The organism is Heliomicrobium undosum, assembly GCF_009877425.1.
Taxonomy (GTDB): Bacteria; Bacillota; Desulfitobacteriia; order Heliobacteriales; family Heliobacteriaceae; genus Heliomicrobium; species Heliomicrobium undosum.
In genome coordinates, this window is record NZ_WXEY01000005.1 from 115,344 (window position 1) to 230,686 (window position 115,343).

The 115,343-nt window shown below is 55.5% G+C and carries 90 protein-coding genes and 1 pseudogene (1 of these 91 only partly in view); 5 read left to right on the forward strand and 86 right to left on the reverse strand.

Annotation, left to right across the window (positions count from 1 at the left end; genetic code table 11):
* From GTO91_RS07015 to fabZ, 36 genes are all read right to left on the reverse strand, one after another.
* On the reverse strand, positions 1-594 hold the 5' portion of the coding sequence (locus GTO91_RS07015) for a TylF/MycF/NovP-related O-methyltransferase (RefSeq protein WP_161256928.1). Its footprint begins 423 nt before the window's first position; 594 of the gene's 1,017 nt are visible here — the first part of the coding sequence; it begins with the start codon at positions 592-594; the stop codon falls past the left edge of the window.
* 14 nt (positions 595-608) lie between these two features.
* Positions 609-1,724, reverse strand: coding sequence for a glycosyltransferase family protein (locus GTO91_RS07020; protein WP_161256933.1), 1,116 nt, complete (start codon positions 1,722-1,724; stop codon positions 609-611).
* A gap of 33 nt (positions 1,725-1,757) precedes the next feature.
* Complete coding sequence (locus tag GTO91_RS18040) at positions 1,758-2,582, reverse strand: class I SAM-dependent methyltransferase (RefSeq protein WP_207708985.1); 825 nt, start codon at positions 2,580-2,582, stop codon at positions 1,758-1,760.
* A gap of 45 nt (positions 2,583-2,627) precedes the next feature.
* Entirely contained in the window at positions 2,628-4,688 is a 2,061-nt protein-coding gene (locus tag GTO91_RS07030) for a methyltransferase domain-containing protein (RefSeq protein WP_161256934.1), read from the reverse strand.
* Positions 4,689-4,720: 32 nt separating this feature from the next.
* Positions 4,721-5,521, reverse strand: a complete 801-nt coding sequence (locus GTO91_RS07035) for a class I SAM-dependent methyltransferase (protein WP_161256937.1) — start codon at positions 5,519-5,521, stop codon at positions 4,721-4,723.
* Positions 5,522-5,537: 16 nt separating this feature from the next.
* Positions 5,538-6,449 (reverse strand): radical SAM/SPASM domain-containing protein, encoded by a 912-nt coding sequence (locus GTO91_RS07040; RefSeq protein WP_161256940.1) that lies wholly within the window; start codon positions 6,447-6,449, stop codon positions 5,538-5,540.
* A 55-nt stretch (positions 6,450-6,504) separates the two neighbouring features.
* Positions 6,505-7,611 carry a class I SAM-dependent methyltransferase gene (locus GTO91_RS07045; RefSeq protein ID WP_161256943.1) on the reverse strand — a complete coding sequence of 369 codons (1,107 nt, stop codon included), beginning with the start codon at positions 7,609-7,611 and terminating at the stop codon, positions 6,505-6,507.
* A gap of 141 nt (positions 7,612-7,752) precedes the next feature.
* The gene (locus tag GTO91_RS07050) at positions 7,753-8,754 is read right to left on the reverse strand and encodes a UDP-N-acetylglucosamine 4,6-dehydratase family protein (RefSeq protein WP_161256947.1); all 1,002 of its coding nucleotides are present in this window, start codon (positions 8,752-8,754) and stop codon (positions 7,753-7,755) included.
* A 27-nt stretch (positions 8,755-8,781) separates the two neighbouring features.
* A complete protein-coding gene (locus GTO91_RS07055; protein WP_161256950.1) occupies positions 8,782-10,740 on the reverse strand; it encodes a motility associated factor glycosyltransferase family protein in 1,959 nt (652 codons plus the stop codon).
* A gap of 60 nt (positions 10,741-10,800) precedes the next feature.
* The gene (locus GTO91_RS07060) at positions 10,801-12,111 is read right to left on the reverse strand and encodes a motility associated factor glycosyltransferase family protein (RefSeq protein ID WP_161256953.1); all 1,311 of its coding nucleotides are present in this window, start codon (positions 12,109-12,111) and stop codon (positions 10,801-10,803) included.
* Positions 12,098-12,481, reverse strand: a complete 384-nt coding sequence (locus GTO91_RS07065) for a hypothetical protein (protein ID WP_161256956.1) — start codon at positions 12,479-12,481, stop codon at positions 12,098-12,100. Before GTO91_RS07065 ends, GTO91_RS07060 begins: the two co-directional genes overlap by 14 nt.
* A 15-nt stretch (positions 12,482-12,496) precedes the next feature.
* Positions 12,497-12,970 carry a hypothetical protein gene (locus GTO91_RS07070; protein ID WP_161256959.1) on the reverse strand — a complete coding sequence of 158 codons (474 nt, stop codon included), beginning with the start codon at positions 12,968-12,970 and terminating at the stop codon, positions 12,497-12,499.
* Complete coding sequence (fliS, locus tag GTO91_RS07075; protein ID WP_161256962.1) at positions 12,963-13,385, reverse strand: flagellar export chaperone FliS; 423 nt, start codon at positions 13,383-13,385, stop codon at positions 12,963-12,965. Before fliS ends, GTO91_RS07070 begins: the two co-directional genes overlap by 8 nt.
* 28 nt (positions 13,386-13,413) lie before the next feature.
* Positions 13,414-15,492, reverse strand: coding sequence for a flagellar filament capping protein FliD (fliD, locus tag GTO91_RS07080; protein WP_161256965.1), 2,079 nt, complete (start codon positions 15,490-15,492; stop codon positions 13,414-13,416).
* 30 nt (positions 15,493-15,522) lie between these two features.
* Positions 15,523-15,936, reverse strand: a complete 414-nt coding sequence (locus tag GTO91_RS07085; protein ID WP_161256968.1) for a flagellar protein FlaG — start codon at positions 15,934-15,936, stop codon at positions 15,523-15,525.
* 194 nt (positions 15,937-16,130) lie between these two features.
* Positions 16,131-16,949 (reverse strand): flagellin N-terminal helical domain-containing protein, encoded by an 819-nt coding sequence (locus tag GTO91_RS07090; protein WP_161256972.1) that lies wholly within the window; start codon positions 16,947-16,949, stop codon positions 16,131-16,133.
* Between the two features lie 266 nt (positions 16,950-17,215).
* Positions 17,216-18,031 carry a flagellin N-terminal helical domain-containing protein gene (locus GTO91_RS07095; RefSeq protein WP_161256976.1) on the reverse strand — a complete coding sequence of 272 codons (816 nt, stop codon included), beginning with the start codon at positions 18,029-18,031 and terminating at the stop codon, positions 17,216-17,218.
* 304 nt (positions 18,032-18,335) lie between these two features.
* A complete protein-coding gene (locus GTO91_RS07100; protein WP_161257213.1) occupies positions 18,336-19,148 on the reverse strand; it encodes a flagellin N-terminal helical domain-containing protein in 813 nt (270 codons plus the stop codon).
* A gap of 280 nt (positions 19,149-19,428) precedes the next feature.
* Positions 19,429-19,680, reverse strand: a complete 252-nt coding sequence (csrA, locus tag GTO91_RS07105) for a carbon storage regulator CsrA (protein ID WP_161256979.1) — start codon at positions 19,678-19,680, stop codon at positions 19,429-19,431.
* Positions 19,681-19,730: 50 nt separating this feature from the next.
* Positions 19,731-20,156 (reverse strand): flagellar assembly protein FliW, encoded by a 426-nt coding sequence (fliW, locus tag GTO91_RS07110; RefSeq protein ID WP_161256982.1) that lies wholly within the window; start codon positions 20,154-20,156, stop codon positions 19,731-19,733.
* A gap of 58 nt (positions 20,157-20,214) precedes the next feature.
* The gene (locus GTO91_RS07115; protein ID WP_161256985.1) at positions 20,215-20,787 is read right to left on the reverse strand and encodes a DUF6470 family protein; all 573 of its coding nucleotides are present in this window, start codon (positions 20,785-20,787) and stop codon (positions 20,215-20,217) included.
* Positions 20,788-20,806: 19 nt separating this feature from the next.
* The gene (gene flgL / locus GTO91_RS07120; RefSeq protein WP_161256987.1) at positions 20,807-21,700 is read right to left on the reverse strand and encodes a flagellar hook-associated protein FlgL; all 894 of its coding nucleotides are present in this window, start codon (positions 21,698-21,700) and stop codon (positions 20,807-20,809) included.
* A gap of 64 nt (positions 21,701-21,764) precedes the next feature.
* Complete coding sequence (flgK, locus tag GTO91_RS17740) at positions 21,765-23,969, reverse strand: flagellar hook-associated protein FlgK (protein ID WP_170294139.1); 2,205 nt, start codon at positions 23,967-23,969, stop codon at positions 21,765-21,767.
* 69 nt (positions 23,970-24,038) lie between these two features.
* On the reverse strand, positions 24,039-24,581 hold the full coding sequence (locus GTO91_RS07130; RefSeq protein ID WP_161256990.1) for a flagellar protein FlgN: 543 nt from the start codon (positions 24,579-24,581) through the stop codon (positions 24,039-24,041).
* A 17-nt stretch (positions 24,582-24,598) separates the two neighbouring features.
* The gene (flgM, locus tag GTO91_RS07135) at positions 24,599-24,907 is read right to left on the reverse strand and encodes a flagellar biosynthesis anti-sigma factor FlgM (RefSeq protein ID WP_161256993.1); all 309 of its coding nucleotides are present in this window, start codon (positions 24,905-24,907) and stop codon (positions 24,599-24,601) included.
* Positions 24,908-25,065: 158 nt separating this feature from the next.
* Positions 25,066-25,491 carry a TIGR03826 family flagellar region protein gene (locus GTO91_RS07140; protein WP_161256996.1) on the reverse strand — a complete coding sequence of 142 codons (426 nt, stop codon included), beginning with the start codon at positions 25,489-25,491 and terminating at the stop codon, positions 25,066-25,068.
* A gap of 80 nt (positions 25,492-25,571) precedes the next feature.
* A complete protein-coding gene (locus GTO91_RS07145) occupies positions 25,572-26,435 on the reverse strand; it encodes a ComF family protein (protein ID WP_161256999.1) in 864 nt (287 codons plus the stop codon).
* Positions 26,436-28,670, reverse strand: a complete 2,235-nt coding sequence (locus GTO91_RS07150; protein WP_161257002.1) for a DEAD/DEAH box helicase — start codon at positions 28,668-28,670, stop codon at positions 26,436-26,438.
* A 185-nt stretch (positions 28,671-28,855) separates the two neighbouring features.
* Positions 28,856-29,503, reverse strand: coding sequence for a response regulator (locus GTO91_RS07155; protein ID WP_161257005.1), 648 nt, complete (start codon positions 29,501-29,503; stop codon positions 28,856-28,858).
* 9 nt (positions 29,504-29,512) lie between these two features.
* Positions 29,513-30,661, reverse strand: a complete 1,149-nt coding sequence (locus GTO91_RS07160; protein ID WP_328793744.1) for a sensor histidine kinase — start codon at positions 30,659-30,661, stop codon at positions 29,513-29,515.
* 288 nt (positions 30,662-30,949) lie between these two features.
* Entirely contained in the window at positions 30,950-32,377 is a 1,428-nt protein-coding gene (locus GTO91_RS07165; RefSeq protein WP_161257009.1) for a phosphoglucomutase/phosphomannomutase family protein, read from the reverse strand.
* A 51-nt stretch (positions 32,378-32,428) separates the two neighbouring features.
* Positions 32,429-32,614 carry a hypothetical protein gene (locus GTO91_RS07170; RefSeq protein ID WP_161257012.1) on the reverse strand — a complete coding sequence of 62 codons (186 nt, stop codon included), beginning with the start codon at positions 32,612-32,614 and terminating at the stop codon, positions 32,429-32,431.
* A gap of 284 nt (positions 32,615-32,898) precedes the next feature.
* Positions 32,899-33,813 (reverse strand): NAD-dependent epimerase/dehydratase family protein, encoded by a 915-nt coding sequence (locus GTO91_RS07175; RefSeq protein ID WP_328793750.1) that lies wholly within the window; start codon positions 33,811-33,813, stop codon positions 32,899-32,901.
* A gap of 64 nt (positions 33,814-33,877) precedes the next feature.
* Complete coding sequence (locus GTO91_RS18605) at positions 33,878-34,597, reverse strand: SH3 domain-containing protein (protein WP_161257018.1); 720 nt, start codon at positions 34,595-34,597, stop codon at positions 33,878-33,880.
* Positions 34,598-34,684: 87 nt separating this feature from the next.
* Complete coding sequence (locus GTO91_RS07185; RefSeq protein WP_161257219.1) at positions 34,685-35,767, reverse strand: MraY family glycosyltransferase; 1,083 nt, start codon at positions 35,765-35,767, stop codon at positions 34,685-34,687.
* Between the two features lie 151 nt (positions 35,768-35,918).
* Positions 35,919-36,347, reverse strand: coding sequence for a 3-hydroxyacyl-ACP dehydratase FabZ (gene fabZ / locus GTO91_RS07190; protein WP_328793745.1), 429 nt, complete (start codon positions 36,345-36,347; stop codon positions 35,919-35,921).
* 179 nt (positions 36,348-36,526) lie between these two features.
* Between fabZ and GTO91_RS07195 the strand changes: the two genes are divergently transcribed.
* Positions 36,527-37,021 carry a DUF4330 domain-containing protein gene (locus tag GTO91_RS07195; RefSeq protein ID WP_161257024.1) on the forward strand — a complete coding sequence of 165 codons (495 nt, stop codon included), beginning with the start codon at positions 36,527-36,529 and terminating at the stop codon, positions 37,019-37,021.
* A 20-nt stretch (positions 37,022-37,041) separates the two neighbouring features.
* Here GTO91_RS07195 and GTO91_RS18610 read toward each other — a convergent pair whose 3' ends face one another.
* Positions 37,042-38,196, reverse strand: coding sequence for a glycosyltransferase (locus GTO91_RS18610; RefSeq protein ID WP_161257027.1), 1,155 nt, complete (start codon positions 38,194-38,196; stop codon positions 37,042-37,044).
* Positions 38,197-38,231: 35 nt separating this feature from the next.
* On the opposite strand from GTO91_RS18610, the gene GTO91_RS07205 reads away from it, so the two are divergent.
* Positions 38,232-40,202: an O-antigen ligase family protein gene (locus tag GTO91_RS07205; protein ID WP_161257030.1), complete on the forward strand. Its 1,971-nt coding sequence runs from the start codon at positions 38,232-38,234 to the stop codon at positions 40,200-40,202.
* Between the two features lie 75 nt (positions 40,203-40,277).
* The gene (locus GTO91_RS07210) at positions 40,278-40,655 is read left to right on the forward strand and encodes an EamA family transporter (RefSeq protein WP_161257032.1); all 378 of its coding nucleotides are present in this window, start codon (positions 40,278-40,280) and stop codon (positions 40,653-40,655) included.
* A gap of 90 nt (positions 40,656-40,745) precedes the next feature.
* Here GTO91_RS07210 and GTO91_RS07215 read toward each other — a convergent pair whose 3' ends face one another.
* From GTO91_RS07215 to GTO91_RS07380, 35 genes and pseudogenes are all read right to left on the reverse strand, one after another.
* Positions 40,746-41,891 carry a glycosyltransferase gene (locus tag GTO91_RS07215; RefSeq protein WP_161257035.1) on the reverse strand — a complete coding sequence of 382 codons (1,146 nt, stop codon included), beginning with the start codon at positions 41,889-41,891 and terminating at the stop codon, positions 40,746-40,748.
* Positions 41,892-42,041: 150 nt separating this feature from the next.
* Positions 42,042-42,428, reverse strand: coding sequence for a DUF2304 domain-containing protein (locus tag GTO91_RS07220; protein ID WP_161257038.1), 387 nt, complete (start codon positions 42,426-42,428; stop codon positions 42,042-42,044).
* Complete coding sequence (locus GTO91_RS07225) at positions 42,425-43,186, reverse strand: glycosyltransferase family 2 protein (RefSeq protein WP_235919268.1); 762 nt, start codon at positions 43,184-43,186, stop codon at positions 42,425-42,427. The genes GTO91_RS07220 and GTO91_RS07225 overlap by 4 nt, the downstream gene beginning before the upstream one ends.
* A gap of 104 nt (positions 43,187-43,290) precedes the next feature.
* On the reverse strand, positions 43,291-44,547 hold the full coding sequence (locus tag GTO91_RS07230) for a glycosyltransferase family 4 protein (protein ID WP_161257041.1): 1,257 nt from the start codon (positions 44,545-44,547) through the stop codon (positions 43,291-43,293).
* On the reverse strand, positions 44,540-45,775 hold the full coding sequence (locus tag GTO91_RS07235) for a glycosyltransferase family 4 protein (protein WP_161257044.1): 1,236 nt from the start codon (positions 45,773-45,775) through the stop codon (positions 44,540-44,542). Before GTO91_RS07235 ends, GTO91_RS07230 begins: the two co-directional genes overlap by 8 nt.
* The gene (asnB, locus tag GTO91_RS07240; protein ID WP_161257049.1) at positions 45,772-47,712 is read right to left on the reverse strand and encodes an asparagine synthase (glutamine-hydrolyzing); all 1,941 of its coding nucleotides are present in this window, start codon (positions 47,710-47,712) and stop codon (positions 45,772-45,774) included. The genes GTO91_RS07235 and asnB (GTO91_RS07240) overlap by 4 nt, the downstream gene beginning before the upstream one ends.
* An 18-nt stretch (positions 47,713-47,730) precedes the next feature.
* The gene (gene lhgO / locus GTO91_RS07245) at positions 47,731-48,930 is read right to left on the reverse strand and encodes an L-2-hydroxyglutarate oxidase (protein ID WP_161257052.1); all 1,200 of its coding nucleotides are present in this window, start codon (positions 48,928-48,930) and stop codon (positions 47,731-47,733) included.
* A gap of 23 nt (positions 48,931-48,953) precedes the next feature.
* Positions 48,954-50,072: a glycosyltransferase gene (locus GTO91_RS07250; protein ID WP_161257054.1), complete on the reverse strand. Its 1,119-nt coding sequence runs from the start codon at positions 50,070-50,072 to the stop codon at positions 48,954-48,956.
* A gap of 3 nt (positions 50,073-50,075) precedes the next feature.
* Positions 50,076-50,963 (reverse strand): NAD-dependent epimerase/dehydratase family protein, encoded by an 888-nt coding sequence (locus GTO91_RS07255; protein ID WP_161257057.1) that lies wholly within the window; start codon positions 50,961-50,963, stop codon positions 50,076-50,078.
* 15 nt (positions 50,964-50,978) lie between these two features.
* A complete protein-coding gene (locus GTO91_RS07260) occupies positions 50,979-52,268 on the reverse strand; it encodes a glycosyltransferase family protein (RefSeq protein WP_161257060.1) in 1,290 nt (429 codons plus the stop codon).
* Between the two features lie 22 nt (positions 52,269-52,290).
* On the reverse strand, positions 52,291-53,406 hold the full coding sequence (locus GTO91_RS18370) for a class I SAM-dependent methyltransferase (RefSeq protein WP_161257062.1): 1,116 nt from the start codon (positions 53,404-53,406) through the stop codon (positions 52,291-52,293).
* Positions 53,403-54,116, reverse strand: coding sequence for a polysaccharide deacetylase WbmS family protein (locus GTO91_RS07270; RefSeq protein ID WP_161257066.1), 714 nt, complete (start codon positions 54,114-54,116; stop codon positions 53,403-53,405). Before GTO91_RS07270 ends, GTO91_RS18370 begins: the two co-directional genes overlap by 4 nt.
* Entirely contained in the window at positions 54,113-55,054 is a 942-nt protein-coding gene (locus tag GTO91_RS07275) for a methionyl-tRNA formyltransferase (protein ID WP_161257069.1), read from the reverse strand. The genes GTO91_RS07270 and GTO91_RS07275 overlap by 4 nt, the downstream gene beginning before the upstream one ends.
* Positions 55,047-56,708, reverse strand: a complete 1,662-nt coding sequence (locus GTO91_RS07280; protein ID WP_161257072.1) for a glycosyltransferase family protein — start codon at positions 56,706-56,708, stop codon at positions 55,047-55,049. Before GTO91_RS07280 ends, GTO91_RS07275 begins: the two co-directional genes overlap by 8 nt.
* A 36-nt stretch (positions 56,709-56,744) precedes the next feature.
* A complete protein-coding gene (locus GTO91_RS07285) occupies positions 56,745-57,674 on the reverse strand; it encodes a class I SAM-dependent methyltransferase (RefSeq protein ID WP_161257075.1) in 930 nt (309 codons plus the stop codon).
* A gap of 42 nt (positions 57,675-57,716) precedes the next feature.
* On the reverse strand, positions 57,717-58,970 hold the full coding sequence (locus tag GTO91_RS07290; RefSeq protein ID WP_161257078.1) for an ABC transporter ATP-binding protein: 1,254 nt from the start codon (positions 58,968-58,970) through the stop codon (positions 57,717-57,719).
* Positions 58,967-59,800 (reverse strand): ABC transporter permease, encoded by an 834-nt coding sequence (locus GTO91_RS07295; RefSeq protein ID WP_161257080.1) that lies wholly within the window; start codon positions 59,798-59,800, stop codon positions 58,967-58,969. Before GTO91_RS07295 ends, GTO91_RS07290 begins: the two co-directional genes overlap by 4 nt.
* A gap of 10 nt (positions 59,801-59,810) precedes the next feature.
* Positions 59,811-61,817 (reverse strand): asparagine synthase (glutamine-hydrolyzing), encoded by a 2,007-nt coding sequence (asnB, locus tag GTO91_RS07300; RefSeq protein ID WP_161257083.1) that lies wholly within the window; start codon positions 61,815-61,817, stop codon positions 59,811-59,813.
* A gap of 34 nt (positions 61,818-61,851) precedes the next feature.
* Entirely contained in the window at positions 61,852-62,838 is a 987-nt protein-coding gene (locus GTO91_RS07305) for an SDR family NAD(P)-dependent oxidoreductase (protein WP_161257086.1), read from the reverse strand.
* On the reverse strand, positions 62,822-63,949 hold the full coding sequence (gene wecB / locus GTO91_RS07310; protein ID WP_161257089.1) for a non-hydrolyzing UDP-N-acetylglucosamine 2-epimerase: 1,128 nt from the start codon (positions 63,947-63,949) through the stop codon (positions 62,822-62,824). Before wecB ends, GTO91_RS07305 begins: the two co-directional genes overlap by 17 nt.
* A gap of 40 nt (positions 63,950-63,989) precedes the next feature.
* On the reverse strand, positions 63,990-64,550 hold the full coding sequence (locus tag GTO91_RS18060; RefSeq protein WP_328793751.1) for an acyltransferase: 561 nt from the start codon (positions 64,548-64,550) through the stop codon (positions 63,990-63,992).
* Positions 64,551-64,589: 39 nt separating this feature from the next.
* A pseudogene (locus tag GTO91_RS18065) lies at positions 64,590-65,546 on the reverse strand (Gfo/Idh/MocA family protein); the annotation flags it as partial.
* 12 nt (positions 65,547-65,558) lie between these two features.
* Positions 65,559-66,722: a DegT/DnrJ/EryC1/StrS family aminotransferase gene (locus GTO91_RS07320; RefSeq protein ID WP_328793752.1), complete on the reverse strand. Its 1,164-nt coding sequence runs from the start codon at positions 66,720-66,722 to the stop codon at positions 65,559-65,561.
* A gap of 34 nt (positions 66,723-66,756) precedes the next feature.
* Positions 66,757-68,133: a nucleotide sugar dehydrogenase gene (locus GTO91_RS07325; RefSeq protein ID WP_328793747.1), complete on the reverse strand. Its 1,377-nt coding sequence runs from the start codon at positions 68,131-68,133 to the stop codon at positions 66,757-66,759.
* Between the two features lie 76 nt (positions 68,134-68,209).
* Positions 68,210-68,758, reverse strand: coding sequence for a winged helix-turn-helix domain-containing protein (locus GTO91_RS07330; protein WP_161257107.1), 549 nt, complete (start codon positions 68,756-68,758; stop codon positions 68,210-68,212).
* A gap of 96 nt (positions 68,759-68,854) precedes the next feature.
* A complete protein-coding gene (locus GTO91_RS07335; protein WP_161257110.1) occupies positions 68,855-70,180 on the reverse strand; it encodes a sugar transferase in 1,326 nt (441 codons plus the stop codon).
* Between the two features lie 41 nt (positions 70,181-70,221).
* Positions 70,222-72,837 (reverse strand): O-antigen ligase family protein, encoded by a 2,616-nt coding sequence (locus tag GTO91_RS07340; RefSeq protein ID WP_161257113.1) that lies wholly within the window; start codon positions 72,835-72,837, stop codon positions 70,222-70,224.
* Between the two features lie 191 nt (positions 72,838-73,028).
* Positions 73,029-73,511 (reverse strand): hypothetical protein, encoded by a 483-nt coding sequence (locus GTO91_RS07345; RefSeq protein ID WP_161257116.1) that lies wholly within the window; start codon positions 73,509-73,511, stop codon positions 73,029-73,031.
* A gap of 235 nt (positions 73,512-73,746) precedes the next feature.
* Complete coding sequence (locus tag GTO91_RS07350; protein ID WP_161257119.1) at positions 73,747-76,023, reverse strand: tetratricopeptide repeat protein; 2,277 nt, start codon at positions 76,021-76,023, stop codon at positions 73,747-73,749.
* Between the two features lie 34 nt (positions 76,024-76,057).
* A complete protein-coding gene (locus tag GTO91_RS07355) occupies positions 76,058-76,978 on the reverse strand; it encodes a stalk domain-containing protein (protein WP_235919301.1) in 921 nt (306 codons plus the stop codon).
* Positions 76,979-77,143: 165 nt separating this feature from the next.
* A complete protein-coding gene (locus GTO91_RS07360; RefSeq protein ID WP_161257125.1) occupies positions 77,144-79,456 on the reverse strand; it encodes a copper amine oxidase N-terminal domain-containing protein in 2,313 nt (770 codons plus the stop codon).
* A gap of 292 nt (positions 79,457-79,748) precedes the next feature.
* Positions 79,749-82,070, reverse strand: a complete 2,322-nt coding sequence (locus GTO91_RS18615; RefSeq protein WP_161257128.1) for a copper amine oxidase N-terminal domain-containing protein — start codon at positions 82,068-82,070, stop codon at positions 79,749-79,751.
* A gap of 264 nt (positions 82,071-82,334) precedes the next feature.
* Positions 82,335-84,653 carry a copper amine oxidase N-terminal domain-containing protein gene (locus tag GTO91_RS07370; RefSeq protein WP_161257131.1) on the reverse strand — a complete coding sequence of 773 codons (2,319 nt, stop codon included), beginning with the start codon at positions 84,651-84,653 and terminating at the stop codon, positions 82,335-82,337.
* A gap of 301 nt (positions 84,654-84,954) precedes the next feature.
* Complete coding sequence (locus GTO91_RS07375) at positions 84,955-86,058, reverse strand: TolC family protein (protein WP_161257134.1); 1,104 nt, start codon at positions 86,056-86,058, stop codon at positions 84,955-84,957.
* 178 nt (positions 86,059-86,236) lie between these two features.
* Positions 86,237-88,507, reverse strand: coding sequence for a copper amine oxidase N-terminal domain-containing protein (locus tag GTO91_RS07380; RefSeq protein ID WP_161257137.1), 2,271 nt, complete (start codon positions 88,505-88,507; stop codon positions 86,237-86,239).
* A gap of 368 nt (positions 88,508-88,875) precedes the next feature.
* Here GTO91_RS07380 and GTO91_RS07385 point away from each other — a divergent pair, with 368 nt between their 5' ends.
* Both GTO91_RS07385 and GTO91_RS07390 read left to right on the forward strand, forming a co-directional pair.
* Entirely contained in the window at positions 88,876-89,529 is a 654-nt protein-coding gene (locus tag GTO91_RS07385) for a sigma-70 family RNA polymerase sigma factor (RefSeq protein WP_161257140.1), read from the forward strand.
* A complete protein-coding gene (locus GTO91_RS07390; protein ID WP_161257143.1) occupies positions 89,495-90,583 on the forward strand; it encodes a hypothetical protein in 1,089 nt (362 codons plus the stop codon). The genes GTO91_RS07385 and GTO91_RS07390 overlap by 35 nt, the downstream gene beginning before the upstream one ends.
* A gap of 35 nt (positions 90,584-90,618) precedes the next feature.
* Here GTO91_RS07390 and GTO91_RS07395 read toward each other — a convergent pair whose 3' ends face one another.
* The 14 genes from GTO91_RS07395 to spoIIID form a co-directional block, all read right to left on the reverse strand.
* A complete protein-coding gene (locus tag GTO91_RS07395; protein ID WP_161257146.1) occupies positions 90,619-93,711 on the reverse strand; it encodes a S8 family serine peptidase in 3,093 nt (1,030 codons plus the stop codon).
* Positions 93,712-93,818: 107 nt separating this feature from the next.
* Positions 93,819-94,586 (reverse strand): WecB/TagA/CpsF family glycosyltransferase, encoded by a 768-nt coding sequence (locus GTO91_RS07400; RefSeq protein ID WP_161257149.1) that lies wholly within the window; start codon positions 94,584-94,586, stop codon positions 93,819-93,821.
* Between the two features lie 83 nt (positions 94,587-94,669).
* Positions 94,670-95,743, reverse strand: coding sequence for a polysaccharide pyruvyl transferase CsaB (gene csaB, locus GTO91_RS07405; protein WP_161257152.1), 1,074 nt, complete (start codon positions 95,741-95,743; stop codon positions 94,670-94,672).
* 100 nt (positions 95,744-95,843) lie between these two features.
* Positions 95,844-97,967 (reverse strand): S-layer homology domain-containing protein, encoded by a 2,124-nt coding sequence (locus tag GTO91_RS07410; protein WP_161257154.1) that lies wholly within the window; start codon positions 97,965-97,967, stop codon positions 95,844-95,846.
* 16 nt (positions 97,968-97,983) lie between these two features.
* Complete coding sequence (locus GTO91_RS18620) at positions 97,984-99,627, reverse strand: S-layer homology domain-containing protein (protein WP_161257157.1); 1,644 nt, start codon at positions 99,625-99,627, stop codon at positions 97,984-97,986.
* A 12-nt stretch (positions 99,628-99,639) separates the two neighbouring features.
* Entirely contained in the window at positions 99,640-102,219 is a 2,580-nt protein-coding gene (locus GTO91_RS07420) for a hypothetical protein (protein WP_161257161.1), read from the reverse strand.
* Positions 102,220-102,271: 52 nt separating this feature from the next.
* Positions 102,272-108,250, reverse strand: a complete 5,979-nt coding sequence (locus GTO91_RS07425) for an IPT/TIG domain-containing protein (protein WP_161257164.1) — start codon at positions 108,248-108,250, stop codon at positions 102,272-102,274.
* A gap of 212 nt (positions 108,251-108,462) precedes the next feature.
* Positions 108,463-109,050, reverse strand: coding sequence for a TetR/AcrR family transcriptional regulator (locus tag GTO91_RS07430; RefSeq protein WP_161257166.1), 588 nt, complete (start codon positions 109,048-109,050; stop codon positions 108,463-108,465).
* A 218-nt stretch (positions 109,051-109,268) separates the two neighbouring features.
* Positions 109,269-110,624: a copper amine oxidase N-terminal domain-containing protein gene (locus GTO91_RS07435; protein WP_161257169.1), complete on the reverse strand. Its 1,356-nt coding sequence runs from the start codon at positions 110,622-110,624 to the stop codon at positions 109,269-109,271.
* A gap of 175 nt (positions 110,625-110,799) precedes the next feature.
* On the reverse strand, positions 110,800-111,576 hold the full coding sequence (gene flgG, locus GTO91_RS07440; RefSeq protein ID WP_161257172.1) for a flagellar basal-body rod protein FlgG: 777 nt from the start codon (positions 111,574-111,576) through the stop codon (positions 110,800-110,802).
* A 114-nt stretch (positions 111,577-111,690) separates the two neighbouring features.
* Entirely contained in the window at positions 111,691-112,494 is an 804-nt protein-coding gene (locus GTO91_RS07445) for a flagellar hook-basal body protein (RefSeq protein WP_161257175.1), read from the reverse strand.
* Positions 112,495-112,762: 268 nt separating this feature from the next.
* The gene (gene galU / locus GTO91_RS07450) at positions 112,763-113,653 is read right to left on the reverse strand and encodes a UTP--glucose-1-phosphate uridylyltransferase GalU (protein ID WP_161257178.1); all 891 of its coding nucleotides are present in this window, start codon (positions 113,651-113,653) and stop codon (positions 112,763-112,765) included.
* 81 nt (positions 113,654-113,734) lie between these two features.
* Positions 113,735-114,763: a rod shape-determining protein gene (gene mreB / locus GTO91_RS07455; protein ID WP_161257181.1), complete on the reverse strand. Its 1,029-nt coding sequence runs from the start codon at positions 114,761-114,763 to the stop codon at positions 113,735-113,737.
* Between the two features lie 104 nt (positions 114,764-114,867).
* Complete coding sequence (gene spoIIID, locus GTO91_RS07460) at positions 114,868-115,119, reverse strand: sporulation transcriptional regulator SpoIIID (RefSeq protein ID WP_161257184.1); 252 nt, start codon at positions 115,117-115,119, stop codon at positions 114,868-114,870.
* Positions 115,120-115,343: the final 224 nt, after the last annotated feature.

Sequence of the window (115,343 nt, forward strand, 5' to 3'; positions counted from 1 at the left end):
ATCGGTCGGTTCAGGGAGACCCTCGAACGAATCAAAGAGATGGATGACACGACCGTTGCCGGCCTCTTTGGCAACGGTCGCCATGACGGCGGCGCATCCTCCCCGCCAGACGCCGCATTCCACAAAGGCGCCCGGAAGGCGGGACCGCTCGGCCTCCTTGGTGAGGCGGTAGACGTTATCCAACCGCTCTTCACTGACCATCGTATAGTCTCTTACAGCGCAGTAAAGCTCGACAGGCATCTGGAAACCCCGTTGTTCCTGCAAGAGCAGATAGCGGGCCTTGAGGAACGCGGCCACGTACTGCTCGTCATAGACTGATTCAACAACCATTTCCGGCCGCTTGGCCAGGAGCCTGTCTTTGATCTCATCGGCGACGGTCCGGTTGCCTACTGCAACGAGTATCCCTTGCGCTTCCTGCATCACTGAAGGCGGCGCATCGTCATCGCTCTGATAAATGGGAAACCTGCCCGCGATGCCCGGCGCCGCGCTCGTTCCGGCCTGATCGATAAACCCGATCACCTGTTGATCATCGCTGAGCATCTGCAAGGCGATCCATCCCGACACATTGGCCCCGTAAACCAGATATTTCCTCATTTCTCCACCCCCATTCAGGAGAGATATTTCTTGATGATCCCATCCAACTCCACAATTCGTCGATCCATGGAGTGGTCTCGCATACAACGTTCCTGTCCTGCATGGGCGATGCGCTCTAAGGCCGCTGGATGCTTCTGATAGAAGCGGACCTTCTCCAGCAATTCGGCCTCATCGCGGAACGTTTCGATCTCCTCGCCGACGCGGAAATACCGCTCCAGATGGGGGTGGTGTTCGGCCAGGAGCATGACGCCGCATCCCGTCGCCTCGAAAAGGCGCATGTTGACCGAATCCCCTTTGGAGAGGTCTTGACCGCCTTGACCGGCGTAGACGTCGCCGCCTCCGTTGAAGACCATCCGGCCGGACCGTAAAGCGCGGTACATATCCATGCCGAAACGACCGCCCCTGTTCAAAGGGGCGATTTCCTCTGGCAACTCCTCGTTTGGGCGGTCGATAAACAAGTTGACAGAGAAGCTATCCTTCTGCCGGGTTTCCCTGGCGATGGCTTGCAGATAACCGTTCCGGCGCTGGTGGACGTCGAGCCAGCTCCCTGAGAAGGTCACGTCAGCCGACGGCGCGACCCCTTGGACCTGTTCATAGATCCACCGGGGAAAGGCCGGCGCAAACCATTCTGTGCTTTTCACACCCATCTCCAGGGCGCGCCGGAGCACCAGTTCATGAAAGGAAAGGATCAAGTCAAAATCAGACCAGTCCGTTCCCTCGGGGATCGTGGCCGAACGCCAACCCATGACGAGCTTCGGGCGATAGGAGAGGGCGCGGACGAACTTGCTGTCAAAGGTGGTGGGATGACTGAGGTGCAGGATGTCCGGTCGAAAGGCCTCCACCTGCTGCAAGGCGATCTCATAGACCCAATCATCAGGGATATCGGTTCCTTTCGTTTCCCTCCACCACTTCGTCTGGGCCGACAGACAGTTCCCGATGACCAGTTTCGATGCGTAGCCCAGCCGTTCCATATAGGGGGCAAAAATGTGGGCGGCGCTGAAGCCGTCTCGGAAGATCAGGTCCATCTGCTCCGCAAAGGGTCTTTCTTTTAATCGCGGGTCGGGAACGTACAGTTTGGATAAGGCCCGGTCGTAAAAGGAATGGATTTGCATGAATTTCAAATGAGCCAAGGTTCGCCCCTCCCCCACCGTTTTCCTCACCGGTTATTCGCGGCGATCGCTGAGCCGGCGCACCTCGAAGGCAAAGCTGTCCTCCCAGAGGAGCATCGCGTTCACCTGGGTGGCTTTCAGGTAGATCAAAGCGGCGAAGGCCTTTTCCCTTTTTGTCTGGGGCGCGCAGTGCATCTGCAACAGGATGTCGCAGTCAAACCCGGATAGATCATCGGCGCTGTATTCAGAAAAAATCAAGCTGTCATTAAAGGATTCCACCGCCCAGCGGTGATTGCTGATCCTCGCGGAATGGAGCCACAGGTCCTTGCCCCGGTTCGGCGATTCGATATAGCCCCGCTTGCCGACACGCATCAACTCCCGGCAGGCCTTCGCCGGGTCGTCGGCATGTTCGAGCACATGGGAGCAGTAGACAAAGTCAAAGCTCTTGTCGGCGAAGGGCATGGCCTCGACAGAGCATTCAAAGACCGGTTTCCCGTCAACCCGTTGGAAGGCTTGCCCGGCCCGTCCATACTGATCGTCATCGATGGCAAACTCAGCGAGATGGGTGGCCAACGGGAAGGGCAGGTGGCCGCTGCCGATGTCGAGCACCCTATCGCCGTCACGGATGCCGAAGTCAAAATGACGGCGCTGGTAGAGGTGATAGCGGTCCCTCTGCGGCAACTCCTGATACCTGTCATAGACCTCGGAGAGCAGGTCAAAGGTCCTGCGCTGATTCTCCGCGATCAGTTGTTCATAGAGATCAAAGGCGGTGAGAAACTCTCCACGCTCGAAAAGTTCCCGCGCCAGTTTTACTCCCTCCGTCAGTTCGAGGTTGGGATGCTTCTGCTTTTGCCGTTTCCCGAAAGGCGGCCGCTCCACAGGCGAATCATCTCCCCATTGCGAGCTAGGGACAACTGGAGTGTCTTATCCGAGGTAACAGGCGTGATCCTTTCCCACGATCCGCTGAAGCAGCGAGTCGGCGAAAAACTTGACCCCCCAGTTGGGAATCCCGTAGGCGACGTATGGGCCGCCGACAGGGACGCTCCCCGGCAAGCCGCCGAAGATGTTCCGGTCCTCCACGCCATCGAGGAACTGAATCCCTTTCAAATCGTCGAGCAGTCGATCGGCGGCCTCTCCATACCCTTCGTCTTCCGTAAAAGCCGACAAGCGCCGCAGGAAATACTCCAATTGCGCATTCCCGGTCACACAACTCCAACGGTCATCGCTTTGCCACTGATGATTGAAGGCGCCAGGCAGTCCGGGGAACTGCTCCTGATCGCCAGGGGACTTTTGGGCCATGTAGGATGTCATCGCCGATGCCGCGCTGCGCAGCAACGCCATGATCAGGTTATAGTCCACATCGGCGTTTCTGAGCCGGTAGATTTCAAGCAAAGCGCCCAGCGTGTAGCCGATCAGGTGGGTCCAGGGTTTGCCGGGATCGCTCAAGCTGCTGTTGCCGAACCATCCGTTCGGCTGGGCCTGGTCAAGGATCCATCGCAACGCCTTTTCGGCGGAGCGGCGGTATCGCTCTTCCCCGGTGAGGGCATACATCTCCAACAGCGGCCAGGCCACCCGGCTCTTGTACGCCTTCATGTCGCCGCTGTAGGTGTTGCGCACCCAACGGCCATCCTCTTCCTGGCTGGCGACAATCCAGTCAGCCGCTTTCCGAGCGCTCCTCAGGTATTTATCGTCCTCTGTTTCCCGCCACAAGGCCATCCAACCCAAGAGGACCTGGGCCGTGTTGAAAACGCGGGGCCGGAGCCCGAAGACGCCGACAGGCTCTCCGGCGCCGCCCTCTGGCGACTGAATGGCGATCTCCCAGTCGCCCATCTCAATGGCGTTCTGACGGAAAGTGGCATCGCCGGTCAACCGGGAATAGGTCAGAAAGGTCGGGATGATGTAACCCGTCGTTTCCGGATAGGACACATCCCAGACGGGACGCACCATGTGGTAAATGGCGGAGACACCGCCGTTGTTCGTCACCATCTGGGCCCGCCGCAACCAGGTTATACAACCGGAAAGGTGTTCTTCATCGGAAGCGATCCTGTTCTTCCGTTCATCGAGCTTGTCCAGTTCTGCCTTGCGTTCCGCCACATAGGTTTTACTCAACCGCGAGGCGGCCGCCTGGCGCGAAAACTGCGCCAACTCCGTCGCCATCTCCCGGTCGTCAGGCCGGCCTTTTGTATAGGCTTGCAGCAGCTTTACGGCGTCATCATAACGCTTCATTTCCTGCAAGACGAGCAGGACGCTGAACACCGTCTCTTTGTCAAAAGGGTGCTTGTCGAGCGCCTCCAGGAGGAGTTGCCATGCCTCTTCCCGCCGTCCGGTCTTCCAGAGCGCCGTTGCCGCCTCCCGGTCATCCTGGTTATAGAGGCTGCGCAACCGTTCGAGGCCATCCGGTTTGACCGCTTCCAGGAAGAACATCTGCTCTGGCCGGTTGTCCAGCAGATCCACCTCAGGGATGCGGCTTTCCCGGTACTGCTTCTGCTCAATCTCGACGAAACCGGCCTTATCAAAGAGCACGCGCAGGGACGCAAAGTCGTAGACATACTTGCATGCTTTGCCGAAGGTTGGGAACCCGTAAAAAAAGTTGTTCAGCTTATCGGCCAGCGTCGCCCCCGGGAAACGGTCCCGTCCATCGCTCAGCTTCTGGAAGAAAAAGTCCCGGTCCTCATGGATATACATCTCTGCAAGGCGCCTCAGGTCCTGGGTGCCGAAACGAGCTATCCCACCCGGTTTTAGAACGCGAAACACTTCCCGGATGATCTCCTGCGCCCGGTCCCTTGTAAAGTAATTGATCGCCGAGATACAGGCGACCACGTCGACACTCTCGTCGGCCAAGGGGATGTTCTGATAGTCCAGGTCGAGGACTAGGTCGGAAGCCGGGTTGATATCAATATTTAAATACCCTTTGATTTTCACGGGGCCGCTGCAAAGGTTGACTTTTTTCTGTTCTGTACGCAGTTCCTTCAGGCCAACGCTCATCGTCATCCTCCTACCCAGTTGGCTCAAGGCAATCACTTTCCACACTGCCAATACAGGGTCGTCAGACTCTGCGATTTCAGGCTTTTTGTCTCCACGATATGGAACACCTGTGACAGTTCGCTGCGCATCTCCGCTTCATCGCGCCATTCGTTGATATGAAAATGGAGATGTTTTTCTCCAGATTGGTTCGCTGCCGGCGTATCGCCGCAGAACCATCCGCCCGGTTTCAGAGCGCCGTAGGCCTTATTGAACAACAATTGCTGGTCCTCTCTCGAGAAATGCTCTATAGCGCCTCGAATCAAGACCACATCATAGGCGTCCCGCTCCGGTTCGAAGGTCAGCACATCGCCGTGGCGGTACTCGATGTTGTCCGCCCCATGGAGCCGCAAGGCCGTCTTATACCCCGCCTCATTCAGTTCCACACAAGTCACCCGGCTCGCACGCTTGCGGTAGAAGTGATAGTCGGCCCAACCGTCGCCGGAACACAAGTCAAGGATCGTCCCGTTTAAAGGTAGTTTCTCGAGCACGTTGGACAGCGACAGGATCGTATAGTCAGTCATGAATTTTTCCGGATAGAGAAAGTGATGCCGGTGATCGAACCATTCAGCCGGCTCATGACTCCACTGCGAACGGAATAGAAAACTGGAGGCCACCTTGCCGGCATAGGCGGCCACACGGGCAAAGTATTCGCCGACGATCATCTCCCGGATCTGCTGCTCATTTTTCCCGCTGATTTCCTCATCATCAATGTTAAACAGCCGGTGGTCCATCTTTTCGATGTCCCTGAGCGCTTGCTCACTCACCTCAAGAGACAACTTTGACCAGTCGCTCACTGCATTCACCTCGTCGTTATCTTTCTTCCTTCATTACGGGCGATGGGTTGTCGAGATAATAACTCTGACAATAGTTAAGGCAAAAGTCAGGCGGGTTGCCGTCGCCGATGGCCTGACGGGTTTGATTGTACGATTCACTGCGCCAGATCTCCAAAACATCCTGTTCGAAGATGTTTCCGAAGCGGATGAATCCGTTATAGTCGTGACAGCAAAGGGTGACCGTCCCGTCCAGCAGGATGTTGAAGACCTCCCGCGGGTTGCTGCACCCCGCCATCGCCTTTTTCAACGCTTCCAGGTCCGGGTAACGGGGCCGGCAGAACTGAGGGAGCGTGGAAGGGCGCACCCTCAACCCGGAGCGGATATAGGGCGCTTTAAAGCTGGGCCTCAGTCCAAGCCGATCGCAAACATCCCGGAAGGCTTCCATCTCATGTTGATTATGTTCAAAGACTATAAACTGAGGGATGATGTTTGCCTTTCTTCCCAGACGCCGGTTGGCCTCCTGAAGCAACTCCAGGGCGGCCAGGGCTCGCTCCGCCTTGCCGCCAACCCGGTAATGGCCGTAAACCTCCTGGGTTGTACCGTCTATGGATAGGATGATGTCGTCCACGCCGGAGGCGATCAACGCCTCGGCCATCTGGCCGGTCATCACGTTTCCATTTGTGCTGATGTTCGTCTTGGCGAATTGGGCCGCATAGGCGACCATCGAAAAAATCTCCCGATTCAACATGGGCTCGCCCCAAAGGTGAAGATAGACATAGCGAGCGTAAGGACGAATTTTATCGGCGATGACGCGAAAGTCCTGTAGCGACATCATCCCCCGGGGCCGTTCGATCCGCTCCCCCCCCAAAGCGCACTCAGGACAGCGCAAGTCACAGCCCAGCACAGTTTCAATAGCAAATACGCTCGGAGCGGGAACAGAATCAGTCATTGAAATAACTCCTCACAATTCGTTCTATGTTGAACGGAACAAACGATTTATCTCTTTATGGCTTGTTGATATAAGGAATGGTATCGAAATCATAGATACTCCTCAGGCCCATCTCGATCAATCGATTGCCAATTTCCTCTTGATAAGCGATGGAACCGATGAGGACAAAAATATCCTTAACACCGCCAATCGCCTCATCGGGAGCGGCTACCGTCAAATTCATCATCTCCTGGCCCGCCTTGCGGGTATCACTGTCGATAAAGCCGGATGCCTTTATACCCAGTTCCTGCAACAAGTAGTACACCGCTATCCCGACTTTTCCAGTTCCCCATATATAAACAGGCCGTCCCTTGGCCGCTAAGGTGACTCTGCCGATCCATTCGCCCATGCCGGCTTGGTACACCACTTGCTGGTTCTCAACGCCTTTGTAATGCTCCGCGATTTTACTGACCCTGCGCGACTCATCCCCAAAAAACAGGTTTTTCCATCTCTCGTTCGGCTGATCATACTTGCTTCCTTGAGGGGTAAAAACCGATATGCAATCGTTTAAAAGCAACCCGTTCCAATTGATCAGTTCTTGACGGATACACCGCAGGCCTACAGAGGCGCAGATCTCCTCAAAGCGTTCGGCGGTGACTGTGCCGGCTCTCCAGGCGACGTTTTCGACCAGGACCTGACCGTTCTGATCACAGTAGCGCCCCAGATTGGAATGGTGGATAAATCCCACACCGTCCCGCTTTAACTTCTTTGCTAATTCCTTCAGATAGGCTTCAATCACATCAATCTCGACATGCACCAACGAATCCCAACTGAAGACAAAGTCCAAAGAATTATCTTCGATCATATCCAACGATTTTCCATCATTGGTGTAGTAGCGAATATTCTTTGCGCTGGCAAAACGCGCTTTGCATGCTTCAATGCACCGCTCCGTTAAGTCGACCAGTATCAATTCCTGTGCGACATCTTTTAAAAACTGCGTCCATCGCCCAAAGCCAGGCGCCAGTTCCAGTGTTCGACCCAAAGGGAGGTAGGGCAGGATTCGCGGCAAAATGGTGCACGTCCATAGATACTCCGTTCCACCCCAACCGGCAGACCACTCATCGCCCGATTGACTCCAATCGTAATTCGACCAGGTTTGTAAGTTATCGTTGATCGTTGCCAATGTAACCCCTCCCGTAATATGAAAACTGATCTAGCGTCAGCGTTCTAGCCGTGCTTTGCCAGGACTCCCCGCACAGTCTACATGCCATTGATTTTCCCCATCAGATGCCAGAGCGGTTTATCCGCTTCCAGGTGCGCAGCTTTAAACCAGAATATCTCCTTCTTTTTGAAGCAAATGTCGCACCTCTTCTTTGGAAATCGAAGGCATGTCCGCAGAACTGGCTAATTTTTCTTGCGCATACTCGCTTTGCTGACTCGGCATGGGCAACACAAACATATCGGGAAGCTCCCGAGCCAAGCGGCTCTCATCAGGTGTCATCAATTCCTCGAAGCGCTTTTCCCCAGGGCGCAAACCGATATACCGGACGGGGATCGCCCCAGGATCCCTCCCCACCAGCGGCGCGTACTCCTGGATCATCACCTCAGCCAAGTCCCCTAACCGGATGACGGGCATCTTGAGGACAAAAACCTCTCCCCCCTCGGCGAGTTCCCCCGCGCGGATCGTCAGGTCTGCCGCCTGGGAAAGGGTCATCATAAAACGGGTCATTTCTGGATCGGTCACCGTGACCGGTCCGCCTTTACGGATCTGTTGCTTAAAAACCTCGATGACACTGCCTCGACTGTTAAGCACATTGCCAAAGCGCACTGCAGAAAAAATGGTTTTCCGGTTGCCTCTTGACTCTTGTGCCGAAGAGATCAATCTTTCGGCCAGAAGTTTCGTCGCCCCCATCGTGTTGGTAGGGCTTACAGCCTTGTCAGAACTGGTATAGACAACGCGTTCGACATTATTCGCTAACGCGGCGTCAATGACGTTTTGTGTTCCAATCACATTGGTCTTAACCGCTTCATAGGGGTTGTACTCACAGAGGGGGACATGCTTCAGACTGGCGAGGTGAAAGATCACATGGGCGCCCTCTGATGCGCGCCGCACACGCTCGCTATCTCGCACATCGCCGATAAAATAGCGCAGATCCCGCCGGTGACCGTACTCCTGCTGCAGTTGGTACTGCTTCGCCTCATCGCGGCTGAACAGCCGGACGGCGCGCGGACGCCGGGCCAGGATCGCCGGCAACAGGACCTGACCGAGCGATCCGGTGACTCCGATGATCAGGACCACCTTATCTTGCAAGTAATCGTTACCCATAGCTCATCCCTTTGCCAATGCGAATTTCTAATCCTTTTTCAAACTGTCCAAGGATTCCTTGACCAACTTGTTCGTCTCTCCGGTCATCCGGTAAATCGAATCGTAAAGCAGTTGTCCCGCTTCCGCGATTTTCTTTCCCTTTACCTGCTCATCGGCGTCGTCGGGCACGTCGAGGCGCCGGAAGTATTCATAGTACAAGCTTTGAAAGGGCAGTGTGAGCAGGATATTCACTTCTTGGCTTTCCCTGATTTTGGCGTCGATCCGTTCGAGTTCTTTGAGGATGTTGCCGGCCGTCCTGTTCATCCGGTCTGTTTGACCGCCTTGCGAGCGCGCATACAAGGAATGCATCCTTTTGGAGAGGTCCCTCCCCCGACGGCTGAGCCGCTCCACCTGGGTCAACTCATGGGATACGCGTTCCATATCAGCGGTCAGCGCATCGCGGTCGATGAAGGGGGGCGACGTCTTCAAAAATTCCCGAAGAGCCTGCCGCAAGGTCGTGAGATCCCTGCCGGCGTCAAACAATCGGGGAATCTCTTCGAGGCGGGCGTTTTCCGCGCCTTCAATGGCCAACCCACCTACGCTTGCATTGTAGACATGGAGATGAGGGGACTTGGGGATCTCCGTTTCGAACCAGGTGCGGAAGATTTGAAAAGCCCAGGTGGTTTCCACCGGTTCCCCGTACATGTTGATCGTCGGGATCCGCTTCCGGTCATCCTGTTCCTTCTTCTTGCGCCATACCGTGCCGTCCGCGTGGGTATAACCGTCTGCGTAACAGAGATCAAGGCCGGTAAAAACGATTGGATCACAGCCCATGCGCCGGGCGATGTCGAAGGCGACGTTCGAGACAGAGGGGCCGCTTTGCACCTGCTGCTCTTGATACGGCCCGAATCGGTACAGCCATTGGCCGAGAAAATCGCTTGTCACCGCAAAGATTTTGGGGCCGCGGTGAACAAAAGGAATCCCCCAGTACACCTTGGGATCGAAGATCAGCGGGACCTCGCATTCAGTGCCTTCAAAGTGATACCAACCGGCCGTGCCTCCGTCGATGGCGACGACAAAGTCCGGTTCAATCCCTGCCTTGAGCAACACCTTCCAGGCTGTGCCGACAGAGATGATCAAGGCGTGCCGCTGCGCCTCTTTCAGCACAGGCAAGACCTTGTTCAGGGAAGGTCCAGCGGCGACGACAATGGCCGGGACTCCCGAAAAGTAATCCTTAAACTGGTTGATTCCCTTGGCGCCACAGACATAGGGCAGGTTTTTGAAGAGGTTTTCCATCCACAGGCCGGAAAAGTGCATCATCGTGGCCAACTCGGCAGCCACTTGATTTAACACATAGAGCACTTCTTCGATGATCTGTTTATAGTAGTCGCCATTCCACTTGGCCACAGGGGAGTAGTCGACAATGCGCACCGAATCACACTGATAAAAGCCAACCGTCTCCGCCAGGGCCTCGGCAAAGTCCTTGCTCTCCCATCCAAAAAACAGCAACAGCCGCTTGTCAGCGAATGCCGTCTGCCAGTCGACCACAGTCAGTGAGGCCAGGAAGAGATCCAACCGCGAGTCGACGGCAAAGATTTTTCCCTCGGTCTCCTTATGCTTCAAGAGTTCAATCAGGTGATAGCCCAGGCCGACGCCGAGCACAACAAGATGATCGATGTTCCCTTGCACTTCCCGGTTGTGGCCTTGCAGTATTCCGGCGGCCCAGTCCTCTGCCTCCCGCACCGAATCATAGCGGCTATGCAGGAAAACGGGACGCCCCCCTACAGCTTCCGCATAGGTGTGCCCCTTGCGCTGGCAGGGGCGGAGCGGTCCGTCGCCGTCGCCGATATAGACTGCCAGTTCCTCAAGGGAAACCTGACGGCGCAACGCCTCCTCTTCCATCTGACGGTAGAGTTCAGCCCGGTAGAGCTTCAGGGCCTTCAGGTTGCGCTCCCAGGTCAGCTTCTGTTCTTCGGCCGTTACCCCGCTTTGATTGACTTTGTTCATCTTCGTCATCCTAACATCGGTTTTATGTCAAAAGGGGCCTCTGTGGCGCCCCCCATTCTTTCAAGCCGATAGCTCATTTTCTACCTGGTCGAAGGGCAGCCATTTGGCCCCCTCGATTTTCGCTCCTGTGCCTGTATTAAAAAAGGTCACCTCGGGGTTCCGCCGGATGGCGCCTTCAACAAAAAGACGAAATGTGTCAAGGGCCTGGGTGGTGACGGCAAAGCCGCCGTCGTTTGCCTCTACAGTGCGGCTTTCACCGATCGGGATCGTGGCATCCCAATCATAGTTGTGGGAATGGGCGGCATGCCTGCGCCCATGGGTATAAGCGAAATCAGCGCCGGCAAAGAGGACTTTTCTCGCCTTCGTCCGCAAAGCGACGCCTAATGCCAAGGTGAGGACAGATCCGCCTGTCAGCACAGGGACTTCTCCCCGGCTTTTCGCCCAGTCAGCCACATAGTCCATCCCGTCCTGGGCGACGACGAACCGCTCCCCGCCATAGGCCTGGAGAACAGCCGGGTGAACCGTCGGCAGGTATAACAAGGGAGGGAGCGATGGTTGATCGCCCACATCAACCTGCTGAAGCACATAATGCTGAGGGTCGCTGATGACGACGGCGTCACTGCGCTTTCCGTGACGGATCAGTGGCTTCAGGGCGGAACCGGCAGCGAGCACGAGCGCCTTTTCCCGCCAGCGATTGATGTAAGGGATGGCGGGATCAAGCGAGGGGCCCGTTCCGAGGACAACCACGGCCGTTGGATTCCCAACGCGGGTGAGATAATCTGACAGCGCCAGGTCGCCATTGCGATAGGGCTCATTTTGCAGCCAGTTTTCCCACATCTGGGCGCCGAAGCGCTGATAGGACTGGCGGAGCGACAGTAGCCCCTCGAGAATCTGTCTGACTCGAACATGCCGGTCTTGCAAAAGGTCCAATGAAGGCCGGTGAACCCAAAAGGCGTCCGCCTCGGTGTATTTGTCAAGCCATTGAAGCAAGGCTGCTTCGGCCCTTTCGCCCGTATATACAGAGACGCTCGACGGCAACAGCAAATTCAACTGCATCGATAGATCAAAGGGTCGATAATCCAAATCAAAAACGGAAATGGCGACGCCGGGACAAAAGCGTGCCGCCGCCGCCACGTGGTAACCCAATCCGAAACCGTAGATAGCGATACGGCGAGGTTTTTTTCCGTCACCTTCCCCCTGCGCCGCAACCCATTGTTCCGCCTCCGCCTCCGGATTGACCCGGCTATGGAGGTACCGGCCGGTGCGGCAGTTCAATAGCGTCCAAAATCCCAACCGCCCCTGAATCGGCTGCAACTCATCAAGAACCATCTTGGTGCTCTTGGCGCTCACGATGTTTTTACGGTTTTGCATGGGCAACTTCCCCAACAGCGCCTTGACAGAACCATGCGTGAAGGCTTTCCAGGCTCTCCACCAGTTCATACTCTGTCAAATCAGCAATGGAGACAAAATCTTGAAAAGCCCATGCCTCTTCCAATTGGGACAAGGTCTGGGAAATGCGCTGAAAGGTCTCCTCCCCCTCCGGGGAGACCGGTTGAAGCTTGGGCAACCCCTCGATGACTGCAGCTACCCATTCCAAGCCATCAAAAGCTTTGGAGAACGCCTCAATGCCGCGTGTGTCATTCCCCTGGCGAAAGTAGGCGGCTGCCTGTCGAAGGCCTTCGATCAGCCGGGGGATGTATTCTATCCCAGATTCGGTAATCTCCCGGTATAGCTCATTCAATGTCTATGGCGCCCCCTAACCTTGATGATCATATAGTTTGGGACCTTCATCGGATACCTGACTGTACTGATTCGTGTTTTGCGGATTCATCATTCTGCGGTATTCGCTGGACCAGCGCCCTTTCAGCTGGAAAAGATGCTGCATGATGACCCCATCCAATTGAGACACCCGCCGTATGCGCTGGGCGAAGAGCGCCTCCAGATCCTCGGCTGGCGAAACATCGTCAGCGGCTTGGGGAGGCGCCGGTCGCTCCCGTTGCGACAGAACCACCGGCGAAGCGCAATCAGCGTTCACTTTGACCCTCAACCGCTTCAGGTCTTTGAGTTGGGCTAACAATTGTTCCCGTTGTTCCAAGCGTTCCTGAAGCCACTCCATATCCTCAAAGCTCGGATCGACGACTCGCGCTGCCATCTCCTCGCTCACCTTCTCCAACACCTCGGCGAGGTCGCACATCTCCCGAGCCGCATGGGACAGCAATGCCTTAGACACCGGCAGCCCCCCCGGAATGGGACTGGGACTTGGCGATACGCGCCGCCTCCTCCCAGGTTTTCCGCAGGTCGGAGAGCAGTTCCACTATGTCCTCAATCATCTTCGCATCCTTTTTAATGTTCGCCTGGACGAGGTGCTGAAAGAAGAAATCGTAGAGGCTCTTGAGGTTGTGGGAGATGGGGTAGTCCATGTTCAATGTGACCGTCAATTCCACGATGATGTTCTGCGCTTTTACGATATTCTGGTGGGCCTCATTCGGTTTTTTGCTCTCGATGGCCTTGATGGCCTGCTGCAGAAAACGAATGGCCCCGTCGTACAGCATGAGCAAGAGCTTTTCAGGGGCCGCCGTCTGGACTGCTGTGTTCCTGTACTGGTTCAGGGCAGCATTTTGCTGGTGCGGAGTGCCAGTCAACATGTCGCTATCCACTCCTATGGACTGATTTTTACCCGAGCAAGGCGCTAAAAGCGGAGGATTGGGACTTCAGCTTGGACAAAGCTGTTTCCATGGCGGTAAACCGCTGTTCATAGGTCTTGCGCTTTTGTTCCAGTCGTCGCTGAAAGTCCTCCATGTTATCGTCGATGACCTTCATCTCTTTGGTGATGCTCCCGCTGCTGCCGCTAATCGCTTCCAGAGAACCGCCGGTCTTGGTCGTATCTGTCGTAAAGAATCGCAGCCGCGTCGCCACACCGCCCGTATACTCTGTCTTCGGGTTGTAGCTGAAATACAGATTGGAGAAAGTCACGGCGCCGGGGTCAGACCCGAATTTGATGATGCCGTTGTTCCAATCAACGGAAAACTGGTTCGCGCCCGGCGCGCCGTCGACGAAGTTAAATTCTTGCCCGGACACCAGTTTCGTCGGCAACGAGCCGTAGATGAGACTCTTCTTCGGCAGTTGATACTCCAGCGTCCCTGCCGTGGTCGTGAGTTGATAATCGGCTACCTGGACTTCCTTGTTTTGAAAGAGGGCCATGACGCCGTCGAAATTGGTGCGCAAGGCTGTTTTCAGCTTCTCTTCGTCGATCGTCAGTTGACCGCTCTTGCCGCCCTCGTCAGAATACTTCTTGCCGGCGATGCCGATGTCCGAGAGACTGTTCATTTCGTCAGGCAAACCGATGACGTTGCCTGATGTCAACCGGCGCAGTTGATCATAGGCGTCCCGGACGATGCTCTGCGACTTGAGGATCCCCGACTTCAATTCGTCATCGGTTGTGGGCTTGATCACTTTTTTCTCGCCGAGCTTGTTGTAGAGGTAATCGACGGTCTCATTATATTTATCGACGAAATCCCGGATATTTTGGGTGACCTTGTCGAGGTCGGGGGTGACGGTGATGGTCGTCGTGGCGCCTTCTTTGAGCAGGGAGATATCCATCCCGTTGAAGGACATGGTGTTCTTGGCGCTTTTGATCTCGACTTCGTTGATCTTAACGGTCGCGTCGGCACCGGGAGCCTTCCCCGCACCGCCCGTCACGTCGGTCGTCCAGTTAAAGGTGGGATCGCTCATGTTCTTGGTGGCGTTCGCGCCAAGCATGACGTGGAGGAAATTGCCGTGGGCGCTGCCGCCGACCGGCTCATCGAGGACGATGTCCTGGCTGAGGCCTGTTTCCTTGGAGGTGAAGCTGATCTGGCCCTTGTTCCGGTCATAAAAAGCCGTCACACCGGTGGCGCCGTTGTTGATCTTGTTCAGGATCGACTGGATGGTGTCCGATGTGCTGTAACTGATGGTGTAGCCGTTGACCTTGAAGAAGCCTTCCGTAAAGTCTGTTCCCGTATAGTTTGTGTCGGCGTTGATGTCAGCTAGCGTCCGCAGTTCCGGCGAGTCCTTGCCGGTCTTAGCCGTGCCGCTGCTCAGTCCGGTGGCCGTCAGGAAACCGCTCGAATCGCTGCCCAGGGTGACGGTGGGCGATTTGCCGGCCGTCTTCTGGGTCAGGACGAGTTTCCCGGCTGAATCGATGCTGGCTGTCACACCTGCGTTGGAATCGTTGATCTTGTTCAAGACCGAGTTGACTGTATCGGCGCCCTTGACAACAGTGATGGTGACGCCGTTGATGGTGAACTGTCCGCTCTGGACAGCAGCTAAATCGTGCGGCGCTGTAAAGTCGGAGAACTTTGTGGCCGAGTCAGCGCTGATGTTCTTCGATCCCGTCAGAGAGGTGTACTCGGCGGCGAGGTTCGCCAGCAGATTTTCTTTTCCGGAAATCCGGGCGTTTTTCGCCAGCGAGGTGACCTCCACCTTGTAGGTGCCCGCCACAGTGTTCGTCCCTGTTTTGACAGAGGCTACGCTCGTGTCGCTCGATGTAGCCGTAGTGGCTGAAAAGCCGGTGTTTCGATAAAGCGCCTCGGCCTTATCGCGCAACGAATTCATCTTGATCTTAAATTCCAGAAAAGCGTCTTTGCGGAACTGCAAGAGCTTTTTCTGGGTCTGCATCTGGACGAGCGGTCGCGATTCGACGGCCATCAGCTTGTCGACGATGCTCTTCGTATCCATGCCGGAAATCAAGCCGCTGATCTGCATGTCGCTCATGGTATTCCCCTCCCAAACCTGGCTGTTCAGCTACACCCGCTTATCGACAAAGAGCCCGACCACGTCTTGAATGGCCGCCGCTAGGTCAAGCAGCTTTTTCGGCGGAATCTCCTTAATTACTTTATCGTTGCGATTGTCGATGATCTGAACCATGATATTTCCGGTTTCTTTATGAATTTCAAACTTCAAATGGGAGTTAAAGGGTTCCATCATCTCGTTGAGGTGGTTCACCTTTTTTTCCAACCTCTGTTCGTCCTCTTGGCGCAGCCCCCCCCCGGACTTCTCTTGCCCAGTTTGGGTCGTCGTCTTCTCTGCTTCTGATTTAACCGCCGCCTCTCCTCCATTCCCCTTGGGCAGTTGGAGATTTCCATTGACGCCGGCGACATTCGTCCCCACAGTCGCGACATGGGGAACCGCATTGATGGTGTTCGTCCCGATTTCCACGCGCTCCACTTCCTTCCCGGCGCAAACCAGCCGCATCGTCAGACAGCTTTGATAACCGACATAAAGGCGATATAGTGACCTACCCGCCGTATATGCAACTCACATGATATCAACCCGTAGGCAGCAGACAGAAAGCTGTGACAGAAAAAGGCCAGCCGAATGACCGGCCGGCCTTTTTATTCGTGAGATATTTTTTACCGCAAGAGCGAGAGTACACCTTGAGGCTTCTGGTTGCTTTGCGCCAACATGGATGTGCCCGCCTGGCTGAGAATCTGGGTCCGGGTAAAGCTGGACATTTCCTTCGCCATGTCGACATCGCGGACACGGGATTCGGCAGCTTGCAGGTTTTCCGAAGCCACGTTCAGGTTGGCGATGGTGTGTTCGAGGCGGTTCTGCCAAGCGCCCAGTTTGGAACGCATGGTAGAGACGGTGGCGATGGCGGTGTTGATGTTGGTGATGGCCGTTTGGGCGTTGGTCGTATTGGTGAGCGCCACGTTAGAACCGGACACACTCAGCTTGCTGGCCGTGACGCCGGTGATGCTGATCGTGATGGTCTGGCCGCTGTTCGCGCCGATCAGGAAGGTCTTAGAGGAGAAACCACCGCTCAGCAGTTTCTGGGTGTTGAACTCGGTCGTTTTGGCGATCCGGTTCAACTCGCTCTGAAGCTCCTTGACCTCCGTCATGATGGCAGCCCGGTCGGCGGTGACGTTGGTGTCGTTGGAGGCTTGAACGGCCAGTTCGCGCATCCGTTGCAGGATGGCGTGCGTTTCGTTCAGGGCGCCTTCCGCCGTCTGGATCAACGAGATAGCGTCCTGCGCGTTCCGGACAGCCTGATTCAAGCCGTTGATCTGGCCGCGCATCTTTTCGGAGATGGCGAGACCGGCGGCGTCGTCACCGGCGCGGTTGATGCGCAGGCCCGAAGAGAGCCGTTCCAGCGACTTGTTCATCGAAAAATCGGTAACGCCCAGTTGCCGTTGCGCGTTCAGCGCGCTGATGTTGTGGTTGATAATCATGGTATTTTTCCTCCTTGATTTTCTTTCGGCCATCCTTGGCCTTTGATGGAACTTTACGTTCTTATTATCGTTGTTCTGGAAGTAGAGTTTAACATTGGATTTAAGGCAAATACGACGTTTTTGGCCGTTTATACCTGTTTACGTTTGTGTATGTGCGAAAATCTCGCAAACGCTAAATGTTTCATTTTATCCTGTCTGCAAAAGGCCTGCCGGGCAATGCCGGCAGGCCTTTTTTACGTACGATTCTGATTGGCTTTCGCTGATGATTACCGCAGCAGGGAGAGAACGCCTTGGGGCTTTTGGTTGGATTGCGCCAGCATGGAGGTGCCGGCCTGGCTGAGGATCTGGCTACGGGTGAAGCTGGACATTTCCTTCGCCATGTCCACGTCGCGGACCCGAGATTCAGCGGCTTGCAGGTTTTCGCCAGCGACGTTCAGGTTGGCGATGGTGTGTTCCAAACGGTTTTGCCAGGCGCCCAGTTTGGACCGCATGGTCGAAACGGTGGCAATGGCGGTGTTGATGGAGGAGATGGCCGACTGCGCCTTCGTGGTGTCGCTGACACTCAGGGTGCCGCTGACGCCGAGGGCGTTCGCCGTCACGTTGGTGATGGTGATCTGGATGGTTTGACCGCTGTTGGCGCCAATCAAGAACGTTTTGGAGGAGAAGTTTCCGCTCAGCAGCTTCTGGGTGTTGAACTCGGTGGTCTTGGCGATCCGGTTCAACTCGCTCTGGAGTTCGGTGATCTCCGTCTTGATGGCGTTGCGGTCAGCGGTGACGTTGGTGTCGTTGGAAGCCTGAACAGCCAGCTCGCGCATCCGCTGCAGGATGGAGTGGGTTTCGTTCAGGGCGCCTTCCGCCGTCTGGATGAGGGAGATCGCGTCCTGGGCGTTCCGAACAGCCTGGTTCAAGCCGTTGATCTGGCCGCGCATCTTTTCGGAGATGGCGAGACCGGCGGCGTCATCACCGGCGCGGTTGATGCGCAGACCCGAGGAGAGCCGCTCCAGCGACTTGTTCATGGAGAAATCGGTGACACCCAGTTGCCGTTGCGCGTTCAACGCGCTGATGTTGTGGTTGATAATCATGGTATTTTCCTCCCTGATTTTTTACTCGGCCTTCCTTGGCCTGGTAGCATGATGAAAGCTACGTCATTATTATCGTTGTTCTGGAAAGAGAGTTTAACTTTGGTTTTTAGCTAAATTCGGCGATTATTCTTGATTAAACTAAATTGCGTTCGAATATGTACGATAATCTCGCGATTACTAAATATTTCATTTCTTGATATTCAAAAAAAGCCTGCCGGCGAGCCGGCAGGCTTTTTCTACGTTACAGGTTCTGTTTTCCTCACGGTTCCGTTTTCCTTGCGGTTCTATTTCCCTTGGGTTTCGATTACCGCAGGAGGGAGAGCACGCCTTGCGGTTTCTGGTTGGCTTGCGCCAGCATGGAGGTGCCCGCTTGGCTGAGGATCTGGCTGCGGGTGAAGCTGGACATCTCTTTCGCCATGTCGACGTCACGGACCCGGGATTCAGCGGCTTGCAGGTTCTCACCGGCGACGTTCAGGTTGGCGATGGTGTGCTCGAGGCGGTTTTGCCAGGCGCCCAGTTTGGAACGCATGGTAGAGACGGTGGCGATAGCGTCGTTGACCGAGGAGATGGCGCTCTGGGCGCCCGTGGTGCTGCTGACGCTGATGCTATCGACCTTGAGCTTGGCAGAGGACACGCCGGTGATGCTGATGGAGATCGTCTGGCCGCTGTTGGCGCCGATGAGGAATGTCTTGTTGTTGAAACCGCCGCTCAGCAGCTTTTGGGTGTTGAACTCGGTCGTGTTGGAGATCCGGTTCAGTTCGCTCTGCAACTCATTGATCTCTGTTTTGATGGCCTGCCGGTCGGCGGTGACGTTGGTATCGTTCGAAGCCTGGACGGAAAGCTCCCGCATCCGCTGCAGGATGGCATGGGTCTCGTTCAGCGCGCCTTCCGCCGTCTGAAGCAGGGAGATGGCGTCCTGGGAGTTGCGAACCGCCTGGTTGAGGCCGTTGATCTGGCCGCGCATCTTTTCCGAGATGGCCAGACCGGCGGCATCGTCACCAGCGCGATTGATCCGGAGACCCGAGGAGAGGCGTTCCAGGGACTTGCTCATGGAAAAGTCGGTGACACCGAGTTGCCGTTGTGCGTTCATCGCACTGATGTTGTGGTTGATGATCATCTTGCATTCCTCCGTGAGTGTTTTTTGGCCTTCCATGGCCTCCGCTCGGCAGAGCGGCTACATTGTTATTATCGTATCGGCCTGCGAATGGTCAAGGGCGGCCATCGGCGGAATAAGACGATCATATCCCTACTGCGACGTCTTTCTCTTTTTTTCGCCAATAAGATGCTTAACCTTAAAAATTTAGGCTAGATTAAATTGAATGCAACAAAATAAAAGGACCGTTGTGTAACGGCCCTCGAATGCGCGAAGGTGATCCTGTCTTCGCATATGTCTATGGTTATTTTCCTTCCGCTTTCCCGGACACAGCGAGACCGCCGACGAGGCGAGCCAAAGCATCGGTGTTCCCGGCGATGGCGGCGGAACGGTTGGCTTCTTCAATCGCCTCCAGCACTTCCTTGCGCAGGATGCGCACATCTTTGGGCGCCCGGATGCCAATCTTGACCTGCTCCCCACGAACTTCGAGGACTACGACCTCCACGTCGTTCCCGATCAGCAAGGTTTCCCCGGATTTGCGCGTAAGCACCAGCATATCTCTTCTCCCCGTTTCTCAAACCGTCTCAGGCTTCCCCAAGCTTGCCCCTATGAAGCCTCCAGTCGGTGGCGGGTCGAGTAATGATCGTTGTCGAGGATCACCTGTCTGGCCAGGCCTTTACCCCGGTTGATGACGAGAGGCGCCTTTAAATTAACAGTGATGTCCTTGGGCTCGTCAGCCAAGGTAAATATGACGAGGGCGAGGGCTTCCTCGGGATGATCGATGGCCAACTCCTGCTGATCCACCGATGCCAGTTTGACCTCATAATCAGGGAAAAAGGCGAAGGGATCGCCCGTGAAAAACTCCAGTTCGGGGTTGTCCAGGCTCCGCAGAAAAAAGAAGGGCCCCTTTTCCTCATAGGGGATCAGGATAAAGCGCTTTTCTTTTTCAAATCCCGGCAGCCCCTTCTCAAAGCGGATGACATCTTCGGGATGAAATTCGACGGTTCCAAAGCGGCTTGAATGAACCTGCAACATAAACGCCTCCCAAATCCGCCTCTATACGTCGTCTATTGAACGCCGGTTCCCCTCGTTACGCCTGTAGGGACACTTTCGGCGGCGGCGGAATCACTTTCACATACCCTTTTTGCACCACTTCAGTGATCACCCGGCTGGGTTGGTATTCTCCCTGCACCCGCCCGGGCGTGAGACGAAAATGGACATCGCCAGGGACAAACTGTGTCTGCAGTCGCCCCGGCTGATAATGGAACTGGGGTCGGGCGCCGGGCATACTGGCGATGTTGACATCCGGCGCGCCAGGGAAAGCGTTCTCCCAGGCAATGTCAGGTATGGGGTCATTTTTATTTTCGATGGCGCCGATGCGATCGCCTTCTCCAGCCTTGCGAGCGATATACTCGTAGCTCTGCTGCATCGCCTTGGCGGCAAAGTCCTCTTCCAGCGCGTTGCTGGTGCGGAATCCAACGCTCGCCCGCGCTGCCGTCTGGTCGATCTGCACCCTTGGCGGGGTGCGGCTGATCTCGACGCGGGGATTCGTATGCTCGGCATCCAATTTGGCCCAGCTATTGGTCAGTTCAAAACGACGCGGTTGGGTATGGGACTGAATGCGGGTAAACTGCTGGTCGATCTGGATCCTTGGCACATTCATCCCGTCACCCTCCTCTCACCTACTTGAGAAAGTCCACAAGGCTCGGCTGAAGGATGCGCGCCCCTGTCGACAGCGCCGAACGGAACACGCTTTCCTGAGTCTTAAAGTCGGTGATCACCTGGGCAATATCGGCGTCTTCCACCTTGGCCAGCGTTTCGGTCATCGTCAGTTTGAAACTCTCCAGGCGGTTGCCGGTGAATTCGATCCGGTTCTGGCGGGCGCCGATGGAAGCCTGTTCTTCAAGCACCTTGTCGGCCAGCTTCTCCAGATCGCCGAGTCGGTTGACCTGCACCCCTGTCTTCAAGGTATTGGCCACCGATTTCAAAAAGTTGAGGACACCTTGGTCCGACGGGGTCGGACCGCTGTCGGCGAAAATGCGTTGTCCAATCGAGTTGACGGTCACCGTAGCCTTCGCGTCGATCTCCAGGGCAATTTCACCGTCATTGCCGTTCCATACATAGCTTGCCCCGCTCAATACAGCCGGCGGATTCCCGGTGTTGGTTCCGCCGAAGATGTAGCGTCCGCCGACGGTGGTGTTGGAGATTTTGCTGACATGGTCTGCCAGTTGATCCACTTCCTCGGCAATGGCTTTCCGAGACTCCGGCGTCGCCGTGTCTGTGTCAGCTTGCTCCATTAACGTACGGACCCGATGAAGGACGTTGGTCACTTCCGTCAGCGCCGTATCGGTGTTGTCTAGCCAGATCCCGGCTTCCGTGGCGTTGTCGAGGTACTTCTCCACCTGCAGCACTGCGCTCCGGTAAGTCATCGTCTGCACAGAACCGACAGGATCATCCTGGGGCAAACGGTTCTTCTTCCCCGATGTCAGCTGATACTGCGATTTTTCCATGTCTCCCATGATATTGTTCAGGTTTCGCATAAACCCGCTGCTCATCATATACTGGGTGATCCGCACCGCCGTTTCCTCCTTCGGCGTCAATATCTCATTACAGGTAACTCACTCGATTCTATCCAATCCGTTAACGGCCGACCATGCCCATCCGGTTGATGATCGTGTCGATCATCTCATCGACTGCGTTGACCATGCGGGCAGCGGCGTTGTAGGCCTGCTGAAAACGGATCATGTTCGTCATCTCTTCGTCAAGGGAGACGCTGGTGACCGAATCACGCTGGCCCATCACCGTATCGGTCAGCATGGTCTGATTCTTGTACATCCGCTCGGCCTGCTGGCCCGAGACGCCGAGATCGCCCGACACGGTCCGATAGTAATCATCACAGGTTGACGGCTGCGGGAAGGAGCCGAACTTCTGGTACTTTAGCTGAGCGATCTCCCGCGAGTTGTCGGAGTTGCCCTCATAGGGGACGCTGGGCCGCGGCGGCGACGGTTGGTCCCTTTCCGGCCTTGCTGCCGCCACTTTCGCCGAGTTGTCGAGGAGCGGGTTGACGATCATGTGTTCCATGTCCACCGGATCAAAGAGGTTGGAAGCATTGGCATGATAGGCGACAGCGTCAACAAAAAAGCGGATGCCGCTTGGTTCGAGGATCTTGTTCGGGCTGTTCTGGATCGCTTCGAGTGAAACGCCTTCCATGTGCTTTTTGTTTAACTCGCTAGCGAAGACCATCGCCAGTTTGTTCAGTTTCCGCCGGATGTCGGCGATTTGGCCTTCGCGTTTCGAGATATTCACGTGTACGTCCTCGCCGCTGCCAGCCGTAACATTCAGAACAAGGCCGTTGTCCAACGTGATTTGGTTGCCGTCTACTTTTGTAATCGCCACCTGCTTGGTCACACCGCCGCCCTGGTCCAGCTTCACCGTGCTCGTCGGAGGGGGGCCCGGGTCGGTGATGATCACATTGGAACCGCCTGTACATGTTTGATCAGACACCATGTTGGGCACAGGGGCGTCATCGAACTTCTGAACTCGAAAGGTGTTGTTTCCTGCTTTCACAGCTGTCAGATCGATGTTTCCGGGCACGAGTGTGGAGGCTTGCGCCGTTAACCCCGAATGACTGGTAAGCGCATTAAAATTGGTGATCGCTTCGTTCAGCATATCGGCGGCTGTTTTGATCCCATCGTTGGAGAACGTAAATTGACAGACAGAACCGTCAATGCCGGTGATTTTGTACGTTTCGCTGTGGCCGGCTGCGGGCGGCGTAAAAGACAGGGAGGCGCTGTTTTTCACGGCAGCCGTTCCGACATGAACCTTATAGGTGCCGACGACCGTCTCGGCAGTCACATCGACAACCTGCATTTTATTGGGAGCCGGTTGACTGGTGAGGGGATCGATGACCTGGGCCTGCCAGTCAAAATTGGTCGTGCCGAAGAGGGAACTGTACCCCGCAGGAACGAGGGCGCCCCGTGCCTCCAGGATCCCCCGCAGTTCACCGCTGCTGGGCAAAGCGACCATGCCCGTGTTCCACTTCAGTTCATAAAGACCCTTGCCGTTGGCGTCGGTGCGGTCCTCCACCACCAGCTTATTGGTAGAGCCTCCGGAGACCAGTGTGCCATTGCCGGCGCCCACGCTGACCATGCCTGACCTATCCTCGGAAACGGTGATGTCGATGAGGGAGGAGAGCTTGTCGAGGAGAAGGTCCCGCTTGTCCCGCAGATCGTTGGCCTTTTCGCCGGAGACCTCAATGGCCTGAATCTGGTTGTTCAAGCGAGCGATCTGATCGCCATAGGAGTTGATCGTCTGCACCGTCGACAGCAGTTTGTCGTTCATATCCGTTTCCAACTGGCGGATCTGGCGGCTGATATGAGCGAAGGTCTCCGCAACGGCTTTACCGCGCTCGACGACGACGCCGCGCGCCGCCGGTTGTTCGGGATGGGCCGTCAGGTCTTCCCACCCTTCCCAGAACTGGTCCATCACCTGGGCCAGACCGGTGTTCGATTCCTCACTCAATATCGACTGGATTTTTTCCAGCACGTCTGATTGAATGCTCCAATAGCCGAGGGCGCGGTTTTCGTTGCGGTATTGGAGATCGAGAAAGCTGTCGCGGTAGCGCTTGATCTGATCGACATTCACACCGGTCCCGATCTGCCCGGTATAGCTGGAGCGCTGCATGGAGGGTTGAAACAGCGACGGTGTGGTGCCGAGCACGACCGTCTGCCGGGAGTACCCTTCCGTATTCACGTTGGCGACGTTATGGCCGGTTACGTCTAGGCCGGCCTTGTTGGCCATGATGCCCCGACGGGCAATCTCAAGGCCAAAAAAAGTGGACGGCATGGCGATCCTCCCATCGCAATCGGCAACGCGGCGCTGTCCTGCAAGGGGCGCCTGCGATGTCGAAAGTTTTTAGATCTTACGGTTGATCAAGGAACGTGTGACAGCGCCGCCGTCCCCTTGCGGTCCATAAGCGGGCGCCGGCGCCTCGGTGGCGCGCCGGAGCATGTTGTAGTAGGTATCGTAAAAGTGCAACGATTTTTCGATCAATTCCTTGTTGCGCCGGTTTTGCAGTTCCAACGCCTGGACCGTGTCGTTGATCTCGTCCCGCAGGCGGACCAGCAACGCCTGCGCCTGAGGCGGCATCCGCTCAAACAGGTCGGAGAGACGGCCATCACCAGGAATGCCCAAGCGGTCGCGCAATTCTGTGGTCACCCGCTGCCGTTGCTTTTCCACCTGTCCCGACTGCACGATCAGGGTGTTCTCGGCGTCGGTGATCTTTTGTATCTCCGCGATGTCTGCCTTCACAAGCGATTGTTCTTTCTTCTGGGCCAGCGTGTTCAGCCCCTTCAGCAACCGGAGGTGCAATTCCAACAGTTGTATCAATTGCTCAAAAAGGCCCTCTTGGGTGTCCATCCCCGCGACACCCAAGGGGACCTGCTGGTTCGAAGGCATACTTCCTCACCTTTTTCTTATTCCAGGTCCGTCTGGTCAGCCAAACTGCGACCCAGCATTTTTTCGGCGATCTGTTCCCCCGTCACATGGTAGGTACCGGAACGCACCGCCTCCCCGAGCGCGGCGATCCGTTCGGCCCGCACCTCCGGCGCTTCCCGCACCGCTTTCAAGCTCGCCTGCAAGAGGCGGGCCTCATCGGAGACGTTCAGGGAATCCTGGCGCATGCCTTGCGCCGTCCCTGCTTCCTGCACATTCTTTGCCTTGTCGACCCGTTTCGCCCCATAGACCTGGAGCGCATGTTGGATCTGGTTCGATGAGATGATCATCGCTACCACCCCCGCCATCTATCGGAAGCCTGTTGCTTCTAAGCGTTACTCACTTTCTAGTATCGTTGCCCCGGCGTGAAAACTTTAGCGCCTGACCGGCGATAAATATCAAAGGATAAAAAGAACAAAAAACCGGCGCAACACCGGTTTTCTCAACGCTATAGTTTATCCTTCATATCGGCGGTGAACATCTTGTCCTTTGGCCGGCTTTTCTTATCTCTATCCATGATAGCGGAGGACGGTTTGAGTGAGCCGGCTGCCTTCTGCAATTCCTTCGTCAGGGCGCCCTGGCATGATGAGCACAATTTCCCGCTGTCGATGGGCGCGTCACAACGCTCACAGCGCAGGCTGGGGCCGCGCAGATCGGACGATTCGATCCGTCCCTCTTTGATAAACTGGAGGACCGTATCCTCATCCACCTCAGTAGCAGTGACGACTTCAAGCAACGTCGACCCTGGGTGATCGCGGAGGAATGCCCTTACTCGTTCGTACTTTTCCTCATCTTCGCGGATACAAACCGGACAGATCCGACGGCCTTGGGGGACGAAGATCCGGTTGCAACGCGGACAGTTCTTCACGTTCATTTGTGTCACCCGCTCTCGACTTTTTTCCATTATATCTGAAAACAGTGAGGAGCGACAATAGGGGGCTCTCGGAAATAGGCTTACAGACCCATGCCGGCAGCAGCAGTGAGCACATACATCCGCGTGACACCGGCTTGCCGGAGCGCTTGGGCGGCCTCCTGCACAGTAGCGCCTGTGGTGTAGACATCATCGACGATAATCACCGGCGACGCCGAACCCAGCCTGGAAGAAAGCCCCGGCCTCCCGGAGGGACTCGGCCTCGTGAAAGGGCTCGGTCTCGGGGTAGGGCTCGATCTTGGGGTAGAACTCAGTCCTCCAATGCTTTCTTCCTTGACATAAAACTGTCCCTGCAGGTTGCGCAGCCGTTCCTGTCGGCCCAGATGCGCCTGGGCAGCCCTGTCTTCCCGCCGGGCCAGCATGTCGAAGACGGGAAAACCGGCCGCCTCCGATACGGCTTCCGCCAGTAGGAATGCCTGGTTAAAGTTTCGCCGGTAAAGCTTTTCCGGATGCAACGGGATCGGTGTCAACACAGCGCCTCGCAAGTCCCCCCATGGGTTGCGCCATGATCCTCCGGGAATTTGCGCCCACATCCGTTCCGCCATCAAACGGCCCAAGGGGCGGGCAACGCCGCGGAAGCCTTGGTACTTCAGGTCGTGGATGCATTGCCGCAACAATCCTTCATAGGGTCCGATGCTCCAGGCCATCAGAAAGCAGGGTTCCCGCAGGCGGCAGTCGGCACAACGCCCCTCCTCCTGAACATACTTTCCGCAACGGTTGCACCGGGCGAGACGGGCCCGGCTGCCCTCCATCGTTGCCAGGCAGCGCCGGCAGATCCCGCTTCTGCCGGCGCCCCCGCTCGTGAGCCGGCAGAGGGGGCATTCGGGCGCAGCCGGAAAAAGCGTGTCCAGACATAACAAGTCTCTGATACTGAAGGATGCGCCCATTCAGTTCGCCTCCCGGGCTTGCCCGTCAGGGCGCAGGAAACCCTCCCGCCGGGCCTGTTCATTCATCCAATGGATGGTGTCCACAGCCTCCTGCATGGCCGCAGTGACCCGTGTGCCCATGAACCAGACCTCCCCATAGGGTCGTTCCGTCGAACGTCCGGCGCGACCGGCCATCTGCACCAGCGTCCGCTCATCATAGACCCGCTCGTTCTCAGCGAACAAGACGACCACATTCGCCCGGGGAACGGTAATACCGCGCTCCATGATCGAGGTGGTGACGAAAAGGGGAAACAACTGGCGGCTAAAGCGTTGCCGCTTTGCCTCCCGTTCCGGATCGCGGGAATGGCTGTATTCCACCCAGGTCCCCTTAAAATCATTAAAGGGCGGCATACGGGTGGCCGCTTTCAACGATTCGCCGACCTGCTGGGCCAAAAAGACAGAGGGTACGAAGAGAAAGACCTGGGCGAACTCTCCCTCGACAGAGCGGTGTAGGAAGCGCAACAGTTCTTCAGGAAAGATCATCCGCTCCCGCTCCCAGCGCCACTCCTTTTCCAGGACGATCTTCGGCGTCGGCAACGGATACCCGTGATGCCGGGCAGGGATGGTCACCAGGGCCAACCGTTTTTCCTGGACTGCCTGCTTCATATCCTTTTCCGGCGTGGCCGTCATGAAGATGCTCCGCCCGTTGCGCTTTCGTGCTCGACCGACGGCGTGGTAGAGCATGGCGCTTCCCTGATAGGGGAATGCATCGGCCTCGTCGAGCACGACCAGATCGAAAGCGCGGTAAAAACGGATGGCCTGGTGGGTGGTCGCCACCACCAGGCGGCTGTCGCCAAACTTCGCCGGGCTTCCTCCGTATAGGCTGAGGACGCGGTTCCCGGGAAAGGCCTGCTGGATTCTCGGGGCTAGTTCGAGCACCACGTCCTTGCGCGGGACGGCAAAGAGTACCCGCCCTCCCCGCCGCAGCACCTGGCTGATGGCGGCGAAGGAGACCTCTGTCTTCCCGGCGCCGCAGGCCGCCCAGACGAGGGCGCTACGCGCAGAGAGGCGCTCATCGTCAGCGCCGCCGGAAGCAGCGGAACGGCCGGGGTGCCGATCGGCGCCGGAGTCGCTGGTTGTCATCCAATCGATGAGACGCTGGCTGGCCTTTTCTTGCATGCGGTTTAAGGGAAAGGTCAGTTGCGGGCCGGCCGGCGCTTCACCCCCTCGCGCATCCCTTGCTCGACTGCCTTCAGGGGAAAAGTCAATCTGCGCCTCCTGAACATACCCGTTGCCGCCCACGGCGCCGGTCAACCAGGGCAACAGTTCCCGCTCCCAGCGTCGTTGCCAACCTTCATCACCGGACAGTCCGTAGAGGGGGCGGCAGAGCCTGGCTTCACCCATGGGCAGGCATTCCTCACAGTAATAGCATTGTTCCCGGCCGCAGCGAACACAGCGGCTGGCAGAAATGCGGTTGCCTTGGCCGCAGCGGACGCAACAGGCATCGTCAGGGCCGTTCAGAAGGATCGATGGGTAGATCTCGACAACACCGGCCAGCGCCAGGATCTGCAGGACATCCTCGAGTTGCCCCATGGGAAAACTCCTGCCGGTTCCTGTTTCCCTTTCCATGATCGCTTTTTCCAGTTCTGCCGTGAACAACAGCCGCCCTTCCAGGCATTCGGCCACAAGACGGATATCTTCCAACCGGTAGCCTGTCCCTGCCTCCCCGGCCGGTCGGAAGACATGGAGGGGAAAGCCCGAAGCGAGCAGCGGGGAATAACCGAAACGTTTCAGGAGGTGTACGGCTTGACTCGACAACCGGGTGAGTTCCCGATCACCCGCCACGGACGGCGCTGTTGCCTTGTTGTGCCTGTTCCAGGGCCACCAGCGCCCCCAGGGGTCCTGACCGGAGCGTGAGTCCCCGCTTTTCCCCAGATCCGCCGTCTCTTTCACCCCCTCGGCTTCGGGAGCGGGCAACAAGCCCCAACCGAGCCTGCGACTGAACCGTCGCCATAGACCGGAGATGGCAAGCGGAACGGAATGCGAGGCGTCAGCGGCGCCGTCACGGGTCACTGTCCGTAGCTCCTGGAGGATGTAGAGGGCGATTCCAATGGGCAGGCTGGGCGTGAGGGAAATCAGCGCCTCAAGCCCTTCTGTGCCCAATATGGTCAAATCAAGGGCAGGATCGTGGGTAAAACCAAGCCAACTCTGCGCTGGTCCCCGCGCCAGGTAGACATACCCCTTCAAGCAGACCATCGGTCGCACCCCTCGAAAAACCATTTATTACAATCATTTCAATTCGTTGTTAAAATCAGGTTTCCTGCTTTTTTCGTCAAAAAGAAAACCTCCCGGCGCAAAAGCGACGGAAGGTTTTCACCGAAAACCAGCGTGCTGACATCTTGCCTTGGAGGCGCCTTTGGGAGGTTCGGCAGCATAAAAGCCTACAGTTTGACCAGGCGGTGCTTGATCGCATACAGCGCGGCTTGGGTCCGGTCCTTTACCTGGAGCTTGCGAAATATATTCGTAATATGGTTCTTCACCGTTTTCTCGCTGATAAAGAGCGCGCCAGCAATGGTCGCGTTGGTCGCCCCTTGCGCGATCAATCGGAGCACCTCTTTTTCCCGTTCCGTCAGTTCATCGGCAGGATGACCGGCGCCATTGGGACCGAAACGCCCCTTTCCCAGCGCTTTTTGCACGATGGCCGGATTAAGCACGGAGCCGCCGCGGGCCACTGTAACAATGGCGCCGTACAGCGTTTCTGGGCTTACATCCTTGAGCAGGTAACCATCGACGCCGGCTTCAATCAGCGTGATGATCTGGTCTTCTTCTTCGTGGGCCGTCAAGATGATGATTCCCGTCTGCGGCCGTTCCCGCTTTACGACGCGCGTTGCTTCGACGCCGTCAACACCGGGCATATGGATGTCCATCAGGATCACATCGGGCTTTACGCGCCGCGCCAGATTGATCGCCCCTTGCCCGTCGCCTGCTTCATCTAATACCTGAAATTGGGGATCAAGCTCCAGTATCTTGCGCAAACCCTGGCGCAACAGCGTGTGATCATCGGCCAGGATGACCCGGATCGGCTCCATTATCAGGACTCACTCCCCGTCATTTTCCGACTGCAGCGGTATCCGAAACTTGATCTGTGTTCCCTGACCGGGGCGGCTGACGATCTCCCATTCACCGTCCAATAATTCGGCCCGTTCCCGCATGCCGCAAAGACCGAAGCGATCACCGGGGCGGTCCAGCATCGCCACGGCGTCAAAGCCCGCCCCATCATCGCGAACAATGGCGGAAACCGCCTGGGGCGCCATCTCGAAAGCAACATAGGCTTTGTTCGCGCCGGCATGTTTCCAGACATTCTGCAAGGCCTCCTGGATTACGCGGAAAATCGCCACCTCATAAGCGCGCTCCAGCCGCCGGGCTTTGCCCAAAAAGCGCGTTTCCACAGGCAATCCTGTCCGTTCGGAAAAGTCGGCGGCGTACCGCCGGATCGCTTCCATCAACCCCTGGTCATCAAGGCCGTGCGGACGCAGGTCATAGAGGATTTTCCGCAATTCTTTCAAGCTGTCACGGAGCATGCCCTTCAAATCTTGCAATTCCTTGCGCACCCGGTCCGGATCGGACTGCAAAAGGCGTTCACAGAGTTCCACTTGCAAGACCAGACCGTTCATCCCCTGCGCCGGGCCGTCGTGGATCTCCCGGGCCAGGCGGAGGCGTTCCCGGTCCTGGGCCATGATGATGCGCAAGGCCGCCTGCTGACGCACTTGGGCCTCCTCCATCTTCATGTGCAGGTCCTTCAGGTTGCCGCCGATAAACTCCAGCACGACGCCAACCTGATTCATCAATTGCTCCGCCCGCTGCACCATCCCTTCCAGGTGCCGCAATCGTCGCTCCAGTTCATCGCGCTTTGCCCGCAGTTGGCCTTCCCGTTCCCGCATGACCGCTAGGTTCACCTGGATGTCGCGGGCCTGTTCATAAGCCAACCGGATGTCTTCTTCCTTGTACCGTTCCAGTTCCCGGCTCACTTCCACGAGGCGCAAACGCGCCTGCCGCTCCTTCAGGGTCAGCACATCTACTTGGGCGATGACGGCGCGCGCCGCCTCCCGCACTTCCAGCAGGTCTTTTTGCACACGACCGCACTCTGTCCGGGCATCCTCGGCGATGGCGAATATCTGTTCCTTCGCGCTTTCTATCGATTCTATCGTCTGTCGGATGATTTTATCTAAAACGTTGGCCTCGGGCACGGCAGCCCCTCCAATCCTTCTTTCAAACCGGCATCGAGAAGTGGTTCGCCGGGGCGCCGTCATCGGCCGACCACCTCTATCGAATGATCTGTTATCGGTATGATCTGTCAAGTGATAGGGTTCGACAGTTTCCTCCTTTTCTCCTGCCTCACTTTTGACCAAAGGCAGGAAGGAGCCCGCTGACGCAGACTCCTTCCTCTCAGAATGCTCTATTTCCTTGTAACAGAAGCGCCGATGGCGGGCCGCTTCCTGCGATCACGGCGGGTACAGGCGATGCCTTCTACGACCTTACAGTTGCAGATCTCTTTTTACCTGTTCCTGAATCCCCTTCATTTGCGCCTCACTGTTAGCTTCTACGTAGAGGCGGAAGAGCGGTTCCGTGCCGGAGGCGCGCACCAGGGCGTAGGCGCCGTCGACCAACTGCAACTTCACCCCGTCGATGGTCAAGCGTTTGGTCACATCGACGCCGCCCAAAGCGGCCGGCGCATATTCATTCAGGCGGGTCAGTATCCCTGCTTTGGCCTCGGGAAGGGTATGGAGGTCAAGCCGCTGGGAGACTAGACGCCCATATTCTCGGTCAATTTCTGCGAGCAGTTCTGTCAATGGGCGTCCGGCGACGGCGCGAACCTCCGCCATCAAGGCGCAGGCCAGAACGCCGTCTTTTTCGGGCATGTGGCCACGAACCGACAGGCCGCCCGATTCCTCGCCGCCGAGCAGGGTCTCCCGCTCCCGAAGCGACTGGCCGATGTACTTGAAACCGACGGGAGTCTCCTCGACGGCAAAGCCGTGGCGGGCGGCAATGCGATCAAGCATATGTGTCGTCGCGACCGTCCGGGCCACCGGGCCGGCCAGCCTGCGATGCGTCAGGAGGTGGTGGTAGAGCAGCACGAGCACCTGATTGGCCGAGATGAAGCTCCCATCGGCGTCAATCACTCCGAAACGGTCGGCGTCGCCGTCTAAGGCCAGACCGAGCTGGGCGCCCGATTCGACCACCCTGCGCCGCAATTCAGTCAGCACTGCCGCCGAGGGCTCGGGGAGGCTGCCGCCGAAGAGAGGATCCCGTGTGTGATGGATGACCTCATAGCCGAGGCCACAGCGCTCCATCACCGCTTCCAGATAGCCGATGCCGGCTCCCCACATGGGGTCGATGACGATCTTCAGCCCAGCCGCACTGATCGCTTTCAGGTCCACGATCGCCGCCAGTTGATCCAGATAGGGCGCTTGGGGCGCAATCTCCCGGACGAGCCCCTGCTCCCTGGCCCGCTCTAGGCGAATCTTTTTAATCTCTTCGCGCCCTTCCGCCAGCGCCAACTGGCGCACCCGTCCCTCAATCCGGTCGGTGATGTCCGGCAAGGCCGGTCCGGCATACTCGGGGATGAACTTGATGCCGTTGTACTCGGGCGGGTTGTGACTGGCCGTCAGCATGATCGCTCCGGCGGCGCGGTTGTGGGTGATGGCAAAAGCGGTGACCGGTGTGGGCAGGGCAGCCGGAGGAAGCAAAACCGGGATCCCGTTGCCGGTCAGCACCTCTGCGGCCAGCAGGGCAAACTTGTCAGAGAGAAAGCGATTGTCATAGCCGATGACGACGCCACGGTCAGCGATACCGGCGCCTTTCACGTAATCAGCGATCGCTTGTACGACGATTTCCACATTCCCGAAAGTGAACTCTTCGGCCATGATGGCTCGCCAGCCATCCGTCCCAAACTTTATCGCCATTCGTCGACACCCTTTCATCCGGTTATTTGGAAGAAAGCGGTCCAGCAGGCTTTATCCAGCTTTCTCCTTTGAAACTGCTTCCTCTTGTGTGATGCAACAGAGATGGGTTATCGGCCGAATCACCAGGCGGCCCTCCTGATCGATATGGAAACGGACCAAGCCCCCTTGTGGAAAGGCTTCCCGAACATCACGCGGAATAGACAACTCACCTTGCTTGGAAAGGAATGTCAACTCCATGCTACTACCCCTCCGATCGACGTCTCGCTTTCGCCAACTATGTACCGGCTGGCGGAGTAAGCATAGCATGACCGGAAAAAGCCTGTCCCTAAAAATAAGTCGAAGACTACTGCTGTTCATGCCGCCTTTTTGTCTAAACATGTCGACTCACAGAACCCGCGAATCCACCTCCTCGCTGCGTCCGGACTGGCCCACCAAAAAAGAAAACCGGCGACTTCCGGAGGCAGGGCTGTTTTGCCAAACTCCATGATGTCACCGGCGATCACGCCGAAATCGCTATTCAATTACCGGGTCCATCGGGCGACCGTCTGGGCCAATCCTTGCCGCAGCGGTGTTTTTGGTCTCCAGCCCACAGCATCCTCGATCCGGCTGCTGTCCAGATAGCTATGCAGGATGTCTCCCGCCCGTGCAGGCGCGACTTGGGCCGACAGGTCCGCTCCGACCAGTTCCCGAATCTGTTTAAACAGCGCCTTGACACTGGTTGCCTGTCCGGTGCTGACGTTGTACACGCTGTGATCCAACTGTTCTATTTTCGCATCCAGGACCATCAGCATCGCGTCGACCACATCGTCCACATACACAAAGTCACGCGTTTGCTCCCCATCGCCGTAGATCATCGGGGCATGCCCCCGTAAGAGCCGCTCCGTAAAGATCGCCACCACGCCGCCCTCACCGGCGGCATCCTGGCGGGGTCCGTAGACATTGGCGAAACGAAGGGCGACTCCGACAATCCCGTATAGTTCACGGTAGAGTTGCAGATAATGTTCGGGCGTATGCTTACTGATCCCATAAGCGTTGGCCGGCGCCAGCGGGTGGTCTTCGTCCACGGGGAGTCGCACCGGATCGCCGTAAACGGCTGCCGATGAAGCAACGATTACCCGCTTGACCCCGCTTTGGCGGCAGGCTTCCAGCAGGTTGATCGTCCCTAGGATGTTCGTTCTCGCGTCATCCAGCGGCTTCCGCAGGGACACCTGCACATCAACCTGAGCGGCCAGATGGATGATCGCCTCAGGGGCTTCCCTGGCGATGACCTCTCTGATCTCATCACCGGCCACATCTAAATGAAAAAAGGCAGCTTTCTCCGGGATATTCTCTCGCTTTCCCGTTGAAAGGTTATCGATAACCAGAACCTCGTCACCCCGGGCGATGCATCGTTCGACCACATGGGATCCGATGAAACCGGCGCCTCCGGTGACCATCAACTTCAACGGCGATACCGCCCTTTCGGTGAAAAATACTGCGACAACATGCGCTATTTTTTCGTCAGCGGCTGGTTGAGACCAGGTCCTGACGGATAAAACCCTCACGACCGTCGGGCATTTTTACTTTATACCATTTCTCCGCTTCTGAAACCCCGTCGATTGACGCCAGGATGGTGACCCGAGCGCCGCTCGGGAGGATGGTGATTACGGTGTAATCTGTCCCCGGCCCAAAGCGAACATTGACACCAGTGGGAGAAGCGATAGCGCCTTCCCGCAACCCTGGATTGGATGCCTTCGCAGGCGCGCCCGCTGTCTCCGTATTCACCGGCGCGCCGTTCGAAACGCTTTGGCTGTCGCCGACCAAGGGAGTGGCGGCAGAGACGCCATCCACATCGTTGGCATTCCAGGGGGTGTTTTGAAATCCTTGAGGCATCGGCGGAAGTTCCACCTTTTGTCCCGATTTCTCCAGCGCTTTCTGAAGCGCCTCGACCCGTTGATTCAGCGCAACGATCTGATTATGCAGATCAGCCCTGTTTCCCCAGAGGAGCTTCTCCAAGTAGCTTTTTGAAACAAGCGGATCGTCGGCTGTCCCAGGCGAAGCGGCGCCGGCCAAAACGACCTGGCCAAGGACGAATCCCGATAATAGGAGGGCAAGCCCTCCACCTGCGATTCGAACCCGAAAACGGGAGCGGGGTTTCCTTGCCGGTTGGCTAAAAAGAACCATCCGTTCCTCCTGGGTTACACCCGAATGTCCCGTCTTCGGAAGCCCTTTTTCATCCACCATATGTACCCCCTATCCGGTGCGGGAATAAGAAGAGCCACTGGCTTCCACCAATGGCCTGTCAACCTTGGCCCAACCAAACTTCGATCAGTTCGACTCATCCTCTATGTCGATCCCGATGCGACTTGCGGCAATCTCCGGCGCGCTCGAAGAGCGGCCTAGGATACCGACCCGATCCGCAGCCACCAGGATCAAGCTGGCGAGCAGGATGAGGATAAAGACACTCTGCGCCGTCGATACGGTGGTGAGAAAAACAGCGGTGGCGCCTAAAACCGTATTGATGCCGTAAATGATCATCACCGTCTGGGGATGGCTGAATCCCAACGCCAGCAACCGGTGATGGAGGTGATCCTTGTCCGCCTGAAAGATAGGTTGTCCCTTTTGAACGCGGCGGAAAATGGCAAATCCCGTATCCAGGATGGGGATGCCCACGATGAGAATGGGGATAAATACGGAAATGACGGTGGCTACCTTGGCCAATCCCATGATCGACAGGCAAGCAAGGGTAAAACCTAAAAACATAGCCCCCGTATCGCCCATAAAAATCCTGGCGGGATGAAAATTATGCTTGAGAAAGCCCGCGGACGAAGCGGCCAGCACCAGCGCCAGAGATGCGACAAGGATCTGGCCCTGCGTCCAGGCGACAATCGCCATCGTCACCGATGCGATCGCGGCGATACCGGCGGCCAGCCCGTCGAGACCGTCAATCAGGTTCACCGCATTCGTAACGCCGATGATCCAAAGCACGGTGATCGGTCCGCGCAACCAACCGAGTTCCACCACGTCGGGACCCACAAAGGGGTTGGTCACAAAGTCGACAGACAAGCCAAAGGGCAGAATGGCCAGGGCGGCGACAACTTGACCGAGCAGTTTCACCTTCGCCGGCAGATCGCGGGTATCATCCAGGATACCCACAAGGACGATGATGGCGCCGCCGACGAGCATGCCGATGATCTCAGAACGCTGATAATCACTGTCCGTGACGCCTAAGGCCACTACCGTCAGCATGAATCCGCCGAAGATCGCCAAACCGCCGAGACGGGGCATGAGCTGCTGGTGCACCTTGCGCCCGCCGGGAGCATCCACGGCGCCGATGAGAAACGCCAGCCGACGCGCCAAAGGCGTCAGTAAAAGGGCAAGCAGGAAGGCAGCGCAGACTGCCAGTGCCATCGACACCCGGGTCGCCTCCTTATGCGGTATGAATCGATGATTATTAAATTTTTCCTCTGTTTGTTGGACATTTCAATTTCTATTTTACTCCAACGGGAATGGGAATACAATGGGCATGCGCGGGGGCATCCGTCACTTAACAACGGCTTAACTATCGCTCAATGGCGAAAGTCATCTCGGCTTCACAGGCCAATTGGTCATCCACATAGGCCCGCCCCATCGCTTTGCCGATCGTTTTGCGCAGCGCCGTCATCTCCGCTTCCAACCGCAACGTATCGCCGGGCACGACGGGGCGGCGGAATCGGACGCCGTCAATCTTGGCGAACAAAGCTATCTTGCCGGCGTATTCCGGCATCTTCAGCAGGGCAACGGCGCCCGTCTGGGCCAAGGCCTCGACGATTAGAACACCGGGCATCACCGGGTGACCGGGGAAATGGCCTTGAAAAAAGGGTTCGTTCATCGTCACGTTCTTCAAGCCCACGGCCCACTTGCCCACCTCTAGCTCAATGATCCGGTCAACCAAGAGAAAGGGGGGTCTATGGGGTAGAATCCCCTGAATGTCCTCTACCGATAAATTCACTTTTTCCCTCATTGCCTCAAATCTTCCTCTCAGCAAGTTATTCCATGGCGATCCCCGTTATGTTCTCTTCACGAAAGAGGATCGGTGCGCCTGGTGTCGAAAGAGTGTATGTTTTCCTGTGAGTATACCACAAAACTACAGGAGACACCCAAAAACGTTGGAGGAGGCTTATTTCCCTGATGAAACTAGTCAACGAAAAAGGGCGGCTCTTTGGAATCATTAATCCTCTCGACCTTCTGATCCTGCTGGCTGTAGTCGCCCTCGTGGCAGGTCTGGCGACAAAGACGAAGACCATCGTGCAAACGACCGAAACCGCCGTCCAATTCGAGGTTGTCATCAAAAAGGTGCTGCCCGAGGTGGCTGCCGGTCTCGATCCGAAGGAATCGCTCGTGGGCGGCGGGACCTTTTTTGAACAAAGAGATGTCCGGGTCGAATCGATTCAGGTCGTGCCGTCCCGTCAATCACAAACCAACGCGCAAGGCCAGCTTACCGTTACCGATGATCCCTACATGAAGGACGTGCATCTGGTCGTCCGCGGCGTGTCCCGCTCAGCCACGGCCGATCTGCGTGTAGGCAACCAGGAGATCAAGGCGGGCAAGGAATATTACTACAAGACGCAAAAGACGCAACTGCTCGGCACCGTAACAAAGGTGACCGTACTGGACAAACAGTAAACAGTAAGCGATTCGCCGGGTTATCCCGAACATTTCCTAATTATTTCCAGCATAGCCATCAGCCGGGCGTCCCAGGAATGCCGCCGGGCCAGGTCCATCCGCTCTGCCTGCTTTTCCGGACTGTCTCCGGCGAGGGCTGCCTCAATGCAACCTACGAAGGAATCGGCTGGTCCGCACACCGTCACCGCCGGGGAAAAGGGGAGCACCTCCGGCAATGCCGTCGAGACGACGGGCTTGCCGGCAGCCAAGTACTCGTACACCTTGACAGGATTGACGCTGATTGTCAGCTCATTCAACCGGAAGGGCGACAGGCAGACATCGAAGCGCCGCACATAGTCGGGCAGTACGGAATAAGGCTTTCGCCCGAGAAAAAATACATTGGGGAGTTCTTTTAAGGTGGATACATCAGTCTCCACAGGGCCGATGAGCGCAAGCGCCCAATCCCCGTGCGCCCTTGCCGCCTCCGCCAGCTTGTCTGTATCGATCCAGTCTCCGATGCCGCCGATAAATCCGATTACATGCCGGTAGCCGGATGGCAGATCGGCCGGATCCTTCTCCCTCATTTGAGGCTCTGCGGCTTGACGGAAGTGCTCCACATCGGCCGCGTTGGCAATGAGGGTCACGTCGGAACGGACGAGCCGCATCTTTTCCTGCAAGGCGCCGGCCGACGCGAAAACAGCGTCGCAGCGGCGAGCGAGGTCCTTTTCCATATCGACCATGACGACCGGATCGATGAGGCCCGTAAAGGCGGCATGATCGTCTACGCAATCATAGATCCGGTAATCCCAATCGACGCCGGCGGAAAGAAGGTCGCATGAACCGGGCAGATAGGTCCACAGTACGGGCCGCTCCCAACCTAACTGCCGCAGACCCCGGCGCAGGGCTCCGCCGAGCCGGCGCTGATTGATCTTGTTGATGGTCCGCCGCATCCCATGAAAGGGAAGAAAAATCGGCGGTTCCAGCCGCCAGATCCGGCCCGGCTCGACCGCCTTCAGGCGCCCAGCGCTTTCCCAGCGTGTGTTCAGCAATTCCCTGTTCTTCAACGGCGCCAGATAGGTGATAGGGGGATCGACATAAAGGATACGGTGCCCCCGGTTGGCCAACCGCACCATTATTTGCTGTGCTCTTGCCCAGATGCCGTGCCATTCAGCGGCGCCAATACAGACAATGTCCACTCCGGTCATCCTTTGCTTCAATTATGATTGGGTAGGTGAATTCCCTGAATACCATTCAAACGGTTCAACGGATAATTGTCAACAGTCTCGCCGGCCGGATGGCCCTCTTTCTCTTCGGCTGGCTGCAGCGGTTGGAACCCCTCTGGCTCTCTAGCCGTTTTCATGCGTTGCTGGAAGGGGCGATTAGTGCCGCCGGAAAAGGCCTACTTGCCCGTTTTTTCAGCGGCGATCCAGCAGCAAGGCTCGATTCACGCCTCGTTTCTTCCCGGTTATTCTTGTTCTTGTCAAGGCCGGTTTACAAAGTATCGGCGCTTCGCCTTGCTTTCGTCGACCGTATCGAGTCCGTCGCCAACGGAAGTATCCTCGTCGACATCCTCCGTCACCTGGCCTGTCCAGAGGGGTGGCAACTGGATGGGCTAAGCCGGGCCGGCCTGGCCTTCCTTGGCGGCCTCTTCTTTGCCTACGCCGCACTCGGCGCGCTTACCCTGAAATCCGGCCTCACCCTGACCTTGCTTATCCTGTTGCTCATGCTCTGGTCCCGCTCCACCGCCACCGTCCGAGAGATCTGGGCAGAGTCCCTCCCGGGACGCCTCTTTCATTCCCTGCTGCCGGAAGAACTCGTCCAACGAGATGACCAGCGCCCTGTAGCGCCGCCGTTGATCGGCCTCAGCGCCCTGATCATGTACCTGATGCTCCTAATCTTGGGCGCTGGGCTCGCCTTCTTATCCATTAAGCTCCAAAACCCTCTCGTCCTGGCGTTGCCGGCGGTCCTGGTGGCGCCAACGCTGATCGTTCTGCGTCCCGAGTTTGGACTGTACGGACTTATCGGCTATGCTGTCATCGACTGGGTCATGCGCCTAAAGCCAACGCCGATCACCAACATCTGGGACGACCTCCTGCTGGCTTTGCTCGCCGCCGCCCTGATCGGCCACTGGCTGGTCAAGCGAGATTTTCGCTGGCGCATCCATCCCACTTTTTTCGCCCTGACCGCCTTCATCTCCCTCATGCTTTTCCTCTTTCTCATTGACGCTGCCTATCCGCGGATCATCATTCCCATTGACGGGCTCCGTGTCATCGTCCAACACATGCTGTGGTTCTATATCGCCGTTCAACTCGTCCGCAGTCCCAGGCAAGCTGCCCTGCTCCTGATCCTCTTCACACTGGTCGGTACGGCCATCGCCGCTGTCGGTGTCTATCAATTCATCGCCAAAGTTCCCATGCCGGAGCACTGGGTTGACCAGGCCGAGTTGGGTAGCATTGCCACCCGCGCCTTTTCCATTGTCGGCAGCCCGAACATCCTCGGCAGTATCCTTGTATTGACGACACCGATCGCACTGGGGCTGGCCTATCGCGGCAACGCCTGGCAGCGCATCTTTTATCTGGCCTGCGCCGGCATGATGGGCGCCTCCATGCTGTTTAGCTTTTCCCGCGGCGCCTGGCTCGCCCTCGCGGCGGTGATCATCCTATTCGGCGTCCTCCAGGATCGCCGTCTAATCGCCCTGTTGATCATCGGCGTCATCCTGCTTCCCATCGCCTCCCCTTCGGTCGCCGACCGGATCAGCTACCTGCTCAGCCCCGAATACCTCCACAAATCCGCCCAGGACGGTCGCCTCGAGCGGTGGGATTTGGCGTTGGAGAAAGTGGAACAGAGCCCCCTGATTGGTGTCGGCTTGGGCCGCTACGGCGGCGCGGCGGCGGAGCACAATAAGGACTTGCTTCCCCACAGAACGCTCTACACAGATAACTACTACATGAAAACAGCCGCCGAAACAGGGTTGCTGGGCCTCTTTGCCTTCATCGCTTTGATGGTCGCTGCGCTCCGCACGGCCATCGGGGCAGCTGTCCATGCTCCGTCATCTCGTCGGGCCCTGGCTACTGGCGTCGCTTGCGGGCTCTTTGGCGTGGTGCTCCATAACGCCGTGGAGAACGTCTTTGAAGTCCCGCTGATGGTTGCCTCCTTTTGGCTGTGCGCCTCACTTCTATGGGGTTGCCAAGAAGCAACCTAAGCCGGATACACAAAGAAGCCACTCCTGTGACCGAGTGACTTCTTTGCCAGAATAAGCGTTCCGTGGAGGTGTCATATGCCGAAACCCTTGCTAGCTTGGGACGTCATGCTTCTAATCATGATCAACATAGCGCTTCTCTTGACCGGTCAAACCCTCTGGAAAATCGGACTACAAAAAATCGGCGGATTCAGCCTCGCCAATCTATCCGCTATTGCCCTCTCCCCCTGGATTATAGCCGGTCTTGTCCTCTATGTTATAGCCACCGGCGTATGGTTCTCCATCCTCTCCCGGATGGACTTTAGCCTTGCCTACCCGCTGCAAAGTCTCGCCTTTGTCTTCGGCGTCTTGCTTGGTTGGCTGGTTTTTCAAGAAACCATCCCCTGGACCCGCTGGTTTGGCGTCGCTGTCATTGTCTTCGGGGTCTACCTCGTAGCGCTGCCGGTGAGGCAGTAACAACTAGTAGGTACAGCAAATTCTCATAGGGACAGCATCAGAAATGGCCGGAGGGATATCCCCCGGCCTTTCCCAATTTGGTAGACAATTTCACCCTGAAACCCCTAAACGGCCCAGCAACAATTCACGGTAGAGATTCTGTGTTCTCTCTGCCATCCGTTTCGCTGTAAAACGCTCCTCTATGGTCTTGCGCGCCGCCTCGCCAAACCTCCTGGACTCTTCCCGGTTTTCGATCAGCCGGAGCAATGCGGCGGCCAGGGCAAGGGCGTCTCCAGGAGGAATGACAAGACCGTTCTTTTCGTCTGCTACGATTTCCGGATTGCCTCCAACAGCGGTCGCCACGGCTGGGCATTCACAAAGCATGCTTTCCATCAGTGTCAAGCTAAGCCCCTCGGATAGAGACGGCAAGGCCAGCACATCGATGGCGCGATAGATATCAGCGATATCCTCGCGAAAACCGGTCAATAAAAAAAAGGGTTCCAATCCCTCTTCCCGGATAACGGTTTCAATCATTTCCCGATTAAATCCGTCACCCACCAGCAGGAACCGGACATTGCTATTAATTTTTAGAATTTCTTTGGCGGCTTCGATGAGATATTTGTGCCCTTTAACGGGATGAAAGCGGCCGACCATCCCTACCAGGGGCGCATCGTTTGCGATCCCAAACTCCGCTCGCAAATCCGATTTCCTTTTAGCATCCACAAACTTTCCGTCATCGACACCGTTGTGGATCACGGTGACTTTGTCTGGCGCTATCCCCTGTTCACAAAGCTTTTTCTTTAGGAAGTTGGCCACAACGATATGTCGTTCCGTCAAGGCGGCTGTCAATTTTTCGGACCAATAGTTGATCCAGCGAGACAGCTTGTCCGGATAATCATTCTCCAATACGCTATGAACCGTCGTAACAGTGCAGCGAACACCGGCGATTTTGGCAGCCAGGCGTCCGACTAAGTTGGCTCTCACCCCGTGCGTATGAACGATCGACGGTTGAATCTGACGAGTCAACTGGAGCACCTTCCAGAAGCCGACGATATCCACTTTGCTGCGCATCGTTACTGCCGTCGCCTGAACTCCTTGCTTCAACGCGCGCTGCAGCAGCGGCGCCGGAAAAAGGCAACAGAGATGCAACTCCACTTCTTGCGGTGAAAAATGTCTGGCTAAGTCCAGGATATGGATCTCGGCGCCGCCTATTTCTCCGCCGCCTATGATGTGTAAAACCCGGATCGGCCTGGACATGGACTCTCCCCCATCGCCAGAAGTCACTATTCATTATAGCGGGGTAACGAACGTAAGACAAGCACACCCAGAATGCGTCTGACAATGAACAGGAAATGCCTTTGCTGTTGCCAGTTTCACGATTGGCGATGCCGATCGTCTACGACTCCCTCAATCCTCATCGCCACGTCGCGTCGCCGCTTCAGGGCGCCCGCCTTGCAAGAGGCGCACCTCCGCATCAAGCAGCGCAACCATCTGAGCCAGTTCCTTATTCGACTCCTTCAATTGGGAGATATGGCTGGCTTGTCTATACAAAATAACCAGAATGAAGAGAATGCCAAGGAAGAAGAGCAACGCCGGCTGATAGACAACCCCTAGGTATGCCGCCGCAATATCGACCAGTTCCGGCCAGATGGCCAAAAAAAGTATGGCCAGCGTCCCAGCCATCCAGTACATGGACTCTTTTTCACTGAGACGGTTGTTCTTCACTTTATGGATCACATAGACAGCAAAGGTAAAGGCGATAATGCGGACAAACCAGATCAGTTTCCAACTCACCGGGAATAGCTCCCTTCCGTATTGACGGCCAGGACCTTCCGGTAGGCTCGTCCTTTAATGATAGCGATAAAAATGCTGTACATCATCGTGGCCAAATACTTGACTACCTTGAAGCCCTTATGCATGCTCTCACCATGGACGCGCTCGCGGATCGAAGCCGGACGCTCAGTCACCCGGAAGCCCGCCAAGATCATCAACACGAGCACATTGGCGTCAGGAAAATCGACAGGGAACTGGTTGGGCCGCGCATAGAACTGGAAGACCCGCCGGTTTAAAAACTGCAAGCCTGACGTGGGATCGGCCACATCCTGCCGCGTCAGCATCTTGATGAGGAGCGAAAAAATCTTGATGCCAAGACCGCGCATCCAGTTGGTGTGCTTCTTATTGTCCACAAAACGGGAACCGATGACAATGTCCGCGCCGCTAGCTTTCATCGCCCGCGCCATGTCGATGATGTTAGCCGGATCGTGCTGACCGTCGCCATCAAACTGAATGACATAATCATAGCCGTAGCGAGCGGCATACTTAAAACCCGTCTGCAAAGCCGCCCCATAGCGCAGATTGAAAGGATGGCGGAGCACCGTCGCCCCATGCCGCGCGGCGATCTCCGCCGTCCCATCGCGGGAACCGTCGTCGATGACTACCACGTCGACCCAAGGGACGACGACTTTCAACTCCTCAAGAACACCGCCGATATTTTCCGCCTCATTATAGGCCGGGATGATGACCAGATATTTGCCGGTCAAGCGATCGTTCAACCTTTTTTCCCCCGATCACTATCTCAAAATGACGCTATTGCCAACAAATCGAAGGTTCTCTAAAACAACGCGGCATGCCACTTCCAGATGCTTCAATACACTACTCACAAGGGTAATAACGAATGCAGCATTTCAACCAATTTTTTTACCGCCCTTTCACGGGAATAACTGTTCGACACCTTGTTTGCCCTTTCCGGCAACGACGTAAACAACTCCCTTTCCTTCCACAGCCCCTCGATCGCTTTTGCCAGTGCCTCGGGATCATCAGGCGGCACGGCCAAACCGAGCGATTCTGACTCAATGAGATTCGCTGTGTATCCGGGAACTGCGGCAACAATCGGTTTGCCGAAATAAAGGTAATCAAACAACTTGTTGGGCAACGCAGTCGCAAAGGTGGGGATGTTGCGGAGCGTAAGCAGATAAGCGTCTGCGACAGCCAGGTATTTCCCCAACTCAGAGCGTTCCACCGGACCGGTGAACAGGATGTTTGTCAATCCGCTTTGTTGCGCTTTCGCCATCAAGTGCGCCCTTTCCTGGCCTTCGCCCACCAGGACGAACCGGACCGGGCAACCCTTCGCTTGCACGAGGCGCGCCGCTTCGACGACAACATCCAATGCATTCGCTGGACCATGAGCGCCGGAGTACATGATCACAAAGCTTTCGCCGACGTCCAAATGCCCCCGTAATTCCTCCACCTCTACCTTCCCAAAGACCCTGAAGGTCGATTGGGAAACACCGTTAGGGATCATGACGAGCTTGTCGGCCCAGGGCCCCTTGTCTTTGATCCGCTCGGCGATTCCCGGCGTAAGGGCGATGATGCTGTCCGCCTGCCGGTAGAGCCACGCTTCCGCGCGATATAAAAGGTTTACCAACCACCTGGGGGTATTCGGCGCCATATCGACCAGGGTATCCGGCCAAAGGTCGCGGACCTCGAAAACAAACCTTGCCCGGCGGACCCGTGCCACCATTGCACTTGCCATAGCCCCCGGCAAGTGTGGAGAAGAGCCGATGACGATATCCGGTTTTTCCGTCGAAAAAAGCCCACGGACAAGGAAATGAATTGAAAAGACTAGCATATTGAGCAAACGGCTGAGGCCGTTTTGGGAGTAACGGGGCGTCCACAACCAGTGCCACCGGCAATCATCGGCGCCCTCGCTGTGCTGTGAAAACACCCTCTCACAGCCGGGTCGATGAAACTGTTTGATCACATGGATAAAAGACATGGCCCAGACGGTCACATGCCAACCATTTCGAGACAGTTCTTCAGCAAATTCATAATGCCGTCCGCTGGCCGGGTATTCAGGCGTCACCGCATAGGGATTGATCATCCAGACTCGCGGCAGATCGCTTTTCCTACTCATGCTTTGCTTCCTTCGCTTTTTCCCTGGTCGGGGAGCATCCCAGACGGTCATAAATTTCTATCAGCCGGTGGGACACCTTACCCCAGTTGCCCTGGTGATAAATCCATTCGACGGCGTTCGCTCTCATCGATATGAGTTGACCGCGGTCTTCGCAAAGGCTTTTGAGCGCCTCCGCCAGACTGTCGGGCGAACCCGCCCGGTACAACAGTCCAAAAGCCGCCTGGCTGTGTATCCGGCGGATCTCCGGCAGATCGCTGCTCACGACCGCCAGGCCGGCAGCCATATACTCAAAGAGCTTATTGGGAAGTGCCAATTCGCTGTTCCGACAATTGGGCAAGTAGGGGACAATGCCTACGTCAAAATGCCGTGCTTCTCTTACCAGTTCCTTCATTTTTATCGCAGGCAGCATATGCACTCGGGGCAAGGCGTTACGCTCGATAAACGCTTTCATAGATTGTTCCAGCGGTCCGTAACCGCGGAAATAAAAATCTATCTCCATTCCCCGCAATCGCTCGGCAGCCTCCAAAACGACTTCCAAACCCCTGCCGGGCAGATAACCGCCGTGATACAAGACCCGCAAGGGGTTTCCGGTCGTTTTCTCAGGCCCCGGCGTTCCCGTTGGCCGGACCTCCCGCTCCAAGGGGACGTAGTTTTCCAGGACATGGCATTCAGGGAGGTGCGGGTATCTTCGCCTCAGTTCTTTCCGGATCCCTTCATTGACCGTGATCACTGACGAGACAGAGCGCAGCAGCAGCCTCTCCAACTGTCCTTGTATTTTTTTAAACCAATCGGGCCAGGCCGGATTCTGTTCCACCCACAACTCATGGCTGTCATAGACCACATGTGCGCACCGTCGGAACTGCTTCAGCACCCAGGCAGCCGGCAACGTATTTAAGTCATGGGCGTGAAGCACCCTCGCGCCGTTCCGGGCAGCGATCTGGATCATTCTGAAATTGGCAAATAGGACATGAACCCCTTTGACCAGAAGCTCAATTTTTTTTCCCCGTGACCTCGCCAACCAGGCGGACAGCCACGGCGGCGACTGGGTCAATGCCATCTGCCATTCTTTCCGGTCAGTCGTTTCCCCGTTGACCGCTCGCTCAGGCTGAATCCCAATGACCAAAACAGAATAACCGGCGGAGGCCAGTGATGTCGCTTCTTTGGTTACCCTAGGGTCATGGATGATTCCGTTGGCAACCAACATAATCGCGTCATACCGGCCGTTCATGTCCGCTTCACTCCAAAGTTGGGTTGGATTCGCTCCAACCATCTGGGGTCCTTGTCGATGAACAATTTAAACCATAATTCCACGTTGCAGAGCGACCACAGCGCCCAAGCGTGATCGTGGCTTGTCTCCAAACTGCGGGATATGGCTGCTGCATCGAACAACCCTCGTTGCCTCGCCGCCGGATCCAGCAGGATATCCTGCAGCAACTGCCGCGCCCCCGCTTTGAACCACAGGTTGATCGGAGTGGGGAAGCCCTTCTTGTCTTTGCGCCGGCGCACCTCTTCCGGGATAATGCCCGCGATTGCCTGCTTGAAGACGCTTTTCGGCTCCAAACCGAACACCTTCAGTTCCGGCGGGATCGTCGACGCATACTCGACGATCCTGTAGTCCAGTAGCGGCACACGCGACTCTAGCGATACGGCCATGCTCGTCCGGTCTTCCACCTGGAGAAGGCCCGGCAGGTAGCACTTCAGATCATGGTATAACATTTTATCGAACAGTTGATCTGTCGGCGCCTGGCGCAGAAAACGAAGAAAACCCTCTCGCAGTTCCCCATCCAGCATCTGTTCTTTCAATCGGGCGCCCAGCAGGGGGCTATCTCCCGAAAGGGATGAGGTGTATCTTTCCCACAGAGACTCAAAATCCCCCGCTCGCGCCTGCATCCGGCGCCCGACTTTCGTTAAGGTCGCCAGTAGACCATGCTGCCGAAGCGAGGCTTGGAGCACATTCCACCGGGTGCGCCATTTTCGTGTGATACCGGCAGAGGATGGGCTCGCGCCGATTCCTGAGCCGCAGTCATAGAGAGTCAAGAAATAGCGAGGATATCCACCGAAAACTTCATCCCCGCCCTGTCCCCCCAGCACCACTTTGACATGCTCTGCGGCCAGGCAACTCACGACCTGCTGCGGGAAGATTCCCGGTCCGACGGCTGGCTCGTCCATATACCAGACTAGGCTGGGCAACATGCGAAGGAAGTCCTCCATCGTCGGCGCCGTCTCCAAATATTCTGTTCCGGCATAGCGTGACACAGTTTTCGCGTACTCTGTCTCGTCGTAAAATTTGTCCTCCCTAAATTTGCCAGAAAATGTTTTTATTCTGCCAGGGTAATGGCGGGAGGCGAGGCAGACGACGGTGCTCGAATCCAGTCCGCCGCTCAGATGACAGCCCAGAGGAACGTCGGCGCGCAAATGGATGGTCACGGCGTCTTCGATCAGCGCCCGCAGCTCCGCAACAGTATCTTCCGCTGAACGAGAACGGTCATAGTGAAAGGACACGTCCCAATACCGCCCAACGTTTATCCCCTGCCGCCCGTAACGCAACCAGCATCCCGGTTCCAGTTTGTATACGCCCTGAAAGAATGTTTCGTCCGTAGGGTTGTACATATAGCGGAGATAGTAACCGATGCTTTTTAGATTCGCATCGGCGGTAAAGCCTGGCAGTTGGAGCAGCGCCTTAATCTCCGACGCAAAGGCAAGACCCTGGTCGTTGCTGTGATAATACAACGGCTTAATTCCAAGTCGATCACGGGCGATAAAGACCTCTTCCTTCAGCGTATCGACAATCGCGAAGGCAAACATGCCGTTGAGCCGCTGCAGGCATTCTACGCCCCAGGCGATATAGGAAAAAAGCAATACCTCCGTATCACTCCGGGTTCGAAAATGGAATCCTTCCCTAATCAAGCATTCTCTCAACTCAACGTAATTATAGATCTCGCCGTTGAACACAAGGGCATAGCGACCTTGCGGATCGACCATGGGCTGATGACCATGCTCCAGGTCGATAATGCTCAATCTACGGAATCCCAATGCTGCCGGCCCTTTTATCCAAAAGCCTTCGTCGTCAGGACCCCGGTGAGCGATGGCGTCAATCATTCGCTTAAGCGGCTGACGCAGATCACCCTTATTTGTTTTTGTAAAAAGGCCTGCAAAACCGCACATCTGACCTGTCCTTCACTTTCAGTTGTTCAAGGTCTCCATCTGGTCCACCACGTGCCTGGCGAAAGGAAAAGCGCAGGTAAAGGCAGGTGAAACTGCGTTGAGGACATGGAGCGAGCGGTTGTCGCCTTCGATGACAAAATCTTGGACCAACTCCAAGGTCTCCCGGTTCAACAACTGCGCCCGGATACCTGGTCGCATAAAGTTACCAAACCCTTGCGCGTCCACGTTCTTTACCATTTTTAAAGAGGCTTGAATGAGGCGGCTTTTGTCATACTTGCGCATCTCTTCAAAGGCAAGCTTTCTGAAATTGAAGGAATTGGTAAAGAACAGCTTGGCCTCGTAAATCAGAATGCTGATCATCTCATCCAGACGGAAGTTTTCCAGGCCTTTGTAGTTTTCTCTCCAGAACGAAGGAATGGCTGTGGGGCCGATTTTGATGCTACCATCCACTGTTTTGGTGAAATGAACGCCGAGAAAAGGATTCGCCAGGTTGGGAACCGGATATATGTTTGTAACCACATCGGTTTTGTTTTTGGCGTACTTCAGGTAAATCCCCTTGAAAGGGATAATCGTGTACTTCTTGCCGAAGCCCAGGCCATGGGCAATCCGGTCAGCGTAGAGACCGGCGGCGTTGATCAGGTAACGGCAACCGATGGGACCGCTGTCGCAGTGAACAACGCCTCCGTTAAAGCGCTCGTACTTGGTGCTGTAGCGCATGTCGATGCCCATGCCGGCATTGTCCGCTTTGATCGCCTGGCAGACTTCGATAGGATCGACAGATGCCGTGGACGGGGAGTAGAGCGCCTTTTGATAGGTCCTTACGTTAGGATCGAGGCGCTGAACCTCCTCCTCCTCCATCCAAAGGAGTTCGACGCCGTTTCGTTCAGCCCGCCGCTTCAACTCTTCAAGGCCTTTTAATTCCTCTTCATCGGTGGCTACGACGATCTTCCCACAGCGATTGATCTGAATTCCTTTTTTCTCGCAGTAGTCCCGCATGGCGCGGTTGCCGTCGCGGGTAAATCTGGCCTTCAGACTGTCCGCCGTATAGTAAAAACCCGCGTGCAACACGCCGCTGTTTCGACCGCTGGAGTGATAGGCCACATCAGGTTCCTTCTCGATCATACAGACGGAACATTCTTTCCATCGGGACTTCAATTCCCGCGCTATTGTTAACCCGATAATGCCGGCGCCAACAACAACATAATCATACCGCTTCATTCCATCGCCTCATCGTCTGAATCTCACCCTGGAATATCGAAGTTCGCCCAGAAGGACCCTGATGGATTCTGATAGAGTTGAATCATGGCCCGGGCAATGGCCTCGGGGTTGTGCCACCGATGGGCGAAACGCTTTGACCGGCGCCCCAATTCGCGCAGTCGTTCCCTGTCCTCAACAAGGGCAACAAGCACATCTGTGATCGTATCGGGATTCGCATTGATCACCGGGAGCTCTTCCCGCATCTTTTCCGGAATAAAAGGCAGGTCACTCTCTCGGATATACGCCACAACGGGAATCCCCATTTGCATCACTTCCACCGATAGGCCGCCGTACCAGCCGCACAACAGTTGATCTACGACGAGATCCGCTTTTTCGTACACCTGGAGCGCCTCGCGGTGGGACATGTTTTCTACGATAATGCATTCTACAGGGTAGTGCTTTTGTAATGTGGCAAAGGCCTCTAATACATACTTTGTTCCCTTCACATGCCGATCGGTAGGCGCATGGACGATGACCATGGGAGCGTCGTCCCTCTTTTCCCGTTTGCTTCGTCCCCTTTGCTGGCAAAGGCAATAGGGCAAGAATTCGGCGCCGGGAACATGGCGCAACTGGTCGGGGTTCAAGCAAAACACATGGGCGCAGTGTTTTAGGATCAGTGAAATATTCTTTTGTTTTATTCGATCCAGTCTTTCATCACACTGCGGATTTTGGCAATGCTGACGATCACAAGCAGAAATCGGGTTGCTTGACAGGGTTGCCATGCGCAGGCGGGCATCACAACCCTGGAAGGTCATGACACATTTTTTCCCAAGACGGTTCAACAAGGGCAGGTCCAGGTAGTCAAGGGGGGTGTTTCGGGTCGTCGGGGGAAAAAAGGTCTTGCCAAAATAGAAATGGAATAGGTCAAAACGGTGAAGGGCCTTGCTCGCGTAGACCGCCATCGCCAGACGGCGGTGGATTCCCGAGGCCGGGGATGTGCCAAAGGAATAGCTCTCGTCCACTTCCTGCGCGTAAATTGTAGGAAAAAAGTCGACGACGCGGCTCTCCACGAGTCCCGGCGCGACTTTCCTTTCCATCTGCCCTAAAGACCAGGCATGATTCCCGATGTTGATTGGCCCGTGGAGCACCTTCAGCTTCTTCACCGCTTATTCTCCGAAGAGGGTCCTGCGCATGCCCTCAACAAAAGGGGTGAAGGGTACGTCCACCAACGAACGCAATAAGGTCGTGTCCGCGACCAAGTCCCCTTTGCGTTTCCCCTGGGCAATGCGGAGCAGAGGCTCGACGCCAAGCAGACAGCCTGCCTCTTTCGCGATCCTGCCGATGCTGATCACCTCGGGACCAGCCAGGTTGATCGGCCCTTGGACTTGTATCTCCCGGGACAGCAGCGCGCCGATGATCGCTGTCAGGTCGTCGACATAACAGGGCGTAAGACGCAGTCCCCCCGTATCGGCCTCCCCTTCGCCGGGCTCCAAGGTAATCGGTTCACTGCATCTCACGCGCTCGATTAACCTGGGGATTAACATATTCTCCTGCCCCGGCCCATACACTCCGAAAATGCGCATCGATATGACATTGAGGTATGGCGCAAACAATACCAGGGCCTTTTCGCCCATTTGTTTGCTCAGGCCGTAAAAATCATCGTCACGCAGCGGCGAATCCTCGCGCAACGGTAGAAAAGACGGGGTGTAGACGTTGCCTGTGGACGCGTAGAGAAATGTCTTGGCGCCCGACCGTCGCGCCGCCTCAGCCAAACGGACAACCCCCAGCGTATTTACAGCAAACAGATCCGGCGCCATATCCGGCATCTGGCGGTAATGGGAAGACTGGGCCAGATAGACCACCGCATCGACAGGAGGGAGCACAAGTTCGCCATTGGAAGCAAGGTCACAGTACAGTCCCTTGCAACCTGCGCTCTCTATCCGGGTCATATGGCGCTCTAAGCCGACTCCGATAACATCATGCCCCGCTTCAGTAAGGGCGCCGCAGAGATGAGTCCCTACGTAGCCCCCGGCTCCGGTGACAAGGATTTTCATAACATGCGCCTCCTGTTAGTCGTCCTTGCTTAAGTATTTCACGGGTTGAATCGCTGATCTCGATTTGTCATAATATGTCATAAGATCAATATCCTTATCATACCACACCTTTTCAATAACCTCGTTCCACATTTTTATATTTGAACCAAAGGAATGATGTTTTTCTACATAGGCCCGTCCTTGGCGACCCAGTTCTTCTCTCAATCCCGGGCTGATCACTAATTCGCGAAGCTTTTCTTTGAACGTGTAATAGTTAACACTGACTATGGGGCACTCGTCTAAATAAGAATGTTTACGAAACAACTGGTGAATCACATCGATCTCAATGTTAGACAGGACCGGCAATCCCAAGGCCATGCCTTCCACTGCGCTTAGAGCATATCCAACGACAAACTGTTCGGCCAGAATATCGCATTGTTCCAGCAACAGTCTTACTTCTTTATTTGGCCTGTTCTCTATCAACATGAGACGCACATTGAGCCCCTCGCTCACCAGTTCCTTGCACGCCTGAATAAGGATCTCCGTTCCTTTAAATCCCTTATGATTCGGCGTGTGGGCGACGATCACTTCCCCGTTCACGCCATCAGCCTGATTCTTTTTTCGATTGCTGCTCCATTTATCCGTATCAATGGGGTAATACAGGACCGGGAGCATATCCCACCTCGGGAGGCATTCTACATGGACCATGCATCCCATAACAAAATCTGCGTTTCTACAAAAGTAATCAATTTGCCTGGAAATTTTGTGCTCCATCTTAGCTAGGTTAGGGTAACACCTCAATAAGGCATGCCTGAGTTCCAAGTTGCGAATTCGAGAATACACAAAGGAATCACTGCCGTAAGGCATGACGATCGATTTCTTACGGGCGATGCGTAAGAATTGAAGTTCCAGACAGCGATAGGGGGTTCGGGTCAAGAAACCGCCATCAAAAAAGTAAAAGAAAATATCATACTTTAACAAAGCGTAAAGAAAGACAAAGTAGTCACCCAGCAGACGTTTCCATATCCGTCGGGCAGATTGCGGCAGTATTTTAGGTGTAAAATCATCAAGATGCAAATCAAAATCTTCTACACTATTAATTTTATATACATCATAGACAATCGTATCACTCTGATACTCCGCATTTCGCATCGCTTGTGACATATATTTTATCGATATAATTGGAGTCGGACCCCAAACGAGCCGGGGCTTTCGCGGGGTCCCTCCAATACAATTCACTATTCGCAATAGGCATGCTAATAAAAAAGTCAAAGCGATTAACAAAAACCCAACAGACAGGTGAAACGCTAAAAGCAATTGTCCCATCAACATTATCCCCAATTACGCATTATCTTGGCTTTTTTAAAAGCACAGAGATGCCATTAGGATTAGCGTCATTAAATTTATACTCCTTACAACCTAGCTCCTCTAACCAACCTGCAATCTCCTGTTCGGTATGTTTCCATGCAAAGTGTGGATGATACCAGTCATAATTAACCATGTTGTTCGTCTCATAATCAAATGCTTCGTTCCAAAAACACTTCGCTATACTATAATAAAAAAGCCGTTGAACATCGTGTGTTCCCGCAGGGATGCCAAGTATGTCTATCGGCTTGTCCAAGGTGATCTTTGCGTTTAAGCGAGATAGCTCTCTACCCAAGTCGGTCAAGGGCTCACAGGCTTTATAGCACTCTTCCGTCGTTAACTTCACAAACTGCTCTCGAATATAAGCGTCGCAGAATTCCCTTACCGGCCCCATTTTTTTATACACATAAAAGAAAAAGCTGCCGCCTGGGGCGAGTTTGCCATATAGACGCTCAACGCCGCGCTTGGTGGAAGGCGTGTGGTGCAGGACACCGTCAGCAATGATAAAAGTGAAGTACTCATCAGGAAAAGGGAGTTCCATTAAATCTGCTTGCACGACGAAAACATTATCCAGGTCCCTTGTATTTTCATAGGTTGTTATGGCCGCTTCACTGAGGTCAGCCGCCATCACCGTCCCACCCGTTTGCTCGGCCATAAACCGGGTGTTAAAACCGGACCCGGGTCCGACCTCTAAAATGCGCTCCTGAGACACGTAAAAATCTTTAAGTTGATCAACAGAGTCCAATCCCAGTTTTTTAACATACCATCCTAACAGAAATTCACGATGTTTCTCCTCAAAGCCGTAATTTTTAAACCTTGTCCACTTGTCTGAAAAAGTGCCTCTCGTGGCCTTCACCTCTTCGTCATGAATTGAGGTGAGCCTGCCATCTTGGGAGGCGATGACATCCTTTGTAATTTCGTCCTCTTTATAAAATCCGGAGAGAAACCGGGGGACCCCCCCCACTACGGGATAGCAGTAACCGTCAGGAGCTTCCAGCAACCCCTGTTCAACCTTATCGTTGGCTTCTCCGTCCGAGTATAGTTTCAGCTTTTCTCCATTTCGGGGATCGTTCAAGTGAATGTGCATGTTGCGCTTCACTCAACATCTACTCCTTCAAATAATTTTACTGTATCGTCCACTGTGTAGGAAAGCACATCGTATTTTTTCATCTCGCCAATGAGTTCCTCAAAAAAGGATCTCGTCCCGTACCCCGAATAGGCAATCGGGCCGGCTTGACCCAGTTTGTTTCTATTTTCTTGGTAATATGCCCGGTCCGGTGTATTCAACATTAAGTGAATAGGGTGAAAGTCAAAGACATACACGCCGTCGCCATGAACGGCCGTATCGATAATTTTACGCTGAAAAGGGGTATGCTTACTATTTTTCCAGTTCTCAGCCAGCGTAAAATCCATATTATCCATGTAAAAAATGGGCGCTTCCCAGATTCCCCAAGGGTGCCGGTAGGGTTTAGGATTAGCCAGATTGGGGAGGGTGACCTGACTTATATAGGTATACCCCGCGTTGCGCAAGTGAACCCCAAGCAGTTGACTATAGGCGCAGGAATGCGGTCTTATCCCGTCAGAACTATAGGGAAGGGCAGCTTTCAGCTTTGTAATTTCATCTAACCAATCGGCGCCCCAATCCAGCCTAGGATGAATCGCAATCTCTACGTCTTCGATTCTTTTCTCCAAGTACTCGTAGGGCTGTGTGCAATAAAACGTAGCTTTTCCCGGAATCATGTCAATGGGGTTTAATTGTTCTAGGTGTTCATTGGATATCCAATCTGTGTCAAAAGTAATGCAGATCATCGGCGCGCACCCGGAGATATCAGCATTTCACCGCAAGCAAGCATGGATTGAACCTGGCACCCCTCTAACAGCGTATCACGGAATCTGACTCCGGCTACACGCACCGCGTTTCTGGCACAGGCCACCGTCATTGCAGCGCCGTCGACGCTAAGAATCTTGCCCGGTTGATCCCAAACACCCTCCACCGGTTCTGACGAGCCTAACAGCTCAATTTCCCCGATTCGACTGACCGTCCTTGCTGCCGGGTACGATCCATTTGTTAATGCGTTAATGTGACATGCCACCATTTCCGCATCGTCATCCCAATTCACCCAACGGTCATTGGGATAAACAAAGGTATAATAAGAAGCTTCCGTATCTTTCTGCGCTCTCCGAGGCAACTCGGCCTTTGTTTTAATCAGAGGCCACCAGTCCTTGAACAGCGCCACAGCCCTGTCAACGCAACATCCATAAGCCTCCGCGGCAGTTGCGTGCGCTGGGAGCAAAATTGGAACTTGCTCGACAATGTCACCCGTATCAATTCCTGGCGAGATAAAATGCAGGGTTACCCCAACCGTCTTCTCGCCATTTGCGATAGCATTCACTAATGGCATGCAACCGCGATATTTGGGCAGTAAGGAAAAGTGAAAGTTTAAGCAGGCTGAACCGGCGGACATGATTGCCTCTTTCTTAAGGATTTTTGCATAGGAGCAAGACAACATAATGTCCGGTTTCCATCGCCTTAGTGTCTCAATCGCCTCGGGGTTATTGATCGTGTTCGGCTGGATAAAGGGAATATGATGTTCCAGGACAAAATTTTTCAGTGAGAGGCTGTTGCCGTCCACACCAGAATCGTTCGGGTTTAAAACAGCCAGGAGGTTGGCTTCAGGATCTTGCAGGCAATGGTTGATGACTTCCACCGCCAACCGGTTATTCCCCAATAGTGCTACGTTAATCATATGAACATCCCCTTGTAGCAAGTAGTGAGGCGATCTGTGCGATATGTTCGTCCTTCACCATCTCATAACCGTAATTCTCTTTGACCCATTGAATCGCTTGAGCGTGGTAACTGTTTAGATCCATCTTCATTGCTTCGATTAATCTCTCATACACTGTCTGAACAGTGTTGGCCCATAGCACGGGCGGCATTTCTGTAAAAGCCCATTCATACCAGTTCGCATTGAAATCCATGATGAGCGGTTTCCCGCAGGCTAACGCTGAAGGCGCGATTCCTCCAAAATATCCGTAATACTGGTCGATCACGCAATCGGCAGCATTTATCCAATCAATCAGTTCACGAATCTTTAGTGGTTCCAATTCGATAATGTTTTTTTTGATTTTGAGCTCGTCAATCAGGGATTTTGACTTATCGACATCTTGTCCCCAAAAAGGGATGGCCAAATAGGCGTCGGGGTAATCCTGCAAGTATTGATGAAAGGCGTGAAAGGTTATGTCATTGCCCTTGATCTCCCAATTTTGTCGCGCCGGCGCGAAAATTAGTCTGCTCTTTTCAGAAATACCATACCTGCTTCTCACAGGCGATGGCGCCCTTTCGTACTTTTGATCAATCACATGGGGCACAAAAGAATATTTCTTTATGCATAAGTCGTCAACCCGCTTTATGCAATCAGGGTTTGTAATAAACACATGATCGGCTTTGGCGTAAGCCAGCGCAGTCAATCGAGATACAACATTGTCATCGAAGGGGATGTCCCGGATGGTCCCATGCTCATAGGCGATATACGGTTTAAACCGCATCAAGAGTGGATAAATCGGATCTGTCGAGTAGGCTTCGACCAAATCATAGTGCTGAAATAAATAAAGGAATTTATTAACGGGAGAATAAAACTGTTCCAGTTCCTCGACATTCAACTTATCCGGTCTGTCCGGAAAATGCTCGTTGAATTCTCGCACCAATGATTCACAGTGGGCGATATAATCGTCCCACGATACCATCGATAAAGAACGGCGCCTTTCTCTTGTCCCGCGACCTTGTGAGCGAGTCGCCATTTTTTTAAACCGTTTAAGCACTTTCAATGAGAATATGACGATGGAATTCATACACCGGGCTGTAATAAAAAGCAACAAGAGAATCTGCCAAAACGACGTAAATAGAAAGAATACAATAATTTCACTTAATAAACTAAAGTATTCTTTTCTGGAAATAAATTTTTTAAGTGATTCAATAAAGTGTTTTTTACCGGAGCTAAATGAGCCGTATTTTTTCCGCCATCTAATAAATCGTCTAGACTCTGCTAACACCTTCCACCAAAACCCGGCGCGAATAGTATGGTTACGGTTTTTGGAGTCCAAGTACTTAATGCAAAAATTCAATGGACCTTGAACAAACCACTTGGGTCGCTGAAATCCATTCAAGTCGACTGCTTCCCAATTCGGAAAGAAATCATCTCCGTAATCGCCTCTGAAGTCTGCGTCTTCCCATTCAGGGCATCCCATAACATGGTAGTAATCATAGCACAATACATCACAATCTATGCCGTTTCCGTTGATTAACTTCGCGTTATTGTAGGAATTATTGGCGATATTGCCTATATGCAAAACTTTGGGATTACGTCCATGGACTTCTCGAAAGCGCTCCAATAGTTGGCTCATTCCTATAGTCCTTCTTTCAATTCGAGGGACAAAGTCTCATTTCCTCGCATATTTGTCAGATTCTTTCTCAAAGTAGTTAGCCGCTTGCCGTAAAAAGGCTAAGAATTGTAGAGGGACCTTATTTTCATAGGCTTCATTCAAATAGTTTTCTATGCACGAATTTACATCTACCGCGCTGGAGTGGTTCTTCTTCCCAATATAAACAAAAATATTGCCTACGACCTTGTCGACCAGAGAATCCAATTTAACGGCAAGATCTACAGCCCATTTTGTATGAAGCCTCGAAAAAAAGGGGCTTACAGGGTGGAAAAAGCGATAATAGGATACTTTAAAATGTTTAGTCAGGGTATGGTAGAATTCCTTTGGTTCATAGGCATGATGATTATCGCCCAGAGCCGGTTCAGGATACTCCCTAACATGATAACTACTGTATAAAAAATGTCTGAAATGCATCAGCGCGCCAGAAAACCACCCCGGTTGAGTCCCAAACTTTTTGTCGCCTACGGGCTCTCTTCCGATAAAACGACCATGTTCATCTAATACCCTGTATATTTCTTGTAATGCTTTTTCTAAGTATTCATCAGGCACATGATGCAATACCGAAGAAGCGATCACCATATCAAAAGCTCCCGCTTCAAAGGGCAACGCCAATACGGACCCGACTCTAAAATCGCCGTCTGGATATTTTTTTTGCGCTTCTGCGATCATGCCGGGAGATAAATCTATCCCCACAAGACACCCTGGAGATTCTAACCTTTTTAGGTATTTCCATATCGACCCGGGGCCGCATCCGATGTCGAGTATCCGGTCCCCCTTTTGATAATTGTCTTTAATCACATCAAAGAATGACTCATCCCAACTATCCATAATAGGATGACCATGATAGTCGGTATCATATCTTTTGCTTATTATATCCTGAATTTCTCTTTCATGATTTTCAAAATCATGCAGTCGATTATTTTCCAAACTATTACTCACCCTCCAAGCAAGTGCTCTCCACTTGCTGCTTTATTCAATACGGATCGTCGCTCCAGCATCGAAAACGCCTGCAAACTTTTGTTCCCCTGATACAGAGAGAGTTTGTACATCGCGAATGATTTGAAGGACGGTAAAGCTGTTATCATTAAAGACTTGCGCAATACCGCCTCCTAAAAGATAATTTCCTAAGGCGATCTTGCAAGTGAAAGAAAAGGTGATTGTTTTTATTTCTCCCCGCTTGCCCGATACCAACGCGTTTTTCATGATAGAATCTAAACCAAATATCTCTATTCCCGTTTCCCTGCTGACTCTAAACCCTGCGCTCATATTACGAATGTCTTTATTAAATTTAATCTTCATTAAGACCGAATAAGACTCATTCATAATCAGCGTAGAAACAGGACGCCTGGCAGCGTCAACCATACCGAATTCTATGATCTCTGCATCTAATCTATTTTCTTCTTCTACGACAACCGGAGCAACGGTCTGACTATCAATACTCCTTACCTCAAGCCGGGGACCTTGCACCTCCCGCTTGGCTAAGGCATCCCTTTCAGCGGCCAACAGTTGCTCATACTTATAGCCGGCAATTCGCGTTTCACCGAAATACAGTGTCTCTCCATGGTGTAAAAGCAAGCAACGGGAGCATAGGTCGTACACAGTGCCCAGGCTATGGGAGACGAAGAAAAATGTGGCGCCCGAGTTCATCATATCCCGAATTCTGCTAAAGCATTTTTCTGCAAAGAGCGCATCGCCGGCGGCCAACGCTTCGTCAATGATCATGATCTCAGGTTTTACGCTGATGGCCGTGCTAAAGGTGAGTCTCGCCTGCATACCGCTCGAATACGTCTTAAAGGGTTGATCGATGAAATCACCCAGCTCGGAGAATTCGATGATCTCATCCAGTCTGTATTCTATTTCTTTTTTCGTCATACCAAGGCACATGCCGCCCATGATAATGTTTTCTCTTCCGGAGTATTCCGGATGAAAACCGGTGCCTAATTCTAAAATGGCGGTCACTCTTCCATTAACGAGGACGTCTCCCGATGTCTTTTCTAATGTCCCCGCCAATATCTTAAGTAAGGTGCTTTTACCCGCTCCATTTCTCCCAATGACACCTACTACTTCACCTTTTTTTACGTCAAATGATACATTTCTCAATGCCCAAAATTCTTGATGTTTCGGTTTTCGCAAGAAAACTTCCGTAAACATATCCGACGGCTTTTTGTATAGCTTAAACGCCTTGCTTAAGTCGTTTACTTTAATCGCCAGTTCAGTAATCATAGCACATCTCCAAAGTAATTCTTGACCTTTCTAAATAACCTGTAACCGAAGTAAAACATCCCGATCGAAATACAGGCGAAGATGAACCACGCCCAGGGATGTTCAAAGCCGCCGTAAAAAAGCGCGTCCTGGTATGCCCAGATGGTATAACTGAAGGGGTTTATATATAGTAAAGGCTTTAATAAATCAGGAACCCAGTCAGGTAAATAAAAGACTGGGATTAAATAGACACCAATAACAGTCAATACCTGCATAACATCTTTTATGTCTTTAAAATAGCAGCCAATTGCAGATAATATAAAGCCCAATCCTGTCATCATGAGAATTTGTAGAGAGAGTAACAGTGGTAAAAAAAGTATTGTCCAAGGTAATGTCTGAGTCTTGATAAGGATATACACGATGAGAAAGATCATGCCGATCAATTGGGAGATCAGCGTAGCAAATACCCCTTTAACGGGAAGCACCTCAACGGGAAAGACGACTTGCTTCACTAAGTTTGCACTGGAGTTGACGGCTACGCAGCTTTTAATCAATATTTCCTGAATGGCCATCCATGGAAGAAAACCGACAATGATATAGGCGGTATAGTCTAAAGGAATTTCCCTTGTGCCTCCAAATTTTATCTGAAATACGTAACTAAAGATGACTAAATAAACAGACAGCAACATCAACGGGTGAAAAACGGCCCAGGCCGCCCCAAAAATGGAACCGGCATACCGGTCATTGATCTCCCTTTTTGCCATTTGCCAGATTAATTCCCTATGGCGAAACAAAAGTGAAATAGCTTCCTGTCCGTACCATATAAATCCGCGATGACTGCCTCTAGCCATATAAATCTCCTTAACCTTCCACTGTGGGTTGCGCTGCGTCGATGTAATGCCGCTGTAACCATTCCGTTGACAAGAGGGACCAAATCAACAATCTGTGATTTCTTTGCCCTTTCATATGATCATCCAAGCAACGGCGCACAAACTCCTGTTCAAACCAAGGTCTCGATAGGGTCCGTGAATCGAGGAGGATCTCCCGGATATACTCCATCGACGGTCCCCGATACCAGTTCTCATCGGGGGCAGAGAAGCCTTGCTTCTTCTGTTTGGTGAACTCTTCCGGCAAGAATCTCTCCATGGCGTTGCGGAGCACAATTTTGCCGTCAACGGAGGCAAATTGTTTGCTGCGATCGGCTTGATTCAAACCAGCCAAATTGACTTTTAAGGAAGGGGACATCCCCCAGGCCAAATCGGCCAGGTCATTATCTAAAAAGGGCACTCGCGTTTCCATCCCGTGGGCCATACTGATCCGGTCTTCAACGATCAGCAATCCCTGCAGAAATGTCCGATATTCGAAACGGAGCGCCTGTTGAATCCTATCCTGATATGGATCACCCCATTGTGGCGCAGAAGGCATCTCCTCAAATACCCCACGGAAGATCTCGGGAAGCTCCGCCAAATGGCGTTGCAGATCGGCGGAAAACAATTGCGGGCTTTCTTCGGGCGATAACAGGCGGTGCCAGTAGCGGAAATACTGCTTCATGAAGTCATCCTGATTTTCCGCATCTAAAATAATCCGGTAACGCCAGGGATAGCCGCCAAACAGTTCATCGCCCCCCGTTCCCGCCAGGCATACCTTGACAAAACGGCTGGCCAGCTTGGCCACATACCAGTTTTGGTAACACATGCCGACACGAGGGTCTTCCAGGTGCCATGTTAACGACTCCATCGCAGCAGGCATATCGCCTGCGTGGAGCACCACATCGTAATGTTCTGTTTGCAGAAGATAGGACAATTTTTCCGCCGAGGGACGTTCGTCGAAACCCTGCTCCATCCCATTGACGTTGGTCAAATCAAAACCGCAGGTGAAGGTAGTCAACCGAGGAATAGCGCGACCGGCCAACGCCACGATTGATCCCGAATCCATGCCGCCTGAAAGATAGGCGCCGACGGGCACATCACTGATCAACTGCCGTTGCACGGCGCGGGAAAACCCTTCACCCACCCGCTCACGGGCTTCTTCAGGATCGCTGATCCGGGGAACGTCGGCATAGCCGGTATGAAAGGATGAAATGCGGGCGATTTTGCAGCCAGGCTTAACATAAATGACTTTGCCTGGTTCGAGGAGATGGATGTTTCGAAACAGCGTTTTGTCGCTAAAAATGTTTTGAAAGGTCATGTATTCGACCAACGCAGACGGATCGATGGAGGGCTCCACCAATCCGCTGCGCAGAATCGCTTTGATTTCACTGGCAAAGACGATGTAATCATCTGTCACTGCATAATAGAGCGGCTTTACGCCGAAACGATCTCTCGCCAAAATCAGCTCGTTTTCGAGCCGATCATACAGGGCGAAGGCAAACATCCCGTTGAGCCTGCTCAAAGCTTCAATCTTTTGCTCTTCCCAGAGATGCAACAACACTTCCGTATCGGTGCGGGTGCGAAAAACATGCCCTTTGCATTCCAGTTCCGATTTAAGTTCGGGAAAATTATAAATCTCCCCGTTGAAGATCACCCAATAACGGCGGTCCGAATTGGACATGGGTTGATGTCCGTAGTGAGTCAGATCGATGATCGATAAGCGACGGTGCCCCAACCCTACGGTGATGGGATGTCGCGCCAGTTCCTCCTGGGCGTAGTTGCCGCCAAAGACAGGGCGATTTTCATTGATGTGTTTAAAAGCGGGATCGGTGAAGCTGCACCAATACCCGCCCTCACCGTTTTGCCGTTCCCCCAGCCGAAAGAAGGTATAGCCGGCGTCATCCGGTCCCCGGTGAGCCATCACATCACACATCGCCTTTACCCGGGCAGGCGCAAAGGGTTTCCCCGTCAGACTGACAATGCCTGCAATTCCACACATACAATCTACCTTCTTTACTCAGCCGAGGGGGGCTTTACCCGCGCTTGCGCCGGGCCTCAACCGCCTCTTTGTGGTTATTTCGCCAATCGATCAGGCTCTGCATTCCTTCACGGAGATCGATAGACCAGCGGTAACCCAGGTCCCGCTCGGCGGCTTTGATGCAACCAAGCCGGTTGGTGACAAAGGTCTGTCCCGCAGGTTCATATTTGATGCCCAAATCAGAACCGCTCAGTTCAAGCAGCAGTTCGGCCAGTTCTTTGATCGATGTTTTGACGCCGCGACCGACATTGTAAAAACCGAAGGGCACATCCCCCTTCAAGGCGCAGACATTGGCCCGGGCGCAATCACGGACGTGAACGAAGTCATAAGCTTGAGAGCCGTCGCCGTATACCTGCGGCTGAATCCCCCGGTCGATGCAATCGAGGATCTTCATCATGACGGCGATATAGGCGCCCTTGTAATCCTGCCGCGGTCCATAGACGTTCATGTAGCGCAGCCCCACAGCCTCGAGTCCGTACCGCTTGGTGTACGCTTTCAGCATGTGTTCGCCGGCGATTTTCGAAGCCCCATAAAAGGTCCAGTTGTTATAGGGATGATCTTCGGTCATCGGTTCTTCCACCGCATCGCCGTAGACACTGGCCGAACTGGAGTAGACCAGGCGTTTGACCTTGTTTTTCACACATGATTGCAGCACATTGAAGGTGCCGCGGATATTGACTTCAAAAGCGGATTGGGGGAACTCGTGGCAATGGAGCAGCCAGAGCGCCGCCAGATGAACAACGGCGTCACAGCCCTCTGTCGCCTTGTCCAGCAGGTCGGGCTGGCAAACGTCGCCGCCCAGTTCAAAGATGCGGCAACGGCTGTCTTTCAGTGCTTCGCTGAGGTTGTCGGCGGTGCCTCGGGAAAAATTGTCATAGACGACAACTTCGCGAACTGGCTCTTTGAGAATTTCCTCCACCACATGGGATCCGATCAAACCGGCGCCACCGATAACCAGTACCTTTTTATCCTTCAAATCCAATTCCATTTCCTCCTACCCTGTTTTCTTCGAGCGCCTCCACAATGCGCTGGGCCGCTTGTCCATCACCGAACCCTACCACCGGTATCTGCTGCTTTTCCCGGTCCATACAGGCTTGAAACTCGGCGCAGATCCGTTCCTGTTGGGCGCCGCACAGCACGTTCGCGCCTGACTCGACCGTTTCCACCCATTCTGTCTCATCGCGGACCGTCAGACAGGGAACGCCCATGAAGTAGGCCTCTTTTTGCACCCCGCCGCTGTCGGTGACGATCACCCGGGCGTTCGCTTCCATCTCAATCATCTGCATGTATGACAGCGGTTCGATCAGGCGGACATTCAAGGGGACGACGATGCCATACTTTTGTATATACTGCCTGGTGCGCGGGTGAACAGCCAGGAGCACGGGCAGCCTTTGACCGATCTCACCAAAAGCGGAAAAGATCGCGCTCAGGCGCTCGGCGGAATCAGCGTTCTCCGCCCGGTGAACCGTTGCCAATACATACTGTTCCGGCAGTATCTCCAAGGAGCGGAGAGTGGCCAACGATGGATCGATTCGCTGCCGGTAGTACAGCAGGCAGTCGTACATGACATCCCCGATGTCGATAACCCCTTCCCGAATCCCTTCGGCCAACAGGTTCTTAACGGACACCGCTGTCGGACAGAACAACAGCGATGAGACATGATCCGTTAAGACCCGGTTGACTTCCTCAGGCATCCGCCGGTTAAAGCTGCGAAGTCCGGCCTCCACATGAGCCACCGGGATGTGCAGCTTGGCTGCGGCGAGGGCGCCGGCCAGGGTGGAATTGGTATCGCCGTAGACGAGCACCCAGTCGGGTTTCTCCTGCTGGAGCACTTCTTCCACCGTTTCCAGCATCCGGCCTGTCTGTTTTCCCTGCGGTCCCGACCCGATGCCCAGGTGGTAATCGGGCTTGGGTATGCTCAACTCTTTAAAGAAGACATCGCTCATGTTCTGATCATAGTGCTGGCCCGTGTGGACAAGCACTTCCCGGAGCCGGGTTTCCGGCTTGATCTCATTTCTTCGCTCAATGGCCCTGGATACGGCGGCTGCCTTGATAAACTGCGGGCGCGCTCCCACAATCGTCACTATCTTCACGGAGTCCCTACCTCACTTCGAGCACATGCGCCACCGCTCGTTAACCCTGAACATCGATGACCGGCGTCTCGCCACAGGTGGCGCAGGCCCGCCCTGCATCCACCCGCTCCCCGCACCGGCAAACCCATCCGATCTGCCGAGCCGGATTGCCGACGACGAGGGCGTGGGGAGGCACATGCTTCGTTACCACGGCGCCGGCGCCGACGAAGGCATACTCGCCGATCTCCACCCCGCATACTACCGTCGCGTTGGCGCCGATGGAACATCCCCGGCGCAACCGTGTCGTCAAGTACTGATCCCGCCGGGAAACGTGACTGCGCGGGTTTTTCACATTCGTGAAGACCATGGAAGGACCGAGGAAGACATCATCCTCACAAATGACACCCGTGTATACAGATACATTGTTCTGAATCTTGACGTTGTTGCCGAGAACCACATCGGGAGAGATGACCACGTTTTGGCCGATATTGCACTTTTCCCCCACCGTGGCGCCGGTCATCACGTGAGAGAAATGCCAGATTTTCGTCCCCGCGCCGATCCGGCATCCCTGATCAACGACCGCCGTCGCGTGAGCAAAGTAACCCTTATCGTCCTCAGCGATCTCCCCGACCGGCTGCCACTCCCCATTGCGTTCAAGCGATGCCTGGCAGGCATGAAGCATTTGCAGCACCCGGAGGCCTTCATCACCGTCGGTTACCGGATTCGCGCGGCTGGCGACGCAATCCAGGAAATGCTGGCATTCCCGCTTCAGCGGCTCTCCCGTCTCATAGGCCACAGGCTGTCCATCCTGGGGGTTCGGTTGTGGAAGCAATCCGTTCCATCTGACCGGCTCCGGATAGTAGAGCAGTTTGTTCTCCTTCTTCTGATCATCGAACAGCAGCATCCCTCGATCGCCGGCAATCACCAGGCGTTGTTCCTTAAAGGGATGGAGCCAACTGGTGAAGATGTGCGCCACCTTGCCGGAGGCGTAACGAAAAATCGTCTGTGTCGTATCATGAATGTTGTCTAGCAGTGTGGCCTGACCGGTGCAAGACACCGTCTCGGGAATCCCGCCGAGCAGCGCCGTCACGACAGAGATATCATGAGGGGCAAAGCTCCAGAGCACGTTTTCTTCGCTTCGAAATTTACCGAGATTCAGGCGGTGGGAGTAGATGTAGTGGACCTTGCCCAGCTTGCCTTCAGCCAACAATCCTTTGATCGCGGCGACGGCCGGATGATAATGCAGCAGATGCCCGACCATCAGCACCCGGCCCCGTTGTTTCGCCAGATCGCAAAGCTCGCGTCCTTGCTTCAAGGACAGGCATAAGGGCTTTTCCACGAAAACATCCTTGCCGCTAACGAGGGCCTCCTTGGCCAGCCCATAGTGCGCGCCTGCCGGCGTGGCGATGACGACGCCGGCAATCTCCGGATCAGACCAAACATCTTCAGGATTGTCTGTCGTTTGGATCCCAGGGTATTGTTCCTGCATGGACTGGCGCGTTTGCAGCGATGCGTCGCACACCGTCTTCAAAGCTCCCATTTGGTAGAAATTGCGGACAAGATTCTTGCCCCAGTAGCCCGCGCCAATAACCGCTATTGTACTCATATCCATCCCCATCAAACGTAAATGCTATTTTGAATAGAAAGAATCAATGGCCCCCACCACATGGTCCTGCATCTCCTGCGTCAGCTCAGGGTAGATGGGAAGGGCCAATGTTTCCGCCGCAGCCTTGTCGGATTCCGGGAAGGCTTCCGCCGGATAAGCCAGATCGGCGAAACAGATCTGCCGGTGGAAGGGAACCGGATAGTAGATCTCCGTTCCCACACCGTTGTCTTTCAAGTACTCCTTCAACTCGTCCCGCCGGTCAACGCGAATGACAAATTGGTTGTATATGTGCGAATGGGGAACAAGACCGTCATAGACGTCAACAGGCAACTGAATCCAGCCGTCTGACACGGCCTTTGTCTGTTGTAACATTTCGCGGTAACGGGCGGCATTGCGCCGGCGGTTGGCGTGCCATTGGTCTAGCAAGGGCAGTTTCACCGACAGCACTGCTGCCTGCAAGGCGTCTAACCGGAAGTTTCCACCGATGATGGCGTGATAGTACTTGGGACGGGAGCCATGGGCGCGCAAAATTCGGATCTTCTCTGCCAATGCGTCGCTTTGCGTAGTCACGAGGCCGCCGTCACCGAAACACCCCAGGTTTTTGCTCGGAAAAAAGCTGAAGCACCCCATATCTCCGATGGCGCCGACACACAAGCCCTGGGGATGACCGTCTACAGGATAGCGAACGCCGATCGCCTGTGCGGCGTCTTCGATCACCGCCAAAGACGTTTCGGCTGCCAAGGCCATGATGGCCTTCATATCGGCGCTTTGTCCATAAAGGTGAACAGGGATGATCGCCTTCGGCCGATATCCGGCGCTTTTCGCCATTTCAATGGCCGCTCTGGCCGATTCCACATCCATGTTATAGGTGACCGGGTTGATATCGGTAAAGAACGGACGCGCTCCCAAGCGGGACACAGCGCCGGCGGTGGCGAAAAAGGAAAAGTCTGTGGTGATCACGGCGTCGCCCGGGCCGATACCGCAGGCCATCAATGCCACCAGAAGCGCGTCCGTGCCGGAAGATACACCGATCGCATGTTTGACGCCCAGATAAGCGGCAGCCTCCTTTTCAAAGGCCTCCACTTTTGGTCCCATAATAAAACCGCAGGAATCGACCACTTCTTCCACAGCAGCCATCAATTCGGCTTTCAAGGGCGCGTTATGCGCTTTCAAGTCCAACAGTGGCACTCTCATCGTTTCAAAATCGTTCCCTTCTGTCAGATTACAATTTATGATACTTTCCTTCAGGTAGCAGCAAGCCCTTGCGGGTCACAATATTCCGCGTGTCGAAGACAGCAGCGACGCCTTCGCAGATCTTTTCGTAATCGACATTGCTGTGATCGGTCGTGATAATGCACAGGTCGATCTTCTCCAACTCTTCCTTGGCGATGTCGATGGACCCATACCGGCCCGTTCCTGTTTTTACCATATCAACCCATGGATCATGATAAAAAACATCGGCGCCCAGGCGGATGAACTCGTCAAAGATCTCCAGGGCCGGCGATTCCCTCCAATCATCGATATCCGCCTTATAGGCCATACCGAGAAGCAGGATGCGCGCCCCTTTTACCGCCTTCGCCTGCTCGTTCAGGATACGCATGCTTTGTTGAACGACATAATGAGGCATTTGACGGTTTATATCACCGGCCGTTTCAATCAACCGGGTCTGCAACCCGAACTCTTTCGCTTTGTAAGTGAGATAGAAGGGATCTATGGGAATACAGTGCCCTCCCAGACCGGGCCCGGGGTAGAAGGCCATAAAACCGTACGGTTTGGTCTTAGCCGCCTCGATGACTTCCCAGATGTCGATCCGCATCTGTTTGCACAAAACAGCCATCTCATTCACCAAGCCGATGTTGACGAGCCGGAAGATATTTTCCAGCAGCTTTTCCATTTCGGCGACGCGGGGCGAACTGACCGTAAATACGGGCGCGTCCAGGACAGACTTATAGAAGAGGGACGCCGCCGCCGAGCAGTTCTCAGTAACTCCGCCGATGATCTTCGGTGTATTCCCGGTTTTATAGCGTTCATTGCCGGGGTCGACACGCTCAGGGGAAAAGGCAAGAAAAAAGTCTTCCCCGCAAACCCGGGAGACTTGGTTTATTCTTTCCGTGGCGTTCAATGAATCTATCGGTTCATCCCATTTGCCTTCCAGAATGGGCTGAATGATCTCTTCCGTGGTTCCAGGATAAGTGGTGCTTTCAAGGATGACTAGCGCGCCAGGTTTCATCCGGGAGGCGATCGCCTTGCCGGAAGCGATGACATAGCGCAAATCGGGCTGTTGATGCACATCCAGGGGGGTCGGAACGCAGATGACGATGACATCCATATCCGATATCAAGTCAAAATCGGTCGTAGCGCGCAAATACCCCGATTGGACCAATTCCTCCAAACGGGCGCCTACCACATCGCCGATATAGTTCATTCCCTCGTTGACCTGTCTGACCCGGGAATCCTGCACATCAAAGCCCATTACCTTAAAGCCTTTTCCAGCGATTACGACAGCCAGCGGTAATCCTACATAACCCAAACCGATGATGCCTATGGAAGCCGTCCTGTTCTGGATAGCCGTTTTTATATCCTCTACGGAACTAGACACTCGTCTTCCTCCTAACCAGTTAAAGTCATTCGGCTTTACTATATTTCGAAAGAGCACTGGGTTAGTGAAAGCCCCATCAAGAATTGGGCTGCAAACCATCTCCCCACAATATCAGGCCGCCTTCAGCGATCAACTGCGGCGCCAGGTTTGCATACTCTTCCTGATTCAGAACGACTGTACGAATTCTTCGCTGAAGAACCGTCTCCGCCTTAATCACCAGCTTTTCGAGATATGCCAGGTCCACATGACCGACGATGATCAGTTCAATGACGCCGGAGTCTATCCCCCGCGCGCAATCCCCCACAAGCATCGCCATGTTCAATTGCCCCAGATTGGCCACTATCTCATCGATAATCCGGTTTAAACCCAGTGTCTTTTTCACAATTGAGTTAATTTCCGGAAATAAGGGGTGGTTGCGATTGGCGGCATACAGCTTGTGACGTCCGTCCATTCGCGAGACTAGCAACCGAGCTTCTTCAAGGCGATTCAGTTCAACCCGAACCCCATTCGTCGATTCGCCTAATTCCGCAGCAAGCTTACGGAGATACGAGGAATGGTCAGGATTGAGAAAAAAGCGCATCAGAAGCTGTAATCTGGTTTTAGACGTGATCAAAGAGTCGAGCACTGCCTCACCATCTCAGCCGAAGTATATTGAGTATTTTTTTTACTCGTTTTTTAATTCGACATCGTTCGAGAAATCCCTTTGTCACAGCTCGATACTTTACATCGCCTTATCCCTCTGCATGACCACCTTGATCGTCTTGATCAGCAGGATCAGATCGCTTACCGGTCCGCGGCGCCTGGAATAAAAAAGGTCGTAAATCAATTTTTCTTCCGCTTTAGATGAGTACCGGCCATAGATCTGCGCCATCCCGGTTATCCCAGGCGGTATCAGATGACGCAACTCATACTCGGGAATTTCCTCAGAAAACTCCCGCACAAAATTGGGACGTTCCGGTCTCGGACCAACCAGGCTCATTTCTCCCTTAATCACATTAAAAAGTTGCGGGAGTTCATCCATTCGCCAGCGTCGCAAATAAGCGCCCACCCGCGTAAGGCGCGGGTCTTTCTCCGTCGCCAGCGTCGGACCCGTTTCTTTTTCCGCGTCAGGGATCATGGTCCGAAATTTATAGATCCGGAATGTTTTTCCTCGCAAGGAGATTCTATCCTGCGAATACAAGATGGGCGACCCTGAGTCCAGCCAGATCGCGGTCGCAATCAATGCCATGAGCGCCAAGCCCGGGATCAAAGCGACCAGCGCCAGGCTTAGGTCAAAGATCCGCTTCGCGATATCGCTGAACCGGCTTTCCACGATGCCAGGGGATACTTCGATATACACCCGGCCATCCCGTGAAATCAGCGTCCCTCCATGCAACAAGATATCGGCGGGAGTCGCTTCGACGCGCAAGGTTTTGTATCTCTTCAACGCCTCTACGATCGCCTGCTTGCGAAGATTCATGTCCTGGAAATCCTGCACAACGGCCGATTCGGCGCCATCGGCGTTTATCCCACCGGCTGGGCATCTCAGGCAATCCGCCGCGATTGGATTTTCCTGAGCAACTGCGATCTCATTGACAATGGCGCGACAGCGTTCCACATGCTCATTCCATAGTTCTTGTGTAATGACATGCGGATTCTCTCGCTTCTTGTACAACAACCGAAAAAAAATAAATCGAGAACAATAAAAATACAGGGTCAGCACAACGCCAAACATCAACAAGATGCTGCGTGGAAAGGCAAAATACCGCAAGAAATAACTCGCGCCGCCGGAAATGATCACCGTGAGCACAGAGGCAATCGCGGCTGATAAAAAAATATTATAGCGCGAAAAGGACCCCTCCGTATGGTAGAGGTCCATCAACAAGGCCGATGCGACAACAGACAGGCATAACCACGGAAAGGTCCCTATAATCGCCTCATAGTTTTCTCTCTGCAGGGATTCAGGAAAAAGACAACTCGCCACGACATACAGCAACAGCATGGTGGCGATCAGGTCACTGACAAACAGGCTGATCCCCTTTTTCCTTGGTTGAAGAAACGTCCACATTTTGCCTATCCCCTGACTTCCCGGAACTTGTTTGTACTACATTATGATTTCGTCAGACCGAGACGAAGAAGTGTCGAATAGGCAGCCTCCACATCAGGACCCGCCTTACGGGCGCTCTCCACTAAGCCCTTGCCAGAGGCGTCGCCCAGCTTGTCCAATGTCAAGCCCAGCCACAGCGTAGCCTCAGCCTTGAGGCGGTCGTCGCCTTCCCGGCTGGCGCGGATGAAATTCTCCTTGGCCTCTGCCCACTTGCCTTGCAGGAAGTAGGCTTCACCTGAGTTTAAGGCCAACCGGGGCGTGACGACCATGTCCGGCGGATGGCGCCACATTTTCGCCAGTTCAGGCGGCAGCGCGCTTTTTTTGTGCGGCGGCTCCGCACAGATGACAAGGATGCGCTGCAGCTTCGGCTCTACCGCTTTGTCCGGTTGATTCCCATCGTTCACGTTGTTGTTGGTTGCCCGGCCCATCTCCTGAAGGACCGCGCTCAGGTAAATGCCGGAGGCCTCTTCATAGGCATATACCAGCCAGGGTTGCAAGGTCAAAGCCTTTTCAGCTTCTTCAGTCGCTTTTTCCGGCTGACCGAACTGCAGGAACAGCCGCGCCTGTTGAAAACGCGTTTTCCCGTCGTATGGGTTGTTCTCAACAGCTTTCCGCGCCGACTCGATGGCCTGGGACGCCACATAGGCTCGCGCTTGGGGGTCGCTGTTCAAGGAAACGTTGGCCGCCAGCAGGTTCGCCCGTTCCAACAGATAGGTTGAATTCCAGCGGTCCCATTCGATGGCCGCCGTGATCCGCTCAACGGCAGCCTTCCCGTTTCCCTGGCGATAAGCCGCTTCATAAGCGTCCACTTCAGACAATCCGTTGCGAAGCATAAAGGTCAAGCCGGCGAGCGGCAGAGAAGCTATCGCCAAGACTGCCGCAATAAGCACGGACGGCACAAGCACCGGTCCTCGCTTCCGCCCAGCCCTCTCTCTCTCTAATCGCTTGCCAAGGGCGCCTTTTTCTTGGCTCAAGTCTTTTTCCTCAGACGGGGAACCGGATCCTATCCACAATCGACTGACGCCAAAAGCCAGTTCAAATTCCTTATGGGCAAACAGGCCGAACAACGCCCACATCAGCAAACTGACGGCGCTCAAGGACAGGTTGAAATCCAGGCAGGAGTGGATCCCCAAAGTAAGAACCGCCGTTCCGATCGTCCAGGCTTCAGCCCGCGCCCCATCAAGTTTGCGCCTGCGCAATGAATCGATCATCCCGAAAACGACCGCCAGGAATGGAATCCCAAAGGCGAGGAGTCCCAGCGCGCCCGTTTCCACGAAAACCTGCATGAAATGATTGTGCACTTCTGTCGTGTGATAGAGAGACGACTGGAAGGCGCGGTAGGCGAATTTCCAACCGCCGCCGCCCCATCCCGTCAGCGGGCGCTCCAGGCCCATCTTTGCCGCGTCCGATGCAAAAAGCAGCCGCTCTTTGAAATCGATGTTCTCTAGGCTGATAGTCTGCAAACGCTCCAGAGAAGTCCCTGCCCCGTCGGATGGGGCGGAGACGGCTCCAAACGCCCCCGCCGTTGCCGCCGGCTGAGCGCCTTTTTGCAAAACCATATAGCCTGCTGCGACGGCGATCAGCAGAATGAGAATACCGGCAGCCGTCAATATTCGTTTTTTCCCGCCTAAACCGCGACCGGTGCTGACACCTGCATGATCGGCAGCCGTCGTCTTCGCCGGTTGGTTGGAGCGCCGACTCCAGAAGCCCCAGCCCCCAGCGACTGCAGCAGCGGCGGCTAGCGTGACGATGAAGCCCGTTGTGTTCGTCTCACCGGGTTGGGCCAGAGGAAACACGGTAAGGTTCAACAAGGCCAAGGCGACAGCGATCTCAAGGCCCAGCAAGGCCAGCGTTTTTCGCTTATGCTGTTGTCCCGCCAGAAACAACAGCAGCAAGAAGGGTGTCAATGCCAAAACCCCGCGGCTCTGGCTGCCCAAAATCCCCAACATCATGATGAAGCCCAAGCCCGCCAAGCCGCCGGCGAAGATGGGGTTGCGGGAATGAGAAGCGCCATGTGCCGCGAGCAAAAAGGTTACCGTCAGGTATGCCGCCATCGTGTTCGGGTATTGCAAGGTCGAGCAGAGGCGTCCGCTGACCAAGGCGCCGTTAAGGTGCAATAACCCTTGGGCGTTCAAAATCCCGATCAGGGAAACGGCGGCGCCGGCCAAAGAAAAGGCTGTAAAGGCATACTGGTAAAACCGGTTTTCCGGCTCGCCATCCTTTGCCTTCGCTTGGGAAAGCAGCCATGAACCGGCCAGGATATAAAATAGGAGAAAGACGATCAAGTAGTCAAGATGTCGCAACCAAGCAAAAAGGGCCTCCCGCGTATTTACGCCCGTAAAAAAGCCAATCCCGTATAAGAGCGCCAGCAGAACAAGACATACAAAATAGACAGAATACCGTGGTTGGCGCGAGGCCAACCTGCCCAGTCCCCCATCAAGCGCCCATAAGCCGACAAAGAAAAGGGCGGAAAAAGCCGCTATGTAGTGGTGAATTCCCATCTCCGACTCAAAAAACAAGCCCCGAAAAAAGGGCGCCAAGGCGACAAGTCCAAATGCGATTGCTGCTGAAACCGTATAAATCGTCCGGCTTTGGTCAAGCTGATTACCCTTTGCCATTACGACCCTCTTTTCTTTTTCTGTTTTACGATTGTTCTCCAGGAAATCAAAATAATAGACGCTAATTGACTCTTTTCTCCGAATCCCTGTTGCTTTCCTTCCGGTCAGGACTTTTTTTTACTGGAAGAAACGAAAGAATCATCCTGTAAATAAGAAGACGCCCTCGCACACTCTGCGACGGCGTCTCTCCTTTAGTTTTTCGGGAAAATCCGCATCTGCTGATTGTCACCGTACGTCACATAGAGCTCAAACTGGTCTTTCAGCACTTTCTCAACATACAAGACCCGGCCGCTCTTGGGCGCCAGCAACCCGATGTTGGCCGACACGCTGTCCGAACCGACGGCCACTGAGCCGTCTTTCGATTTCAGGACGGCTGACCCGTCTTGGCTGCGAACAGAGATGACCAGGTTCTTCACCGCATCGGGTGACACGTTCCGGATCTCGAAGGGGGTTTCCTTCGTTTCCCGGTTAGATGAACCGACAGAAACCTCAAAGGGAGAAATCTCATAGCTGTTGACGATGGCCAGTTTGTCCTCTTGCACCGGGATGGAGACGACGCCCAGTTCCTTCCCCGATGTGGCTGCCGGTTTCCCGCAGCCGTATAAAAGAGCCGGAAGAATAACCATGATTCCCGCCATCATGAGCCAACGCCGCTTGCCTTGAATCATATCCATTACTGCTTCCCCTCCACCTGTGATCAGAACAATCGATCTGTGACGAGAACACTCGATTGTGATGTTTCCATCATCAGACCAAGGTTTATTTTACTGGAGTGTTTCCGACAATGCAAACCCAATTTCGGGGAAATGAGGCGAATGAGCTTTGACCAGGAGACTTCTATCTACAAAAAAAGACCGGCGGAACAACCGCCGGCGACGCTCAGGAATGTATATCCCCCTGTATATTCCCCTACGCCGTGTAGATGGCAAGGGTTCGCGTATCCGGGTTATACTCCATACGGATGTTGAATCCTTCCTTGAACAGGGCTGCCGGGACCATCATTCTTCCCGATGGCTCGTCGCGGTAGACGGGAGTATTCAGGAGGACAGGACCATTGTTGGTGTAGGCTGTGGCGGAACCGGCTGTCACCGTAATGTGGCGTTCTCCTCGGAGAAGTGTCGCCGCCTGGGCGTTTTCGTCCCATTCCAGGGTTGCCCCGAGGAGTTCAGCCATCCGGCGCGCCGGCGCCAGAATCTGACCGTTTTCCAACCGGGCGTTTTCCAGCCCGTCGGGGCTGTCGACGGGGTTTCCGTCGACGATCACCTGGATGGGATTGTAGACGGTGATCTTTTGCAGCGTTCGGTGCTGCGCCCCCTGCTCAGTTTCAACGACCAGGGAGATCCAGTGCTCGCCGGGCCCATTGAATACGTGCTCAACGCTCTTGCCGGAGCCGATGATGTTTTCGGTGAAGGGCTCAGCGCCGCCGGACTCGATCCGCCAGGACCAGGAACGCAAAGCGCCGGTGGGGCTGGTGGAAGCGCCACCATCGAGGCGAAGCTTCAATGGCGCCGGTCCGCTTGCCGGTTTCGCGGCGATCCGCCCAGTCGGCAATGCCAGGCGTTCATCGGGGTTCTGCACATTCCGGTCAATCAGGCGAGCGTTGGTAAAGTGACGTTCCGCTTCCGCCTTGTTCCCCTCTTTCAGCAACACCCGCCCGAGCCCCAAAGGCGCGCGGGCATCCCGTTGGTCCTGCACCTGGGCGTTGCGAAAAGCTTCCCGGGCTTCCAGGAGCCGGTTTTGGCGAAGCTGAGCCTCGCCGATGCCGATCCATCCGTCGGCGTTGTTGTTTCCGGCGCGGGAGTCGACTTGGCGCAGCCGTTGAAACAACTGTTCCGCCTCCATGAAGCGTCCCTCATTCAGGGCGACCCATCCCTTCCCGCGCACAGCCCGGCGTTCATTCGGATTGAGGCGGAGCGCAGCGTCATAGCAGGCGTCGGCTTTCCAGTCGTGGAGCATGCCGTAATAGGCGTCTCCCAACAACACCCATGCTTCCGCTGACGCGGGGTTCGCCCTTGTCGCCGATTTCAGCATGTTTTCCGCCTTCGCCCAGTTCTTCGTCGAAAGGGCGAACCTGCCATATCCGAGCAGGCCGTCGATATCCTGGGGAGCGAGACGGAGCGCCTCTGCGAAGGCTTTTTCAGCCCCATCGGCTTGCCCTAGGGCGAGGAGGGCTTCTCCAACCCCCAGATGGGCAGCCGGGCGTTCGGGCAATAAGGCGATCGCCCGTTGAAAGGCTTCCAGGGCAGGCTGGTGTTTACCCAGCATCATCAATGTCTTGCCGAGCTTGACGAAGGTTTGCCAGCGGTCGGCGATCCAACGCCGTGTCCGGTCAGGATTGGGCACGCCGGGCTTGCCCTGATCTCCCTTCAACGCCTCCAGGTACCAGTTCTGGGCCATCTCCGCCTTCCCTTGTTTCCGGTAGAAATCGCCCAGCAGGAGCATGGACTCCACATCAAAACGGTTCATCGCCAATGCCTGATTATACTCATAGGAGGCTTGATCGTACTTTTTCTGACCCTCGAGGGCGATACCCAGCCCCTTGTGAACCGCCGGTGTGCTGAGGCCGAAACGCAGGGCGTCGCGCAACACCGCCTCGGCCCGGTCATAGCCTCCATTGGCGGCATAGTGCTTCGCCAGTTCCACGTAGACGGTCTCCTCGTAAAGGGCTTCCTTCAATCCGCGCTTCAGCCAGACCAGCGCTGATTCCGGATCGCCCTTCGAAAAGTAGCAGCGGGCGATCCCGGCGTAGGCCGATTGGGGTCCTTGCCACTCGAGGGAGCGCCGGTAGGCCGTCAATGCCTCGTCGACTCGTCCGAGATAATGAAGCAAGTCGCCTAGGGCGTTGTAGTAGCGCCCGTCTTGCTTGAATGCAATCGCCGAAGCAAAGGCTTTTTCCGCCTGATCGTATTTTCCCTGTTCGAAATAAACGCGTCCAACGCCATAGTAGGCGTCGGCCAACTGCGGCTCCAGTTCCAAGGCCTTCTGAAAGGACTCCTCTGCTTCCCTGATCCGCATCTGATCGACGAAGTTCAAGCCTTGCCCGCAATAGACCTCCGCCTGAGTCGGCACGGCGGCGACTGACATGGAGGGATGCAAGCCGAGCATTCCCATCAGTATGAGCGGGAGAAAGGCGGCGACGATCCATTGAATGCGGCGACTGCTGTGACGCAAGGTCCTGCTGGTCATTGTCATACCCTCCATTATTCGGCGAACGCCTGCGCTAGTTCTTCAGTATGTATACCGTCCGGGTCACATCATCCCATGACACCTTCACGCCAAAAGCGTCGGCAACGAGCCGCAAGGGAACAAAGGTCGTGCCGTCAACTGATTCGGGGCTTAAACCGTCGGGCTTCTCTTCCACGATGGTCTTGCCGTTTTTCACCATCTTGGATTTTCCCATCCAGAGGGACACTTTCTCCATGTTTCGCGCCAGGTCGATCCTGGATTCCGCAGCGTCCCAATAGGGGATGCAACCCAGCGCCTGCGCAACGGAGCGCAAGGGAACCATCAATCGACCATCCTTGAGAAAAGGCTCGTTAGGAGAAAGGAGGACCTCATAATCGACCATCATGCGGATCTTATCGCTGGCCATGTCGCTCAGGCCCGCCTCTTTGTCATAGGTCCAGAGCAAGGCGTAACGACCACCGCCAAAGGTGGTGTCGGCCTCGACAGCGCCGGCGGCGCCATTCCAAAAGATCCGCGACGGCAGCTCCCGCCACTGGTTTTTCTGTTCATCCCAACGACCGATGCGGAAATAGCCGATAGGCAATTCCGTGTTCATGCGGCTGGCTCGCTTAAAGTCCACCTCATCAAAGGGAAAGACCAGGCGGAGCGGTTTGGCCGACAGGGTCTCCACCTTTTGCTTATTCCGGTTCGTGACGAGCAGATCGACCACTCGCGTCACATAGTAGGTGTCAACAGGCGTAAGCCGTTCGGGGGCTACCTTGTCAATCTCGACACGCAGGGAGAGATCATTCGCCTTCTCCGGGAACTGCGCTTTGAAGGGGGGATCGGCGCTCTCACAGGAAGTGGCCGAACTGCCGATGTTATACACATTTTCAGCCATGGCCGGTGTGCCCGTCAAACCCAGCAAGAGCGAACCGAGCAGCGCCGCAGAGACGTAAGTGTGAACCCGCTTCATCAAGATCCTTCCTCCTCAAGTTCGTTTATTTCTATTTCGTATTGATTATACCACAGCGGTTCTTTTTTTCCTGCTTTTTGCCACAAGCGCTCTTTGACAAACCGCTGATAATTAAAAAGGAACCTGAAGGAATTCTCCTTCAGGTTCCTCGGGCCAGACCCGAAATTACTTCAGGCCGACAGTTTGGGTGGCTTCGTCCCAGGTGGGGGTGGCGCCGAAACGCTCAGCGATCCAGCGAACAGGCAGCATGACGCGGCCGGATTCGGACAGTTCGGGAGCGATATCCATGGTGATGCCAGCGCCGTTGATGACGAGGGTCTTGCTGCCGATGGCAACTTGCAGAACCTTGTCACCTTTGATCAGGGTAGCGGTTTGCTTGTCGCCATCCCAGACGATGTTGGCGGCGTCGATGCCCAGAGCTTCAGCTACATAGCGGACAGGCACGAAGGTGCGGCCTTCTTTGATGTAGGGAGCTTGGTCCATGGTCTTTTCAACACCGTTGATGGTGTACTTGGTGTCGTTGACTTTGAAAGCGGCAGCCACTTTCAGGTCTTGGGGAGCGGGGGTGACAACCTTGGCAACGACAGCGGTGGTCACGGTGGAGGAAGCGAAGGGCTTCTGGATGGTGGCGTTGGCAACCATTTCGCAAGTAGCGGTAGCGTTGCCTTTGACCTTCATGACCAGGTCGCCTTCGGGAACGGTGCGGTCAACGCGCAGTTTGATGTTGCTGACTTTGATCTTGGAGGGGGTGGAGCTGGTGGACTTGACCTTGACGACAGCGTACTTGGTTTGGTCGCTGGCGTCGGTGGCGGTGGTGGCGGAGTCAGCCATCAGAACGGCGTCGCCTTCGACGACTTCGAACTTCGGCGTGGAGGTGTAGTCAACACCGGCGGGAACATAGAGGCGCAGTTCGTTGAAGGTGGTGTTGCCGACGCCGAGAACGTTGTCGGTCTTGCTCATGAGGGCTTCTTTGAAGTTTTCGGTGACGATCACGTCGGAAGCGACTTGGTCGTTCAGACCGATCTTGACTTCGGGAGCAGCGTCAGCCTTCAAGGAGACAGGCAGAACAGCTTTGCCGAAGACGAAGTTGCCGCTGATGCCGGCGCTGCCGCCGACTTCGATTTTAACGTCGCCGGAGAAGCCAGGGGCCAGTTCCAGTTCGGTCTTTTCAAAGACCAGTTTGCCGCGCTTGTTGCCGGTGGAAGGCGCGTTGATGGTGGCCTTGGCGATGCGGCGCTCGGAGTCGATGATCTCCCAGTTGCCCAGAGCCAGGTTGTTGGCGTCGGAGTCAGCCGAGGAGATGGAGATGCCGGCGACAGTCGGGTTGCCAGCGCCAGGGATGGCGGTGGTGTGCCAACGGACGTTTTCAGGCAGGGTCAGGGTGACGGTGCGGTTGGTGACGAGGCTGCCGACCAGGTCTTCTTCGATGACGAACTTGCCAGCGACGGCGTCTTTACGGCCGGCGATGAGGGTGGGAGCGTCGCCGAAGGCCTTGATGCTGGCGCCGAATTGACCATAGCGGCCGATCACCAGGCTGGTGGGGGTGCTGGAGGTCTTGCCGCTGATGTCGACGGTCACGTCGCCGGCTTTGGCGGTGGACTCGTCAACAGCGATGCCGAGACCGGTCAGGGCAAAGTAGACGGCGCTGTTGGACTGGGTGGCGGGGGCGGTGAAGGCCACGCCGACTTGCAGGGTGCGGTTGGAGTCGGTCAGACCTTGGATGGTGACGGTCGTGTTGCCGTCAGCCCAGATCTGGGGAACACCGGTGTTGGCAACGATGTTGCCGGTCCAGGTGAAGCCGGGGGGCAGTTTCAGTTTGATGGAGTCGGTGCCGCTCTTCAGGGAGCCGGGGCGGTCTTCCTTGAAGCGGATGGGGTCGAGGGCGCCAGCGGCGAGACCGGCGGAGGAGAAGCTGCGCACATCGTCGATAGAGGCTTTGACGCTGCCGGTGCCGACGGAGGCGATGACAACTTCACCGTTGGAGAAGATGCTGCCCGGTTGAGATTCGAAAACGGCCTTCATGTCGCCGCTCTGACCGGAGGGAACAACGATGTTGTTGAAGTTGATGTAGACGAGACCTTTGTTGGTGGTGTTGGCAGTGCCTTTGACGCCGACAACGTATTCAGGGGTGGCGAGGTTCGGCTGGGTGGTGGCGTAGATACCGCCGGTGGCGCCAGCACTGTTGGCCAGCTGGTTGTTGATAGTGGTGTCATAAGTGGCGGGAACTTCATAGGTGATGCTGCCGACCTGGGTGTTGGCGGGCAGGCGCAGGCGCAGGTCGTAGGAAGCGCCGTTGGTGGAGGCGCCGGCGGGAACTTCTACCATGACGCGGGCGGAGAAGGTGCTGCCGGGCGCGGAAACCGCTTGGTTGGTGGCCGTGAAGGTGGAGGCGGCGAAGGCAGCGTTAGGGAGAATCATCGCTGCGACAAAGGCTCCAGCCAGCAGGGTGGCCACGGACTTTTTCATCCGTTTGAACAAGAATTTTCCCTCCTAATAATATTTGGTTATGTTTCCGTGGATTCGAGCAGATGTCGCGAGTGGCCGCATACCCCCTTTCAATCTTTTTTCTCTCGAATCAAAAATGCTCTCGAAAAATTAGACACAGCAATTCCAGGAAATGTTCCCGTTTGTAAAAAGATTTTTGATCTTTTTTTCATGGCAATTATATGCACTTGCGCTCACATTCTTAAATACTGCATGATGGTCTCCGCTGTATACAAAAAGGACCCGGAGGCTTCCCTCCAGGTCCCTTACGAAATCCAAGATATCGTTACTTCAATCCAACGGTTTGACTGGCGTCATCCCAGGTCGGGGTAGCGCCGAAACGCTCGGCGATCCAGCGGACGGGAAGCATGACGCGGCCCGCGTCCGTCAATTCCGGCGCCACATCCATGGTGATGCTCACACCGTTGATCAACTGGGTGCGGCTGCCGATGGCGATCTGGAGCACCTTGTCGCCTTTGATCAGCGTCGCTGTCTGTTTTTCGCCGTCCCAGATGACGTTCATATGGTCGATGCCCAGGGATTCGGCCACATAGCGGACAGGCACAAAGACACGGCCTTCCTTGATGTAGGGCGCTTGGTCCATCGTCTTTTCGACGCCGTTGACAGAGTACCTGGCGCTGTTCACCTTAAAGGAGGCGCTGGTCTTCTGTTCCCCCGGCGCCGGGGTGTTCACCCGGGCGATGACGGCGGAGGTGACGGTGGAGGAGGCAAAGGGCTTCTGGATGTCGGCGTTGACCACCATTTCCGACGTGGCTGTGCCATTGCCCTTGATCTTAAGGACGATATCCCCCTCGGGGACAGTCCGGTCGACACGCAGCTTGATGTTGCTGATCTTGATCCTGGAGGGTGTGGAACTCGTGGACTTGATCTTGACGACGGCGTAGTTGGCGCGCTCCGTCGCATCGGTCGCAGTCGTGGCCGAATCGCCCATCAGGACCAGGTCGCCTTCGACGACTTCGAATTTCGGCGTTGTGGTGAAGTCTACGCCGGCAGGGAGATAGAGCCGCAGTTCGTTGAAGGTGACGCTCGTATTGACGTTGCTGATCTGAACGGAATCGTTCTTGCTCATGAGCGCTTCTTTGTAGTTCTCCGTGACGGTCACATCCGCCGCAGCCTGGTTGTCAAGGCCGATCTTCACCTCAGGCGCGCTGTTTGCCGACATCGAAACAGGCAGCACCGCCTTGCCGATGGTGAAGGCGCCCGACAGACCGGCGCTGCCGCTGACTTCCACCTTGATGTCGCCGCTGAATCCGGGCGCGATTTCCAGTTCGGCCTTTTCGAAGACCAGCTTGCCGCGCTTGTTGCCGGTAGAAGGCTGGTTGACCGTCGCCTTGGCGATACGGCGTTCCGAGTCGATGATTTCCCAGCCGTTGCCGTTGGTCAAGGCGAGGTTGTTGGCGTCTGAATCAGCCGAGGAGAGGGAGATGCCGGAAACGGTGGGATTGCCCGGGTTCGGAATATTGGTGGTGTGCCAGCGGACATTGTCCGGCAGGGTCAGCGTGATGGTGCGGTTCGCCACGAGGCTGCCGACGAGGTCCTCTTCGATGACGAACTTGCCGGCGATGGCGTCCTTCCGGCCGGCGAGCAATGTAGGGGTGTCGCCGTACGTTTTGATGTGGGCGCCGTATTCGCCGTAGCTTCCGATCACCAGGCTGCCCGGCGTGCAGGAGGAGCGGCCGCCGATGTCGACGGTCACGTCGCCTGTTCTGGCCGTTGATTCATCGACTGAGACGCCGATACCGTTGAGCGAGAAATAGACGGCGCTGTTGGACTGGGTGGCGCCGTTGTTAAAAGCGACGCCGATCTGCAGGGTGCGGCCCGAATCGGTCGTTCCCTGATAGGTAATCACCGTATTGGCGTCAGACCAGATCTGACTGATCGGCGTGCCTGCGGCGGGAACGTTCGACCAGGTAAATCCGGCAGGCAATTTCAATTTAATCGTATCTGTGCCCGATTTGAGCGCGCCGGGACGGTCCTCTTTGATACGGATCGGATCAATCGCAGCCAGGCCGGACGAGGAGAAACTGCGGACGTCATCGATGGAGGCGGTCAGGCTGCCGCTGCCGACGGAGGCGATGATCACTTCGCCGTTGGAGAAAATACTGCCGGGACGGGCTTCAAAGACGGCTTTAAAGTTACCGTTCTGGCCGGAAGGGACGGTGATGTTCGTGAAGTTGACGTAAAGCAGCCCTTTGCCGGTGTTGCCTGTGCCCTGCACGTTGATGACAAACTCCGGTGTGCCGGGACTCGGCTGGCTGGTGGCGTTGCCGTTGGTAAAGCCGCCGGCTGTGTTGGCCAGTTGGTTGCCTATGCCGTTATCATAAGATGGCGGGATATCATAGGTGATGGCGCCGACCTGGGTGTTGCTCGGCAGCCGCAGCCTCAACTCATACTGCTGGCCGCCGACGGCGGCGCCGTAGGGCACTTCGATCATCACGCGGGCGCTGAAGGTGCTGCCCGGGGCGGAGACGGCCTGTTGAGTCGGCATATAGGTGGAACTGGCAAGGGCGACGTTGGGAAGCAGCATGGCTGCCAGGAAGATAACCGAAATCAGAGAGACAACGGTTTTTTTCATCTGCGGAAACACAAAGATCCCCCCACTCCTGTTTGGTTATGTATGCCTGTTGGGCTATATATACGGCAGACAGGCGAATGGAAGAAGTCTCCCTTCCCCTGTTCCGTTGTTTTCCTTTGTGAATCGAAGCTCTTAATTGATTAGACACGCAAATGACGGTGATAGTTCCCTTTGGCCGGCGCCAACCTGGCTTGCCTTGTTGATCCAATTTTACCGGAGAAAACTGAAAGGAACCTGAAGGAAAGCTCCTTCAGGTTCCTTGAGCCGGAACTGAAATTACTTCAGGCCGACAGTTTGGGTGGCTTCGTCCCAGGTGGGGGTGGCGCCGAAACGCTCAGCGATCCAGCGAACAGGCAGCATGACGCGGCCGGATTCGGACAGTTCGGGAGCGACATCCATGGTGATGCCGGCGCCGTTGACGACGAGGGTCTTGCTGCCGATGGCAACTTGGAGGACCTTGTCGCCTTTGATCAGGGTAGCGGTTTCCTTCTCGCCATCCCAGATGATGTTGGCGGCGTCGATGCCCAGAGCTTCAGCTACATAGCGGACAGGCACGAAGGTGCGGCCTTCTTTGATGAAGGGAGCTTGGTCCATGGTCTTCTCAACACCGTTGATGGTGTACTTGGTGTCGTTGACTTTGAAAGCGGCAGCCACTTTCAGGTCTTGGGGAGCGGGGGTGACAACCTTCGCGATGACGGCGGAGGTCACGGTGGAGGAAGCAAAGGGCTTCTGGATGGTGGCGTTGGCAACCATTTCGCAGACGGCGGTGCCGTTGCCTTTGACCTTCAGGACGAGGTCGCCTTCGGGAACGGTGCGGTCAACGCGCAGTTTGATGTTGCTGACTTTGATCTTGGAGGGGGTGGAGCTGGTGGACTTGACCTTGACGACAGCGTACTTGGTTTGGTCGCTGGCGTCGGTGGCGGTGGTGGCGGAGTCGGCCATCAGAACCACGTCGCCTTCGACGACTTCGAACTTCGGCGTGGAGGTGAAGTCAACGCCGGCGGGCAGGTAGAGACGCAGTTCGTTGAAGGTGACGTTGCCGACACCGGAAACGTTGCTGGTCTTGCTCATGAGGGCTTCTTTGAAGTTTTCGGTGACGACCACTTCAGAGGCGACTTGGTCGTTCAGACCGATTTTCACTTCGGGAGCGGTTTCGGCCTTCACGTCAACAGGCTTGACAGCCTTGGCGATGATGAAGGTGCCGTCGAGACCGGCGCTGCCGCCGACTTCGACTTTAACGTCGCCGGAGAAACCGGGGGCCAGTTGCAGTTCGGTCTTTTCAAAGACCAGTTTGCCGCGCTTGTTGCCGGTGGAAGGCGTGTTGATGGTGGCCTTGGCGATGCGGCGCTCGGAGTCGATGATCTCCCAGCCGTTGCCGTTGGTCAGGGCCAGGCTGTTGGCATCGGAATCAGAGGAGGAGACGGCGATGCCGGAGACAGTGGGGTTGCCGGAGACGGGAATGCTGCTGGTGTTCCAGCGGACGTTCTCGGGCAGGGTCAGGGTGATGGTGCGGTTGGCGACGAGGCTGCCGACCAGTTCTTCTTCGATGACGAACTTGCCGGCGGTTTCGCCGCTGCGGCCAGCCAGGACGGTCGGGGTGTCGCCGAAGGCCTTGATAGCGGCGCCGAAGGTGCCGTAACGGCCGATGACCAGGCTGCCAGGGGTGGTGGAGGCCTTGCCGCTGACGTCGACGGTCACGTCGCCGGCTTTGGCGGTGGACTCGTCAACAGCGATGCCGAGACCGGTGAGGGAGAAATAGACGGCGCTGCTGGACTGGGTGGCGCCGCCGGTGAAGGCCACGCCCACTTGCAGGGTCCGGCCGGAGTCGGTGGTGCCCTGATAGGTGACGACGGTGTTGGCGTCAGCCCAGATCTGGTTGATCACGGTGTTGGTGGCAGGAACGTTGGCCCAGGTGAAACCGGGGGGCAGCTTCAGCTTGATCGCGTCGGTGCCGCTCTTCAGGGCGCCGGGGCGGTCTTCCTTGAAGCGGATGGGGTCAACGGCGCCGTTGAGGCCGGCGGAAGAGAAGCTCCGCACGTCATCAATCGAAGCGGTGACACTGCCGTTGCCGACGGTGGCGATGACCACTTCGCCGTTGGAGAAGATGCTGCCAGGCTGGGATTCAAAGGCTACTTTGAAATCGCCGCTTTGGCCGGAGGGAACAACGATGTTGTTGAAGTTGACGTAGACAAGGCCCTTGTTGGTCGTGTTGGCGCTGCCGGCAACGCCGACGACGAACTCGGGAGTGGTGAGGTTCGGCTGGGTCGAGGTGTACACTGCGCCGGTGCCGCCGGCAGTGTTGGTCAACTGGTTGCCGATACCGTTGTCGTAAGAGGCGGGCACCTCATAGGTGATGGAGCCGACTTGGGTATTGGCAGGCAGGCGCAGGCGCAGGGTGTAGGGCGTGCCGTTGGTGGAGGCGCCTTGGGGGACTTCCACCATGACGCGGGCGGAGAAGGTGCTGCCGGGGGCGGAAGATGCTTGCTGAGTGGCCGTGAAGGTGGAGGCGGCGAAAGCAGCATTCGGAAGAATCATCGCTGCGACGAACGCTCCAGCCAGCAGGCTGGCCACGGATTTTTTCATCCGTTTGAACAAGTGTAATTCCCTCCTAATTTTCTTCGATTATGTAGTGCGTATCCTGGCGCGATGTGGCAGTGTGGCAACATTCCCCCTTCCTCGCTGTCCATCCGCGTATGTTGTTCACGTAATCTTAGACACGCGCTTTATCGTGTTTGTTCCGTCTTTCTCGAATTTATTTTAAAAAAATTTCTTTTCCTTTTAAATTAATTGTATAAATGGTAAAAAATATATAACAACGGCTTTTAGGCGACCAAAAAGAAAAGCAGCCTCTCGGCTGCTTGACATCCTGATGATCCCTTAGGCAGTTCCCGGCAGGTTAGCTCCCCGAAGTCCAGGGCTTTTCAAAGCTCTGTTTGCTTTGCTCGTGCCGACAGATCAGGTCGAAGAGGTCCCGCTGCGCCGACGCCAGTTGCGATTCAGCGCTGACGAGTTCGATCCGGGTGATCAAGCCTACATCATACTGCACCTTGGCCACGCGATAGGATTCTTCGGCGTTGCGGAGCGCTTCCGTAAGTCCCTCATGCTGCTCCTCCATTTGTTTGAGGGAGTAGTAGAGACCGCGAACCGTTTTGTCTGTCGTTTCCTTGGCCTTGCTGTAGTCGAGTTCCGCTTTGTTGATATCGATCTGACCGGTTTTAAAGGGGCTGGCGGCCATCCGGACGGCTTTCTTGATATCCACGGTATATTGGGCATTGAACACGGACGGGCTATTGACGAGCGCCTTGGCCACCTCATAGTCGAGGTTTTCTACATTGATTGGCCTAAAGACCGGCTGCTCGGTCAGCACGGGGCGCTGTTCCACGTTGATGCCAAGGAGGATATCGAACTTGACATAGGCATCTTTCAAAGCTTCCTGGGCAGCCACAAGCGTTGCCTTGGCGCCGGCGGCGTTGGCTTCCGCGCTGACGACGCTCGTAGCGCTGACGGTCCCTACCGTTTTTCCGGCGCGGGCGGCCCGCAGTTTCCATTCCGCCGCTTCCAGCGCCTTTTGGGCGGCGTTGACTTTTTTCTGGGCGTTGAGGACATCGAGGTAGCGCTGGATCGTTTGCGCCTCCACTGTATCCTGTCTGGCGCCTTGTGTCTTCTTGGCCACCTGCCAGTTCAGGTCAGACGTCAACGTCCGGTTCAGGGCCGCCGCGTTAGCGGCGTCTGCCGGGTTCAGCGGCGTGAACTTGAGCAGTGTAGTCGAGTCGTCACGGACCTCCCAGGCGCGATCCACATCCAGCTTGGCCTGCTGGTAGTCCTTGCTGTTCTGCAAGGCCAGCGCCTTCGCCTGGTCAATCGTCAACATCATGACGCCGTCAGCCGCTTGCTGGGTCGCCGCCGGGAGCGGGGTTTCAGCGGCAAAAGCGGGAACAGTCAACAGGTTGGCGGCGATCAGGACAGACACAGTCTGCGCAAGCCATCGTTTTTTCGTCATCGATATGTACCTCCATATTTGTCCACTATGTAATTTCCAGGCTGAAATCTTTATGTAGTTGAATACACAATCAGTTTACACGCAACCGACCGGCGGGTCAATAGCCTCCCGACAAGAAGACCGGCCCGGCCTTTCGGCCGGACCGGTCTATCGGAGGATGCTGTGGTTCGGTCGCTTGTTAGTTGATGGTGACGGTCTGGGTGGCGGGGTCGAAGGAACCGGTGGCGCCGAAGATGTTCAGCAGCCAGCCGACAGGGAGCATGACGCGGCCGGGTTGGACGATTTGGGGAGCGACGTCCATGGTGATGGCGGCGCCGTTAACCAGGAGGGTCTTGGAGCCCATCTTCATTTGAACCACTTTGTCGCCTTTGATCAGGGTAGCCGTCTGGTTGGCGCCATCCCAGATCATGTTGCCGCTGTTGATGCCGAGGATTTCACCGACGTAGCGGACAGGCAGGTAGGTGCGGCTGTTTTCCAGGTAGGGGGCGATATCCATGGTTTTTTCCACGCCGTTGACGGTGTACTTGGTTTCGTTGATTTTGAAGACGGTGTGGATGACAGCGCCTTCGGGAGCGGGGGTGACGACTTTGCCGTTGGCGATGGAAGCGATGGTGCTGGAGGTGAAGCCGCTCGTTTCGTTGACAGCAGCGCCTTTGACTTTGAAGGTGATGTTGCCCTCGGGAACGGTGCGGTCAACAGTCAGCTTGATGCCGCTGACTTTGATCTTGGAGGGAACGGAGCTGGTGGACTTGATGGTGACTTTGGCGAACTTGGTGTTGTCGTTAGAGTCGGTGCCGGTCGTAGCGGAGTCGGCGTTCAGGACCAGGTCGCCTTCCACCACTTCGAATTTGGGGGTGCTGGAGAAGTCGACGCCGAGGGGCAGGTGGATCTGCAGGGCTTTCGATTCGCCCATGATGGCTTCAGCTTTGGCTTCGGTGAGGATGAGTTCGCCAGCGGCTTGACCGGCCACACCGATTTTCAGTTCGGGGGAAGCGGAGACGGTGGCGGTGATGGGGGCGGCCACTTTGGCGAGAACCAAGGAGCCAGCGACGCCGGCGGTGCCGGTGACGTCGACTTTCAGGTCGCCGGAGAAGTTGGCAGCCACGTCGACGGAGCCTTTTTCGAAGACCACTTTGGCGGGGTCGCCAGAGGAAGCGGTGGTGACTTGGGCCTTGATGGTGCGGCCGTCGGTGCCGACAGCCGTCCAGGCGCCGAGGACGAGGCCGTGGGCGTCAGAGTTGGCGCTGTCGATGCTGGGGTAGGTGCGCCATTTGGTGTTTTCGGGAATGGTCAGGACGATAGTGCGGCCAACGACGAGGCTGCCGGCCATGTCTTCTTCGATGACCACTTTGCCGAGTTCGTTGTCATTGCGGCCGGCGAGACGGTTCGGGGCGTCGCCGAAGGCATTGACAGAGGAACCGAACTCGCCGTATTTGCCGAGAACCAGGGTGGACGGGGTCAGGTTAGTGGAAACGGTGATGTCGCCGGTCTTGGCAACAGACTCATCAACATTGACGGCCAGGCCGGTGAGGTTGATATAGGAGGCGGAGGTGGACTTGCCAGTGACGGTCATTTTCAGAGTCCGGCCGCCATCTTCGGTAGCGCTGAGGCTGTCCTTGGTGCCGGGGTTGGTGTAGGTCAGGTTGCCCCAGACGGTGTTGGCTTTAGCGTTGGTGATGTCCCAGGTGAAACCTTGGGGAAGCTTGAGCTTGACGCTGTCAGAGGCTGCGCTCAGGGCGCCGGGGCGGTCTTCTTTGACGCGGATGACATCGATGGCGCCGCCGACGGAGCTGATGCTCTTCACATCGTCCAGGGTGACAGCGGCGGTGCCGGTGCCGACAGTGGCCACGACGACTTCGCCGTTGCTGAAGATGCTGCCGCCTTGGGCTTCAAAGATGGCTTTGAAGTCGCCCGATTGGCCGGAGGGGATTTTCACTTTGTTCAGGTTGATATACATGATACCTTTGCCGGCGCCGTTTTGTTTGACCGAGAACTCGTATTCCTGGCCGATTTTGACGGTTTTCACCCAGGTGGAGGAGCCGTCGTCGGTCGTGGTTCCGTCTGCATAGACTTTATCGGTCAGGTTTGCCGGGGCGGTCATGTTGCCGGTGTTGTCGACGAATTGGTTCGGAACGGTGTTGTCATAGGTGGCGGGGATTTCGACGGAGACATTGGCTCCAGCGACGATAGCGCCGGCGCCGTCACGTTGGAAGTCGGAGTTGATGGGCAGGCGCATGCGGAAGGTGGCGGTAGAGCCGGCAGCCATAGCGCCCTGGGGAACTTCAATCATGATCCGGGAATTGATGACACCGCCGGGCTCGGCGATATCGGTTTTGACGCTGGCGAAGCTGCTGGACGCATAGGCCGCAACCGGCGTCGACACCATGGGGGCGAGCAGAAGCAGGCCGCTCACCAGCATGGAAATAGTTTTCTTGCTCCGTTTGAACAACGATGGTCCCTCCCTGTTATTTATCAACGATCGAATAGAGTCTTGGAACTTCGAATCCTGTAGCATCGGAGACTTTCGATGCAGGAGACACTCGGTGCGTCTGTGACGCCAACGGTGGCTCACCACCCCCTTCAATGTCGTTCTCATTTGTTTACTGAAGGTTTATGGCCTCGATTCCGTTTACACCAGAATAATTCGCGCCCTCATTTCTTTCTGTAGGGGTGCAAAGTCCGGAAACTTTTTCCATAGCCAAGCTCCCCTCTTCTGCAGGACTATGTGTTAACATAGAAAAAAGGCGGAACTTTTTCGCTCGATTTCTTGTCTAATAGACTGACCGGGTAGTGGCGCCCGGAAGGAGCGTTTGCCAATTGGATACGGTACATAATCTGGTGCGCAAATCTCAGCAAGGGGACGCCAGTGCCTTTGAATCGCTCGTCACCATGTATCAGGGTCGTATTTACGGACTCAGTTATCACCTGACGGGCAACCATGATGACGCGCAGGATCTTGCTCAGGAAGCTTTTATCCGCGCTCATTCTGCCTTGGGCCGCTTTCGTGGCGATGCTGATTTCGGGACCTGGCTGCATCGCATTACCGTAAACACCTGGATAAATCTCCAGCGTAGTCGAAAAAAACATAATTTCGTATCCCTTGATGAGCCCTACGAGATGGAAGACGGCCAGGTTCAGCGGGAAACAGCGGCCGCCAGTGACAATCCGGAAGCCTTATATGAGGAAAAGGAATTCCGCCAGTTGGTCCGCCACGCCTTATCGGAACTCACGGAAGAACATCGCGCCGTTCTGGTGCTCCGAGATGTTCATGGTTATTCCTACGATGAGGTGGCGCGGATCCTGGATTGTACATTAGGCACTGTGAAATCACGCATCAATCGAGCCCGTTTGGTCATGAAAGAGAAGCTGACTTTCCTAGCGAAACGGAGCGGTTACGCTATACCCTTTGCAATTGATAGGCAGGGAGGTGACAATGATGGACTGCCGGCAAGCAAAAATGCTCGCCCTTGATATGAATGAACTGTTGTCCGGAGACGAACGGGCACAGTTCGAATCCCATCTGCATCTGTGTGACGCTTGCCGAACAGAGCAGGCGGAATGGCTCCGCATATCGCAAGCACTGCGTTCGCTGAATGAACCGATAGCGCCGCCCGCCGGTTTTGTGCAAGCAGTGATGGAACGGATCCACCCGCCAAAGTCCTCCCTTTGGTTGCGCATGGGCGCAAAGGGACGCCAGATGGTTGCAGGCGCCGCAGCCGCAGCCGCACTGGTCCTGGCTTCTGCCGGAGTGTCTCCGCTTCTTCATTCGCAACCGGTCAAGATCGCCGATAACACCGGGCCTGTACAGCCTTCTCCGGTGTCACCGAATGCGGAAAACGGAGGCATTGCGTTACCGGCGCCCCCTGGGGGAAGCGGCGCAGCCCTGCCAGAACCCCAAGCCTCTGCGGACGGGGAAAAGGTCGAATCAACCGACCGCGCCGGTGTTGAAGCGCTTGCTCCGTCAAATCGCGCCGTTCCGTTATCCCCTTCGGAAAAGGCTTCTCCTCCATCGCCGCGATCCGGCGATCCTGCTGACAACAGGCTTCAAATGGCCGCTCAACCGGATAGCGTCGAGTTTTTAAGCAAAAAGCGCGAATTGATGAGCACCTTGGTGAAGGTCTCTGTCGCCGATTTGGCTGCCGCCAAAGGGAAGATCGCCGATTTCGCCGGTGAGTACGGAATTCAGCCCGAGAGTATCACAGCGCAGAACACGGACAACCAGCGGATCGAAATTTTACGCTACGTTTTACGACGGCAGGAAGCGAATCCGTTCATCAACCGCTTTGCGTCGTTAGGTGAATTGACGCAAAAGAAAACGGAGACCCAAGACATCACCGCACGCTTCGAAACGGCTATTGAACAGCGCAAGATGCTGATCGCCCAACAGGAGGCAGCCCGAGATGCCGGACAGAAACAACAGTTGGCTCTGCAAATAGTGTCACTGGATCGGCAACTGCGCGACTGGGACAGTGAGTCGAACGGACATGTGGTCATCGTCATGGTAGAAGAAAAAGGGACCCCCTAAGGGGTCCCTTTTCGTTGCCTCGCGCCGTTCCTCGATCAGCCTTGTGTCCGGAAGGCGCCCGTTCCGCCCGGATACCTCTGTAGCAACCCTGAGGCAGCCATATCGCCGATGGCAGCCTCTTTTCCGCGCTGACCGTTACCAGCGAAGGGTTGCTGTTCATTTGAAGGAATCGTGACTTGTCGCCTCACAATCCCCCCGGTATTCCGGTTCACACTGACAAACTGCACTGATTTTTCCTCTGCCTCCGGCTGAAAAAACCATGTGAAACGGCCTCTCGCATCGATGGGGATAAAGGATCGGCTGCTTCCCTTGAAACGATAGGCGTAAAGGGCGTCGCCTGAGGTTTGTCCGATGATATAAAACTTGTCCTGGATATAAAACGAAGTCACTTCCAGTTTCGGTTCTAGCGTTCCCGCGATTGTCTGCGCAAGGGCCGAGACGAGGACCTTTTGTTGACCTTGTTGGGTGAAGTCAAGGGTAAGCGCCTCATCTTTCACCAGGTCTTCCGGCAGAATCGGCACCCCGTTTTTCGCCAACAAGGAGTGGGAGCTAACCTTGTAGGTGAAACCGTCTCTGGTGGTGAGCGTTCGTTCACCGGGGTCATAGCGGGAAAAGACCGTCTTAATGCCATTCTCCGACTCGATGACATCAATCTCTTCGATATCACGGCTATCGGTGATATGCACCCATGCCCAATTTCCATTGGTCAAAACGGTGGTATCGGTCATTACGCCCCAGCGATTGATTTTCACCGATGGCGTCAGCCGGTACGATTGCAGGCGATTGAGCGTGTCTACCAGATAAATGAGGTTCTGTTCCCGGCTGACGTGGACAATCCGGCCCCAGCGGATTTTATCAAAGGCGTTTAATTCCACGACTTTGTCTTCTCCAGGGAGGATTAGGGCAACGACCTGATCGCCAGGATGGAGGTCTCGCAGTGTTGACGGTTCTTCATTCCGATACACGGCGCCACCCGAAACCAGATGATAACGAGCGCCGCCCTGCAAAGAAATCAGGTTTTCCAATACTTTTACGTCATTGAGTACACCGGTGACAGTTTTGCGCTGTGTCACCATGTGCAATACCTCTCCCGTCGTCGGAGACAAAACCAGCCGGACAGGAAGGCCGGGCAAAAACCGATCGCTTCCCTGCCCCGCCGGGAAGGGGATGTCCATACCTGCCGTTTCATCCGGTTGATCCTCATAGGTGTAAACGATTTCCTTGGACAAGGGGAAGGATTGATGGGACGGCAACAGGCGAAGGGTTCCTTTTTCCCTATCGATGCCCTCCAGGCGACCGTTGACTTCCCGGTAGCCTACATCCATTGTCCACAGTGTCTGGCTGGAGGGATTGACCATGCCGGTTACCTCCACGCCCCGTGGTATTTTAGAAATGTCTGCCTTACCGCCGTTGATGCGCGCTTGCGCCTGTGGATGAAGAAAGTAGCCGCCCTCTCGAAACTTTGGATTCGTTTCGATGACCAAGCGTTGATCGCCATCTTCAATGGTTTGGATGCCACTGGCCTGCCAACGGCGAGAGATGAGGACGCTGTTATTTCCAACGCGATAAAGGTCAGCGCCTGTCAAAGGGTTGGCGGCAGGCTCGCTGAGCCGGCGTCCATCAAGGATCATCACCGTCTGGGAACGGGAAAGATGCAGCCGCCTTCCATTGTCCAATTCGATTTGTTCATTCGCCTGTCCCGTGATGAATCCGTCGTAAGCCGATTGACCGCAGACAAGAGCATAATCCTGGGCGGGACGCGATGCGCCTTCCACTGCGCTTTGCCCGATCCGGTTGCCGTAGACGCGAATCGTGTAGGTTCCGCGCACCGGAGAAGGTATGTAAATTTGCTCCACGTTGTTCGTTGAATCGGGAATTGTGCCTAAAAATTGATTTCCTTTATACCCTTTGCTGTCAGGCCCAACGACGGAGAGATCCAGGTTATTTACCAAGGTCTGCTCGGCTTCTCCTTGGGCAGCCGGATCGGTCCATGCCAGCGTGATTTTGAGCGGTCTTTTCTCATCGGTGACAGTCACGCGATAGGTTTTCGTCTCGCCTTCACCTGCGCCGGTCTGTTCTTCTGTATAAAACCAGCTGCGTTCTCTCAGTGGCATAATCGTTCCTGTTACGTCAAGAACGCCGAATCCGTCCTTGGTGGGCCCCTGCGGTCCGGTCCGCGCGCCGTTGATCAGGAGCGCCTTCACCAGCGCTGCTGACGGGTTGCCGGTTTTTCCGGCATCCTCTGCAACCAGGTATTGCCGCAACAGCGCTGCGGAACCGCCGGTGACTGCAGCCGCCATGCTGGTTCCCTGCATGCGGGTGTATAGGGGGTTAGCTGGAAAGTTGCCTTCCGTCAGGCTGGACTTGGGCGCGATAATCGAAGTGCCCGGCGCAAGCAGTTCCGGTTTGATGCGACCGTCTTTGGTCGGACCCCGGCTGGACAGTTCGGATGGCGTTCCCGTTGAAAGGAGGTTCTTTTCAAAGGCCGGGCGCGGGTTTTGCACCGCTCCTACCACCAGCGCGTTTTTGCTGTTCGCCTCAGCTGTAATTGTCCCCGGACCGGGGCCTCCGTTTCCGGCGCCGTAGATGACCAAAAAGTCCGGGTATGATCGGATAAATCGGTCCGCCTCCGCCGCCGTTCTTCCGTAGTAATTTTTAGGGCTCCCCCATCCGTTGACGTGGATCCGGGCGCCTGCCGAATAGGAGGGCGCAAAAAGCCTTCCCAGGGGCGACGGTGGTAGGAGCCTTCCGTCTTTATCGTTGATCGACTGGATATATAAACTTGCTTCCGGGGCGATACCCTTATACTTTCCGCCGGAAGCGGCGCCGTTTCCGGCGATGATTCCAGCCATATGGGTGCCATGACCGACCTGATCGCGAGCCGGCTCATTGTTGACCCATGATTTCAGCATCACGATTTTCGGATACTGGCCAGGGTCATTGCGAAAATCGGGGTGAAGTGTATTCAGATTGCCGCTATCGAGTCCGCTGTCCGCCAGAGCGACAATCTGGTTTTTTCCGGTTAGACCGAGGTCTGTGATAAAGCCTGGCGCACCGACTGCCGTAGCCCCTGCCATGTCGCGCGCCCGGTCGCTGAGCAGTTCGTAAGGGGGCGCCGGTGTGTCCAAAGGCGGCTTGTCCGCCCTTGTCGCGAAGAGCAATGCCAATAGGGCGAGGCAAAACAGAAAGACTCTTTTTTTTCGGATCGACTCGATACGATGATATCGAATCGCCGTCACCACCTTTTCCATTTTTGCTGGAAGACGGCTTTCATGAACAAGGGCAGTCGGACCTGTCGCTTCAACCTTGATGGTTGTCCCGCCAGGCGGTACAACCATTCCAGATGAAGTCTGCGGATCCAAAGCGGGGCACGTTTCACTGTTCCCGAAAAAACATCGAAGCTCCCACCGACACCAATGGCCACAAGACCGTTCGCCCCTTCTTCGCACAAATCGAACCGCAATACCCGATCGATCCATTTCTCCTGACGCGGCGCGCCAAAGCCAACAAACAGCAGGTGCGGCCGCAACCGCCGCAGGTCATCGAGGATCGCCCTTTCCTCCTGTTCGGAAAAATACCCGTGGTAGCAACCGGCAACAGCCAGTCCTGGATACTGCTCCGATAAACGTCTGGCCGCGCTTAAGGCAATCCCCGGTTTTCCGCCGATAAAAGCGCATGTCCACCCTTCCCGCGCCGCTGAGGCCATCAAATGACCCATCAGGTCGATGCCGGTCACCCGTTCGGGAACAGCTTCACCCAAAAAGGAAGAGGCCCAAACAACCCCGATTCCATCGGCGGTCACCAGGGCAGCTCGTCCAAGAATGGCCTGCAAGTCGTCATCATGCATGGCGCTGTATAGAATTTCCGGATTGGCAGTCACCACTTGATGACAACCGCCTTGACGGATCAATGCAGAGATCCGGAAGGCCGCCTGATCCAGTGTCAACGAATCGACGGGAGAGCCGAGGATGGATATTCGCTTGCCTGCTTGCTTCCCTTTCATAGTCCCTCTCACAATGCAATAACGTTGTTAAGGCTGCGCGCGTAATCTCTGATCGGACAGCCTTTGGCCGTTCCACTGTTCGCTTATTGCCTGGTTTCCAATAACTCCATGGCCATTCGAGCCGTCTCTTCGGCTCTCTCTTTCAGGCGCGCCGCCCAAAAGCTCGCTTTATGGCATTCATCGTCATAGTTTTTAATGATGCGGTCCACTTCTTCGATGAGCGTGTTTCCACTCAAGGGGTGGGTCACTCCAAATACCGGTCGCCCCGTATCCTCAAGAAACCCGGTCACCTTCGGATCATAGGAGATGCCGATGACGGGAACCCCCAGGAGAGTTGCAAACATCAAGGCATGAAGGCGAACGCCGACGAGCAGGGATGCTTCCGATACGATCTCCAGGGCGTTTTCAAAATGCAATCCTCGTGAAACCACTTGCGCCTCGGAACGGCCCAGTTGTTCAGCCATCGTAATGGCAAACTCCCTATCCTCCCCAGCGTGAAGCGGCAAAAAGGTCACCCGCCATCCCCGGTCAATGAGATGGCGGGCCAATGCTAGACAGGCTTCCTCCATACCCTTCATTTTCCGCCATGGTCGGAGGCAAAAAACCGCCTCAGGAACGAGCGGCTGCGGTCTATGGCCCGATTGTTCCGGCACGAGGGCGAAAACAGGATCGCCAGTGACACAAATCTGCGGATCTGTTACTCCCATGGCTTTCAGCCTGCGGGCCGATGCCGCGTCCCGCAACGTAATCAGATCCACGCGGTTGGAAATCAAGCGAATCAGCCATTTTCCGAAGTTGCGCTGGACAGGTCCAATTCCCTGGGCGTAAAACATCACTTTTTTTCTCAGAAACAAGGCAAGGGCGACAACGAGAAGATAGTAGGGGATGGTGAGGCGGCCCGTAACGTCCTGTAGCAGGCTGCCTCCTCCGCTGATAAAGAGATCCGCCTTCCACACGACGGAAAAAACTGCAAATGGGTTGTAGCGGTGCACAGCATGCACGCCATGATCCTTCCGCGTCAATGAGGGATTACCGGAAAGAACGATAATACGCACATTGGGTTGCAATTTGCGCATTACGATGATCATGGCCTTGAGCAGCGCCTCATCTCCCGCGTTCTCGTAGCCATAATAACCGGATAGTACAATCGTCGCCACGGGATCCCTTCCCTCACGCAGGATTCGTCAACCTAGGCGTATTTTACCACGATTGAATTTATATTGCCAACGTTCGGATCCTGCGCCTTGTCCAGCCGTGCTAACGCACTGTGCTCAACAGGTTATAGATCACGGTTGCCGCCTCGGCCCGGGTAGTCGCCCCATAGGGATCGAACATTCCGCCTGGCTTTCCGCGGAGCAATCCCGCCCGCACGGCGATGGCCGCATCCTCCCGCAGTTCGGGGGCTACTTCATTCCAATCGGATAAACTCCCAGGATCAGCGCCGCCTCCGAAACCAAGCCTTCCGCGAGTCGCCCGTCCGATCCAGGCGGCCATATCCTGACGGCTGATTGATTCGTAGGGACGAAAGACTCCGCCTCCTTCTGTGATCACACCGCTTTGCATGGCCTGCCGCAAAGCACCGGCAAACCAATCGTCGGCCCGGACATCCTGAAAGGGCGGCGCCCCTGGCGGTGAGACGGCGTTTCCACTGGCTCGCATGAGCAAGGCAAGGAACTCGGCGCGGCTCATCGTTTTGTCAGGCTCGAAAAACCGTTGCGCCGTTCCGTTGATCAATCCCTGCCCCGCTAACACCTCAATCTGCGGTTTTGCCCAATGGCCTATCGTATCCACAAAGGGTGATTGCGTTCCACCCCCGTAGTAACCGTAGGTCGGGTTGAAGGCAGGCCCCGCTCCGTATGCGCCCGTAGCGCCTGTAGCGCCGTAAGCGGGGTAACCAGTATAACCGCTTCCGTACTGCGCCGGATTATAGGAGGCGCTCCCACTGCTGAAGCCGGCGCCATAGCCCGGACCGAAGCCAGGCGGGTAGCCGGCGGTAAGACCGGAGTTTCCCGCGCCAGGGACCTGGGTTGAACCGGGATACACTCCCGGTGCGCCGGCGGGCGATTCAAACAAGGCGTAGCGCCCGAACTCGGTTATCTTGGCATGCACGGCCCGGTTGACTGTATTGACGGTGCTGGGCAACTCCTGCCAGTAGCTTCCGTTTATGTAGTAGATCTTGAGAGAAGCCGGGTTTGAAACCCGCCAATAGTCATAGTAGAAGGTGATATAGGCGGGATTATCAGAGGAAAAATTGTTGTTCGTATAGCCGTTGCTGGAATAGAGGGAGTACCGGACGAGATCGAGGATATAGGCCGTTCCGATACGTGACTTGCCCAGCGGCGCTGACGTATTGTCTATATACTCGCGTAAGCCGATAGCGGTTCCTTCGTATTCATCGGTGCGGTGGATGTATTGGGCCGGAATTTTCAACTCCAGGTCGCTGGTGCTGATCCGAACGCTGCCATCTCCATAGTTCTTTAGGGAACCGCCCGCGAAAGCCACGTACCTGTTTTTTTCCGTCTGGATGTGCAGATCAGAAACATCCACATCACCGGCGCTGATCAGATGGATATCAGAAGACGACACGGAGTTCTTCAATGCTTCCCCGATGGTGTCAGAGATGACGGAGCGATCTTTGGCGCGGGTCGTGCTGCTGGCGCTGCCGCTGCTCCATACCTCCGTCCGTTCGCTTCCCGTGTCAGAGCGGCTGCTTTCCCGCGCCGCGTCCACGCCGTTGGCCGATTTGTAGGCGCGCACATGACGGATGTATTGCGTGTCCGGCTTTAAGCCCGACTCCCGGTAGTAGGTCTGGTTGGCCGACACCCTGCCGATCAGATTATCATCGTCGTCGTAAATCTTAAACCCGGTCTCTCCGTAGGAGTTGTCCGTCCAGGTCCAAAGGATTTCACGGGTTCCCTGGCGGGTCCCTTTAAAATCGCTGGGAGCGGCCAGTTCATCAACCGTGATATCTTTGCGGCTCGATACAGTGAGCCGGTCATTGGCGGGAATCACCGTAGCGACGGCCAGTGAATACTGCCCATTGTCGAGCGCCAGCACCTGACTGTAACTCGTCTGACCGCTGCGATAACTTACGGTGGTCAATTCATTGCCTGACGCGTTGTTCTTGTAATCCAGGATTTTAAAGGACTGAACGGCGTCGGCTGCAGTGGAATAGGTCCAACTTACTTTGACGCTGTTCTGGCCCTGGATGGCCACCCCGGTGATTGCCGGCACACCATAGGCGGCTTCGGCCACCGTTACCGCTGCAGCAATGCCGAATGTAGCACCGCTCTGCCCTGCCGGAACAGGAGGACTGGACACGATCATCCCGAACGCCATGATCAGCGCAAGCAACAGGCTGACTGTTTTTCGGGTCCGCACAGACATCACCCGCCTTTTAGTGCATGTTCATTAAACGATCCCGGTAGTCCTGCTTCATCGTATTTTCCAGGAAATCGATCGATTTCATGAGCATCGTGGCGGCCTCAGCCCTGGTGATGATATCGCCCGGGCGGAAGTAACCGTAGGAGTCGCCGGCGACGATCCCCAATTCCTGGGCCACATAGACGGAATCGCGAGCCCAGGGGCTGATCTGCCCGTCATCGTAAAAAGGCAACGGGCTTTGCCCTGAGGGGGCCATGGTGGCCAGACCCAGGCCGCGGACGATGAGTGTCGCCGCCTGCTCCCTTGTCATCAACCCGTAAGGGTCGAACCGGGTCACGCTGGTCCCTGTCATAATCCCTTTCTCATAGGCCAGCTTCACTTCGGCGTAGCCGTCGCTCTGCGAGGTGAGGTCGACAAAGGGAGCGCGCTCTGTCTCCCCCTTGTTCTTTGTTCGCGGCGCACCGGTGGCGCCGTTGTACCCGGCCGTCGATGTCGCTGTCGTCGCCCGTTTGGCCGTCTGTTTCTCCCCTGGCGGCGGCAGGTTTGGGTAGCCGGCCGTATAGGCGATCATGCCGGTGGGACCATCGGGGGAGAGAACGCCCAGGGCGCGCACAAAGGCGCAGGTGAAATCAAGCCGTGTGATCGGCTGGGTCGGTCCGAAGAAACCGGACTGGGAACCCCATGCCTTGAGCCCGGCCAAGCGCTCGATGTCGGCCTGCGCCCAGTGATCGCGAATGTCCTCATAAGCCGGAACATACATCCGCGCGACCTTCGGCGCCGACTGGAGCGCCCACTGCAGGTTGCCCCGGTTGCGTCTGGCGTTGTCGTTGTTGTTGGGGAGATCGTAGTCGGCCAGGATCGACGAATCGCCCAATTCGTTGATCAGATAGCCGCCGCTAAAACTGATGTTGACAGGATCGTTGCCCTGATAGACAAATTGCCGGTCTGTCGAAAGGTTGACGGTGTAGTCGACCTGGCCGTCCCAGGCGGACGTCAGGTTTGTCGCGCTGTTGGTGGTGGAACTTCCCGTCGTGGAAGGGGTGTACTGCAGGATCTGGGTCATGCGCTGTGTTTCCGACCGGCCCCAGTTGTGATCATAACCGACGGTGTTGCCCGAGACATCCACGACAAGCCGTCCGGCAGTCTTGTTGACACTATAGATCTTTCGCCCTTCCCAATTGCCGCTGTAGTAATTCACAACGGGATGACGATCGACAATTTGGGACTTGTTCAGGCGGTAATCATCCAGTTGGTATTTGACGCCGTTCAACTGAACGGTTTCGCTGAACTTATCGATCTGGGAGGTGCGGACAGCCTGGCTTTTATCTTCCCGCTCTGAACTCACCTCCACAAAGGTGAGGGAACGGCTGAGTTTGTTGGTTCCGCCGTCATCAGCCAGGGTATAGGTGAATTTCGTTGTTGTCGTATCGCCTCTCCCGGGGCTGATGGAGACTTTGAACTTGCCTTTCATCAGTACCGGCGTCCCAGTCAGAAAGACGTACTCCTGGTAATCGTACTCGTTGGCGATGCCGCCCTGGGCGGTCAAATGGCTTGATTCCGCCCAGGCGTTTGAGACGACGGACATGAGCAGCGCGATGCAGCCCAGAGCTCCGAAGAAAAGCTTTTGTCGGATCCGGCAAACCATGGCTTTGTTCACGATGGGAACCTCCTATTGCCGGAATATAAATCGGGCTTCCCCAGTAGCGGCGTCTCGGACCAGGTAACAGGTGTCCCCCGCCCGCAGGCGGGTGAGATCGCTGACTTTCCGGTTGTCGATGATGGCTGCCTTTTCCACATCCAGTGATAAAGTGACCGGGTTGGGCGACCAGCGGTGACTGACATCAGACCAGTCGCGGACCTGATCGAAGATGATGCTTTTCGTGGAACTGTTGACGCTCTTGATCCGCGCCAAGGTGGTTCGTTCTTGTGGCGCCTGATCCGTTGCCGGCGCATCGGCTTCCATAATGATCACCAAGGGACGTTCATTTTGGATATAGGCGTAGAGGAACACATCATCAAACTGACCCGATTGTCCCTGGCTCAGGAAATCGGCCACCGGGAGGCGAGTCGGCAGCACACCTCGATTGTCCATAATGACCGTGTCATAAGTAGGTTTCATCTGGATGCTTCCGCCGTCGGTGACGAAACCGCTCCATTCGTTGTTGCGCATGCGGCTGTAGATGTAAAGCTCCACTTTGCCTTTATCGGTCATCGACTTGATCGTCCCCTGGACCAGCCCATCTGTGCCAACCGGCGCCGGAACGAGGTCTTTGTCGACGACGATCAGCGCCGCCCTATAGCCGTTGCGGGAGCTGTCGGCGAAGGCCAAGATCGGATCGCCTTCACTCAACTGGGCGGGATTGACGAGGCGGCCGTTGCGAATGATGATGGTCGATGCGTCTAGACCCAGGTAGCTTCCGTCGTTCTGGAGACGCAAGCTCCCGCCGTAAACATCCAGTTTGCTCACACGATCATTAAAGGTTTCCGTCGTTCCTTCCAGAACGGCCATTCGGGTGGCAGACAACATGTCAAAATCGTTGGCGGCGCTAAAGATGACAGTCTGTCCACGGCCAAAACGTTGAAACTCCTCTTTGGACACCGGTCGGCCGTTCACGATGACAGCGCTCATCTTGGACAGGCGAATCTGCCGCTGCGCCGTCTGGTCTGTCCAAATCCCGGCGTCATAGCGGCTCACGCTACGGATTGTGGCTGTCTGTGCGATGGGATTGATATAGGTGACCGTTCCCCGGTAGACACCCTCCGCTTTGCGGTTTTGAACCGGGATTTCGATGACTGCCACCTCGGTTCCCTGGTAGTCATTAAAACGCAGGGTTACCGGATCGCCGATGGTCAGGTCATCCAAACCGGCCAACTCCCGCCCCTGACGAACTGCCACACCGGGCGCGAAGGAATAATAGGCTTCCTTACCCTGTTCATCGACGATGCGAAGCCCTTTTGATTCGACAGCCGTGATTCGCCCCTGGCGAACTTTGCTTTCTGGGGGGATCGCCCCCGGTTCCGCCACCGGCAAGTGGGCGTACAGAACGGTGATCCGGTTTCCCGAGGCCTTCCCCTGCACATAGGCGCCTCTCGGGATCAACTCGATCCGGCGTTCTTCTCCGTTGACCCAGACTTGAGCGCCGGGGGCCAGTTCGGCGTGGCGCCGTTTTCCCCAGGGATCAAGCAGGGTGAGCCGGTTGTTGGCGGTATCAAGGTCCACAAGGGTTCCTTCAATGGCGCTGGAATCGGCGAAAACGCGCAACAGATACGCTGAGACGCCGCCTTCCGCCGGGAGGGTATAAAGTTCCCCCTGGTCTCCGGGCTCTAATGCGGTCGCGTCAGTGGGCCCCTTTTTCCAGACAGCGATCCCCTTGCCCCAGGGATTCTCTTCATCAGCACCCCGGATCAGCAAGGCTGTCTTTTCTCCTGCAGGACCAACCAAGTGGATCCTGCTGCTGACAGGATCGCCGGGACCCGTCCCGGTTTGGTCTATGTCACTCACATTGACAGAGATCACCGGCTGCCCCCGATTTTCAAGGGACTTAGTAAGACCTTGCGTGAGCATCACCGCGCCGTCTACCCGTTTCAAGGTCTCACGGGGCCGGAGGTACAACTGGCCGTTCTCGCTTTTTCCCCCGACGAGACCTTCACGTAACGCCGCTTCCATATATGGGACGGAATTGACGTTCAATTGGTTCCAGTCAGCAAAGTTCAACGTGTTGGCAGCGTCATTCTGCCGGGGAACGAGTTGGGCCGCTTTGGCCGTCCATACAGCCATCTCTTCACGGGTAATCGGATCATCCCAGTTTCCCGTGATGGGCCGAGGCCGGCTCTGTTGTTGACCGGCAACGGTAAACAGCCCTTTTGACGCTGCCACATCGAGGATCCGGCGTCCCCAGTGAGTCCAGGGATCGCCCTGCGCCGCTCCACTCCCGCTTTTTTGGATCTCCGGCATCCAGCCGGCCATTTGGGCGATACCGAGCAAGGCATCTCGTTTGGACAGGGGATCATCCGGTCGAATCCGCCGTTCGCCGTCGGGCACAAGCAAACCGTGGGCGCCAGCCAAAAAGAGGTGCTCTTCCCCCCAATGGCCTTTTGCGTCAGAAAAGGCGCCATTCAGTATCAAACTTTGATAGTTGGACACGCCCTCCATCTCGCCGGGAAGCGTCGCTGCTCCAGCGATCGTCGGTATGACTGCGGAAAGCGCCAGGAACAAGGCAAGGCAGATGCTCCCGATCTTTTTTCCCATTTCTCCTGCACCTCTGTTTCGTAGGGCCTTTGTTGTTCGCTCTGCGCGACCGCTAGTCAGCGAATACAGCGTAATAACCGGCTCGGGAGATGGCTGCTGAAACAGCGACAGAATCGGCATAGCCGTCGACCTTCTGCCAGGTGCGGGTTGCCCCGTCATAGTAATACATGACCGGACGCCGCCCGTAGGCTGCCGGCTGGTAGTTCAGGGTGAGCGTGATCGCTTGCCCATAAGCCGCCGGTGTGAAGGTCTTGCTGTCTTTCTCATAGGTCAATTGGATCTCATAGACCGAGGAAATGGGTTGCCGGTATCGATTGAGCATCAAGGCTTTTTCCGCTTCCCTCGGCGGCGCCGGTCCCACCTGTACCGTAGAGTGGCTGTCGGTCATGGAACCGGCGTTGTACTTGAGCGACAGCGGCGGCAGCAGGACCTTCCAGTCGCCGCTGTCAAGCAGAACAGGCTGGGAAAATCCTTGCGCTTCGGGGCTGAAGGTTACCGCCTTGACTTTTGCCGCGCCCATGGCGCCGGTGCGGAGGTCGTAGTATTTTTCAACAGATTTGCGGAGGATCAGCTTGGCTCCGCCCGGCATAGTGACAACTTGTGACTCAGGCTGTTCAAAGCCGGACCAGCCTTGTTCGTCTGTCGTTGTCGCCGACGCCTCGTCTGACCAGGGGCCGGGTCCGGCCGTAGAAATGGCGCGCACACGGAACCAGTACTTCGTATTCGACTGCAATCCCTTGACGATGACATAGACCTGATCGGCTTGCACATGCTCCGGGGCGACGACCTCGTAAAGCCTGTAGTTGCCCCGTTCCCCTTCCGACATCTGCACTTCATAGGCCGTCGCCATGTTCACGGCAGGCCAACTGACGCGAATCCTGTCCCTGCTCAGCGCCTTCGCCAGGATTTCCGGCGACTCCGACGGAAGACCGCCTTCCTTGTAGTAGGTAAAGCCGGAGGTCAGGGTGTGGCTGCCGCCATCGCTGTTCGTCACGGTCACATCGACAGCGACCTTAACATCACCGTCAGGGATGGCCGGTCCGGCGGGAACGACCAGTTGAATTTCGTTGGTGGTGATGTTTTTAACGGTGGCCGCCGTGCTGCCGAAGGTTACCTTCGCGTTAGGCAGGAAACCGCGGCCCTTGATGACGGCGGCGATCCCCCCCGCTTGCGGCCCGCTGCTTGGTTTGATCGATTCGATCAGCGGCATCTGGGAATAGGTGAAGGCTTGTGGGAGCGTTCCCTGCCCTTTGTCGGGGTTGATGACGATTACGTCCACCTTGCCTGCTTCATGGGCCGGAACGCGGACCGTCAGTTCTGTCGGCGTTAGGCTGATCACCGTGGCTTCGGATGTGCCGAAGTAGACCTTGGGATTTTCGTTGTTTTTGACGATAAAGCCCTTGGAGCCGGGTCCACTCGTCGAATCGGCTGTTAACCGGGCCGTGATGACTGCGGTGATGTTCCCCTCGATCGGCGATTTGGCTGGTGTGATGCTGACCAGTTGCAGCGCGCCGGCCTCCCGGGTGTAGGTGATGCTTCCTCTGCCAACGCCGGTGGTGCTGGTGCAGTCAAGACGATTGATGGCCAAAACTTCCACGTTCAGCGAATCGACATTGTCGCTAAGGGGATAGGCCGGAATGACCACATCGAAAATCCATTCATCGGTGGCGCTGTTGCCGGCCTGGATCAGGCGCACCGGTTCTCTTGACATGTCCTTGGCGGGATCGACGGGGTAATTGATGTCTGTATTCGCATCGTTCGGGGAGACGGTGATCCCGCCGAAGGAGAAGTAGGGCCACTGCGTCTTGTCCCGGTAGTCGATCAGCAGGTTGGTCATGCGAATTCGTGCGGTGCCGCCGCCCTTTGCGGAAAAGGCGTTCGGTTCAATCGATAGGATTTTCGGTCCCTCTTTGTCCTGGAAGATATGGAACTTGCGGCTCCACTGGGCCACTTGGGCGTCAGGATTGTAGACCCGGACAGTGAGCCAATTTTGCGCCTCATTCTGGGCGTTGTAAAGCGCGGTGAGATTGGGCGCGGTGACCCGGAAGACACCTCGCTTTGTCGTCGAGTCATAGCTGACGAGTTCGACACCGTCCCCGGCGTCGGAGCCGATCCTCGTGTTGGAGACATCGTAGGGTCCATCGCCCGGTTGCGTTCTTCCAGGAACATCATTGCCGAAGCGAACGATCATGCCGTCTTGAATGTCCACTCCGGTGATATAGATGGTGGGACGTGGCGTGTCGTCGACATCGGCGCCGCAGGGTGAGACGGACTCAATCTGCGGCGTCGACCGGGTTATGGTGATCGTCTTCGATACGATCGCCCCGTCAGAGCGCAACACCTGGAGGTTGACCGATTTGGATGTTTCTCCGCTGGCGAAAAACCCCGGATCGGTCGAAGGCGATGTAAAGGCGATCCGGGAGGTCGTCGGCGTCTCGGTGAAGGAACCGGCGGCCACTTCCTTGCCCCCGATAAAGACGCGAGGCCATTTCGTCGCATCGCCTTCGGTCCCGGGGACGAAGAAGAGATTCCCTTCCAAAATCACTGATTGGCCGCCCACGGAGCGCAACGCCGCCGGCGGCGCCTGGGCGTTGTCGACCCAGACGGTGGTGAGGATCGGCGAGGCCGAATCGGATGCCGGCAAATACTCAAAATCGTTCGGCGCCGAGCCTACAGATTTGACAGTGGGGTTGACGACCGTCACCTTGTACTTGCCTGCTGACAGCGGAGGGACGCGGAAGGACAACTGGGTATCTATCGGCGCAGCGTTGAACTGTGTGACCTTGACGCCGCCGACATAAACTTCCGGCGCCGTCCCAAAACCGCTTCCCTTAATGATCACATCTGCCATGGGAAGACCCGATTCTTTGGAAGGACCGAAAGCCGGCGTGATCTGTCCCACCGTCATCGCCGGAGCCACATAGGTGTCAAAGGGATACCATGACGCCGTGTCATCGGAAAACTGCAGGATCACTGTCATGTTCTTTCGCGTCGGAGGGCTGGGGATGTTGGGCAACTGGAAGGTGATCAAGTTATTGCTGAAGGAATAGGTCGCTGGGTCAGGCGCCGGCGTTGTCGTCAAGTCAAGGGCCAGTATCTCATCCAGGTAGATCCTCGATAACAACCGCCCTGAACCGCCGGGCTGGAAGTTTGTGCCTGTGACGAAGATATATGGCCTCGCATTGGAATTGGCCGGTCCGTAAGGCGGGCTGACATTTGTGATCGAAGGGGGGTTGGGCCTTTGTTGCAGGATAATCAAGTCCGCCAGGTTAGAGGCTGTTCCGTCAGGGTTGACGACAACGACCTGGGTTTTCCGGGGGTTTACGGGCAAAACCTGATTTAAATCCGTATAGAGGAAAGTCTGGGTCACCGACTTGAATTTCACATCCGCATTATCAATAAAACTGGATGTGGCCGGCCAGAAACCCATGAACACATAGGGGGGATCGGCAGCCGAGTTTCTGAAGTTTTGCCCTTTGATCAATACGTCTTTACCGTTGTCGTTTGGCACCTGGTTCGGGAACAGGGAATCGATCTGCGGACGGGTTGCCCCCCGGTTGACGATTTCGATCGCTTTTGGCAGGGTAACCTTCTGACCGTCCGGGTTTTGAACGACAATGTCAGCATAATAAGGGCCTTGTCCGGTAAAAGTCGCAGCCGGGATCAGCGCGCCTGTTCCGTTGACCCGCATCTGACTTAAATCTGGCAGCCGAAAATACAGTTCCGACGACACCACATAGGTCGACTCGGTCGAACTGGTGTCGGGGACGTAGGTCTCTTTTGTTTCGGTTATGTAGGTATTCGTTCCATCGGTGTATTGAACGGCTACCTTGGGCTGTAGCCAAAAGTCAGGATCCGTCTCCGGGTTTGAGCCGGCAAACTTGACGCGATAGAAGTCCTGGCCGTTTTTCAATTTGATGATGTGATTGCCCCGCCAGTCGAAGACCTGTGTCGGCGCTTCAATGATGTTGCTCAGATTGGCGCGATAATTGTTGGCGGTCGGATCGATTTTACGCGTATTCCATCGTTCAGCGTCGCTGGCGCTGTGGACGAGGCTGGGGAAGTCGGGGACACTCAGGAAGCGAAAGCCGAGTCGACCGGTATTTTGACCGAAGGTCAGGTAGTTGTTGTTGAAGTCTGTCTTACTCGCCCAGGTGACCGATTGGGTGACCGTTTTCGCGCCCTGGCCTGTTCCCTTGGTGATCGTGATCGGCACATCGACCGGCAGGGAGGACAGCATCGCTGCGCTGAGGGTGACTGTCATCTTCCCGTTGGCCCCGTCGACCTGCAACAGAGAGGAACCGGGGGCAAAGGTGTAACTGCCGATCTGTACGGTCATCCGGTCCTGAACAAAGCCGGATCCCGTCAATTCAATGACCGCTTTTTTCGCGTTGCGGTATACGGTGTCTTTTTCGTGGGAAGCGCGCTCTTCCGGCTTCGTCGGATCAGGAACCTGGTTCGCCGCTACATAGGTGACCGGTCTGTCGTTGATGGACTGCACGGTCACATCGCTGATCAGCGGCGGTGTTTCATCATTATAAAAGTAGATGTGGGAGTCGAGTTTTGACCGGCCGTAATCGCTGACGATCCAGCAGTAGACCTCCTGATTGGGCGGAAGCGTCATCCCGGTCTGGAGGCGAATGCGGATCGACTCCGCTTGTTTATCAACGATGATCGCTTCGTTATTGCCAGGGCTGGCCAGCGCGCCGCGTATGCTGTCTTCACTGGCGTTCGGTCCGCCTGCAAAAATCACCCGCAGCACATCCCGGTTGTGGTTGTCTGACAAGATGCCGCCAAAAGCCTGCGCATTGCCAGTGATTTCAATGTCCTGGATATCCGCCGCTGAGGTGGGGAGTTTCAACCAGATTTGCCCGTTGGGTGCTGGCAGGTTCATTGTCAATGTATTGTTGTCTCGATGGTACGGATCGGTCCACAAGGTGACGTTATGGGGGTTTGAGGACACGTGGTCGCTTCGCAGCAATGCGACGGGCTCAAAGCGCGACGTCTTGTCGACAATTTCTCGATCAATAAAGGCGATCCATTCCGCGCCAATTTTTTGCAGTTCATATTGCCGGCCGCGGATAATCAGGTAGTGCCCCGTCGCCGCCAGCGACTTCGTCGTGCCGTCGGGGAGATCATAGCTTTCCAACTTGTTTGCCGCTACCGTGACTTTTACCTTTGAGGCGCTTTGCTGGGCGCCATAGTATTGGAGGGAAACGGCATCGGGTTCATCGGAAAGGGGTTCCGCCGTAACCCCGGACAGAACAGGGGGATCATACCAGGATCCCGTTAGCCAGAAGGAACTGTCGGGGTTGGCCGTTTCCGTAATGATCGTAGTGACGCCGCTGTTGGTATATGTAAGCACACGCCTTAAACTCAACGAGTAGGCGCCATCCGGCATGGCCGGCGTGTAGAAGATGATCTTGCCACCGGTGCTATCGCTGGTGATTTTAGCGAGATAATTGGTTGGGGTGGGGTCGGCGCTTTGCACCTGATACCGTGTTGTACTGAAATAAACCTCTTGACCCGACACCTTGGAAATATCCGGTTCATCTTGGTAGTTATAAAAATATAAATTTACAAGCGAAGGAGAATTCGCGCTGGCAGATGGCGGGGAAAACCAAACCCTCGTCGTCTTGATCCGGAAGTGAAAGGCGTCGGCAATGGAGCGCGAGCTTCCGTCATTCCCAACGAATACAGCCGTTAGATCCTGGTTATGAAGCGTACTCGGCAGCGTTACCGTGCCGGAAATCAACGAATCTGCGAGCGGTCTGGCAAGAGTTACCTCAGTGCGGACACCTGATGAATCGGCCAGGTATAACCGGCTCACATCGGTAAAGCCACTTCCATAGACGGAAAAGGTGACACTCACATCAGAAGCGTTGTTGCTGACAGAAGGGGCGCTGTAGGTAAATCGCTCAATCTGGGGAGAAAAGGGGGCCGCTTGCGCCGGTGGATGAGGAATGAGTCCGAACAACATGACGATCATCAGCAACAGTGCGATCGTTTTGTGCATTTTTTTATAACACAACACTTTACTTCCCCCTCGCTTGTTGTCAGGGCTGTAGGGATGAATACATATGTTAATATAAAAGGACTACAGTTTGGCGTGTAGTCCTTTCGTTTTTCATCGTATCGGCCTTATGAATTGCTTAATTGCCCAACCACGTCCATTATAGGTGGCTTAAGGAAAGACTGTCAATCCGACATCCATTTGTAAAAGAGGGAAAAACTGCCGTTGTCTTAACCCTTCGCGGAAATCCCGTGCAACAGCGTATTTGCCAGGATGTCTGTCGTCTTTTCCGCATCAATCCGTTCGTCCCGTTGGACAGCCGAATGCCCCACAGCAGATATGGCTCCTTGAATGACCATCGTCGTTACCTCCGCAGAGGGCGTTTTGACCTCTCCCGACTGAACAGCCGCTTCAACGAGCGATTTTACCCACAAGAATTGTCTCTGCCGTTCCGCAACGATCCACTCATAGACGCCTCTGTCGATGTTGGTGTATTCCTGAACAATAATCCGGGCGACCGGCGCCGACTTGTTCAAGAAATCGAGGTGGCTCTGCATCAGTGTCCTCAATTTTCCTTCGAATGATGTCTCTGACAGGACCGCCTCGGTGACATGGTTCCAGTATTGCTCGTAGCCGTACTTGAACATTTCCCCGAACAATTGCTGCTTGCTATCAAAGTACTCGTACACGGTCCCTTTGCCAACGTCAGCTATCTGGGCAATGTCTTCGATTTTAGCGCAGTGATACCCTCTCCGGGAAAAAACGTTTACAGCTGCCAGCAGTATTCGGGTCCGTTTGTCAGTCTCACCTGGGATCATTCAGCCGTTCCCCCAGTTGCCCTCGCTGGCGGAACTCCATCAGACGCCCAGCTTTGTCCCGGCAGCCCTTTCATTCGCCTGTTGCCCATTCAATCTGGTGCCTCCTTTTTGGCCGACCGAATGGTCAGTCAGACTAATTATAGTTGTCGTAGACAAAACTTGTCAATCGTTATAATAAGCCGGGGTCTGCCGATTGATTTCGGCAACCCCGGCTCATGTTATTTCGTTCGGACCTTGCAAATTCGGTTTAGAGGATCCCATTCTGCTTTTAAATCAAAGACCTGCATCAGCACGCGAAGCGGCACAACGGTGTAGCCATCGTCCACTTTGACAGAGATAACGTCGTTCGTCACCTCAAAGGGCACATTGGTAATGATGCGTTTCTTTCCGAGATAAAAGCCTACTTGCCGTTCATTATGATAAATCTCAGCTTTGGTGTAGTCTTCAGTGACGCTTGTCGATACTTTGGCGCCGATCGCGTCGGCGAATGCCTCAAGGGGGACCATCACGCGGCCGTCCTTGAAATAGGCCTTGGTCCTTTTTACGTCAATGACGGAATCATTTACCGTTAGGCCGTTCAGGGCGTCAGCCTCAGCGAACACCGGCGGCTCAGCTGGTGTTTGCTGTTCACCAGTATTAGGCGACGTTGTTTGATCCTTCTGGTAGACGACGTAATAACCATGGTGAGCGGCGCTGCACTGTACATAGCGTTTTGAGTTCTCGACGGAAACGCTGGAATCTACAGGGATCCACTTCTTATCATTGGCGTTCCAGTAAGCAATGGCCGGATCCATGATGTCTTGCACAGGGAATTTTAACATGGCCGGTTTATTCAAAAAGGCGCCCTGCCAAGTCAGTTCACCCGTAATCCCCAATCGAATCCCCATAAGTGGACGGATCGGCGAAAAGGGAGACTTGTCAAGTTCCAACCCGTCGGCTCGTTTCAGTCGAATGGCCAAATTGTGTTTGACCGCGCCTGCAGGCAGACTCAACAGCGTGCCGGTAGCCGGTTCTACAAGCGTCGTTTCAGGATCTGTCGTTCTGATCAGCGTTGCGTATGTAATGGTGTTTAAAGTCCGTTCCACTGTAGAGAAACCGATTCGATAAAAGGTCTGCTTATCTCGATAGACCGATTCGACCAGCCATTTTCCTGAACCGTCATTTTTGCGAATCAAGCTGAATACAGCGACCTGAGCCGCCTTATATCCGTCAGGAAACTCGCCGAAAGAAATCTGACCCTTCCTATCGTCTACCGGTTCCACTTTGAACGGTTTTTTCGCATCAATCTTGCCGATAAAATGAACCGCATAGAGCGCCCGATTCCGAGTTGCGTCAAGATAGCCTCCATAACCGAGCATCGTTGTTCCCGCATAAGCGCGTAAGTCGCCGGAAAACCAGATGTAATCGTCAACGGTGTCTCGGAGTACCGTCAAATCATTTTCGCCGGCTCCCTGAACCCAATCGACGTTAAAATTATTGTCCGCCCAGGCTTGGGGCGGCGTTGCTACACCCAAGGCCAGGAACATGGACAATGTGATGGCGATGCAGCGATGCGTCCACCTGTTACAGCCCATTCTTACAACAGCCTCCTTTTTCTCCTTTATTGAATCTGTATTGTTCCGCTAGTATGTACTATTTCGACCAAACTTTTGTTAACCCTTCTTTTTTTAGCGTTATGATTTCGTCGAGAAAGACCGCTCAGACGATCAATCCAAACGGTCTTCCCTTTTATCTATTCCATTCTTTATCCTATCGTTTCAGGCTATTCGCCTGCCCCAGCATCTCATCGGACGTCTGGATCGCCTTGGTGTTCACCTCATAGGCGCGCTGGGCCGTGATCATGGCCACCATCTCATCGACGACCTGCACGTTCGAAGACTCCAGGTAGCGCTGGGCGATAGTCCCCCGCCCGTCTACACCGGCGTCACCCCCGGCGGCCTCACCGGAAGCAGTCGACTGGGTCAGCAGGTTGCGGCCTTCCCGGTTCAGGCCTGCCGGGTTGGGGAAGGTGTAGAGTTGGATGCGCTGGCCCGTGTCTACCCGCTCGCCGTTGACGTCCTTATAGGAGATCATCCCGTCAGAATTGATGTCCAGTTCGGTGGCGCCTTCCGGCAGCGGGTCGAAGCCGTCGAGGCGGAAACCGTCGGCGTTGACCAGGTAGCCCTCGCTGTCGAGCTTGAAGCTGCCGTCGCGGGTGTAGTAGGGCACAGCGTCATTGTTGGGGTTGGTCAGCCGGAAGTAGCCCTGTCCGGTAATGGCCATGTCATAAGGGTTGTCTGTTTGCACCATGTTGCCACCAGAGGTAATGGTGGTGATGGAACTGGGACGCACGCCGGCGCCGACCTGCATCCCCGTGGGGACCTGAGCAGTCGCAGCCCGGACGGTGCTGTAGAGCAGGTCCTGAAACTCGGCCCGGCTCTTTTTGTAACCGTTGGTGTTCACGTTGGCCAGGTTGTTGGAGATGGTATCCATATTCAACTGCTGGGCGATCATGCCCGTCGCCGATGAGTACAACGCTCGCATCATGCCGGTTCACCCCTTCATCAATGTAATCTACAGATACATTCGAATGACAATTCAGAAGGCCTTCCATCAATCCAGCCTTCCCGGGCTCCCGCCATGCGGTCCGGCCCGGTCATCTTACACTCTCCCCAGTTCTCCGCAAGCCTTTTCCAGTGTGCCGTCTTGCGATTGAATCGCCTTCTGGTTGGCTTCATAGGCGCGGGATGCGGTGATCATCTGCACCATTTCCTGAACGACGTTGACATTGGCCAATTCCAGGGCGCCCGACTTGATCTCTGTCTCCCCGACAGCGAGATCCCGCACGCCGCCGCCAGCCCCCTGTTCATTCAAACGGTAGAGGCTCTCTCCAGCCTTGAGCAAGGGGGGCGCCTGATCCGGCGCTGCGTCATCCACCCCGACGATGCGCAGTTGGGCGACTTCGACGTCGCCGCTGAAAACCCGTCCATCGCTGTCGATCCGTAGGCTGCCGCCCTGGGGTACGTTTACGTCGCCAGCCGTTCCCTGCACCGCATAGCCATCGGCAGTCACCAGCGCGCCGTTGGAACGGAGGGTGAACTGACCGTTACGGGTGTATCTCTCGCCCTCGGGTGTGTTGACGACAAAATAGCCCCGGCCCATGATCGCCAGGTCGGTTGGGTTTTGGGTCACCCGTACGCCGGGATTGCTGGGATCGGTCCAGATGGCGTCTACAACAGAACCTGTGCCCACCCTGCCGATGACCGGATTCTTCTCTGCCTGGCCAGCTTCGGAGGGGCTGAAATCATGCATGCGACGGATGAGCATCTCGGGGAATTCTCGGAAGACGGCGCGATCTTTTTTGAAAGACACCGTATTAACGTTCGCCAAGTTGTTTGCTGTCACATCTTGATTTGTCTGCTGGATCAGCATCCCTGATGCAGATGTATATAGACCGCGGATCACTGCGCCTCTCACCTCCCAATGGTGTTGCGACCACGCTTCGTCGGGACCATTTCCCTTGTATATCAATAGTGAGCCCGAAATCAAATGCTATAACTCATTCCGAGATCAAAAAAGACAAACAAAAAACAAAGGGCATCTCTTTTTTTATCGATCTGGCCCAATAGCAACTTTAGCGCCATTTTTTCGGATCGCAAATAAAATATTCGAATATTCCATTGTGTTTATGGCCCGGATAAGAACCACTTTATGCGTAACCAAAACGCCGGGGTTACCTTCCCCGGCGTTGCAGCACTTCCTGAAGATAGGCGGTGAACTCCTCGGCCAGATCGTCCCTTCGCAATGCGTAATCGACGGTCGCTCTCAGGTAACCGATCCGGTCGCCCACATCATATCGGATCCCTTCAAACACGTAGGCGAAGAGCCCCTTGCCGCAATCGGCGTGGAGGGCGTGCAAGGCGTCGGTCAATTGGATCTCGCCGCCCTTGCCCGGCGCCTGGTTTTCCAGGATGCAAAAAACCTCCGGTTCGATCACGTACCGTCCCATCACGGCCAGATCGGAAGGGGTCTTTTCGGGTTCGGGCTTTTCCACGATGGCGTCCAGTTTCCACAGGTTTGTTCCTGCTTCGGCGGCCAGGGAGACCATCCCGTAGCGGCGGCTGTGCTCCCGGGGTACGGGCTGCACCCCCACGACGGTTCCCCGCACCTGATGGTAGGCCTCAATCAATTGACCGATACAGGGCTTATTGGCGTGGATCACATCGTCGCCCAACAGAACGGCGAAGGGTTCGTGACCGATGAAGGAACGGGCGCAGTAGATGGCGTGGCCGAGCCCGAGGGGTTCCTTCTGGCGGACATAATGGATGTCGGCCAGACTGCCGATCTGCCTCACCGTGTCGAGCAGTTCCCATTTCTCCCGCTCTTCCAAAAAGACTTCCAGTTCCACCGAGCGGTCGAAGTGATCCTCGATCGCCCGCTTGTTGCGACCGGTGACGATCAGGATATCTTCGATGCCGGCGGCAATCGCCTCTTCGATGATAAACTGGATCGTCGGTTTGTCGATGATCGGCAGCATCTCTTTCGGCTGGGCTTTCGTGGCCGGCAAAAAGCGCGTCCCCAACCCGGCAGCGGGGATGATCGCTTTACGAACCTTCTTGTGCACGTCGTCGTTCCCACTTTCCTGCGAAAATGAACGGAAGCCGTTGACGGCGCCCACTTTAAGTATGTCTCAGCCCAACTCGGATTACATCACTTTTTTAGACAGGATGGTATTTTTCTGCAGGTAATTCAGCATCCCCAGCGCCAGCCCCGTTCCGAGGGCCACACAGGAGATGGCCTCTTCGGCCACATGGACGGGGAGCTTCGTCTCTTTGGCGATCAGCGTATCAAGACCGCTGAGCAGTGAGCCGCCGCCGGTCATGACGATGCCTTTGTTCATGATGTCAGCAGCCAATTCGGGCGGCGTTCTTTCCAGCACTTCCTTGACACCGCTGACGACGGCCTCGATGTTTTCCTGCATGGCCCGGAAGGTTTCCATTGCAGAGACGCGGACTGTCTTGGGCAATCCGGTGACCAGATCGCGGCCGCGGATTTCGGCAAACTCCTCCCCTTTGCGTCCTGACGGGTAGGCGGTGCCAATGCGGATCTTCAATTCCTCCGCCGTCCGCTCGCCGATCATCAGCGAGTGTTCTTTGCGGATGTAGCGGACGATGGACTCATCGAACTTGTCCCCGCCGACGCGGAGCGACTTGGAACAGACAATGCCTCCGAGGGAGAGGACGGCGATGTCTGTCGTGCCGCCGCCGATGTCGACGACCATGGAGCCGGAAGCCTCGGAGATCTCCAGGCCGGCGCCGAGGGCGGCCGCCAGGGGTTCTTCGATGAGGTATGCCTGCCGTGCCCCTGCCTGAAGCGCCGCCTGGCGCACCGCCCGCTCTTCGACTCCGGTAACGCCGGAGGGGATGCAGACCATGACACGCGGTTTAAAAAAGAAAGACTTGCCACAGGCTTTCGTGATGAAGTAGCGGAGCATCCGTTCTGTCACATCATAGTCGGCGATGACACCGTCGCGCAAGGGCCGGATCGCCACGATATTGCCCGGCGTCCGACCAAGCATGCGTCGCGCCTCTTCGCCAACGGCGATGATCGAGCCCGTGTCCTTGTTGATGGCGACGACGGAAGGCTCCATTAACACAATGCCTTTGCCTTTAACAAAAACCAGCACGCTGGCTGTTCCCAAATCAATCCCGATATCGACATTTAAACCAAACACGCCCTGTCCTCCTAGCCTACTTTTCCTGATTCGATACTATGTCAAATACAGTATACCCTGTCGAATCCATGCAGCCAAGGGGAAAAGGGCACGAAATTTCCGGGTTACAGTGCTTCCTGGTACTTTCGCCGGGTCGCCTCTCCGCCGCGGATATGGCGCTCCGACTTGTTGTGGTCCAGGATGCTTTTCACTTCTTCCGCTAACTCAGCATTGACAGAGGGAAGGCGCTCGGTCACATCTTTATGGATGGTGCTCTTGCTGACACCGAAAACTGTGGCCGTTTGTCGCACTGTGGCGGACGTATCCAAGATGTACTGGGATACCTCCAGCACCCTTTTGCGAATATACTCCTGCATGCCCGGCCCTCCCTCTCCCGAAAAGTCAGTAGATTATATGAGGGAGGGCAAAAAAAAGAACGACCAGGCTCTGCCAGTCGTTCCGGTCGTCTCCTTAAACCTAGGGAATACCATCCCATCCGTCTATCTCACCTGTAATCGCTCCAGTAGTGGCGGTTTTTCCTAAACTAACCCAAAGCTTGGTGCTCATGGGAACACCATACCACTTTAATGAGATGCTAGAG

What these genes read in the sequence shown, in the direction of transcription:
- GTO91_RS07030 (WP_161256934.1), bottom strand. Translation starts at nt 4,688, where the DNA reads ATGAGCGTTGGCCTGAAGGAACTGCGTACAGAACAGAAAAAAGTCAAC.
- GTO91_RS07040 (WP_161256940.1), bottom strand. Translation starts at nt 6,449, where the DNA reads ATGACTGATTCTGTTCCCGCTCCGAGCGTATTTGCTATTGAAACTGTG.
- GTO91_RS07050 (WP_161256947.1), bottom strand. Translation starts at nt 8,754, where the DNA reads ATGGGTAACGATTACTTGCAAGATAAGGTGGTCCTGATCATCGGAGTC.
- GTO91_RS07055 (WP_161256950.1), bottom strand. Translation starts at nt 10,740, where the DNA reads ATGAACAAAGTCAATCAAAGCGGGGTAACGGCCGAAGAACAGAAGCTG.
- GTO91_RS07060 (WP_161256953.1), bottom strand. Translation starts at nt 12,111, where the DNA reads ATGCAAAACCGTAAAAACATCGTGAGCGCCAAGAGCACCAAGATGGTT.
- fliS (WP_161256962.1), bottom strand. Translation starts at nt 13,385, where the DNA reads ATGTTGACTGGCACTCCGCACCAGCAAAATGCTGCCCTGAACCAGTAC.
- fliD (WP_161256965.1), bottom strand. Translation starts at nt 15,492, where the DNA reads ATGAGCGACATGCAGATCAGCGGCTTGATTTCCGGCATGGATACGAAG.
- GTO91_RS07090 (WP_161256972.1), bottom strand. Translation starts at nt 16,949, where the DNA reads ATGATTATCAACCACAACATCAGCGCGCTGAACGCGCAACGGCAACTG.
- GTO91_RS07095 (WP_161256976.1), bottom strand. Translation starts at nt 18,031, where the DNA reads ATGATTATCAACCACAACATCAGCGCGTTGAACGCGCAACGGCAACTG.
- GTO91_RS07100 (WP_161257213.1), bottom strand. Translation starts at nt 19,148, where the DNA reads ATGATCATCAACCACAACATCAGTGCGATGAACGCACAACGGCAACTC.
- csrA (WP_161256979.1), bottom strand. Translation starts at nt 19,680, where the DNA reads ATGCTGGTGCTTACGCGCAAATCCGGGGAAACCTTGCTGATCGGGAAC.
- GTO91_RS07115 (WP_161256985.1), bottom strand. Translation starts at nt 20,787, where the DNA reads ATGAATGTGCCAAGGATCCAGATCGACCAGCAGTTTACCCGCATTCAG.
- flgK (WP_170294139.1), bottom strand. Translation starts at nt 23,969, where the DNA reads ATGCCGTCCACTTTTTTTGGCCTTGAGATTGCCCGTCGGGGCATCATG.
- GTO91_RS07130 (WP_161256990.1), bottom strand. Translation starts at nt 24,581, where the DNA reads ATGCCTTCGAACCAGCAGGTCCCCTTGGGTGTCGCGGGGATGGACACC.
- flgM (WP_161256993.1), bottom strand. Translation starts at nt 24,907, where the DNA reads ATGATCATCTCATCGAACCAGATCCAACATGCGCTCCAGGTCTATGGG.
- GTO91_RS07140 (WP_161256996.1), bottom strand. Translation starts at nt 25,491, where the DNA reads ATGAACGTGAAGAACTGTCCGCGTTGCAACCGGATCTTCGTCCCCCAA.
- GTO91_RS07145 (WP_161256999.1), bottom strand. Translation starts at nt 26,435, where the DNA reads ATGGGCGCATCCTTCAGTATCAGAGACTTGTTATGTCTGGACACGCTT.
- GTO91_RS07150 (WP_161257002.1), bottom strand. Translation starts at nt 28,670, where the DNA reads ATGGTCTGCTTGAAGGGGTATGTCTACCTGGCGCGGGGACCAGCGCAG.
- GTO91_RS07155 (WP_161257005.1), bottom strand. Translation starts at nt 29,503, where the DNA reads ATGGAGCCGATCCGGGTCATCCTGGCCGATGATCACACGCTGTTGCGC.
- GTO91_RS07165 (WP_161257009.1), bottom strand. Translation starts at nt 32,377, where the DNA reads ATGGCGATAAAGTTTGGGACGGATGGCTGGCGAGCCATCATGGCCGAA.
- GTO91_RS07170 (WP_161257012.1), bottom strand. Translation starts at nt 32,614, where the DNA reads ATGGAGTTGACATTCCTTTCCAAGCAAGGTGAGTTGTCTATTCCGCGT.
- GTO91_RS07175 (WP_328793750.1), bottom strand. Translation starts at nt 33,813, where the DNA reads ATGGTCACCGGAGGCGCCGGTTTCATCGGATCCCATGTGGTCGAACGA.
- GTO91_RS07185 (WP_161257219.1), bottom strand. Translation starts at nt 35,767, where the DNA reads ATGGCACTGGCAGTCTGCGCTGCCTTCCTGCTTGCCCTTTTACTGACG.
- GTO91_RS07195 (WP_161257024.1), top strand. Translation starts at nt 36,527, where the DNA reads ATGAAACTAGTCAACGAAAAAGGGCGGCTCTTTGGAATCATTAATCCT.
- GTO91_RS07210 (WP_161257032.1), top strand. Translation starts at nt 40,278, where the DNA reads ATGCCGAAACCCTTGCTAGCTTGGGACGTCATGCTTCTAATCATGATC.
- GTO91_RS07215 (WP_161257035.1), bottom strand. Translation starts at nt 41,891, where the DNA reads ATGTCCAGGCCGATCCGGGTTTTACACATCATAGGCGGCGGAGAAATA.
- GTO91_RS07230 (WP_161257041.1), bottom strand. Translation starts at nt 44,547, where the DNA reads ATGAGTAGGAAAAGCGATCTGCCGCGAGTCTGGATGATCAATCCCTAT.
- GTO91_RS07235 (WP_161257044.1), bottom strand. Translation starts at nt 45,775, where the DNA reads ATGAACGGCCGGTATGACGCGATTATGTTGGTTGCCAACGGAATCATC.
- asnB (WP_161257049.1), bottom strand. Translation starts at nt 47,712, where the DNA reads ATGTGCGGTTTTGCAGGCCTTTTTACAAAAACAAATAAGGGTGATCTG.
- lhgO (WP_161257052.1), bottom strand. Translation starts at nt 48,930, where the DNA reads ATGAAGCGGTATGATTATGTTGTTGTTGGCGCCGGCATTATCGGGTTA.
- GTO91_RS07255 (WP_161257057.1), bottom strand. Translation starts at nt 50,963, where the DNA reads ATGAAAATCCTTGTCACCGGAGCCGGGGGCTACGTAGGGACTCATCTC.
- GTO91_RS07260 (WP_161257060.1), bottom strand. Translation starts at nt 52,268, where the DNA reads ATGGGACAATTGCTTTTAGCGTTTCACCTGTCTGTTGGGTTTTTGTTA.
- GTO91_RS07270 (WP_161257066.1), bottom strand. Translation starts at nt 54,116, where the DNA reads ATGATCTGCATTACTTTTGACACAGATTGGATATCCAATGAACACCTA.
- GTO91_RS07275 (WP_161257069.1), bottom strand. Translation starts at nt 55,054, where the DNA reads ATGATTAACGTAGCACTATTGGGGAATAACCGGTTGGCGGTGGAAGTC.
- GTO91_RS07280 (WP_161257072.1), bottom strand. Translation starts at nt 56,708, where the DNA reads ATGAGCCAACTATTGGAGCGCTTTCGAGAAGTCCATGGACGTAATCCC.
- GTO91_RS07290 (WP_161257078.1), bottom strand. Translation starts at nt 58,970, where the DNA reads ATGATTACTGAACTGGCGATTAAAGTAAACGACTTAAGCAAGGCGTTT.
- GTO91_RS07295 (WP_161257080.1), bottom strand. Translation starts at nt 59,800, where the DNA reads ATGGCTAGAGGCAGTCATCGCGGATTTATATGGTACGGACAGGAAGCT.
- asnB (WP_161257083.1), bottom strand. Translation starts at nt 61,817, where the DNA reads ATGTGTGGAATTGCAGGCATTGTCAGTCTGACGGGGAAACCCTTTGCG.
- GTO91_RS07335 (WP_161257110.1), bottom strand. Translation starts at nt 70,180, where the DNA reads ATGTGGACGTTTCTTCAACCAAGGAAAAAGGGGATCAGCCTGTTTGTC.
- GTO91_RS07340 (WP_161257113.1), bottom strand. Translation starts at nt 72,837, where the DNA reads ATGGCAAAGGGTAATCAGCTTGACCAAAGCCGGACGATTTATACGGTT.
- GTO91_RS07345 (WP_161257116.1), bottom strand. Translation starts at nt 73,511, where the DNA reads ATGGATATGATTCAAGGCAAGCGGCGTTGGCTCATGATGGCGGGAATC.
- GTO91_RS07350 (WP_161257119.1), bottom strand. Translation starts at nt 76,023, where the DNA reads ATGACCAGCAGGACCTTGCGTCACAGCAGTCGCCGCATTCAATGGATC.
- GTO91_RS07355 (WP_235919301.1), bottom strand. Translation starts at nt 76,978, where the DNA reads ATGAAGCGGGTTCACACTTACGTCTCTGCGGCGCTGCTCGGTTCGCTC.
- GTO91_RS07375 (WP_161257134.1), bottom strand. Translation starts at nt 86,058, where the DNA reads ATGACGAAAAAACGATGGCTTGCGCAGACTGTGTCTGTCCTGATCGCC.
- GTO91_RS07390 (WP_161257143.1), top strand. Translation starts at nt 89,495, where the DNA reads ATGGACTGCCGGCAAGCAAAAATGCTCGCCCTTGATATGAATGAACTG.
- GTO91_RS07400 (WP_161257149.1), bottom strand. Translation starts at nt 94,586, where the DNA reads ATGAAAGGGAAGCAAGCAGGCAAGCGAATATCCATCCTCGGCTCTCCC.
- GTO91_RS07420 (WP_161257161.1), bottom strand. Translation starts at nt 102,219, where the DNA reads ATGGGAAAAAAGATCGGGAGCATCTGCCTTGCCTTGTTCCTGGCGCTT.
- GTO91_RS07430 (WP_161257166.1), bottom strand. Translation starts at nt 109,050, where the DNA reads ATGATCCCAGGTGAGACTGACAAACGGACCCGAATACTGCTGGCAGCT.
- GTO91_RS07435 (WP_161257169.1), bottom strand. Translation starts at nt 110,624, where the DNA reads ATGGGCTGTAACAGGTGGACGCATCGCTGCATCGCCATCACATTGTCC.
- flgG (WP_161257172.1), bottom strand. Translation starts at nt 111,576, where the DNA reads ATGATGCGAGCGTTGTACTCATCGGCGACGGGCATGATCGCCCAGCAG.
- spoIIID (WP_161257184.1), bottom strand. Translation starts at nt 115,119, where the DNA reads ATGCAGGAGTATATTCGCAAAAGGGTGCTGGAGGTATCCCAGTACATC.